At 71.0% G+C, this 115343-nt stretch carries 108 protein-coding genes and 3 riboswitches (2 of these 111 only partly in view); of the genes, 29 read left to right on the top strand and 79 right to left on the bottom strand.

Annotation, left to right across the window (positions count from 1 at the left end):
- A riboswitch (cobalamin riboswitch) is annotated at positions 1–49 on the top strand; it begins 138 nt to the left of the window's first position.
- A gap of 94 nt (positions 50–143) precedes the next feature.
- The gene (gene cobN, locus BLW84_RS07860; RefSeq protein WP_093262940.1) at positions 144–3758 is read left to right on the top strand and encodes a cobaltochelatase subunit CobN; all 3615 of its coding nucleotides are present in this window, start codon (positions 144–146) and stop codon (positions 3756–3758) included.
- Between the two features lie 197 nt (positions 3759–3955).
- Here cobN and cobA read toward each other — a convergent pair whose 3' ends face one another.
- Both cobA and BLW84_RS07850 read right to left on the bottom strand, forming a co-directional pair.
- Complete coding sequence (cobA, locus tag BLW84_RS07855; RefSeq protein WP_093262937.1) at positions 3956–5179, bottom strand: uroporphyrinogen-III C-methyltransferase; 1224 nt, start codon at positions 5177–5179, stop codon at positions 3956–3958.
- A gap of 145 nt (positions 5180–5324) precedes the next feature.
- A complete protein-coding gene (locus BLW84_RS07850; RefSeq protein WP_093262935.1) occupies positions 5325–6380 on the bottom strand; it encodes a HoxN/HupN/NixA family nickel/cobalt transporter in 1056 nt (351 codons plus the stop codon).
- Positions 6381–6457: 77 nt separating this feature from the next.
- A riboswitch (cobalamin riboswitch) is annotated at positions 6458–6582 on the bottom strand.
- Between the two features lie 254 nt (positions 6583–6836).
- Between BLW84_RS07850 and BLW84_RS07845 the strand changes: the two genes are divergently transcribed.
- A complete protein-coding gene (locus BLW84_RS07845; RefSeq protein WP_093262932.1) occupies positions 6837–7106 on the top strand; it encodes a DUF1876 domain-containing protein in 270 nt (89 codons plus the stop codon).
- Between the two features lie 60 nt (positions 7107–7166).
- Here the strand turns inward: BLW84_RS07845 and BLW84_RS07840 are convergent, their stop codons facing one another.
- Positions 7167–8021, bottom strand: coding sequence for a LysR substrate-binding domain-containing protein (locus BLW84_RS07840; protein ID WP_093262929.1), 855 nt, complete (start codon positions 8019–8021; stop codon positions 7167–7169).
- Between the two features lie 90 nt (positions 8022–8111).
- On the opposite strand from BLW84_RS07840, the gene BLW84_RS07835 reads away from it, so the two are divergent.
- Positions 8112–9029: a DMT family transporter gene (locus BLW84_RS07835; RefSeq protein WP_093262927.1), complete on the top strand. Its 918-nt coding sequence runs from the start codon at positions 8112–8114 to the stop codon at positions 9027–9029.
- Positions 9030–9206: 177 nt separating this feature from the next.
- Here BLW84_RS07835 and BLW84_RS07830 read toward each other — a convergent pair whose 3' ends face one another.
- From BLW84_RS07830 to BLW84_RS47290, 10 genes are all read right to left on the bottom strand, one after another.
- Positions 9207–9845, bottom strand: a complete 639-nt coding sequence (locus BLW84_RS07830; protein WP_093262925.1) for a response regulator transcription factor — start codon at positions 9843–9845, stop codon at positions 9207–9209.
- Positions 9797–11647, bottom strand: coding sequence for a sensor histidine kinase (locus BLW84_RS48920; RefSeq protein WP_177226343.1), 1851 nt, complete (start codon positions 11645–11647; stop codon positions 9797–9799). Before BLW84_RS48920 ends, BLW84_RS07830 begins: the two co-directional genes overlap by 49 nt.
- Positions 11648–12087: 440 nt before the next feature.
- Positions 12088–12336, bottom strand: coding sequence for a hypothetical protein (locus BLW84_RS46055; protein WP_143060887.1), 249 nt, complete (start codon positions 12334–12336; stop codon positions 12088–12090).
- Between the two features lie 18 nt (positions 12337–12354).
- Positions 12355–13785: a pyridoxal-dependent decarboxylase gene (locus BLW84_RS07820; protein WP_093262919.1), complete on the bottom strand. Its 1431-nt coding sequence runs from the start codon at positions 13783–13785 to the stop codon at positions 12355–12357.
- Positions 13786–14064: 279 nt separating this feature from the next.
- Positions 14065–15747 carry a bifunctional cobalt-precorrin 5A hydrolase/precorrin-3B C(17)-methyltransferase gene (locus BLW84_RS07815; RefSeq protein WP_093262916.1) on the bottom strand — a complete coding sequence of 561 codons (1683 nt, stop codon included), beginning with the start codon at positions 15745–15747 and terminating at the stop codon, positions 14065–14067.
- Between the two features lie 155 nt (positions 15748–15902).
- Positions 15903–17105, bottom strand: coding sequence for a precorrin-6y C5,15-methyltransferase (decarboxylating) subunit CbiE (cbiE, locus tag BLW84_RS07810; protein WP_093263122.1), 1203 nt, complete (start codon positions 17103–17105; stop codon positions 15903–15905).
- 289 nt (positions 17106–17394) lie between these two features.
- On the bottom strand, positions 17395–18699 hold the full coding sequence (gene cobM / locus BLW84_RS07805) for a precorrin-4 C(11)-methyltransferase (protein ID WP_093262913.1): 1305 nt from the start codon (positions 18697–18699) through the stop codon (positions 17395–17397).
- A 486-nt stretch (positions 18700–19185) separates the two neighbouring features.
- Positions 19186–20547 (bottom strand): cobyrinic acid a,c-diamide synthase CobB, encoded by a 1362-nt coding sequence (locus tag BLW84_RS07795; protein ID WP_425441687.1) that lies wholly within the window; start codon positions 20545–20547, stop codon positions 19186–19188.
- Entirely contained in the window at positions 20544–21158 is a 615-nt protein-coding gene (gene cobO / locus BLW84_RS07790) for a cob(I)yrinic acid a,c-diamide adenosyltransferase (RefSeq protein ID WP_093262904.1), read from the bottom strand. Before cobO ends, BLW84_RS07795 begins: the two co-directional genes overlap by 4 nt.
- Positions 21159–21210: 52 nt before the next feature.
- Positions 21211–21357, bottom strand: coding sequence for a hypothetical protein (locus tag BLW84_RS47290; protein ID WP_177226342.1), 147 nt, complete (start codon positions 21355–21357; stop codon positions 21211–21213).
- Between the two features lie 187 nt (positions 21358–21544).
- Here BLW84_RS47290 and BLW84_RS07785 point away from each other — a divergent pair, with 187 nt between their 5' ends.
- The gene (locus BLW84_RS07785; RefSeq protein ID WP_093262901.1) at positions 21545–22732 is read left to right on the top strand and encodes an MFS transporter; all 1188 of its coding nucleotides are present in this window, start codon (positions 21545–21547) and stop codon (positions 22730–22732) included.
- Positions 22733–22894: 162 nt separating this feature from the next.
- Here BLW84_RS07785 and BLW84_RS07780 read toward each other — a convergent pair whose 3' ends face one another.
- The 3 genes from BLW84_RS07780 to BLW84_RS07775 all read right to left on the bottom strand — a co-directional run bounded on the left by BLW84_RS07780 (position 22895) and on the right by BLW84_RS07775 (position 26077).
- Positions 22895–24913, bottom strand: a complete 2019-nt coding sequence (locus BLW84_RS07780; RefSeq protein WP_093262899.1) for a putative cobaltochelatase — start codon at positions 24911–24913, stop codon at positions 22895–22897.
- A 32-nt stretch (positions 24914–24945) separates the two neighbouring features.
- Positions 24946–25117, bottom strand: a riboswitch (cobalamin riboswitch).
- 298 nt (positions 25118–25415) lie between these two features.
- A complete protein-coding gene (locus BLW84_RS49835; RefSeq protein WP_281247370.1) occupies positions 25416–25538 on the bottom strand; it encodes a hypothetical protein in 123 nt (40 codons plus the stop codon).
- A 71-nt stretch (positions 25539–25609) separates the two neighbouring features.
- On the bottom strand, positions 25610–26077 hold the full coding sequence (locus BLW84_RS07775) for a GNAT family N-acetyltransferase (RefSeq protein WP_093262896.1): 468 nt from the start codon (positions 26075–26077) through the stop codon (positions 25610–25612).
- Between the two features lie 189 nt (positions 26078–26266).
- Here BLW84_RS07775 and BLW84_RS07770 point away from each other — a divergent pair, with 189 nt between their 5' ends.
- From BLW84_RS07770 to BLW84_RS46050, 4 genes are read left to right on the top strand one after another with little or no spacing between them, the layout of a single operon-like run.
- On the top strand, positions 26267–26725 hold the full coding sequence (locus BLW84_RS07770) for a YbaB/EbfC family nucleoid-associated protein (RefSeq protein WP_093262893.1): 459 nt from the start codon (positions 26267–26269) through the stop codon (positions 26723–26725).
- A 20-nt stretch (positions 26726–26745) separates the two neighbouring features.
- Positions 26746–27054 (top strand): type VII secretion target, encoded by a 309-nt coding sequence (locus BLW84_RS07765; RefSeq protein WP_093263118.1) that lies wholly within the window; start codon positions 26746–26748, stop codon positions 27052–27054.
- Positions 27054–31523: an RHS repeat-associated core domain-containing protein gene (locus tag BLW84_RS07760; protein ID WP_093262890.1), complete on the top strand. Its 4470-nt coding sequence runs from the start codon at positions 27054–27056 to the stop codon at positions 31521–31523. The genes BLW84_RS07765 and BLW84_RS07760 overlap by 1 nt, the downstream gene beginning before the upstream one ends.
- Positions 31520–32059 (top strand): hypothetical protein, encoded by a 540-nt coding sequence (locus BLW84_RS46050; protein WP_143060886.1) that lies wholly within the window; start codon positions 31520–31522, stop codon positions 32057–32059. Before BLW84_RS07760 ends, BLW84_RS46050 begins: the two co-directional genes overlap by 4 nt.
- Positions 32060–32171: 112 nt before the next feature.
- On the opposite strand, the gene BLW84_RS07755 is transcribed toward BLW84_RS46050, so the two are convergent.
- Both BLW84_RS07755 and BLW84_RS07750 read right to left on the bottom strand, forming a co-directional pair.
- Positions 32172–32321: a DUF4291 domain-containing protein gene (locus BLW84_RS07755; protein ID WP_143060885.1), complete on the bottom strand. Its 150-nt coding sequence runs from the start codon at positions 32319–32321 to the stop codon at positions 32172–32174.
- Between the two features lie 109 nt (positions 32322–32430).
- Positions 32431–33234, bottom strand: coding sequence for a S1 family peptidase (locus BLW84_RS07750; RefSeq protein WP_093262884.1), 804 nt, complete (start codon positions 33232–33234; stop codon positions 32431–32433).
- A gap of 288 nt (positions 33235–33522) precedes the next feature.
- Between BLW84_RS07750 and BLW84_RS07745 the strand changes: the two genes are divergently transcribed.
- A complete protein-coding gene (locus BLW84_RS07745) occupies positions 33523–34155 on the top strand; it encodes a LysE family translocator (RefSeq protein ID WP_093262882.1) in 633 nt (210 codons plus the stop codon).
- On the opposite strand, the gene BLW84_RS07740 is transcribed toward BLW84_RS07745, so the two are convergent.
- On the bottom strand, positions 34069–35295 hold the full coding sequence (locus BLW84_RS07740; protein WP_245761002.1) for an MFS transporter: 1227 nt from the start codon (positions 35293–35295) through the stop codon (positions 34069–34071). The two genes, BLW84_RS07745 and BLW84_RS07740, sit on opposite strands and share 87 nt — an antisense overlap.
- A 219-nt stretch (positions 35296–35514) precedes the next feature.
- Between BLW84_RS07740 and BLW84_RS07735 the strand changes: the two genes are divergently transcribed.
- Positions 35515–36420 (top strand): LysR family transcriptional regulator, encoded by a 906-nt coding sequence (locus BLW84_RS07735; RefSeq protein ID WP_093262876.1) that lies wholly within the window; start codon positions 35515–35517, stop codon positions 36418–36420.
- Between the two features lie 57 nt (positions 36421–36477).
- Here the strand turns inward: BLW84_RS07735 and BLW84_RS07730 are convergent, their stop codons facing one another.
- From BLW84_RS07730 to BLW84_RS07715, 4 genes are all read right to left on the bottom strand, one after another.
- Complete coding sequence (locus BLW84_RS07730; protein WP_093262873.1) at positions 36478–37284, bottom strand: S1 family peptidase; 807 nt, start codon at positions 37282–37284, stop codon at positions 36478–36480.
- Between the two features lie 500 nt (positions 37285–37784).
- Positions 37785–38696 carry a D-isomer specific 2-hydroxyacid dehydrogenase family protein gene (locus BLW84_RS07725; RefSeq protein WP_093262870.1) on the bottom strand — a complete coding sequence of 304 codons (912 nt, stop codon included), beginning with the start codon at positions 38694–38696 and terminating at the stop codon, positions 37785–37787.
- A 61-nt stretch (positions 38697–38757) separates the two neighbouring features.
- On the bottom strand, positions 38758–39354 hold the full coding sequence (locus BLW84_RS07720) for a bifunctional 4-hydroxy-2-oxoglutarate aldolase/2-dehydro-3-deoxy-phosphogluconate aldolase (protein WP_245761001.1): 597 nt from the start codon (positions 39352–39354) through the stop codon (positions 38758–38760).
- 2 nt (positions 39355–39356) lie between these two features.
- Complete coding sequence (locus tag BLW84_RS07715; protein WP_093262868.1) at positions 39357–40346, bottom strand: sugar kinase; 990 nt, start codon at positions 40344–40346, stop codon at positions 39357–39359.
- Positions 40347–40522: 176 nt separating this feature from the next.
- On the opposite strand from BLW84_RS07715, the gene BLW84_RS07710 reads away from it, so the two are divergent.
- From BLW84_RS07710 to gdhA, 4 genes are all read left to right on the top strand, one after another.
- Positions 40523–41068, top strand: a complete 546-nt coding sequence (locus BLW84_RS07710; RefSeq protein WP_093262865.1) for a YbhB/YbcL family Raf kinase inhibitor-like protein — start codon at positions 40523–40525, stop codon at positions 41066–41068.
- Between the two features lie 169 nt (positions 41069–41237).
- Positions 41238–42263, top strand: coding sequence for a VanZ family protein (locus BLW84_RS07705; protein WP_177226340.1), 1026 nt, complete (start codon positions 41238–41240; stop codon positions 42261–42263).
- A 14-nt stretch (positions 42264–42277) separates the two neighbouring features.
- On the top strand, positions 42278–43678 hold the full coding sequence (locus tag BLW84_RS07700) for a mycothione reductase (protein ID WP_093262860.1): 1401 nt from the start codon (positions 42278–42280) through the stop codon (positions 43676–43678).
- A gap of 145 nt (positions 43679–43823) precedes the next feature.
- Positions 43824–45164, top strand: coding sequence for an NADP-specific glutamate dehydrogenase (gene gdhA, locus BLW84_RS07695; RefSeq protein ID WP_093262858.1), 1341 nt, complete (start codon positions 43824–43826; stop codon positions 45162–45164).
- Between the two features lie 271 nt (positions 45165–45435).
- On the opposite strand, the gene BLW84_RS07690 is transcribed toward gdhA, so the two are convergent.
- A complete protein-coding gene (locus BLW84_RS07690) occupies positions 45436–46704 on the bottom strand; it encodes a CynX/NimT family MFS transporter (protein ID WP_245761000.1) in 1269 nt (422 codons plus the stop codon).
- An 88-nt stretch (positions 46705–46792) separates the two neighbouring features.
- Here BLW84_RS07690 and BLW84_RS07685 point away from each other — a divergent pair, with 88 nt between their 5' ends.
- Complete coding sequence (locus BLW84_RS07685; RefSeq protein WP_218157225.1) at positions 46793–47497, top strand: FadR/GntR family transcriptional regulator; 705 nt, start codon at positions 46793–46795, stop codon at positions 47495–47497.
- Here the strand turns inward: BLW84_RS07685 and BLW84_RS07680 are convergent.
- From BLW84_RS07680 to dxr, 10 genes are all read right to left on the bottom strand, one after another.
- On the bottom strand, positions 47473–47715 hold the full coding sequence (locus BLW84_RS07680) for a type II toxin-antitoxin system Phd/YefM family antitoxin (RefSeq protein WP_093262852.1): 243 nt from the start codon (positions 47713–47715) through the stop codon (positions 47473–47475). The genes BLW84_RS07685 and BLW84_RS07680 overlap by 25 nt on opposite strands.
- A 39-nt stretch (positions 47716–47754) precedes the next feature.
- Positions 47755–49275, bottom strand: coding sequence for a cobyric acid synthase (locus BLW84_RS07675; RefSeq protein WP_093262850.1), 1521 nt, complete (start codon positions 49273–49275; stop codon positions 47755–47757).
- Between the two features lie 525 nt (positions 49276–49800).
- Positions 49801–50658 carry a type I methionyl aminopeptidase gene (gene map / locus BLW84_RS07670; RefSeq protein ID WP_093262848.1) on the bottom strand — a complete coding sequence of 286 codons (858 nt, stop codon included), beginning with the start codon at positions 50656–50658 and terminating at the stop codon, positions 49801–49803.
- Positions 50659–50787: 129 nt separating this feature from the next.
- Positions 50788–51183: a type II toxin-antitoxin system VapC family toxin gene (locus tag BLW84_RS07665; RefSeq protein WP_093262846.1), complete on the bottom strand. Its 396-nt coding sequence runs from the start codon at positions 51181–51183 to the stop codon at positions 50788–50790.
- Positions 51180–51452 (bottom strand): type II toxin-antitoxin system Phd/YefM family antitoxin, encoded by a 273-nt coding sequence (locus BLW84_RS07660; RefSeq protein ID WP_093262844.1) that lies wholly within the window; start codon positions 51450–51452, stop codon positions 51180–51182. The genes BLW84_RS07665 and BLW84_RS07660 overlap by 4 nt, the downstream gene beginning before the upstream one ends.
- A gap of 56 nt (positions 51453–51508) precedes the next feature.
- A complete protein-coding gene (locus BLW84_RS07655) occupies positions 51509–53296 on the bottom strand; it encodes a penicillin-binding transpeptidase domain-containing protein (RefSeq protein WP_245760999.1) in 1788 nt (595 codons plus the stop codon).
- Positions 53297–53471: 175 nt separating this feature from the next.
- Complete coding sequence (locus BLW84_RS07650; RefSeq protein ID WP_093263112.1) at positions 53472–54308, bottom strand: GNAT family N-acetyltransferase; 837 nt, start codon at positions 54306–54308, stop codon at positions 53472–53474.
- A gap of 196 nt (positions 54309–54504) precedes the next feature.
- A complete protein-coding gene (ispG, locus tag BLW84_RS07645) occupies positions 54505–55659 on the bottom strand; it encodes a flavodoxin-dependent (E)-4-hydroxy-3-methylbut-2-enyl-diphosphate synthase (protein ID WP_093262840.1) in 1155 nt (384 codons plus the stop codon).
- Positions 55660–55964: 305 nt separating this feature from the next.
- Positions 55965–57248 carry a M50 family metallopeptidase gene (locus BLW84_RS07640; protein ID WP_093262838.1) on the bottom strand — a complete coding sequence of 428 codons (1284 nt, stop codon included), beginning with the start codon at positions 57246–57248 and terminating at the stop codon, positions 55965–55967.
- Positions 57249–58490, bottom strand: a complete 1242-nt coding sequence (gene dxr, locus BLW84_RS07635; protein ID WP_093262836.1) for a 1-deoxy-D-xylulose-5-phosphate reductoisomerase — start codon at positions 58488–58490, stop codon at positions 57249–57251.
- A 122-nt stretch (positions 58491–58612) separates the two neighbouring features.
- Here dxr and BLW84_RS07630 point away from each other — a divergent pair, with 122 nt between their 5' ends.
- Both BLW84_RS07630 and BLW84_RS07625 read left to right on the top strand, forming a co-directional pair.
- A complete protein-coding gene (locus BLW84_RS07630; RefSeq protein WP_093262834.1) occupies positions 58613–58882 on the top strand; it encodes a GlsB/YeaQ/YmgE family stress response membrane protein in 270 nt (89 codons plus the stop codon).
- Positions 58883–59077: 195 nt separating this feature from the next.
- On the top strand, positions 59078–59362 hold the full coding sequence (locus BLW84_RS07625) for a DUF2631 domain-containing protein (RefSeq protein ID WP_093262832.1): 285 nt from the start codon (positions 59078–59080) through the stop codon (positions 59360–59362).
- Positions 59363–59766: 404 nt separating this feature from the next.
- On the opposite strand, the gene BLW84_RS07620 is transcribed toward BLW84_RS07625, so the two are convergent.
- From BLW84_RS07620 to BLW84_RS07590, 7 genes are all read right to left on the bottom strand, one after another.
- Entirely contained in the window at positions 59767–61200 is a 1434-nt protein-coding gene (locus BLW84_RS07620) for an aldehyde dehydrogenase family protein (protein WP_093262831.1), read from the bottom strand.
- Between the two features lie 135 nt (positions 61201–61335).
- On the bottom strand, positions 61336–62760 hold the full coding sequence (locus BLW84_RS07615) for an aminobutyraldehyde dehydrogenase (RefSeq protein WP_093262830.1): 1425 nt from the start codon (positions 62758–62760) through the stop codon (positions 61336–61338).
- Entirely contained in the window at positions 62760–63701 is a 942-nt protein-coding gene (gene speB / locus BLW84_RS07610; protein ID WP_093262829.1) for an agmatinase, read from the bottom strand. Before speB ends, BLW84_RS07615 begins: the two co-directional genes overlap by 1 nt.
- Before the next feature lie 54 nt (positions 63702–63755).
- Positions 63756–65048 carry a flavin monoamine oxidase family protein gene (locus BLW84_RS07605; RefSeq protein ID WP_093262828.1) on the bottom strand — a complete coding sequence of 431 codons (1293 nt, stop codon included), beginning with the start codon at positions 65046–65048 and terminating at the stop codon, positions 63756–63758.
- A 30-nt stretch (positions 65049–65078) separates the two neighbouring features.
- Positions 65079–66497, bottom strand: coding sequence for a purine-cytosine permease family protein (locus BLW84_RS07600; protein ID WP_093262827.1), 1419 nt, complete (start codon positions 66495–66497; stop codon positions 65079–65081).
- A gap of 277 nt (positions 66498–66774) precedes the next feature.
- Positions 66775–68184 (bottom strand): helix-turn-helix domain-containing protein, encoded by a 1410-nt coding sequence (locus BLW84_RS07595; protein WP_093262826.1) that lies wholly within the window; start codon positions 68182–68184, stop codon positions 66775–66777.
- A 13-nt stretch (positions 68185–68197) separates the two neighbouring features.
- Positions 68198–69658 (bottom strand): PucR family transcriptional regulator, encoded by a 1461-nt coding sequence (locus BLW84_RS07590; RefSeq protein ID WP_093262825.1) that lies wholly within the window; start codon positions 69656–69658, stop codon positions 68198–68200.
- Positions 69659–69809: 151 nt separating this feature from the next.
- On the opposite strand from BLW84_RS07590, the gene gabT reads away from it, so the two are divergent.
- The 3 genes from gabT to BLW84_RS07575 all read left to right on the top strand — a co-directional run bounded on the left by gabT (position 69810) and on the right by BLW84_RS07575 (position 71988).
- Complete coding sequence (gene gabT / locus BLW84_RS07585) at positions 69810–71153, top strand: 4-aminobutyrate--2-oxoglutarate transaminase (RefSeq protein WP_093262824.1); 1344 nt, start codon at positions 69810–69812, stop codon at positions 71151–71153.
- A gap of 101 nt (positions 71154–71254) precedes the next feature.
- Complete coding sequence (locus tag BLW84_RS07580; protein ID WP_245760998.1) at positions 71255–71611, top strand: AbrB/MazE/SpoVT family DNA-binding domain-containing protein; 357 nt, start codon at positions 71255–71257, stop codon at positions 71609–71611.
- Entirely contained in the window at positions 71608–71988 is a 381-nt protein-coding gene (locus BLW84_RS07575; protein WP_177226339.1) for a type II toxin-antitoxin system VapC family toxin, read from the top strand. The genes BLW84_RS07580 and BLW84_RS07575 overlap by 4 nt, the downstream gene beginning before the upstream one ends.
- Before the next feature lie 101 nt (positions 71989–72089).
- Here the strand turns inward: BLW84_RS07575 and BLW84_RS07570 are convergent, their stop codons facing one another.
- From BLW84_RS07570 to rlmN, 3 genes are all read right to left on the bottom strand, one after another.
- Positions 72090–72989, bottom strand: a complete 900-nt coding sequence (locus tag BLW84_RS07570) for a CE1 family esterase (RefSeq protein ID WP_342743129.1) — start codon at positions 72987–72989, stop codon at positions 72090–72092.
- 187 nt (positions 72990–73176) lie between these two features.
- The gene (locus tag BLW84_RS49830) at positions 73177–73299 is read right to left on the bottom strand and encodes a hypothetical protein (protein ID WP_281247369.1); all 123 of its coding nucleotides are present in this window, start codon (positions 73297–73299) and stop codon (positions 73177–73179) included.
- A gap of 120 nt (positions 73300–73419) precedes the next feature.
- Positions 73420–74532 carry a dual-specificity RNA methyltransferase RlmN gene (gene rlmN / locus BLW84_RS07565; RefSeq protein WP_093263104.1) on the bottom strand — a complete coding sequence of 371 codons (1113 nt, stop codon included), beginning with the start codon at positions 74530–74532 and terminating at the stop codon, positions 73420–73422.
- A 145-nt stretch (positions 74533–74677) separates the two neighbouring features.
- On the opposite strand from rlmN, the gene BLW84_RS07560 reads away from it, so the two are divergent.
- Complete coding sequence (locus BLW84_RS07560; protein WP_425441688.1) at positions 74678–75355, top strand: metal-dependent transcriptional regulator; 678 nt, start codon at positions 74678–74680, stop codon at positions 75353–75355.
- Here the strand turns inward: BLW84_RS07560 and BLW84_RS07555 are convergent.
- Positions 75332–75817, bottom strand: coding sequence for a hypothetical protein (locus BLW84_RS07555; RefSeq protein WP_093262816.1), 486 nt, complete (start codon positions 75815–75817; stop codon positions 75332–75334). The two genes, BLW84_RS07560 and BLW84_RS07555, sit on opposite strands and share 24 nt — an antisense overlap.
- 276 nt (positions 75818–76093) lie before the next feature.
- Between BLW84_RS07555 and BLW84_RS07550 the strand changes: the two genes are divergently transcribed.
- The 4 genes from BLW84_RS07550 to BLW84_RS48915 all read left to right on the top strand — a co-directional run bounded on the left by BLW84_RS07550 (position 76094) and on the right by BLW84_RS48915 (position 79006).
- Positions 76094–76858 carry a VOC family protein gene (locus tag BLW84_RS07550; protein WP_093262814.1) on the top strand — a complete coding sequence of 255 codons (765 nt, stop codon included), beginning with the start codon at positions 76094–76096 and terminating at the stop codon, positions 76856–76858.
- A gap of 93 nt (positions 76859–76951) precedes the next feature.
- Positions 76952–77422 carry an RrF2 family transcriptional regulator gene (locus BLW84_RS07545; protein WP_093262809.1) on the top strand — a complete coding sequence of 157 codons (471 nt, stop codon included), beginning with the start codon at positions 76952–76954 and terminating at the stop codon, positions 77420–77422.
- Between the two features lie 50 nt (positions 77423–77472).
- Positions 77473–78642, top strand: a complete 1170-nt coding sequence (locus BLW84_RS07540; protein ID WP_093262794.1) for an MFS transporter — start codon at positions 77473–77475, stop codon at positions 78640–78642.
- A 40-nt stretch (positions 78643–78682) separates the two neighbouring features.
- Positions 78683–79006 carry a hypothetical protein gene (locus BLW84_RS48915; RefSeq protein ID WP_245760997.1) on the top strand — a complete coding sequence of 108 codons (324 nt, stop codon included), beginning with the start codon at positions 78683–78685 and terminating at the stop codon, positions 79004–79006.
- A gap of 307 nt (positions 79007–79313) precedes the next feature.
- On the opposite strand, the gene BLW84_RS07530 is transcribed toward BLW84_RS48915, so the two are convergent.
- The 8 genes from BLW84_RS07530 to rpsB form a co-directional block, all read right to left on the bottom strand.
- Positions 79314–79844: a CGNR zinc finger domain-containing protein gene (locus BLW84_RS07530; RefSeq protein WP_093262792.1), complete on the bottom strand. Its 531-nt coding sequence runs from the start codon at positions 79842–79844 to the stop codon at positions 79314–79316.
- Positions 79845–79847: 3 nt separating this feature from the next.
- Entirely contained in the window at positions 79848–80024 is a 177-nt protein-coding gene (locus tag BLW84_RS47285; protein ID WP_177226338.1) for a hypothetical protein, read from the bottom strand.
- Positions 80025–80073: 49 nt separating this feature from the next.
- Positions 80074–80805, bottom strand: a complete 732-nt coding sequence (locus tag BLW84_RS07525) for a class I SAM-dependent methyltransferase (RefSeq protein WP_177226337.1) — start codon at positions 80803–80805, stop codon at positions 80074–80076.
- A 174-nt stretch (positions 80806–80979) separates the two neighbouring features.
- Positions 80980–81825 (bottom strand): phosphatidate cytidylyltransferase, encoded by an 846-nt coding sequence (locus BLW84_RS07520; RefSeq protein WP_093263098.1) that lies wholly within the window; start codon positions 81823–81825, stop codon positions 80980–80982.
- Positions 81826–81861: 36 nt separating this feature from the next.
- On the bottom strand, positions 81862–82419 hold the full coding sequence (gene frr, locus BLW84_RS07515; RefSeq protein ID WP_093262790.1) for a ribosome recycling factor: 558 nt from the start codon (positions 82417–82419) through the stop codon (positions 81862–81864).
- A 163-nt stretch (positions 82420–82582) separates the two neighbouring features.
- A complete protein-coding gene (gene pyrH / locus BLW84_RS07510) occupies positions 82583–83329 on the bottom strand; it encodes a UMP kinase (RefSeq protein WP_093262788.1) in 747 nt (248 codons plus the stop codon).
- A 241-nt stretch (positions 83330–83570) separates the two neighbouring features.
- Positions 83571–84386: a translation elongation factor Ts gene (gene tsf, locus BLW84_RS07505; RefSeq protein ID WP_093262787.1), complete on the bottom strand. Its 816-nt coding sequence runs from the start codon at positions 84384–84386 to the stop codon at positions 83571–83573.
- Positions 84387–84575: 189 nt separating this feature from the next.
- On the bottom strand, positions 84576–85406 hold the full coding sequence (gene rpsB, locus BLW84_RS07500; RefSeq protein ID WP_093262784.1) for a 30S ribosomal protein S2: 831 nt from the start codon (positions 85404–85406) through the stop codon (positions 84576–84578).
- Between the two features lie 405 nt (positions 85407–85811).
- Here rpsB and BLW84_RS07495 point away from each other — a divergent pair, with 405 nt between their 5' ends.
- Entirely contained in the window at positions 85812–86381 is a 570-nt protein-coding gene (locus BLW84_RS07495) for a M23 family metallopeptidase (RefSeq protein ID WP_093263095.1), read from the top strand.
- Positions 86382–86441: 60 nt separating this feature from the next.
- Here the strand turns inward: BLW84_RS07495 and whiG are convergent, their stop codons facing one another.
- The 24 genes from whiG to ftsY form a co-directional block, all read right to left on the bottom strand.
- Positions 86442–87401: an RNA polymerase sigma factor WhiG gene (gene whiG, locus BLW84_RS07490; RefSeq protein ID WP_093262783.1), complete on the bottom strand. Its 960-nt coding sequence runs from the start codon at positions 87399–87401 to the stop codon at positions 86442–86444.
- Entirely contained in the window at positions 87376–88350 is a 975-nt protein-coding gene (locus BLW84_RS07485) for a tyrosine recombinase XerC (RefSeq protein ID WP_093262782.1), read from the bottom strand. The genes whiG and BLW84_RS07485 overlap by 26 nt, the downstream gene beginning before the upstream one ends.
- A 112-nt stretch (positions 88351–88462) precedes the next feature.
- Positions 88463–89623 (bottom strand): DNA-processing protein DprA, encoded by a 1161-nt coding sequence (gene dprA / locus BLW84_RS07480; protein WP_093262781.1) that lies wholly within the window; start codon positions 89621–89623, stop codon positions 88463–88465.
- Positions 89623–91143, bottom strand: a complete 1521-nt coding sequence (locus BLW84_RS07475; RefSeq protein ID WP_093262780.1) for a YifB family Mg chelatase-like AAA ATPase — start codon at positions 91141–91143, stop codon at positions 89623–89625. The genes dprA and BLW84_RS07475 overlap by 1 nt, the downstream gene beginning before the upstream one ends.
- Positions 91144–91545, bottom strand: a complete 402-nt coding sequence (locus tag BLW84_RS07470) for a YraN family protein (protein WP_093263093.1) — start codon at positions 91543–91545, stop codon at positions 91144–91146.
- A 341-nt stretch (positions 91546–91886) separates the two neighbouring features.
- Positions 91887–92210, bottom strand: a complete 324-nt coding sequence (locus BLW84_RS07465; RefSeq protein ID WP_009943624.1) for a DUF2469 domain-containing protein — start codon at positions 92208–92210, stop codon at positions 91887–91889.
- Between the two features lie 33 nt (positions 92211–92243).
- Positions 92244–92996 carry a ribonuclease HII gene (locus BLW84_RS07460; RefSeq protein WP_218157224.1) on the bottom strand — a complete coding sequence of 251 codons (753 nt, stop codon included), beginning with the start codon at positions 92994–92996 and terminating at the stop codon, positions 92244–92246.
- Positions 92997–93003: 7 nt separating this feature from the next.
- Entirely contained in the window at positions 93004–93918 is a 915-nt protein-coding gene (gene lepB / locus BLW84_RS07455; protein ID WP_093262777.1) for a signal peptidase I, read from the bottom strand.
- 271 nt (positions 93919–94189) lie between these two features.
- Positions 94190–94549 (bottom strand): 50S ribosomal protein L19, encoded by a 360-nt coding sequence (rplS, locus tag BLW84_RS07450; RefSeq protein WP_093262775.1) that lies wholly within the window; start codon positions 94547–94549, stop codon positions 94190–94192.
- A gap of 192 nt (positions 94550–94741) precedes the next feature.
- Entirely contained in the window at positions 94742–95542 is an 801-nt protein-coding gene (trmD, locus tag BLW84_RS07445; RefSeq protein WP_093262773.1) for a tRNA (guanosine(37)-N1)-methyltransferase TrmD, read from the bottom strand.
- 73 nt (positions 95543–95615) lie between these two features.
- Entirely contained in the window at positions 95616–96155 is a 540-nt protein-coding gene (gene rimM, locus BLW84_RS07440; RefSeq protein WP_093262771.1) for a ribosome maturation factor RimM, read from the bottom strand.
- An 8-nt stretch (positions 96156–96163) separates the two neighbouring features.
- Positions 96164–96403: an RNA-binding protein gene (locus BLW84_RS07435; RefSeq protein ID WP_010305954.1), complete on the bottom strand. Its 240-nt coding sequence runs from the start codon at positions 96401–96403 to the stop codon at positions 96164–96166.
- Positions 96400–96840: a 30S ribosomal protein S16 gene (rpsP, locus tag BLW84_RS07430; protein ID WP_093262768.1), complete on the bottom strand. Its 441-nt coding sequence runs from the start codon at positions 96838–96840 to the stop codon at positions 96400–96402. Before rpsP ends, BLW84_RS07435 begins: the two co-directional genes overlap by 4 nt.
- Positions 96841–97030: 190 nt before the next feature.
- On the bottom strand, positions 97031–97783 hold the full coding sequence (locus BLW84_RS07425) for a CPBP family intramembrane glutamic endopeptidase (protein WP_093262766.1): 753 nt from the start codon (positions 97781–97783) through the stop codon (positions 97031–97033).
- Between the two features lie 109 nt (positions 97784–97892).
- Positions 97893–98714, bottom strand: coding sequence for a CPBP family intramembrane glutamic endopeptidase (locus BLW84_RS07420; RefSeq protein WP_093262764.1), 822 nt, complete (start codon positions 98712–98714; stop codon positions 97893–97895).
- A 109-nt stretch (positions 98715–98823) separates the two neighbouring features.
- Positions 98824–99897: a metal-dependent hydrolase family protein gene (locus BLW84_RS07415; protein WP_093262763.1), complete on the bottom strand. Its 1074-nt coding sequence runs from the start codon at positions 99895–99897 to the stop codon at positions 98824–98826.
- Positions 99894–101438: a signal recognition particle protein gene (gene ffh, locus BLW84_RS07410; RefSeq protein WP_093262762.1), complete on the bottom strand. Its 1545-nt coding sequence runs from the start codon at positions 101436–101438 to the stop codon at positions 99894–99896. The genes BLW84_RS07415 and ffh overlap by 4 nt, the downstream gene beginning before the upstream one ends.
- A gap of 231 nt (positions 101439–101669) precedes the next feature.
- Complete coding sequence (locus BLW84_RS07405; RefSeq protein WP_093262761.1) at positions 101670–103415, bottom strand: DEAD/DEAH box helicase; 1746 nt, start codon at positions 103413–103415, stop codon at positions 101670–101672.
- A gap of 304 nt (positions 103416–103719) precedes the next feature.
- A complete protein-coding gene (locus BLW84_RS07400) occupies positions 103720–104304 on the bottom strand; it encodes an AAA family ATPase (protein WP_093262760.1) in 585 nt (194 codons plus the stop codon).
- Positions 104305–104767: 463 nt separating this feature from the next.
- Positions 104768–105106, bottom strand: coding sequence for a P-II family nitrogen regulator (locus tag BLW84_RS07395; RefSeq protein WP_093262759.1), 339 nt, complete (start codon positions 105104–105106; stop codon positions 104768–104770).
- Positions 105103–106443 carry an ammonium transporter gene (locus tag BLW84_RS07390; protein ID WP_093262758.1) on the bottom strand — a complete coding sequence of 447 codons (1341 nt, stop codon included), beginning with the start codon at positions 106441–106443 and terminating at the stop codon, positions 105103–105105. Before BLW84_RS07390 ends, BLW84_RS07395 begins: the two co-directional genes overlap by 4 nt.
- 122 nt (positions 106444–106565) lie before the next feature.
- Positions 106566–107786, bottom strand: a complete 1221-nt coding sequence (locus tag BLW84_RS07385) for a CynX/NimT family MFS transporter (RefSeq protein ID WP_093262753.1) — start codon at positions 107784–107786, stop codon at positions 106566–106568.
- On the bottom strand, positions 107783–108472 hold the full coding sequence (locus BLW84_RS07380; RefSeq protein ID WP_093262751.1) for a FadR/GntR family transcriptional regulator: 690 nt from the start codon (positions 108470–108472) through the stop codon (positions 107783–107785). Before BLW84_RS07380 ends, BLW84_RS07385 begins: the two co-directional genes overlap by 4 nt.
- A 124-nt stretch (positions 108473–108596) precedes the next feature.
- On the bottom strand, positions 108597–110030 hold the full coding sequence (gene ftsY, locus BLW84_RS07375) for a signal recognition particle-docking protein FtsY (RefSeq protein ID WP_093262746.1): 1434 nt from the start codon (positions 110028–110030) through the stop codon (positions 108597–108599).
- 99 nt (positions 110031–110129) lie between these two features.
- Here ftsY and BLW84_RS07370 point away from each other — a divergent pair, with 99 nt between their 5' ends.
- Positions 110130–111338 (top strand): anhydro-N-acetylmuramic acid kinase, encoded by a 1209-nt coding sequence (locus BLW84_RS07370; protein ID WP_093262744.1) that lies wholly within the window; start codon positions 110130–110132, stop codon positions 111336–111338.
- The gene (locus BLW84_RS07365) at positions 111320–112828 is read left to right on the top strand and encodes a sodium:solute symporter (protein ID WP_093262743.1); all 1509 of its coding nucleotides are present in this window, start codon (positions 111320–111322) and stop codon (positions 112826–112828) included. Before BLW84_RS07370 ends, BLW84_RS07365 begins: the two co-directional genes overlap by 19 nt.
- Before the next feature lie 77 nt (positions 112829–112905).
- On the opposite strand, the gene BLW84_RS07360 is transcribed toward BLW84_RS07365, so the two are convergent.
- On the bottom strand, positions 112906–113556 hold the full coding sequence (locus tag BLW84_RS07360; protein WP_093262741.1) for a hypothetical protein: 651 nt from the start codon (positions 113554–113556) through the stop codon (positions 112906–112908).
- Positions 113557–113802: 246 nt separating this feature from the next.
- Between BLW84_RS07360 and BLW84_RS49825 the strand changes: the two genes are divergently transcribed.
- Complete coding sequence (locus BLW84_RS49825; protein ID WP_143060883.1) at positions 113803–114096, top strand: anti-sigma factor; 294 nt, start codon at positions 113803–113805, stop codon at positions 114094–114096.
- On the opposite strand, the gene smc is transcribed toward BLW84_RS49825, so the two are convergent.
- Positions 114072–115343, bottom strand: partial view of a chromosome segregation protein SMC gene (smc, locus tag BLW84_RS07350; protein WP_245760996.1) — the end only. 2451 nt of this gene lie beyond the right edge of the window; the window shows 1272 of its 3723 coding nt (coding positions 2452–3723); the start codon falls outside the window, past its right edge; its stop codon occupies positions 114072–114074. The genes BLW84_RS49825 and smc overlap by 25 nt on opposite strands.

Below are 115343 nucleotides of genomic sequence, written 5' to 3'. Positions count from 1 at the left end.
GCGAGCGCTGATCCGGGAGCCAGGAGACTCCGGTCGCCGCGACCTACGAACCGGGGCGAGGACCCCGAGGGAGGTGCCGCCATGCGCTGCGCACGCGTGCCCAGGCCCAGCGACGCCGGTCGCCACGCCGAGGAGCGATCCGCATGATCCTACTTCTGTCCACTTCGGACACCGATCTGCTCAGCGCGCGGGCCGCCGACGCCGACTACCGGCTCGGCAACCCGGCGCGGCTGGGCGTGGACGACCTGCCCCCGCTGCTGGCGGACGTCGACCTCGTCGTCGTGCGGCTGCTCGGCGGCCGCCGGGCCTGGGAAGAGGGCCTGGACGCGCTGCTCGCGGGCCCGCGCCCGGTGATCGTGCTCGGCGGCGAGCAGGCCCCGGACGCGGAACTGATGGAATGCTCGACCGTGCCGAGCGGGGTGTGCGCCGAAGCGCACCGCTACCTCGCCCACGGCGGCCCGGACAACCTGGCTCAGCTGCACCGATTCCTGTCCGACACGATCCTGCTCACCGGGCACGGCTTCGAGCCGCCGGCGGAGACGCCGACCTGGGGCGTGCTGGAGCGGACCCCGCGGCGCACCGAGGGCCCGACCGTCGCCGTGCTCTACTACCGCGCGCACCACATGGCGGGCAACACCGCGTTCGCGAACGCGCTGTGCGAGGCCATCGAAGACGTCGGCGGCCAGGCCCTGCCGCTGTTCTGCGCCTCCCTGCGCGCGCCCGACCCGCAGCTGCTGGAGCAGCTCGGCCGGGCGGACGCGCTGGTCGTCACCGTGCTCGCCGCGGGCGGCACGAAGCCGGCCACCGCCTCCGCCGGCGGTGACGACGAGGCCTGGGACGTCGGCGCGCTCGCCGAACTCGACATCCCGATCCTGCAGGGGCTGTGCCTGACCAGCTCCCGCGAAGCCTGGGAGGACAACGACGAAGGCCTGTCGCCGCTGGACATGGCCACGCAGGTCGCCGTGCCCGAGTTCGACGGCCGCCTGATCACCGTGCCGTTCTCCTTCAAGGAGAACGACGCCGAGGGACTGCCGGTCTACGTGGCCGACCGCGAACGGGCGGCCCGGGTCGCCGGCATCGCGGTCCGGCACGCGACGCTGCGGCACGTGCCGCCGCAGGACAAGCGCCTGGCGCTGATGCTGTCGGCCTACCCGACCAAGCACTCCCGGATCGGCAACGCGGTCGGCCTGGACACGCCGGTCAGCGCTGTCCGCCTGCTGCGGGCGCTGCGCGAGCAGGGCTACGACATCGGCCCCGAGGACGGCCCCGACGCACTGCCCGGCGTCGCGGACCAGGACGGCGATGCGCTGATCCACGCGCTGATCGCCGCCGGTGGCCAAGACCGCGACTGGCTGTCCGAGGAGCAGCTCAGCGGCAACCCGGTCCGCATCCCCGCGCGCCGGTACGCCAGCTGGTTCGCGACGCTGCCCGAGGACCTGCGCACCGCGATCGAGCAGCACTGGGGACCGCCGCCGGGCGAGCTGTTCGTCGACCGCTCCCAGGACCCGGAGGGCGAGATCGTGCTCGCCGCCGTCCGCGCGGGCAACGTTGTGCTCATGGTGCAGCCGCCCCGCGGTTTCGGCGAGAACCCGATCGCGATCTACCACGACCCGGACCTGCCGCCGAGCCACCACTACCTGGCGGCCTACCGCTGGCTGATCGACGAGTTCGGCGCCCACGCCATGGTGCACCTCGGCAAGCACGGCAACCTCGAGTGGCTGCCGGGGAAGACGGCGGGCATGTCCGCCTCGTGCGCCCCGGACGCCGCGATCGCCGACCTCCCGCTGATCTACCCGTTCCTGGTCAACGACCCCGGCGAGGGCACCCAGGCCAAGCGCCGGGTGCACGCCACCCTGGTCGACCACCTCGTGCCGCCGATGGCCCGCGCGGAGAGCTACGGCGACATCGCCCGGCTGGAACAGCTCCTCGACGAGCACGCCAACATCTCCGCGATGGACCCGGCGAAGCTGCCCGCGATCCGCAGCCAGATCTGGACGCTGATGCAGGCCGCCAAGCTCGACCACGACCTCGGGCTCGACGAACGGCCGCACGACGCGGAGTTCGACGACATGCTGCTGCACGTCGACGGCTGGCTCTGCGAGGTCAAGGACGCCCAGATCCGCGACGGCCTGCACGTGCTCGGCGACGCCCCGGCCGGCGAGGCCCGGGTGAACCTCGTGCTCGCGATGCTGCGCGCGCGCCAGATGTGGAGCGGGCAGAGCGCCGCGCTGCCCGGACTGCGGGAAGCGCTCGGGCTCGCCGAGGACGGCAGCGCGGCCCGCGAGCAGGTCGACGACGTCGAGACCCGCGCGCACGCCCTGGTCCAGGCGATGGAAGACCGCGGCTGGCGCCCGGATTCCGCGCCTGAGGTCTGCCGGGAGGTCCTCGGCGACGCCGAAGACGCGGTCGTGCGGGTGCTGGAGTTCGCCGCGACCGAGGTGGTGCCGCGGCTCGCCGCGACGACCGACGAGATGACCGCGACGCTGCACGCCCTCGAAGGCGGGTACGTTCCCGCGGGTCCCAGCGGGTCGCCGCTGCGCGGGCTGGTCAACGTCCTGCCCACCGGCCGCAACTTCTACTCGGTCGACCCCAAGGCCGTGCCCAGCCGCCTGGCCTGGGAGACGGGGTGGGCGATCGCCGAATCGCTGCTCGACCGCTACCGCGCCGACACCGGCGACTGGCCCCGCTCGGTCGGCCTGTCGGTGTGGGGCACCAGCGCGATGCGCACGTCCGGCGACGACATCGCGGAGGTGCTGGCGCTGCTCGGCGTCCGGCCGACCTGGGACGAGGCGTCGCGCCGGGTCAACGGGCTGGAGGTGATCCCGCTCGACGAGCTGGGCCGCCCCCGCATCGACGTCACGGTCCGCATCAGCGGTTTCTTCCGGGACGCCTTCCCGCACGTGGTCGCGCTCCTCGACGACGCGGTGCGCCTGGTCGCCGCCCTCGACGAACCGGACGAGCAGAACTTCGTGCGGGCGCACGCGCGCGCCGACCTCGCCGAGCACGGCGACGAGCGGCGCGCCACGATGCGGATCTTCGGCTCCAAGCCGGGCGCGTACGGCGCGGGGATCCTGCCGCTGATCGACAGCCGGAACTGGCGCGACGACGCCGATCTGGCCGAGGTGTACGCGGTGTGGGGCGGCTTCGCCTACGGGCGCGAGCTGGACGGCGAACCGGCCCGCGCCGACATGGAGAGCGCCTACAAGCGGATCTCCGTGGCGGCGAAGAACACCGACACGCGCGAGCACGACATCGCCGACTCCGACGACTACTTCCAGTACCACGGCGGCATGATCGCCACGGTCCGGGCGCTGACCGGCAAGGCGCCGGCGGCCTACATCGGCGACAGCACGCGCCCCGACTCGATCCGCACCAGGTCCCTGACCGAGGAGACGTCGCGGGTGTTCCGGGCCCGCGTCGTCAACCCGCGGTGGCTGGCGGCGATGCGCCGCCACGGCTACAAGGGCGCTTTCGAGCTGGCGGCGACGGTGGACTACCTGTTCGGCTACGACGCCACGACCGGCGTCGTGGCCGACTGGATGTACGAGAAGCTCGCCGAGACCTACGTCTTGGACGAGGAGAACCAGCGGTTCCTCACCGAGTCCAACCCGTGGGCGCTGCACGGCATCTCCGAGCGGCTGCTGGAGGCCGCCAACCGGCAGATGTGGCAGGAGCCGAACCCGGACACCTTGCAGGCGCTGCAGGACGTCTACCTGCAGACCGAGGGTGATCTGGAGGACGGGCCCGGCCAGCGCTGACGAGCTCGGCACGTTCCCGCGCTGCACGACGCCCTCGGCATGTCGTGCAGCGCGGTCAGTTTTGCCTGGTGAGGGCCCGTGAGTACTTTGTGTCGCTGTAGCACCACAAAACACTCACGGGTCCTGATCAGCGGAAACATTCCCCAAACCAAAGCAGCAGCGACCTCCCGAAGCTCGCGGAGGACCTGGAGACGCTGCTACCGGCGCGACTCCGGAGCGAGGTCCGCCACCGGTCCGACGACGATCACCGCGGGCGGCTTGATCTCCGCGTCCCGCACGGCGTCGGCGACCTCGCCGAGCGTGGTGCGGAGCGTCTGCTGGTTGCGGGTGGTGCCTTCCTGCACCACCGCGACCGGCGACTTCGGGTCGCGGCCGTGCTCGATCAGGATGGCCGCGAACTCCCGGATCCGCTTGACCCCCATCATCAGCACGAGGGTGCCGCGCAGCCGGCCCAGCGCCGGCCAGTCCACCAGCGACTGCTCGTCGTGCGGCCCGACGTGCCCGGACACGACCACGACCTCGTGCGCGACGCCGCGATGGGTGACCGGCACGTCGGCCGCGGCGGGAGCCGCGAAAGCGCTGGTGATCCCGGGCACCGCGGTCACCGCGACCCCAGCCTCGACGCACGCCAGCAGCTCCTCGAACCCGCGCCCGAACAGGTACGGGTCGCCGCCCTTGAGCCGGACCACGAACTTGCCGGCCTTGGCATGCTCGATCAGCAGCGAGTTGATGACGTCCTGGTTGGCCGCCCGCCCGTAGGGGATCTTCGAGGCGTCCACCACCTCCACGTGCGGGCCGAGCTCTTCGAGCAGCTCGCGCGGCGCCAGACGGTCGGTGATCACGACGTCCGCGCGGCCCAGCAGCTGGCGCCCGCGGACCGTGATCAGGTCCGGGTCGCCCGGGCCGCCGCCGACGAGCGCGACGCCCGGCGCGGGCGGCTCGGACCGCTCGTCGACCACACCGGTGCGCAACGCCTCCACGAGCCCGTCCCGCACGGCGGCGGAGCGCCGGTGATCGCCACCCGCCAGCACCCCGAGCAGCAGCCCGCCGTGCTGGGCCACCGCGGGCGTGACGGCGGTTCCCTGCGAGGCGTCGTCGGCGCGGACGCAGAAGATGCGGCGCTGCTCGGCTTCGGCCGCGACCGCGGCGTTCACCTCGGCTCCGGTCGCGCACGCCACGACGTACCAAGCACCTTCCAGGTCGCCGTCGGCGTAGGGGCGCCGGTGCCACGTCAGGTCGCCCGCCTCGGCCATCGCCTCGACGGCCGGGGTCGCCTCCGGCGCGATCACGTCGACCAGCGCACCGGAGTTGATCAGGCGCGGGACCCGGCGCTGCGCGACGGTGCCCGCGCCGACGACGACCACCCGCTTCCCGGTTAGGTCGAGCCCGGCGAAGTAGTGCTGTTCAGTGTGCTTGGTCATGTCCGTAGTCCATGTCGGCTCCGCCCCGGCGAACTCGCCGGGGCCTTGTGCTCAGGGGCGCAGCCACGCGGTAGGCCACCTCGTCGTGGCTCACGATCACCGGCCTGACCTCGGGGCGCCACCTGGCACAGCCGGTGGACGCCGGTCACGCGCGCTCCGCGTCGTCGCCGCGGGCGGCGACTTTCCACCAGAGCGCGGCGCCGCCCCATACTGCCATGAAAGCGGCCAGCGTCAGATAGCCGAGCAGCTCGAAGTGGTCGCCGATGGTCGCGATCGGCGCCGCGGAGGACACGCCGAGCTCCTGGAGCAGTCCGGCGAGGACGACCAGCGCGACGACTGCGGCGAGCACCACCGTCAGCGCCGTGGTCGTCACGTTCACCCACAGCCGCCGCAACGGCCGCGCCAGCGACCACGTGTAGGCGCGGGACATCAGCATGCCGTCCACACTGTCCACTGTGCACATTCCGGCGGCGAACAGCAGCGGCAGGCTGAGCACGGCGACGGCGGACAGGTGCTCGGTCGGGGAGACCATGGCGAGCACGGTGATCTCGGTGGCGGTCTGCATGCCGAGCCCGAACAGCAGCCCGATGCCGAACAGGTGCCAGGAGCGGGCCACGGTGCGCATCCGTCCCCGCAGCACCCGGGCGAGCAGGCCGCGCCGCCCGAGCACCAGCTCGACCTCGGCCTCGTCGACCGCGCCGTGGCGGGCGCGGCGCAGCAGCCGCAGGGCATCGCGCAGCACCAGCGCGTTGAGCACCGCCAACGCGGTCAGGACCGCGATCACGACCAGGTCGACCGCCGTGGCGACCCGCACGCCGGCTTCCTCGGCCCACTGCTGCGCGGCGGGCCCGGCGATGAAAGCGACCGCGACGGCGAGGAAGAGCACGACGCTGGCGTGCCCGAGGGCGAACCACATGCCGGTCGACACCGGTCGCCTGCCGCGCTGCATCAGCAGCCGCGTGGCGTCGTCGATCACCGCGACGTGGTCGGCGTCGAACCCGTGGCGCAATCCGAGCAGGTACGCGGTCATCCCCGCGGCGGCCAGCCCGCCCACGGCGCCGAATTCCTGCTGTTGCAGCAGGTACGCGCCCCAACCCGCCAGGTGGAGCACTCCGACGGCGGCCAGCACGACCGCTGCTTTCCGGCGCTCGGTGGCGCCCCAACCGGCCTGCGGCCGACTCGCTTCGGCATCCCAAGACATGGGATCTCCGACCTCCTGGGTTTCCCGCCCGAGGGGCTCGGTGTCCGCACGCCGCGGCGCGGCGCGGGGCCGGCGCGCAGTCTCCTGACTCCCGGATCGACGTGGCACCCCGGCCTTCCAGCTGCACGCAGCCGTGGCAACGGATGGGGCCCACTCCCCGGTCACAGTGGCGGGACCGTCCCGGATTCGCACCGGGTTCCTGCACTGTCGGCGGCCGTATCCTGGCCTGCCCCGCGCCCCTAGGTCAAACCCCGGGTGAAGTCGATCACGACGGGAGCGCTGTTTGGCGGCGAGGCCCGATTGGGTAAGTCGCGCCTACCGGTCTGCGTGGCCGAACGGGGCGACCCGGACGGGTGAACACCGGTCTTTCGCGGCTCCGGTCGGCCGGCGCATGCTTGGGCTACGGCGACCTCAAGGGCCTGCGGGAACGCGGGCCGACGGGGACAGGAGGCGACCATGAACGAGACCCACACCATCACGCTGAACCTGCAGGTCGTGGAGGCGGGCGCGAAGACCACCGCCGACGTCGGGTTCACCACTCCGGGCGGTCAGGCGCTACACGGGCACGGCACCGCGCGCCGCCACCCGGACGACCCGGAGGTACCGCAGATCGGCGACGAGATCGCGATCGCCCGCGCCCTGTTCGAACTGGCGCACAAGCTGCTGGACAACGCGGCCAACGACATCGGCGAGCGCCTGCACCGCCGCGTGCACCTGCCCGCCTGACACGCAGCTACGGGGCGTCTCCGATCCGTCGGGGGCGCCCCGTCCACGTGGAAAGCGCGCTCACGTATGCGCTTCGACCACCTCGCGCGCCGTCTTCGCGACGAGGTCCGCGAGGTCGTCGTCGAGTCCGGGGCGGGCCCGGACCCGCAGCGGCGCCGAATCCAGCCGCGGGAGGTCGTCGCGCACCACCAGCCCTTCCAGGCGCGGCTTCGCCGAGGGCAGCAGCGTGACACCGAGGCCGGACCGCGCGGCCGCGAGCACCCCGGCCAGATCGGCGGCTTCGCACACCAGGTCCGGATGCCGGCCGATCCCGGTCACCGCATCGACCGCGAGCCGCCGCATGATGCACGGCTCGTCGAAGACGACCATCGGCAGCGGCTCGCCGGGGCCCGGCGGCGCCCAGTCCGGCGCCGCGTACCAGTCCATCCGGAGCCGGCCCGCGTCCCGGCTCCGCCCGCCGACCGACATGTCGATCAGCAGGGCGATATCGATGCTGCCGCGGTCCACCGCTTCCGCGAGCCGCGCCGTGCGGTCCAGCCGGAACCGCACTTCGAGCGCCGGGAAGGCGGCTCGCATCCGGGTCGCCAGCTCGGGGAGCAGCCGGTCGGCGGCGTGTTCGGTGGAGCCGAAGACGAGTGTGCGGCGCTCCTCCGCGCCGAGCCGGCGCAGCGCCTCGTCGTGCGCATCGAGGATGCGCCGCGCCTCGGCCAGCAGGAGCTCGCCGGACGCCGTGAACTTGGCCTGCCGCCCCTCCCGGACCACCAGCTTCCGGTCCAGCACCCGCTCCAGCTTGCGCAGGTGCTGGCTGACCGCGGACTGGGTCAGGGACAGCGCGGCGGCGGCCCGGTGGAACCCGCCGCAGTCGGCGACCGCGACCATGCTGCGCAACGCCACGATGTCCAACACCGCACTCATGCGACCACCATAACCGATCAGTGATTGAAATCGATCGCGATCACTTATCGTCGTTGGACGCGGCCGGACCCGGCAGGCGAGGCTGGGATCATGCAGAGCACCCGCTCGATCCCGCTGCCGCTGGCGGCGCCGATCGTCGTCATCTGGGCCAGCGGATTCCCCACCGGGAAGCTGGGTGTCGGCGCCGCTCCCCCGTTCCTCCTGACGTCCGTGCGACTCGCGCTGGCCGCGCTGGTGTTCGCGGCGATCGCGGTCTGCTCCCGCGCGACCTGGCCCGGCGGCAAGCGGTTCGGGCACACCGCCGTCGCCGGAATCCTCACCAGCGGAGCGCAGTTCGCCGGGTGCTACGGCGGGATGGCCGTCGGGGTCCCGGCATCGGTGACCGCGCTGGTGCTCGCCATGAACCCGGTGCTCACCGCGGCACTCGCGGCCGGATTCCTGGGCGAGCGGCTGAGCCGGATCCGCGCGATCGGGCTCGTCCTCGGCGTGCTCGCCGTCGTCGTCACGCTCGGCGGCCAGGTGCTCGCCGACGGCGCGGTGAACCCTGGAATCCTGCTCACCCTGCTGGGGTTGCTCGGATTCTCCGCGGGCGGGCTCTACCAGCAGCGGTACTGCACCGGGGTCGACGTCCGGGCCGGTGGCGCCGTGCAGTCGGGCGCGGCGGCTCTGGCGGTCGGCGTGATCGCGGTGTTCGAACAGGGCCACGTCACGCACTGGGGGCAGGCGACCGCGGTGCTGCTGTGGCTGGTCCTGGCGGGATCGGTGGCCGGAACCGCGTTCTACCTGCGGGCGATCGCGGTCGGCGGCGCGAGCCGGGCCAGCGCCCTGTTCTGCATCGTCCCGCCCGTTTCCGCCCTGCTGTCCTGGCCGATCCTGGGCGAAACGCCGTCGGTCACCGCAGTGCTGGGAATGGCCATCGGAGCCGTGGCGTGCGTGCTCGGCACCAGGCCCGATCCGGCCCGCGCCCCCAAGCCCCGAGGACTCGCAGAGGCGCGGGCCGCGGCGTGAAAGCTCTGGGTCGACATAGAGGCTGTGTTGTTCGAGTCGGCATTTGCTTTGAAGCGGCGCAGCCGCTTAGCCCACCCTCGCATTCATGATGTCGGGGATCCCACAGCGAGAAGGCCGCAGTAACTCCCGCAGGGGGCCGCTACTTGCACCGCCACGCAAATTGAGGATGAAAAAACCTCACTGTTTGAGGTATTCCAGCACTGCCAGGACCCTGCGGTTGGTGTCGTCGGACGTTTCCAGGCCCAGCTTCCCGAAGATGCTCGCGATGTTCTTGCTCACCGCGCCTTCGCTGATGAACAGCTGCTGGGAGATCGCCGCGTTCGAGCGCCCCTCGGCCATCAGCGACAGCACCTCGCGCTCCCGCTCCGTCAACCGCTCCAGCGGGGTGGTCCGCCGGGCGACCAGCGCGGAGATCACCTCCGGGTCCATCGCGGTGCCGCCGGCGGCGACCCGGCGCACCGCGTCGATGAACTGCTCGGCGTTGAACACCCGGTCCTTGAGCAGGTAGCCGATCCCGCCGGTGCCGTCGGCCAGGAGTTCGCGCGCGTACAGCTGCTCGACGTGCTGGGACAGCACCAGCACCGGCAGTCCCGGGATCTCGCGCCGGGCGACCAGCGCGGCCCGCAGCCCCTCGTCGGTCTGGGTGGGCGGCAGCCGCACGTCGACCACCGCCACGTCCGGCCGGTGCTCCAACAGCGCCCGCTCCAGCTCGGGACCGGTCTCCACGGCTGCGACGATCTCGCAGCCGTGCGCGGCGAGCAGGGTGGTCAGGCCGTCTCGGAGGAGGAAGAGGTCTTCTGCGAGGACAACGCGCACGGGATCTCCATCGTCGCCCGGGTCGGACCGCCGAGCGGGCTGCTGAGGTGCAATGTTCCGTCGAATGTACCGAGCCTGCGCCGGATTCCCCGCAGCCCGCTGCCGCGGTCCGGGTCGGCCCCGCCCGAACCGTCGTCGGTCACGACGACCCGCAGCGACCCCCGCTGGTAATCCAGCTCGACGCGGATCGCCTCCGCCCCGGCGTGCTTGAGCGCGTTCGTGACCAGCTCCCGGGTCGCGAAATAGGCCGCGGACTCCACTGCGGACGGGCATCGCCCGGGCAGGTCCGCCGACACCTCGATCCGCACGCTCAGGTCGAGGGCCAGCGCGCGCACGGCATCGACGAGGCCGCGCTCGGTGAGCACCGGCGGGCGGATTCCCCGCACCAGGGCGCGGAGTTCGGCGAGGGTCTGCCCGGACTCGGCCTTGCTCTCGCCCAGCAGCTCCCTGGCCCGCTGCGGGTCGCTGTCCAGGAGCTGCTCCGCGGCCGCGAGCTTCAGCCCCAGCGCGATCAGCCGGGCCTGGGCGCCGTCGTGCAGGTCCCGCTCGATGCGGCGCAGCTGGGTGTCCTCGGCTTCGGTCGCGTCGGCGCGGGTCTCGGCGAGCCGCCGAACCCGTTGCGCCAGCAGGGTTTTCCCGGTCGGCGCCAGCAGCACACGAGTCCATCGGCCGTGCAGGCGCACCAGCGGCGGCGCCAGCGCCACCACCGCCGCCCCGGCGGCCAGCCCGAGCGGGAACCCGGCCAGCGGGGTTTCCGCGAGCCACTTCGCCGGGGCGGGCAGCTCCGCCCACGGCTGCCCGACGTCGGAGAACAGGCCGCCGATCCAGATCCAGAACGGGATCCAGAAGCCCCAGCCGAAGACCCAGCACAACGCCGCGAGCGGGGCCAGCAGCGCCGCGGTGACCGGGCCGTCGCCGAGCAGCCACAACAGGTCTCGCGCGCTCGCCGGATCGGTCATCGCCTGGCGGTAGCGGGCCCACCTGATCGCGGGTCGCGGCGACTTCCGCAGCATCCGGCCGGCCCGGTAGAGCCCGTCGGAAGTGGGCAGTGGCGCGACGAAGGGCAGGTAGACCTCGTCCACCGCCACCCCGGACCACTTCCCGGCGAGGCTGCGGCCCAGACCCGCGAGCAGCCGGGCGACCCGGTTGCACCAGGGCCACCACACGAACGCGCCCAGCACGTGGGTGACGACGAAGAGGACGACCAGGAGTACGCCCGCGAGCAGGTTCACCACGGCCAGCAGGCCGAGAACCGCCAGGTGCCAGAGGTCGTGCAACCCGTGCACGACGCGTTCCCACCAGCGGCACGGCCGAACCGGGCTCAGCAGCAGCCGCGTCCAAAGCCCGTGCGCCCGCAGGAAAGTCCGGCCGCCCAGCACCGCCAGCAGGCCCAGCACCGCGCCGGCGACCGTGTTGAGCAGCATCCAGTTCAGGTCCCGGTTCGTCGCCGGGTCCTCCGCCAACCACACGACGCGCGCGAGGTAGCGCGGGATGCGCGGCTTCCGGTACAGCGCCTTGTCGTGCCGGTACCAGCCCTCGGCGTCCGGCTGCGGTTCCGGCGGGGCGGGCCGGTACGGCACCGGCACCTCGACGCCGCCCCAGTCCCGCGCCAGCCGCCGGCCGAGGTTCGCGGCCGCCCGGCAGCGTCCGACGAGCCACTCCCCCGGCCACAGCAAGCCGAGCGACGCCGCCCCCAGACCGAACAGGTACAGCACGAACAGCAGCGGCCCCGGCAGCGCCAGCAGCAGGAGCACCAGCCCGCGCCCGGCGGTTGTCGCACGTTGTCGTGCCCGATTTCGCATAAGTCCATCTTCTCCGGCACCGGCGGAAATGCACTGCCCGTGCCTTCCGCGTGGAGGTAGAGCTAGCTCTACTCCCGAACGGGCCGAAAGCCCACCTCGAACGGCAGCAAGACGCATACCCGCAGGCACGCGGCGTTCCTAGCGTCAACGCCATGGCAATCAGCGAAGACTCGTCCACTGTGGATGATCTGGGCGACCGCGTCGGCGCGGAGCTGGCGAGGCTGCCCCGCCGACCGCCGGCGATCGCCTCGATCCTCTCCTGCCTCCTCGCACCCGCGATCGGGCTCCCCGCGGCCATCGTCGTCGCGCTGACGATCGCGGCCGCCAACCTGCGGCGGTGCACCGACCCGGTTGCGGCGTTCCTCGCGCACCTGGCGGCATTCGCCGGGCTGTCGCTGGCCGCCACGGCCATCATGCAGCCGCAGAAGGCCATGGCCCTCCTAGTCGCATGCACGCTCACCGCGCTCGCGCTGCTCAGCTGCGGGTTGCTGACCGCGGCGCTGCCCCGCCGCACCGGTTCGGCGCTCGCTGCGGCACTGCTGCTGCCCGGCCTGCCGCTGGCTGCGATTCCGGGCCCGCTGCAACCGATCGGCGGCCTCACCGCGCCGGGCGCCGCGCTCCACGCCCTCCAAACCGCCTCGGCCGGCGACTGGCCGGCTCCGGTGCACGTGCTCGTGCTGATCGGGCACGCGCTGATCGCGGCCAGGTCAGCCCATCGCCTCCTGGATCCGCTTCCAGGCCGCGAGCACGTGACGTCGCTCGGTCTGCGGCGAACCGACCGCGAGCCGCAGCAGCGTCCGGCCGTCCACCTTGGTGTGGGTCAGGTACAGCTCGCCGGAGTCGTTCAGCGACTCCATCAGCCGGTAGACCCGGTCGTTGGCGTCCTCTGTGGACAGCGCCGGGAACAGCGGCCGGAAGCAGACCAGGCCCAGCGGGTGCGGCTCCAGCAGCTCGAACCGCGGGTCGTCGCGGACCCGGTCGGCGAACTCCTGGGCCAGGCCGACGCTGGTGCGGATGTGCTCGCGCAGCCCCTCCGCGCCGTACCAGCGCAGCACCGACCACAGCTTCAAAGCCCGGAACCGGCGGCCCAGCGGCACCTGCCAGTCCCGGTAGTCGATCACCTCACCGGACGCCGTCGCCGGGTTGCGCAGGTACTCCGGCAGGATCGACAGCGCGTCGACCATCGGCCGCCGGTCGGCCATCCACAGCAGGCTGCAGTCGAAGTTCGTCAGTAGCCACTTGTGCGCGTTGGTGCAGTACGAATCGGCGAATTCGGCGACGCCGTCGTTGATCCAGCGCAGTTCCGGGCACACCGCGGCAACGCCCGCGTACGCCGCGTCCACGTGCAGCCAGACCCCGCGCGCGCGGCACACCTCGCCGACCGCGCGGACCGGGTCGATCGCCGTCGTCGAGGTGGTGCCGATCGTCGCGCACACCAGCGTGGGCACCGCGCCGGCGGCGAGGTCCTCGGCGATCAGCGCGTCGAGGTGCTCGGGATCCATGCCGAGCGTGTCCGGGTCGACGTCGACGATCCGGACGTTGTCCCCGCCGACGCCCACCATCCGCGCCGCGCGCTCCAGGGACGAATGGGTGTGCGCGGAGACGTAGAGCGTGTGGCGCCGGGTGATGCCCCGGCTCGCCACCTGCCCGTCGCTGATCCGCTGCAGCGCGGCGAGGCAGGCGACGAGCGCGGCGCTGGACGCCGAGTCCTGGATGACCCCGCCGCCGACGGCGTCGGTCCGGAAGTGCTCAGGCAGGCCCAGCAGCTCGGCCATCCAGTCCACGACGACGGTCTCCAGCTCGGTGCACGCCGGGCTGGTCGCCCACACCATGCCCTGCACGCCCAGCCCGCTGGAGAGCAGGTCACCGAGGATCGACGGGCCGGTTGCGTTGGCCGGGAAGTAGGCGAAGAAGTTCGGGTGCTGCCAGTGCGTGACGCCCGGCACCAGCACGGCGTCGAGGTCGCTGAGCACCCGCTCGAACGGCTCGCCCCGCTCGGGCGGGTGCGCCGGGAGCTGCGCCCGGACCTCCCCGGGCCGGACCGGGGACCGAACCGGATGCCGCTCGACGCCGGAGTAGTAGTCGGCGATCCAGTCGACGACCTGCCTGCCGAACTCCCGGAACTCCTCGGGAGACATGTGCCCGCTCATCCCAGCCAGCTTCGCACGCCCACCCCACCAAAACCAGCGGCCTTGGAGACGACTTCCCGCAGCGATGGCCACCTACGGGGAATCACCGCCCGGACTCGTGCATGCCTGAGCTGTCCTCGCCAGACGGACCGTGGTGCCCGCCGAGTCCGCCGCAAGCGGAAACGACCTCTCCAGGGTCGTTGGGCGGGCACGCGTGGGACCTGTCCGCCTGGGGCAGGTGCCGGGCGCCTTCGGACGAGCCAGGCGAAGCCAGGCTGAAACGGTCGCTCAGGCGCCGGTGGGCGTCCGCCGGGTCACCATCCGGCCATCGACCACTGTGGACCGCGAGGTGCCCACGACCACCGTGGTGGACGCGTCCACCGCCGCCGGGTCGAAGTCGCCGATCGGCACGCACCACACCCGCTCCCCGGTGCGACCGGCCCCGCGGACCGCGCCTACCGGCGTGGTCACCGGGCGGTGCTCCGCCAGGATCTCCAGGACGCGGCCGAGCGGCCCCGAACTCGGGTTGTGGAAGCACGCCACGAGGTCGGCCTCCGCAGCCGCGCGGACGCGGCGCTCGATGACCTCCCACGGCGTGTGCGCGTCGGACAGGCCGATCAGCGCGTGGTCGTGCCCGAGCGGCCCGCCCAGCAGCGCGGACGCGGCCAGCGCCGCTGTCACGCCGGGCACGCCGACCAACTCGATGTCGGCACCGGCCTCCTCCAGCACCAGGTCCGCCATCGCGGCCCCGCCGACCAACGCCACCGCGCGCCCCTCCCGCGCCAGCGCGACCGCCTCGGCGCCGGTGGCGCGCACCTCGGTGCCGGGGCGCAGCAGGTGCCGGACCCGGTCGAGGTGCTCGTCCGGCCCGACGACCACGGAGGCGCGGCGCAGCTCGACGTCGGCGCGCGGGGTGCGCAGGTCAGGGGCGCCCGGGCCGATGCCGATGATCGCCAGCCGGCCGCGGGGCCGGATGCGCGCGGCGGCTGCGGTCACGTCGTCGCCCTTGATCTTCGGCACGACCAGCTCGACGGGCGCCCCACCGCCGAGCTCGGCGGCCGCGTGCAGCGCCGACGCCTCGGCGACGGAGGGCGTGCCCGCCGCCGCGCTCGCCACCTCGCTGGGGTTGGGCACCTCGATGCCCGCCAGCGCCTCCGCCGGGTAGGTCAGCAGCGACAGCTCCTCGCCGCCGTCGGAGTGCCAGAAGCCCAGGTCCTGCACCGCCTCCAGGATGCCGTCCTCGTCGGCCTTCAGGTCGACGCTGGCGACGGCGCGGATCGCCCGCGGGTCCAGGCCGTGCTCGCGGTCCAGCCGGGCGATCGTCTCGGTCACCGCCGTCCGCGAGACGCCGCGGGCGGCCCCGACGCCGACGACCAGCGTGCGCGGGATGAGCCGCAGCGTCCGCTCCTCGTCCTCCGTCGGCCGCCGATCGTCGATCACGACCGTCCACAGCGGCGCCTCGGGATGGGCGGAAACGTTGGGCGGCAGCGCCGGCAACGGGAAGCCGTGCGGGTTGACGAGGCGGACCGACCAGCCGTCGAGGATCGCGCCGCCGCAGGCCGCCAGGTCACCGTCCACAGTGGCGTCCAGCTGGTCGACGAGCTCGTCCAGCGGGGTGGTGCCGGTGCTGTCGGAGGCGGCGGTGACCACCGGGGTGCAGCCGAGCACGTCGGCGACCTGCTCGGCGAGCGCGCCCCCGGCGTGGCCGCCGGTCAGGGCGATGGCGAAGCGGCGGTCGTCGTCGACGCAGACCACGCCGGGATCGCTGTGCTTGTCCCGCAGCAGCGGCGCGACCAGTCGCACCGCCGCACCGCTGGCCAGGAAGAACACCGCCGCGTCCAGGTGGTCCCACAAGCGGCGCACGGCGGGCGCGATCGGCCCGTCGGCGACGACCGCGTCCGGCCCCAGCCGTCCGGCCAGTTCGGCGGCAGACCGCCGTCCCGCCGCGGTCACCGCGAACAGACCGATCACTGCCACTCCTCAACCTGGACGACTGCTTTCACCGACTCCGCATGGTCCCACCCACGTGACCCTCTCCCACCCACCAGGGCACCACGCCCGGCCGCGATTTCCGTCGAGGTTTTTCATCCTCGTGCTGCGTGGCGGTCCGGCTGGGCGGCATGGGGTCAGCGTTGTTTCCGGTAGCCCGAGATCAGGACGACCGGGTCGGCCGCTTCCAGGCGGGACGCGCCGTCGGGCAGTTCCGCCAGCCGGGCCGCCGACAGCTGCACGCCCTCGACCTCGTAGCCGGCCGAGCGCAGCGCGTCGCGGGTCGGCGCGACCCGGTCCAGCGCCGACAGCGCCACCACGACGCGGGACGCCCCGGCGTGCGCGCACGCCGTGACGACCTCGGTGCCGCCGCCTCCGACGAAGATCGCGTCCGGTCGCGGCAGGTTGCGCAGCACCTGCGGCGCGGAGCCCTCCTCGACCCGGACGTCCACGCCGTGGCTCGCGGCGTTGGTGATCAGCCGCACCGCCTGCGTCTCGTCGGACTCCACCGCGATCGTCGCCGCGCCCATCCGGGCGCACTCCACCGCCACCGAGCCCGAACCCGCGCCGACGTCCCAGACGAGCGTGCCCGGCCGCGGCGCGAGCTTCGCCAGCGCGACGGCCCGCACCTCGGCACTGGTGATCATGCCGTCACGGTGCGAGAACTCGTCCTCGGACAGTGCCCAACCGGTCGCCGGCGGCACCGGCTCGCCGCCGACGATCCAGCCCCGGTGCGGCACGTCGTCGAGATCCGCCAGGGAGAGCACGATGTTCGGCTCGTGCCAGCTGCGCTTCGCGGCCTCCGCCGGTTCGAGGGTCACCACCGACTCGTTCGGCCCGCCGAGGTCCTCGGCGACGATCATGGTGCGCCGCCAGCCGGCCAGGCCGGAGCCGATCTGGGCCGGGCCCGCCTTCGGCGCGGTCAGCACCACCACGGCCGGTCGAGCGCGGCAGACGTTGATCGCCTGGCTGAGGTCGCTGCCGAGCGCGCTGACCACGACGACGTCGTCCCAGGACCGGCCGACGCGCGCCATCAGCTGCTGGACGCTGGAGGTCGACGGCAGCACCGCGCACCGGATGCCGCGGTCGCGCAGCGCGCGGACGGCGCCGAAGAAACCGGGATCGCCCGAGGCCAGCACCACGCCGCTCTCGTCGCCGGACAGCGACGACAGCGCGTTCAGTGCCGGTTCCAGCGGCCCGAGTTCGAGCTTGCGCGCGTGTTCCGGCGCATGCTCCTCCAGGTGCCGCCTGCCGCCCACCACGAGCCGCGCCGACTCCAGCACCTCGGCGCTGCCCCTCGGCAGGTCGCCACCATCGACCCCGATCACCGTGACTGCCACGTCACCCACCTCGTTCCGGCGGCCGCCACCGCGCGTTCGTCCCGGAGTCCGCCACCGCGACCCGAACGCGCGGCCGACGACCGCATTCCTGGCTGATCCGCTTCAATACTGCTGCCACCTGCGCGCGGAGCCGGACCGCACACGCCGGGAACGGCCCGCCCCGCTGCCACATCTCGCATGACCGGTGGGCGACCGGGGCCCGTCCGGGCGACCCGATGTCTACTTCGGACCTCGTGGCTACGCCACGACCGCGCCGGCGACGGCACGCCGCAGCGTCGGCTCCGCCTCGCTATTCGCCCTGCTCATCCGGCTTCGCCGGGGGCTTGCGCTTGGCGGCGGGCTTCGCCTTCGCCGCCGTCGTGGTGGTCGCGGACTTCGTCCGCTTCGCCGCGGTCTTCGTCCCCCGCTTCGCGGTGGCGGCCTTCGCGGTGGCCCGGGTGGTCGTGGTGCGCGCCGCGGAGGTCCGCTTCGGCTGCGCCTCCGCTGCTTCGGCGCGTACGGGCTGTTCATCCACGTCTACGGGCTGTTCGCGCCCAGCTGCTTCCGCCCGGACCGGCGCCACCGCGTCGACCGGCCGTTCGACGGCCGCAACGGGTTCCTCGGCGAACAGCTGCGACTGCGCCTCGTCGACCCGCCGGGCCGTGCGGGCGGACGCGACCCGCGCCGCGCCACGCGCGCTCTCCTGCCAGTCGCGCACCGCCCACCACGCGACGTCGGACTCGCGCATCCGGCCGTTCTCACCGGGTTCCTCGGCGCGCGGCGCGGTGTTCTCCGCGCGCTGGCGCACCGGGATGGGCCGGTCCGCCCGCAGCGCCCGGCGCGTGACCGGGTCGGCGCGGCGGTACGTGTGGAAGTGCCCAGTGGTGTACGGCGAGCGGGTTCCGCTGCCGTTGAGGCTCTTCCCGACAATGAACAGCGTGTTCCGCCACAGCTTGTGCTGCTTGACGGTCTTCTCCAGGTCGGCGAGGTTCGTGCGCAGCAGGAGCTCGTCGGGCCAGGAGACCTTGTAGGCCACCAGCACCGGGGTGTCTTCCGGGTAGCCGCCGGCACGCAGTTCCTCGACGAGCTGCGCGGCGCGCGACGCCGACAGGAACAGCGCCATCGTGGTGCCGTGCTTGGCGAACTCGCGCACCTTCTCGCCTTCCGGCATCGGCGTCTTGCCGCCCTCCAGCCGGGTCAGCACCAGCGACTGGGCGACCTCCGGCACGGTGAGCTCCCGCCCGACCGCGGCCGCGGCGGCGGAAAACGCCGGAACGCCCGGCACGATCTCGACTTCCACGTTCATCCGCGCGCACGCGTCGTGCTGGTCCTGGACCGCTCCCCACAGCGACGGGTCGCCGGAGTGCACCCGGGCGACGCTGAGCTTGTCCCGCTCGGCGCGGCGGTAGATCTCCAGCGCCTGCTCGTGGGTCAGCCGGGAGGAGTCGATCAGCTCAGCGTCGCTGCGCGCGTGCTCCTGGATGCATTCCGGCGCGACGAGGCTCGCGGTCCACACCACGATGTCGGCCTCGGCGATCCGCCGGGCGCCGCGGACCGTGATCAGGTCGGCCGCGCCGGGCCCGGCACCGATGAACGAGATCCGGCCAGTCAGCATTGTTCTCCTCTTCCGCCTCGGGGTGGAAGTACTACCACGGTGGACAGATACGGCGCGTCATCCACTTCGGACACACCGGACGGCGGGAGCACTCGCGCGTCCGGCGTGCCAAGGTGCTCGGCGCGGACCGAGCGCTCCGGGGCTCCGCATTCGGCGATCGCGGCGCGCAGCTCGCCGAGCCACCGGCCGCCTTCGCAGGAAACGACCGTACCGCGTGACCGCGAAGCGACCCGCAGCGCGGTCACGTCCCGCATCACCCGAATCACGGTGCGTCACACGACTCTCCCCGCCCCTGCGCCGCCCACCGCCGAACGGCTGGAAACCGAATGCGCGGCGGGATCCTTTGGAGTGAGCAAAGCCACGGTGCCGTCCTGATCGCGCAGCCGCTGCACCCGGGCGGCTCCCGGGACGAAAACTGTTCCCGCTCCACGGAATTCGCGCAGCGCGGCCGGAATCAGCATCCCCGGATCGCCGGACGGGCGAGCCTCATCGCGCGCACCGCGCCACGAACCGCTGCACCGCTTCGGGCTGCCCGGCCGGATGGGTGTGCAAGTACGAAGCGTGCACCCCGCCGTCGACGAACCCTTCCCGCTGCGCGCCCGTGGCACGCCACAACCAGGCAGGCTTCGAGCCGCTGCCGGGCTCCAGGACGGTGCGGTGGAACTCGTGCCCGCTCACCCGTGCGCCTTCGCCGAACAGGACGGAATCAGCGGCGGCCACGGCGTCGCGGTAACCGAGCGTCAGCCGCGGCGACATCCGCGCCCGCGCGTCGAGCACGCCGCACAGCGGGTGGCCGTCCAGTTCCTCCGCCAGGTACAGCAGCCCGCCGCATTCCGCGTGGATCGGTGCCCCTGTGGCGGCGAAAGCCGCGATTTCCTTGCGCAGCAAGGTATTCGCCGACAGTTCGGCGACGTGCTGTTCGGGGAAGCCGCCCGGCAGCACCAGGCCCGCGGCGCGTTCGGGCAGCCGCTCGTCGTGGAGCGGGTCGAGGACGGCGACCTCGGCACCGGCGGCTTCGAGCAGCTCGACGTGCTCGGCGTAGCCGAAGGTGAACGCCCGCCCGCCGGCCACCGCGACCACGGCCCCGGCCTGCGGCTGCACCTCGTCGCGCGGATTCCAGGCGGCGCCGGGCAATCCGGGAGCCGAGCCGGCGAGCGCGCACACCGCGTCGAGATCCACCGACCGGGCAACGACTTCGGTCATCGCCTCAACCGCGCGGACGGCCGCACCGCCGTGTTCGGCGGCCGTGACGAGGCCGAGGTGACACGACGGGACGGCGAGATCATCGGCGCGCGGGATCGCGCCGAGCACCGGGAGGCCGGCGTTGTCGGCGGCGTCGCGGAGCACCTGCTCGTGCCGCTGCGAGCCGACCCGGTTGAGGATCACGCCGCCGATCCGCACCTCCGGGCGATAGCTGCGGAAACCGTGCAGCAGCGCGGCGAGGCTGTGGCTCTGGCCCCTCGCGTCGACGACCAGCACCACGGGCGCGTCCAGCAGCTGCGCGACGTGCGCGGTGGATCCGGCGGCGATCCCCTCGCCCGGCCCGATGCGGCCGTCGAACAGGCCCATCACGCCTTCCACGACGGACAGTTCGGCGCCGGCGGCGCCGTGCCGGAACAGCGGCGCGATCCGCTCCTCGCCGACCAGCACGGGATCGAGGTTGCGGGCCGGGCGGTCGGCGGCGAGCCGGTGGTAGCCGGGGTCGATGTAGTCCGGGCCGACCTTGAACGGCGCGACCCCGGTCCCGCGCCGCCGCAGCGCGCCGAGCAGCCCGGTCACCACGGTGGTCTTCCCCTGCCCGGACGCCGGTGCCGCCACCACCACCCGGGCGAGCGAGGAATCGGTCACCACTCGATGCCCCTCTGGCCCTTCTGGCCGGCGTCCATCGGGTGCTTGACCTTGGTGGCCTCCATGACGAGGTCGGCGGCGTCGATCAGGGCCTGCGGGGCGTGGCGGCCGGTGATCACGACGTGCTGGTGCCCGGGCCGGTCGCGCAGGGTCTCGACCACCTCGGCGACGTCGACCCAGCCCCAGTGCAGCGGATAGGTGAACTCGTCCAGCACGTAGAGCCCGTGGCGCTGCTCGCCGATCCGGCGGGCGATCTCCCGCCACCCCTCCAGGGCCGCGGCCGCGTGGTCCTCCTCGCTGCCCTGTTTGCGGGCCCACGACCAGCCCTCGCCCATCTTGTGCCACTCGACGGGCCCACCCTCGCCGGTCTCGTCGTGCAACCGCCCCAGTGCGCGGAACGCCGACTCCTCGCCGACGCGCCACTTCGCCGACTTGACGAACTGGAAGACCCCGATCGACCAGCCCTGGTTCCACCCGCGGAGGGCGAGCCCGAAGGCGGCGGTGGACTTGCCCTTCATGTCGCCGGTGTGCACCACGAGCAGCGGCCTGTTGCGGCGCTGGCGAGTGGTCAACCCGTCGTTCGGCACTGTCGAAGGCTGTCCCTGAGGCATGCCCCGACCCTAACGGGCCGCCCCGGCACCGTCCGACACGTCCCGAACGGTCTCAGCGAGCGGGCCGGAAGGCCCCGACCTGCTCGTCGAGGTACCGCGCCAGCCGCTGCTTGTCCGCCGGTCTGAAGGTGTTCCAGCGCTCGCCGGCGCTGCCGGAGTGCGACATGTGGTCGGCCGGCTGCGTGACGCGCTTCCGCATGGCGTCACCGGCCTCGCCCAGGTGTGCTCCGTCTTCGTCGCGGCCTGCCGGATCTGCTCGGCGAACTCCAGGAACTTCGTCCAATGGCCTAATGCCGCCCTTGTCGACGGTGGCCGAGGTCACGGGGTTCTGGAACGGTGCAGGCGACGAACATGGACGGTCGTCCCAGTCAGCGAGGAGCCGCCCGATGCCGACCAGGCCGCCGCTGGTGCTGTCCTTCGCCACGCTGACCTCCAACTTCGACCGCTTCGCGGTCACCCCGATGCTGCTGCTGATCGCGCTGGCGCTGGACGAGCCGCTGGCCGGGGCGGTCGCCGTCGCCAGCGGCTACTTCCTCGCCTACGGCCTTTCCCAGCCGCTGTGGGGTTTGCTGTCGGACCGCTTCGGCCGGCTGCCGGTCATGCGCGGCACGATGCTCGCCGCAGCGGTGGGCGGGGTGGTTTCCGCGCTGGCGCCGAGCCTGACCGCGCTGGTCGTGGCGCGCGTGGTCACCGGTGCGTGCATGGGGGCCGTCGTGCCCGCGTCGCTGACCTACGTCGGCGACACCGTGCCGCAGGAGCACCGGCAGGGCGCGCTTTCGGATCTGATGGCGGCCTCGGCGATGGGCACCGCGCTGGCGACCGCCGCCGGCGGACTGCTGGCCGGTTTTCTGGACTGGCGCGCGGTTTTCGCGCTTCCCGCCGTCTGCGCCGTGGTGTGCGTCGTCCTGCTCCGCAAGCTGCCGGAGCCGGAGCGGGCTCAGGCCCAGGGCGTGCGCAGCCACCTGATGGCGGTGTTGACGAATCGCTGGGCGCTGCTGGTCTTCGGGTTGGTGTTCGTCGAGGGCGCGGTGTTGCTGGGCACCATGACGTTCTTGGCGTCGGCGCTGGTGCACGAGGGCGTGGACGTCGCGGTGGCCGGGCTCGCCACCGCCGCGTACGGCGTCGGCGTGTGGGTGTTCTCCCGGCTGGTGAAGGCGTTGGGGCGGCGCTTGGCGGTCTGGCAGCTGATCGCGATCGGCGGCGCATCGATGTTCGTCGGCTACCTCGTCGTGACCGCCACCGCCAGCATCGCGACCGTGGTGGTCACGGCGTTGCTGCTCGGCGGCGGCTGGTCGTTCATGCACTCGTCGTTGCAGACCTGGGTGACCTCGGTGGTCCCGGAGGCCAGGGGTACCGCCGTGGCGCTGTTCGCGTCGGCGTTGTTCCTGGGCAGCGCGGCCGCATCGGCGGCGGCCGCGTACTTCGCGGAGCGCGGCTCGTACGGCTTGATCTTCGGGGTCGCCGCCGCCACGGCGGTTCCGCTGCTGATCGTCGCGGCCGCCTGTCGCCACCGCTACCAAACCCGCGTCGTCGCGCGGGGCGGGCCGCCATCGGTCAGCGGCCGGGCGGCGTGACGGGCGATTGAAAGAGCCCCCGCACTCGACCGGCCTGGGGGTTACCGGGAGCGCGGGGGCATCTTGCGGGTCCACCCCTGGGGGTCAGGTGGACGGCGTCACCGTACCAATCGGTCGGGTGAGTCAGAAGACGGAACGCAGGATCTCGTAACCAAAACGAGATCAAGCGGCACGGGCGCGCTCGCCTCGGACCGCGCGCACGACTCCGGCGACGTTGTCCGCGGACAGCTCCTCCAGCCGCAGGCAGGGACCACCCAGCGCGGCCCCGATCCGGCCGGCCAGGCCGAGCCGGACCGGTCCGCTCTCGCAGTCCACCACGACGGACGCGACGCCCGCTTCGGCGAGCAGGCCCGCCGAGCGCAGCGCGTCATCGACCGCCCGCTGAGTGCGAATCCGCCCGGTGAGCCCGGAATCCACCGGCACAGTGGCCTTCCCGTCGGTCAGCAGCACGACCAGGGCCCGCCGCTGCGGGTCCCGCATCCGCTCGGTCTGCACCACCCGGTGCACGCGCAGCAGCCCGTCGGCCAGCGGCGTGCGGCCACCGGTGCGCAGCCGGCGCATCCGCGCGGCCGCGATGTCCACAGAGGACGTCGGCGGCAGCGCGAGCTCCGCCGAGTCGCCGCGGAAGGTCACCACGCCGACCTTGTCGCGCCGCTGGTAGGCGTCCCGCAGCAGCGACAGGACGGCGCCGCTGACCGCCGACATCCGCTCCCGGGCGGCCATCGACCCCGACGCGTCCACCGCGAACAGCACGAGGTTCCCCTCGCGCCCCTCCCGGATGGCGCGCCGCAGGTCGTCGCCGCGCAACACCAGCCCGGGGCCGCTGCGCCCGCGCGCGACCTGGTGGGGCGCCGCGGCGGCCAGCGTGGCCGCCAGGTGGATGCCGTGACCCTCCACAGTGGACGAGCGCGTCGTCCGGCCGCTCCGCGCCCGGGACCGCGACCGCCGCCCCGGCGCGCCGTCGCCGAGCCCCGGCACCTCCAGCAGCCGCGCCTGGAACGCCGGCGCCGGCGCCGCCGGCGGCCGCTCCGCGGGCACCCGGTCGTCGCTGCGCTCCTCCGAGCCGTCGGCTCCGCCGTCCGGCCCGGTGGGTCCTTCGGGCCCTTCCGGCGGCTGACCGCCGCCGTCCGGGCCTTCCGGCGGTTCGTCGTCGCCGTCGTCGGCGTGCTCCGCCGCCTCGGACAGGGCCTGTTGGAGCTGCTCCTCGGCGATGCCGGGCTCGTCGAACGGGTCGCGGCGGCGCCGGTGCGGCAGCGCGAGCCGGGCCGCCGCCTCGACGTCCTCCTCGGCGACCGCCTCGGCGCCGCGCCAGGCCGCGTGCGCGACGGCGGTGCGCGCCAGCACGAGGTCGGCTCGCATGCCGTCGACGTCGAAGGACGCGCACAGCGCGGAGATCCGGCGCAGCTCGGCGTCGGGGAGGGCGACCGAGTCCACCCGCGCGCGGGCGGCGGCGATCCGCTCGGCCAGTTCGGCGTCGGCGTCGGCCCACCGCGCGGCGAACCCGGCCGGGTCGGCCTCGAACGCCAGGCGGCGGCGCACCACCTCGGTCCGGATCGCCACGTCCCGCGACGCGGCGACGTGCACGGTGAGACCGAACCGGTCGAGCAGCTGCGGGCGCAGCTCGCCCTCCTCCGGGTTCATGGTGCCCACCAGCAGGAACGATGCCGCGTGCGAGATCGAAACGCCTTCCCGCTCGACGTGCGCGCGGCCCATCGCCGCGGCGTCCAGCAGGAGGTCCACGAGGTGGTCGTGCAGCAGGTTCACCTCGTCGACGTAGAGCACGCCCCGGTGCGCGGCGGCGAGCAGGCCGGGCTGGAAGGCGCGGACGCCTTCGGTCAGGGCGCGTTCCAGGTCGAGCGAGCCGATCAACCGGTCTTCGGTGGCGCCGACGGGGAGTTCGACGAGCTGGGCGGGGCGTTGCGCGGACTCGGAGCCGTGCGGACCGTCCGGGCACTGCGGGTCGGCGGCCTGCGGGGCGCAGCCGAAGCGACAGCCGGTGATCACGTCGAGCGGCGGCAGCAGCGACGCCAACGCACGCACCACGGTCGACTTCGCCGTGCCCTTCTCCCCTCGGACGAGCACGCCGCCGATGGCCGGGTGCACGGCGTTGAGCAGCAGCGCCAGCCGGAGGTCGTCGTGGCCGACGACGGCGGAGAAGGGGAAGCGCGGGGCAGCGGTCATGCCGGTGTTCCTTCCTCGGGGTTCGGACGCCCCGGTGGCGGGAACAAGGGGCGGCAGTGTCCTGACTCCCGGATCACCGCGCCCCTCCGGCCTTCCCAGGTCGCCCCGGTGGCTCGCGAGGGAGGGCCGCTCCCCGGTCACAGTGGCGCCGACCGTGCCGGATTCCCACCGGCTTCCTGGCGCACCCCTTGCATACGGATCAAGGTGCATCGTCGCAGAACCGGCCCGGCGGACCAACCGGCCGCGGCGGCGACGAGACCAGCACCACTGCGGCCGGGACCCGAGCAGCGGCGTTTTCGCGCGAAAGCGCCACCCCGCCCCACGAAGAACGCCGGTTTCGCGCGAAAGCGCCACCGCCGGTCACCGGTTTTCCTCCTCGCGCACGGCGGTGTGCGCGGGTGCACGCCGGGATCAGGCCGTCTCGGTGCGGTGGAAATGCGCGAGTGCGATGGCGTGCTCGCGGAGATGGGAGCGCCGCTGGGCCGGGACCGGCTCAGCCGGCTCAGGTGCGGGGCCGGCAGAACGGATGCGCGCGATTCGCCCGGCCGCGGAGCACCGGGTCGGGTAGCAGGGCGACAGAAGCGGGGCAGCGCATCGCGGCGATCACGCCGTCCCGGGCACCCATTGCCGCTCCGCCACGTTCCAGCTGAACGCAGGGAGCGCGGCCGGCCGAGGCCAAGTCCCGAGCCGCGGCGGTCACGGCCGCCGGCGGGGCTCCCGGCGCATGTCGACGTGCGGGATGCCGTCCTCGAGGTATTCCTCGCCGTCCTCGACGAATCCGAAGGAGCGGTAGAACTCCTTGGCGGAGGTCTGGGCGGCGAGCACGGCAGACGAGTGCTGCACCTCGGCGACCGCGGCGCGCATCAGCTTGCGCCCCAGCCCCAGCCCGCGCGCGCTCTTGGCGGTGCAGACGCGGCCGATGCGGAAGGTGCCGTCGGGGTCTTCCAGCAGCCGCAGGTAGCCGAGCACGTAGCCGTCGGCGGAGTCGATCCAGAAGTGGCGGGTGGTCTCCTCCAGGTCGCGACCGTCCAGCTCCGGGTAGGGGCATTCCTGTTCGACGACGAACACGTCGACGCGCAGGCGCAGCATCCGGTAGAAGTCCTCGGCGTCCAGATCCGCGGTGTAGGCGCGGTGGACGGCGGTCGCGAGCGGCTGGAGGGTCACCCTTACCTGGATATCACAGCGAGCTCTCAAAACCCGCATCCACCAGCACCGGGAGTAGTCAACGCCACTCCGGCCGGCGGCGGGCGGGCGCTGCTCTGATCGGGCCAGTTTCGGCCCGAATCACTGCCTCGCGGCCGAGGCCGCGGTTAGCCTGCGCGAGATCGGGAACCGAGCGGCCATGGGGGATTCGTGAGCGAGCCGGTGTTCGGCGTCGACGGCGCGCGAACCGAAGAGGAGATCAGGCGCTGGGCCGCAGGCGTCCAGGAGAAGGCCGACCGCTACCAGCAGATGCAACAGCAGGTGACGGCGGTGAAGGCCACCGCGGAGTCCCGCGACGGGGTGGTGCGGGTGACGGTCGACAGCGCCGGCGCGGTCACCGACCTGCAGATCACCGACGAGTCGCGCCGGATGTCCGGCGCGGGCCTGGCGGAGTCGGTGCTCGCGACCATGCGGCAGGCCCAGGCGGGCATCCGGGACCAGGTGGCCGAGGTCATGTCGGCCACGGTCGGCGACGACACCGAGACCGTCAACGCGGTCGTGTCGGCCTACCGCGAGCGATTCCCCGATCCCGAGACCGAAGCCGAGGACGGCGCGGAGCGCCGGCCGCCCGACGACGAAGACTTCGAGGACGGCACCTACCTGCGCTGACCGTCGCCTGGGGGATGACGATGACGAACGCATTCGACGTGTCGCCGGAGGAACTCCGGGCGCACGCCAGCAAGCTCGACGCGCTTTCCGACCAGCTGAAGACCGCGTTGGACGCGGCGAACCAGGTCACGATGGGCTCCGAGGCCTACGGGGTGATCTGCTCGTTCTTCGTGCCGATCGTGCAGGCGGTCTCGCAGCCGGGGGTCGACGCCCTGTCCACCGCGTCGGAGTCCATGAGCGATCAGGCCGGCAACGTCAAGGACACCGCGCAGACGTACGAATCCGGTGACCAGGCGAACGCCGACAGCTTCTCCGGCTGGGAGGTGTGATGGCGGACAACCCGCTGGTCGCGCAGCGCCAGGACTCCACCACCGCGGTGAGCGGCATCGGCATGCTCGAGTCCGTCGGCGACCTCCAGTCCGGCATCGACATGGGCTCCTGGTCGGAGATCGCGCTCGGCGCGGCCGGCGCGGGCCTGGAAGCGCTGTCGATGGTGATGGACCCGGTCGGCACGCTGGTCTCGTACGCGGTGTCCTGGCTGATGGAGCACGTCAAGCCGCTGTCGGACGCGCTGGACTGGCTGGCCGGCGACCCGGACCAGATCTCCGCCTACGCGCAGACGTGGGGCAACGTCGCGAAGTCGGTGGAGCAGGTCGCGGCCGATTTCACCAACGAGGTCAACAACATCACCGGCACCTGGACCGGTGAGGCGGCCGACGCCTACAAGAACGCCACGACGAAGCAGGCCGAGCAGATCAAGGCGGCGGGCGGCGCGGCGAACACGATCAGCACGGTCGTCGAGATCGTCGGCGTGCTGGTCGGCATCGTCCGCGAACTGGTGCGCGACCTGGTCGCCGAGTGCGTGGCGGCCCTGATCACCAAGATTCCGCGCTGGATCGCGGAGATCGGCGGCACCCTCGGCGTCGGCACCCCGGCGGTGGTCGCGGAGGCGGCGGGGATGATCGCCAAGTGGGTCAGCAAGATCTCGGACGTCATCACGAAGCTGACCCGCTCCCTGAACAAGCTCCAACCCCTGCTGAAGAAGCTCGACGAGATCTGGGAAGGCATCAAGGACGCCCTGAAGGGCCTCCGGAAGGTGGACGGCCCGGCGAGCACCAAACCGTCCGGTGTGGACGCCCCGAGCCCCAAACCCGACGCCCCGGACGCCACCCCCAACTCCCCCGACACGTCCCCGTCGAGCACCTCCCCCGACAGCACGTCCTCAAGCCCGGACGGCACGTCTCCGGACAACCCGAAGTCCAAGAGCGAAGACGGAAACCTCCAGGGCAAGACCGACGACCCGGAGACTCCCAACCGCGACGCGACCGACCGGAAGTGCGAGAACGACCCGATCGACGTCGCCAGCGGCGAGATGATCCTGCCGCAGACCGACGTGGAGATCGCGGCCGTGCTCCCGCTGGTGCTGAAGCGGACGCACCTGTCGTCGTACCGGGTGGGCCTGCACTTCGGCCCGTCCTGGACGTCCACCCTGGACCAGCGGCTGGAGGTGGGCAGCGCGGGTGTGTCGTTCGTGGCCGAGGACGGAAAGCTGCTGTTCGGCCCGGAACCCGCGGTGGGCTCGACCGTCCGGTTCGAGGGCTCCCGCAACACGCTCACCAGGCACGAAGACGACGGCTACACGCTGACCGAGACGGCATCCGGCCGGCGCCTGCACTTCGCGCCGGGAAACCGCGTCCTGCCGCTGACCAGCATCACCGACCGCAACGGCAACCGGATCGAGTTCGACCACGACGCGAGCGGTACCCCGGTGGAGATCCGCCACACGGGCGGCTACCGAATCCGGGTCGAGTCGGAGAACGACCTGATCACGGCGCTCTACCTGCGCGAAGCGGACAACGGCGAAGACCTCCTGCTGATGCGCTACGAGTACGCGGACCAGCGCCTGACGGGCGTGGTCAACGCCTCCGGGCTGCCGCTGAAGTTCGAATACGACCAAGCGGGCCGAATAACCAGCTGGACGGACCGAAACGCCCACTGGTACCGCTACACCTACGACCGCCAGGGCCGCTGCGTCGGCACGGAAGGCTCCGGCGGCTTCCTGACGGGCACGTTCGAGTACGAAGAGGACGTCACCCGCCTCACCAACTCCCTCGGCCACGTCACGACGTTCCACCTGAACGAAAAGCGCCAAGTGGTCCGCGAAATCGACCCGCTCGGCGGAGAAACGCTGTCCGAGTGGGACGCCTACGACAGGCTCCTGTCCCGAACAGACCCGCTCGGTCGCACTGTTCGTCGCGAATACGACGAACAGGGGAACCTGATTGCGGTCACACGCCCAGATGGAAGCCAATTTCGTTTCGAGTACAACAACTCCAATTTGCCGATCATCACAATTTCCGCCGATGGCGCAGCAACACGTCGCGAGTACGACGAACACGGTAACCTCATCAAGATTGTCGACCCATTGGGTGCAGTTACCAGCTACACGCACGACGAACGCGGCAACGTCAGCACGATACGCGATCCACTGGGAAACGTACGGCGCATCGAGACGGATCAAGCAGGAATGCCTGTCAAAATCACGGATCCGATCGGCAATTCTCGACTGCTAGAACGAGACGGTTTTGGCCGAGTGCGCACAGCTACCGACGCCACTGGTTCGACCACCCAGTTCGGCTGGACAGTCGACGGTCGCCCGGCTTGGCGAACGCTGCCCAACGGCTCGACTGCACGTTGGATCCATGATGGCGAAGGCAACGTCCGAACATATGTCGACGCCTTGGGACAAACGACAGAGACCGAGTACACCACTTTTGATCTTCCAATCAAGGAGACCCGACCGGATGGAACCCAACTGACCTTCGGGTACGACACAGAGTTACGCCTGATCAGCGTTACTAACGAACAGGGACTTGTTTGGCGATACGAATACGATCCAGCAGGAAACCTGGCACGGGAACTCGACTTCAACGGCCGCACCATCATGTATCGCCACGATAACGCAGGACAGTTGACCGAAATCACCAATGGCGTCGGACAACGAACTCTATTCACACGCGACCCACTCGGCAACGTAATTGAACGACGCACCGAATCAACTATTGCGACCTTCAGATTTGATCCATTAGGACGACTTGCCGAAGCACTCGACGAGGATACGCAGGTTACCTTCCAACGTGATCGTTGCGGTCGGGTTCTGTCAGAGACAATCAACGGCAGGACTGTAACGTCAACGTATGACGCGGCGGGCCGCCGCGTACAACTCCGCACCCCCTCCGGCTTAGAAAGTTCATGGCGATACGACGCAAAAGGTCAGCCAGTCACACTCCAAACCGGCGGCCGCTCGTTGGAGTTCGAGTATGACGTGGCGGGTTACGAAACCAGCCGCAAGCTGGGCAACGAGGCAGTCCTGAACCAGGCATGGGGGCCAAATCACGAACTTTTCGCCCAAACGATCACTGGAGCCGGAAATCGTCAAATCCAGCACCGATCTTATCATTATCGAGAAGACGGCTTCCTGATCCGGCTGGATGATCAGCTTACGGGCAATAGGATTTTCGAGCTCGACCAGTCCGGCCGAGTAGCAGTTGTTCATGGAGCCGGCTGGACAGAACGTTATGCGTATGACGTAGCGGGAAATGTCACTTCGGCTTCATGGCCCGCCGCCGACAACTCGCCAGATTTCGAGACTCTCGGCGACCGCGAATACAGCGGAACATTGGTTCGCCGCGCCGGAAAGGTGCGCTACGAACACGATGCACAAGGCCGTGTCGTACTGCGGCAGCAGAGAAGACTGTCGCGAAAGCCTGAGACTTGGCGATATTTCTGGGATCCCGACGACCGTCTCATAGAGTTGCTCACACCCGATGGCTCACGATGGCGCTATCGGTACGACGCACTAGGACGACGCGTAGCAAAGCAGCGCCTTACCGCGGATGGTTCAGGAGTCATAGAACAGATTGACTTTTCCTGGGATGGCACCATCCTGGTAGAGCAATCTCATGCCGCTGGCACCCAGAACAACGCAGGCTTCGGCGGCACAAAAGTAACAACTTGGAATTACGCCCCTGGAACTTTTCGCCCTGTCACGCAAACCGAACGCTCCCCTTTGCGCAACGCGCCACGTCAATGGATCGAGGAACACTTCTACTCAATTATCACGGATATCGTCGGATCGCCTTCGGAACTTGTAAATGACCAAGGGGGCATTGCCTGGTTCCACAGGACATCCATCTGGGGCAAGACAACCGATCAAAGCCGGACCGGCGCATACACTCCGTTGCGTTTCCCCGGCCAGTACCACGATCCTGAAACCGGATTCAACTACAACTACCAACGCTACTACGACCCAAACACGGGTCGATATGGCAGCACCGATCCACTCGGGCTCAAAGCAGGACCAAACCCTCATCGGTACGCCTGGAATCCTACGCGCCAGATCGACCCGCTCGGACTCCAGAACTGCTTGTTCCCTAATCAAATGCCCGACACCCTGGACCAAGAACTCGCACTGGCCGAGCAACTGGGAGTAAGCCCCACCTCGCCAGGAACACCGGAGTTCGACAGTATGATCAATGACGGCCAGATCAAGTGGGCTGTGACCGAGGACGGGGAGCTGCGAGCCATACCTAAGCATGTGAACGGACAAGAAATATCTCACTCAGTTCTCACCAACGGAAACCCCGTACAAGCCGCAGGGGAAGCCAACATCGCAGGGGGAAACGGAGGTTACTTCGGGCTCGAGGTGAACAACCACAGCGGGCACTTCCGACCAAGCGACAGTAGCCTTGACGTCGGCAGAGATGCCTTCAGGCAACACGGGATAGAGTTCCTATGAACAGACATCATTTCGATCTCAACCTCGACAAAGAACAGCAGAAGCAAGATATTCTCGACTCCAAACCAGCCGGAGGAAAAACGACGAACTGGTGGCTTGGCCTCGTGCAAGACGCAACCGGAAGGGCGACGTTCAGCGAAACACCTGACAACGAAAGAATACTCTGGGCACGCGCTGCAACAGCGTCAGTTGAGTGCGCCGAAGCCGACGGAGCAATCACACGAGAAGAGTCAGCCACACGACTTGCAAACCTGAGCACAGTTCTGCTGAGCAACGGCATCGACCCAGCGAGCGTTGATGAGAACCTTGAACCGAACGGTCTCATACACCGTTGTCTCGACCTGATTGATCTCACTTACGAGCAGGCGGCAGAACTAGCTCACAATTGGCAGCAGAGGTCAATTGATACAATTCGATCACTCCGTCGGGTAAAGAATCTGATTCGGCCGCTTACCACACTTGTCGCTCACGTCAGAGATGACAACCTGACAAACCAAGCCACACGTTGGATCGAACTTCTTCCACAACTTCCATAGCAAGGTCGATATAACCGATGAATTCGTGGTCGACCTGCTCATTTCAAGCGGCACGGCCGCGCCCGAAAAAGTCATGCCGAGGAACATCCGGCCAGAACGCCGCTGACCTCGACTACCGGATGGCACCAAGGGGGATGTCGATGTGTTCCGGAAGCGGGTACGGCGCCTCCGCCGGGAGCATCGCTTCCGCTGCTGCGAGGTTTCCTGCAGCGACGAGCTCGTGCGCCTTCCGCATTGCCGACGTGATGTCTGTGATCGACACGATGGACTCCGAATACCGTGCTCGGACGGCGCGGTACGGGTTTTCCTGATCTTTCACATCCCGGATCCTGCGGCAACACCGCAGGAGCGCTCAACCGAGATTCGCGCGATCACAGCTCGCCGCGGTAGCTCGACAGCCTCGTGTACACGCCCGGCGTGTTCGGCCGGCCGCAGCCCGTTCCGTAGGAGACCACGCCGATCAGGCGGTTGTCCGCCACGATCGGGCCTCCCGAGTCGCCCGCGCAGGCGTCCATGCCGCCCTCCGGGTATCCCGCGCAGAACATGCTTCGGCCGTCGTAGTTCGGATAGGTGTTCCGGCACGCTTCCTCGGTGGTGACCGGCACGTCCACCGAGCGCAGGGTGTCCGATGGCGACCCCGACTCGCTGGTCCGGCCCCAGCCGTAGACCCGGGCCATCGCGCCCGGCCGGTACGGCTCCGTTTCGCCCGCGCCCACCATCTCCAGCGGGCGCTGCGGCATCGGCGTCCGCAGGGTCAGCACCGCCACGTCGTCGCCGCTGGTGTAGTCCCGGAAGCCGGGGTGGATCCAGATCCCCTCGACCTCGCCGACCGTGCCGCGCTCCGTCCGCAGGTCGGTGCGTCCCGCGATCGCCCGCAGGTTCTCCGGGGTCCACTTGGCACCCGTCATCGGCGAGACCATGCAGTGCGCGGCCGTGATCACCTTGATCGGGCTCACCAGGGCGCCGCCGCAGAACTGGCGGCCGTGCTCGTCGGTGAGGGCCACGGCCCAGGGCGCGTCGTCCGCCGCGACATCGGCGCCGCCGAGCACCCGCGCTTCGGGGCGTTCTTCGGCGCTCGCCGCGACCGGGTGCAGTCCGGCCAGTGCCGTCACCGCGCCGGTGACCACGAGGCGCCGCAGCGCCGCTCCGGTCTTGCGCTCACTGCCACGCCCCACGTCGTGCCTCCAGCCGTCGCCGATCTTGCCGAGCGCACACCGTAGTCACCCCGATACCGGAACATCGCGAGGCGCAACTCACACGTCAGCAGGAAAATATTTCGTTAAGATGGATGACATCGGGAAATTTTATGGACCAAGCCGTCACGAACGGCTACTCATCCTTCCCGATCCGTCACGGGCCCGGAACGCACACAGCGCCGGGCCCGCGAATTGCGCCTGAACAGGCGACGGAACTACGCCCGATCAAGTGATCACTGCCGCATGCCGCCGCGAAGGAGGAACGCTGTGCTCCTGGACCTGACCCCGATGCCCACATTCCTGCTCGCCAGCATGGTCGTCGTCCTCACCCCCGGCGTGGACGTCTTCCTGCTGCTGCGCACCTCGCTGAACTCCGGCCGCCGGGCGGGACTGTTCGCGCTCGCCGGCATCCACACCGCGAGCATCATCCAGGTCGCAGTGGTGATCTCCGGGCTCGGCGCGCTGATCACCAGCAACCCGGCGGTCCTCTCCGTCCTGAAGTGGATCGGCGCCGCCTACCTGGTCTACCTGGCCGCGACGATCATCCGCGGGCTGTGGCTGACCAGGAAGGAATCCGCCGCCGGCACGCTCACCACGGCACCGGCGGATTCCGCGAACCCCTACCTGCGCGGCCTGTTCAGCAACCTCACCAACCCGAAGATGCTGCTGTTCAGCCTGGCGTTCCTGCCGCAGTTCGTCGGCACCGCCGCGCAGCCCGCGCTGCAGCTGGTGCTGCTCGGCGTGATCTTTCTGGTGCTGGCGGCGATCTGGGAACTCACGATCGTGCTCGGGGCCGCCAAGATCGCCACCCGGCTACAGCACCCCCGCGTCGCGAAGTCGCTCGATGTGGTCAGCGCGGCGGCGTTCCTGACCATCTCGGTCGGGCTGGTCGCCGGCTGACACCACGGCGCAGGTCACCAGCGCCAAGCTGCCCAGCACCGCCAACACCACCGGCGCCGCGACGACGGGTTCCAGCAGGCTGACCACGAGCGGCGTGCAGAAGCCGAGGTAGGCGATCACCCAGAACGCCGCGGTCAGCCTGGCCAGGGCGGCCGGTGGCGCGATGCGGCCGACCACGGTCAGGCAGAAGGTCGCGCAGAATCCGTAGCCGGCTCCCAGCAGGAGGTCGGCGAACAGCCCGAGCCACGGCAGCACCAGCCACGCCGCGGTGGCCGCGAACGCGAGCCCGGCGGTCAGCGCGAGCAGCCCGACGATCGCCGGTGCGCACTCACCTCGCCGCGCGACGCGCCGGGCCAGGGGCTGCACCACCGCCCCGAACCCCGGCGCGAGCAGCGCCGCCACCCCGGCGTAGACCAGCTCGAACCCGCGAACCTCGGCGGCGACCTGCGCGGGAAGCACGCCGAATGCCACCGTCGGACCGACGAACACCCACAGCGAGACCGGCAGCACCAACCGCCTGAACCGCGGGTCCCGGATGCCGCTGGCCTGCGAGCTGCGCTGGACGTCGCGCGTTCGCGTCTCCGGGCACGACAGCGCCAGCGCCAGTCCCGCGACACTCAGCACCAGATGCGGAACATAGGCGATGACCAGTGGATTCGGCCCCCACTGCGCGATCAGCGCGGACACCAGCCCGCTCACGCTGAACCCCAGCGACAGCAGCACCCCGGCGCGACGGGCCCCCACGCCGTCCTCGACCGCGGTGCCGAACGGCGGGTGCGACAGGTCCCGCACCCAAGCGCTGCCCGCGGCCAGGACCGCCCCGGTGCTGACCCCGGCCAGCAGCCGCCCCACCACCAGCCACGGCGTGGCGATCACCCCGGCCATCAGCGCGGCCGTCCCGGCCACGCTGATGGCGATCGCGCCGAACACGACGGGTCGTCGGCCGTACTGGTCGCCCATCGGGCCGCCCAGCAGGAGCCCGGGCAGCAGTCCCGCCACGTAGAGCACGAGCAGACCGGTCACGGCCTGCCCGGATAGCCCGAACTCTGCCTGGTAGCCGCCGAGCAGGGAGGAGAACTGATTCGCGCCCCAGCCCGCCGCGGTCAGCAGGAACGCGGCAGGCAACCACTTGTTCCGCACGACATCGGTTCTATGCCGGTCGAACGCGCGACCGCACCGGCCGTTCAGGATTCGTGAACGGGGCCGTGATCTGCGCCTCGCCATTTCTTCCGCGCTGCGGAAACCCGCCGTTCTTTGGCCCGTTTTGCCGGAAACCGCGGGCTCCGCACGGCGCTTCGACCACGCCCTGGGGCGAAACTGGCCGGTGCCGCCCCTTCCCGCGCTTCGTACGCTGCAGGCATGGATTTGCGGCGGTTGGCGTCGTTCCTGGCGGTCGCCGAAGAAGGCCACTTCGGCAAGGCCGCGACGCGGTTGTTCCGGTCGCCCGCGTCCGTGACGGCGCACGTCCAGCAACTGGAGCGCGAACTCGGGGTGCGGCTGTTCGACCGCTCCCCGGTGCGGCTCACCCCGGCCGGCGAGCGGTTCGTCGGGCACGCCCGATCGCTGCTGGCGGCGATGGACGCCGCGGTCGCGGACGTGGCCGAGGCCGCCGCCGAGTCGACGCTGCGGATCGGCGTGATGAGCAACGGCTCGGCCGAGCTCACCCCCGCGGTGGTGCAGGCCTTCCACCGCGCCCGCCCGGAGATCCGGGTCGAGTTCGTGGCGCTGGACTTCACCGAGCACGTCTCCGCGCTGGTGCGGCACAAGGTCGACGTGGCGTTCGTGCGGCCCGCGCCGGACGACGAGCGGGTCGCGGTGGACGTGCTGACCACCGAGCGGCGGATCGTGGTCGTGCCCGCGTCGTGGGAGCTGGCCGACGCGCCTTCGGTACGGCTGGCCGACGTGCTCGACCTGCCGTTCATCGCGCTGCCCGACCACACCCCGCGCCAGTTCTCCGACTACCTCTACTTCGCCGAGGCGCGCGGCGGCCTGTCGCCGCACCGCAGCACCTCGCACGCCGTGACCCCGCACGAGGTCCTGACCACGGCGGCGGCCGGGCGCGGCGCCGGATCGGCGCTGGAATCCTTCCAGCGCTACTACCCCTGGCCTGGCACGGTCTGCGTGCCGGTGCTGGACGCGCCGCCGGAGCACAGCGTCCTGGCCGCCCGAGCCGACGACCGCAACCCGGCCGTTCGCACGTTCCGCTCGCTGGCCGCCAGCCTGGCCAGGGAGCTCGGCCCCCGGCTCCGCCTGACCGCCACCTGACGCTCGACATGACGCGGCCGGGGCGCTGCAGCTACGCCCCGGCCGCGTCGATTCGGGTCAGGAACCCAGTTGTGCCTGGACGTCGTCGTGGTAGGTCGCCACGCGGGTGTAGATGCCCGGGGCGTTGGGCCGGGCGCAGCCGTTGCCCGTGGAGACGATTCCGATCAGCTTGTTCTCGACCACCAGTGGTCCGCCGGAGTCGCCTTGGCAGCTGTCCACGCCGCCCTGCGGGAGTCCGGCGCACACCATCGCGTCGGACTTGTACTGCGGGTACGCCTTCTGGCATTCCTGGTCGCTGACCAGTGGCACCTCCGCCTTCTGCAGGGTCTGCGATGCCTGGCCGCCTTCGGCGGTGGCGCCCCAGCCGAGCACTGTGGACGTCTTGCCCGTTTCGTAGAGCGAGGTGTCCCCCTTTTCGGCCACGGCGAGCGGCTGCTGCTGGAGCTCCTGGTCCAGGGTCAGCACGGCGACGTCGGCGCCGCTGTTGGCGTTCTGGAAGTTCGGGTGCACCCAGATGCCGGTGACCTTGGCGACCTTGCCCTCGCTGGTCTGCTTGTCCTCCCGCCCGGCCACGACCTGGACCAACTCCGGTTTCTCACCGGAGACGCAATGCGCCGCGGTCACGATCTTGTTCGCCTTCGCGAGCGTGCCGCCGCAGAACTGGTTGCCCTGGGTGTCCGTCAGGTACACCACCCACGGGTGATCGGCGATCTTGGCGGGCTGGCCGCCGACGATCGGCGGAACCTTCGCCGTCAATGCATCGCGGTCCGACGCGTTCGCCGCCGTCGTCAGCAAGCCCGACGACAACGTCGCCGCCGCCAGCAGCCCGGCCACCGACCACATCCGGCGCCTGATGTCTGCCATCACGTTGCCTCCTCCCCCGGAGCCATCGGCACGCCGTCGTTCGACCTGCCACCTCCGGCTCGACCAAGAGTGTCCATGAGAAAGAGGATCAGAACCCGTTTTTGGATACACCTGAGTTAAGCAAGGCAATCCGTTCGGGTGGAAAATCAGCCCATTTACCACCCGAACGGTTTAACCGGACTGTCCTAAAAGGACATCTGGTACGCAAGCGATGACCGTACCGGGAAGCGAGTAGTTCCACACTTCCGCGAAATGCAGTTCCCGACCCGCATTTCCAGATCCGGGCAAATCGCGCGAAGAGCATCGACGCATCCGAATACCCGATCAACCGCAGGATCAATCCACTGTGGCCGCCGAATCGAAAGCCGCCGGGTAGCCGGGCGTTCCGGAGCGACCATCCGCGCGCGAGGAGAAGTTCCCGATTGCCGGCCGAGCCGGAAACGCGGGAGCACCGGCCGCCGGAATGCGAAACTCCCGATTCCAGGCGAAATCGGAGAAGTTCAGTAGCCCGCGGTGAGGTCGATGACGCCGAGCAGCGGCTCGCCGGCGAGGCGCCGGCGGACGTTGTCCTCCACCCGCCGGGCCAGGGCCGGGATAAGCAAGGACTTCGGGTTGGCCGAGTGCGGCGAGATGAGCGCGCGCGGGTGCTGGAACAGCGGATGCCCGGCGGGCAGCGGTTCCGGGTCGGTCACGTCCAGCGCCGCGCCGCCGATGCTCTCCGCGTCCAGCGCCGCGACCAGCGCGTCGGTGTCGACCAGCGATCCGCGCGCGACGTTGACCAGCCACGCGTCGGACTTCATCCGGGACAGCGCGTCGGCGTCGATCAGCTTCGCCGTCTCGGCCGTCGCGGGCGCGGCCACCACGACGAAGTCCGACTCGGCCAGCAGCCGCCGCACCCCGGACGCGTCGTCGGCCGGGCAAGTCCAGGCCGCCCCGTCCACCGGCTTCCCGGAGCGGTTCACCGCCAGCACCCGGACGCCGAAGGGCCGCAGCAGCTCCATCAGCGCCCGGCCGATGCCGCCCGCACCGATGATGCCGACCGTGGCCCCGATGAGGCTGCGGATGCCGGCCGGTCGCGCCCACTGGTCCGCGCGCGCCACCGCGTGCAGCTGCCGCGCCCCGGCCAGCATCAGCCCGAGCGTGTGCTCGGCGACGGTCTCGGCGTAGGTGCCCACCGCGGAGGTGAAGGTGATCCCGTCGCGCAGCGCGCCGGAGGTCATCCAGGTCTCGATGCCGGCCGACGGGAGCTGCACCCATTCCAGGCCGGGGTGGTCCAACTCGGCGAACCGCTCGGGGCCGCTGCCGTACCAGACCAGCGCGGACGCCTCCGCCGCCGGGCCGATCTCGGCGCCCGCCGCTACGACGGCCGCCGTCAAATCCGGCGGGGCGATCGGACCAATGTGGACCTTCACGACGTCTCCATCCCGGCTCGGGTGCGGATCGGGTCGTTCCGGCGAGAACCGGAACGATCGCTCACGAGCTCTCGAGCAACTTCGCCAACGCGGGCAGCTGCTCGGCATCCTCCAGCGCCGAGCCGACCGCCACCACGGCGGCCCCGGCGGCGAGGAATTCCGGCGCGTTGCGCGCGTTCATCCCGCCGGTGGCCACCAGCCGCAACCCGGGGAACGGGCCGTGCATCGCCTTGAACCACCCGGTGCCCAGCTCGGCCGCCGGGAACGCCTTGACCCACGACAACCCGAGCCGCTGGGCGTGCTGGATCTCGCTGGGCGTGGCCACGCCGGGCAGGTGCGGCACGCCGAGCTCCGCGCTCAGCCGCACCACACCGGGGTCCAGTCCCGGCGCCACGGTGAACGCCGCGCCCAGCTCCTTGGCGGTGTGCGCCTGCTCCGTGCTCACCACGGTCCCGGCGCCCACCAGCCGGCCTCGCCGCGTCCCGGCCTCCACCGCCGCGCGCAGCGACGGCTCGGCGCGGGAGGTCTCGATCGGCACCTCGACCGCCTCGATGCCCAGGCCCCAGGCCCGTTCGGCCAGCTCGACGGTCCGCTGCGGGTCCATCCCGCGCAGGATCGCCATCACCGGGCCGGTGAAGAGCTCGTCGAAGAAACCCACGATCACTCCCCCTCTTTGGATGCAACACCGCCGCCGAAACTGAGGTTGCGCCACTGCTCCTCGTCGCAGCCCAGCCATTCCGCCACCGCGCCGCGATCCGGCAGCGGCATGTGGTCCTCGGTGCTGAGCAGGCTGTGCGCGGCCAGGATGTGCCCGAGCCGCAGGCAGCGGATGCCGTCCTCGCCGCGCAGCACGCCGGAGAGGTAGCCGGCGGCGAACGCGTCACCGGCGCCCACCGGCTCGACGACCTCGACCGTCGGGGCGGGCACGACCACCGTCTCGGTGCTCAGCGCGTAGGCGGCGTCGGCGCCGTCCTTGACCACGACGACGTCCGGCTCGTCCAGGAGTTTCCGCACGTCCTCGGCTGTTTCCACGCCCCAGAGGGTGGCCGCCTCGTCCAGGCCGACAAACACCACGTCGGCCAGCTGGGCGAGCTCGCGCAGCCGCGGACCGGCCTGCTCGACCGGCCACAGCGCCGGGCGGTAGTTGACGTCGAAGGTGATCCGGGCGCGGCGCTCGCGGGTCAGCAGCCGCCGGACGAGCCGGTCGCAGCCGTCGGACAGCGCCGGGGTGATGCCGCTGATGTGCAGCAGCCGGGGCGCGTCGAGCCGCTCGTCGGCCAGGAAGTTCTCGTCCATTGTGGACGCTGCCGAGCCCGCCCGGTAGTAGTAGACCTTGGTGCCACCGGGGCCCGGATCCTTGAAGTAGACGCCGGTCGGCGCGTCCGGGCGCACCTCCACCAGGCCGGTGTCCACCCCGGCGGCGGCGATGACCGCAAGCATCCGGCGGCCGAGGGGATCGTCGCCGACCCGGCTCGCCCAGCCGACGCGGTGGCCCAGCGCTGCCAGGTGGATGGCCACGTTGGACTCGGCGCCGCCGGCCGAGAGCGTGAACGTCCGCGCCTGCTCCAGGGAAACCGGGACGGCCGGGGCGACCAGCGACATCGTCTCCCCCAGGCACAGCACCTCGGGGTCGCTGCCGGACTCCGCCACCTTCGCCTCCTCGGGTCCGCGGCACTCGTCGCCGGACAGCTTAGCCGCTCGGCGCTGCGAAATACACATCCCCGTTGCATATCTTGCAACGCACTGGTTCCGGCTCGCGCGACGGCGGCCAACTAGGCTGGGAATCCGGTGATCACGCACACCCCCAGGAAAGGGAGGATGCTCGAATGAGCTTGGAGCGCCCGATCGATCCGGACCCGTACTCGCTGCTGCCCGCGGTTCCGGCGTTCACCGTCACCTCCGACGACGTGACCGACGGCCAGCCGATGGCGCAGGCCCACGCCTACGACGGCATGGGCGCCGACGGCGAGAACCGCTCGCCCCAGCTGCGCTGGACCGGTTTCCCGGAGACCACCAAGAGCTTCGTGGTGACCTGCTTCGACCCCGACGCGCCCATTCCCGGCGGCTTCTGGCACTGGACCCTGGTGGACGTGCCCGCCGACGTGACCGAGCTGGCCGCCGACGCGGGCAACCGCAACGGCCACGGCGTCCCGGCCGGGGCCTTCCACATCGCCAACGACCTCGGCGAGCACGCGTTCGCCGGCGCCGCCCCGCCGCCCGGCGACCGCCCGCACCGCTACTACTTCGTGGTGCACGCGGTCGACACCGAGAAGCTCGGCGTTGACGAGAAGGCGAGCCCGGCGGTGGTCAGCTTCAACCTGGCCTTCCACACCGTCGCGCGGGCCGTCCTCACCCCGACCTACCAGCACTGACGCGCGTTCGAGGCGGCCGCACAGCCGCCGGACCGACTTCGTGAAGGGCCGTGCCTCTCCCGGGAGGCGCGGCCCTTTCGCGTGCCCGGATCGCCCGATCGAGATGTATCTGAATCGGCACCTCGCTCCTCTTTATATGCGGGAGGTTTTCGGGAGTCAGGAGGCCGAGATGAGCGTGCTGCCGGGTTCGTTCGCCGCGCTGGCCGCCACCGGGGTGGCCGCGCTGCTGTTCGCGCCGTTCGTCGCCGGTGAGCACCGGCGGCACGGCGAGCTACGCATGGGCATCGCGCTGCAGCGCTTCGCCGTCCTGCTCTACGCCTTCGGGTTGCTCTCCTACGTGTTCCTGCCGTTCCCGTCCGGCGCGGCCTGCTTCGCGCCTCAGTGGCGACCGCTCGCCGGACTGGCCAGCCCCGCGATGCTGGCCCAGTTCGCGTGCAACGTCGCGCTCTTCGTCCCGCTGGGCGCTCTCGTGCGGGGCGGCCGGTCGGCCGCGGTGCTGACCGGGGCGGCGACATCGGTGCTGGTCGAGCTGACCCAGCTGACCGGGTTCTGGTTCGTCTTCCCCTGCCCGTACCGGGTTTTCGACGTGGACGACGTCATCGCCAACACCGCGGGCGCGCTGCTCGGCGGCCTGCTCGCGCCGCTGCGGCAGCGGCTGCCGACCGGCGCCAGCGGGCGCCCGGCGAAGCAGCCGCGCCCGGTCACCGCCGCCCGGCGGCTGCTGGGCATGTGCTGCGACGTCCTGGTGCTGTGGCTGCTCGGCGTGGCCTGCGCCCGGGCAGCGGACATCGCGCTGCGGCTCACCGGCACCGCCCCGACGCAGTGGTGGGAGGCGGTCGCGCTGTGGTTCGCCCCGGCGGCGTTGCTGCTGGGCACGATGTTGGTCGGGCACGGCACCTCGCTCGGCCAGCACGCGGTGATGCTGCGCGCCAGGGCGCCCAACGGCCGCCCTCCGCCGGCTGCCGCGCTGCTGCGGTGGGCCGCCGGCATCGGCGGGCTGGCCGTGCTGCAGGGCGTGACCGAGGGAACGTTCGGGGAACCTGGTGCCGTGGTCGGCGTGTTGTGGTGCGCCGCGCACGCCTGGGGTGTGACCAGAACCCGAGATCACCGCGGAATCACCGGGCTGGTCGCCGGGTTGGAGATGATCGACGCCCGAAGAAGCCACGGCGCGCCGGACCTGGCGCGCTCGATTTGAGGCAGGATGGACCAGTGCGGCATTTCGATCTAGTCATCATCGGTTCCGGCTCCGGAAACTCGATCCTCGACGACCGGTTCGCCGACTGGGACGTCGCCGTGGTCGAGAAGGGCATCGGCCCCAACGACGCCTACGGCGGCACCTGCCTGAACGTCGGCTGCATCCCGACGAAGATGTTCGTGCACACCGCCGACGTGGCCGAGGCCCCGGCGAACGGCGCGAAGCTCGGCGTCGACCTCGAACTGCGCGACGTGCGCTGGCGCGACATCCGGGACCGGATCTTCGGGCGGATCGACGAGATCTCCACCGGCGGCCGCCGGTACCGCGCCGAGGGCAGCCCGAACGTCACCCTCTACGAGGGCGTCGCCCGGTTCACCGGGGTCAAGCAGCTGACCGTGGAGACCGCCACCGGCCCGGAGACGATCACCGCGGACCGCTTCGTGGTGGCCGCCGGCGGCCGCCCGGCGATCCCGGACATCCCCGGCCTGGACCAGGTCGGCTACTACACCAGCGACACGGTGATGCGGCTCGACGAGCTGCCCGCCCGGATGATCGTCATGGGCACCGGCTTCGTGGGCGCGGAGTTCGCGCACGTGTTCAGCGCGCTGGGCGTCGACGTGACCATGATCGGCCGCTCCGGCCGGGTGCTGCGCGGCGAGGACACCGACATCTCCGAGCGGTTCACCGAACTCGCGGCCGCGCGCTGGGACCTGCGGCTGAACCGCAAGGAGATCTCGGTCGAGCGCGACGGCGATCTCGTCCGGCTGCACCTGGAGGGCCCGGAGGGCGCCGAGGTGGTGGAGGCCGAGGCGCTGCTCATCGCGATCGGGCGGGTGCCCAACTCCGACCTGCTGGACGCCGCCGCGGGCGGTCTGGAACTCACCGCCGACGGCAAGATCAAGGCCGACGCGACCCAGCTGACCTCGGTGGACGGCGTGTGGGCGATGGGCGACATCAGCTCGGAGTACGAGCTCAAGCACGTCGCCAACCACGAGATGCGCGTCGTCCAGCACAACCTGCTGCACCCGGACGAGCCGATCGAGTCCGACCACCGGTTCGTGCCGCACGCGGTGTTCTCCGCGCCGCAGATCGCCTCGGTCGGCCTCACCGAGCAGGAGGCGCAGCAGCGCGGCGTCGGCTACGTGACCTCGATCCAGGACTACGCGGGCATCGCCTACGGCTGGGCGATGGAGGACAAGACCGGTTTCGCCAAGCTCCTGGCGGATCCGGACACCGGACAGCTGCTCGGCGCGCACATCATCGGCCCGCAGGCGCCGACGCTGCTGCAGCCGCTGATCCAGGCGATGCAGTTCGGCCTGGACGCCCGGACGATGGCCCGCGGCCAGTACTGGATCCACCCCGGCATGCCGGAGCTCGTCGAGAACGCCCTGCTCAACCTGCCGCTGAAGGGATGATTGCGCCCGAATGTGTCGGGCGTCATCTTGAGTAGTTCCAGTTTAACGGGTCACCTTAGGAGGCTTGGGCTGCTCGCTGAAGCGCTCCCGCCATGGCGGAGCGGGCCGGGCGGCCCGGAACGTCATCGGACAAAGGAGTTTGACTGTGCTTCACGAACGCCTCGAACCGGTCTACGAGAACGTGGTCCAGCGCAACCGCGGCGAAGACGAGTTCCACCAGGCGGTCCGAGAAGTGCTGGAGAGCATCGGTCCGGTGATCGACAAGCATCCCGAGTACGCCGAGCAGAAGATCATCGAGCGGATCTGCGAGCCCGAGCGGCAGATCGTCTTCCGCGTGCCGTGGGAGGACGACCGCGGCGAGGTGCAGATCAACCGCGGTTTCCGGGTCGAGTTCAACAGCGCGCTCGGCCCGTACAAGGGCGGCCTGCGCTTCCACCCGTCGGTCTACCAGGGCATCGTGAAGTTCCTCGGCTTCGAGCAGATCTTCAAGAACGCCCTGACCGGGCAGCCCATCGGCGGCGGCAAGGGCGGCTCGGACTTCGACCCGAAGGGCCGCTCCGACCGGGAGGTCATGAGGTTCTGCCAGAGCTTCATGACCGAGCTGCACCGGCACATCGGCGAGTACACCGACGTGCCGGCCGGTGACATCGGCGTCGGCGGCCGCGAGATCGGTTACCTGTTCGGCCAGTACAAGCGGATCACCAACCGCTACGAATCCGGCGTGCTGACCGGCAAGCACCTGTCCTTCGGCGGCGCCCGCGTCCGCACCGAGGCCACCGGCTACGGCTGCGCGTTCTTCGTGCAGGAGATGCTGGCGGCCCGCGGCCAGTCGTTCGACGGCAAGCAGGTCGTGGTGTCGGGATCGGGCAACGTGGCCATCTACACGATGGCGAAGGTGCACCAGCTCGGCGGCACCGTGGTGGCCTGCTCGGACTCCTCCGGCTACGTCGTCGACGAGAAGGGCATCGACGTCGAGCTGATCAAGCAGATCAAGGAGGTCGAGCGCGGCCGCATCGCGACCTACGCCGAGCGCCGCCCGGGCGCGAAGTTCGTCGCGCAGCGCAGCGTCTGGGAAGTGCCGTGCGACGTGGCGATGCCGTCGGCGACCCAGAACGAGCTCACCGACGCCGACGCGGCCGCCCTGATCGCCAACGGCTGCATCGCGGTCGGCGAGGGCGCGAACATGCCCACCACGCCGGAGGCGGTGCGCAGCTTCCAGGAAGCCGGCGTCGCGTTCGGCCCGGGCAAGGCCGCCAACGCGGGCGGTGTGGCCACCTCGGCGCTGGAGATGCAGCAGAACGCGTCCCGCGACAGCTGGAGCTTCGAGTTCACCGAGAAGCGCCTCGAAGAGATCATGAAGGACGTGCACGCCCGCTGCTACGCCACGGCGGCGGAGTACGGCATGCCGGGCAACTACGTCGCGGGCGCGAACATCGCGGGTTTCACCAACGTGGCCGACGCGATGCTCCGGCTCGGCCTCGTCTGACCGAACGGGTGCGGCTGACCGGCGCGCCGAGGGGCGATGTACCGGCCAGCCGCGCGACCCGTTGCCGAAGGCCGGGGAACAACGGCAGCGAGCCGGGTCTCCCGGCGGCGCCGCGTTCCCGCGACACCACCCACTGACGATCGATGGTGTCAGGGCCGCCCTGCCCGCAGATCCGATTCGGCGCCGTTCACGCCATCGGCGCAGTCCACCAGACGCGAAGGGCGCCTTCGACCTGATCGGCCGAAGGCGCCCTTCGCGGAATCCCGGGGTGTCAGATGGTGCGGGGACGACCCGCGATGACGCCGAACACCGCCTGGATCGCGACGATCACCACGATCGCCAGCAGCGACGCCGACCAGGTGCCGGTCACGTCGTGCAGCACGCCGAACAGGAACGGCCCGAAGGACGCGATCAGGTAGCCGACGCTCTGCGACATCGCGGACAGCGACCCGGTGTCGGCGGCGTTGGCGGTCCGCAGCGAGATCAGCACCAGCGCCAGCGGGAACGCGCTCATCCCGATGCCGATCGCGAGCGCCCACACCACCGGCAGCGCCTGCGGCGACAGCAGCAGCCCGAGCAGTCCGGTGAGGGTCAGCACCGCGAGCCCGACGGCCCACCAGGACTGGCTGCGGGTCCGGGTCACCAGCGGCGGCAGGATCATGTTGATCGGCACGCCGACCAGCAGCAGCAACCCGAGCAGCATGCCCGCGGTCGTGCCGTCGATCCCGGCGCCCTTGAACACCTCGGGCATCCAGCCCATCACGACGTAGGCGACCAGCGACTGCAGGGCGAAGTAGACCGTGATCACCCACGCCAGCGGGCTGCGCATCAGCGAACGCCGCGGGCTCGTCGACGACGTGCCCGACACCTGCCGCGTCGAGGAACGGCGAGCCGTCGCCGGCACCCACACGCACACCGCGGCCAGCGCCACGACCGCCCAGGTCGCCAGCGACAGGCGCCAGCTGCCGGTGGTGGAGTTCAGGTACGGCGTGAGCGCCGAGCCGGTCGAGCCGCCCGCCGCCATCGCGGTGGTGTACAGCGCGGTGGCCATCCCGACGCGGGTCGGGAAGGACTCCTTGACCACGACCGGGATCAGCACGTTGCACATCGCGATCGCGGCGCAGACCAGCACGGTCCCGCCCAGCACCGTCCACGGGCCGTCGACGACGCGCAGCAGCATCGCGAGCGTCAGCACCGCCAGCGACGCGCCGATGACCTTGTTGATGCCCATCCGCCTCGCCAGCAGCGGAGCGCCGATGCCGGCGATCCCAAAGCACAGCGTCGGCACCGAAGTCACCACGCTCGCCCAGGTCGTGGAGGCGCCGAGCGAGTCGCGGACCTCACCGAGCACCGACGCCAGGCTCGTGACCGCCGGGCGCATGTTCGCCGCCGCGAGCGCCACGCCGGCGAGCAGCAGTCCCCCACCGGCGACGGCGACGTGCCGATTCGGGAAGACCGTCTCCGCGGCGCCCTGGTTCTCGGCGGAGAAGGCATCCGGATGACGTTCGGCGGCGAGTCGCGTGGCATTCTGGTCAGCCACTTGGTCGGGGACATGCTGGGGTCGTGACTTCGTAGACATCACGGCCTAGTATGTCAAACGTAGGATGTTTGGACGAAAGGACCTGTCAGTGCCTTTGGTCACTGCCAAGCGGACCGGACTGGTCGATCAGGTCATCGCCCAGATGCGCGAGCTCGTGGCGTCCGGGGAATGGCCGCTGGGCGAGAAGATCCCGCCCGAGACCGAGCTCGTGAACGCCCTCGGCGTCGGCCGCAACACCGTCCGCGAGGCGGTGCGCGCGCTCTCGCACGCCGGGCTGCTGGAAGTGCGGCAGGGCGACGGCACGTTCGTGCGCGCTACCAACGAGATCTCCGGGGCGGTGCGCAAGCTGTGCGGGCCCGAGCTGCGCCAGGTACTGGAGGTCCGGCGCGCACTGGAGGTGGAGGGCGCCCGGCTGGCCGCCGGGTCGCGCACCGACGAGGACCTGCGCGAGCTCACGGCCTGCCTGGACAGCCGGGACGCGGCGGTGCAGCGCCTGGACAGCGCGGACGTCATCGTCACCGACGCCGAGTTCCACCGGCTATTAGTGGCAGCCTCGCACAACCCGGTGCTGATCTCGCTCTACGAAGGGATCCGCGAGACGGTGGCCTCCAGCGTGGCGACCACCTTCAATCCCGAGATCCCACCGGAGCAGCACGTCTCGCACACCGAGCTGTTGGCAGCGGTGCGCGACGGCGATCCGCGCCGGGCGGCCGAAGAGGCAGGCGGCTTCCTCGACGAACTGCTCAGCCAGGTGGGTTCCGATCCGGGTCAGGCAGAGGAGTCCGGCCAGTAGTCGGTTCCGACGTCGAACGCGTCACCGGCGGCCGGGGCCACCCACGACGCCGCGATCACCCCGGCGGCGAAACCACCGCCGGTCGATCCGCCGCTCGCGGGCCGCAGCCACACCGACGGCGCGCCGAACCGGGTGATCACGATCGCCTCCCCCGATTCGGCGCGGTCGAGCAGCTCCACCAGCCGCTCGCGGGCTTCATCAACGGAAAACTCGGCCATGGCTACGACGTTACCCGGATCACAACCGATGACCCAGTTTCAATTGAAACTGTGGTGCACCACCGGGAGCCCGGCGGGTGCGCCGTCGTCGAGCAGTCGGCGCAGGGCGTCGGTGTCCAGGTGCTTCTCCACCAGGTCGCCGAGCAGGTCGAGCTGCCCGGCCCGGACCTCGGCGAAGACCGTGCCATCGGCCGGTTCGAAGCCGTCCCGTCCGGCGTGCCGGGCGGCCCAGCTCAGGAAGGCCCGGCGAAAGGCGTCGTTCTCGAACAGTCCGTGCCAGTGGGTGCCGAGCACGGACTCGACCACACCGCCCTCGACCTGCCCGTCGGGCAAGCTCACCAGCGGCGCGAGCTCGCCGCGGCGCACCGCGACGCCGTGGTGGATCTCGTAACCGTGGACGGGCTCGCCGAAGGCCTGGCCGTGCGGCCGCGCCAGCGTCTTGCGCGGCGCGAACTCGATCTCCAGGTCGAGCAGCCCCAGCCCGTCGACCGCGCCACTGCCGGATTCGACCTCGTCGACGATGCGCCGCGTCAGCATCTGGAAACCGCCGCAGATGCCGGCAACCGGCAGCCCGGCTCGGGCGTGCGCGCGGATCGCCTCGGCCAGGCCGCTGCGCCGCAGCCAGTCCAGGTCCGCGACCGTCGACTTCGAGCCGGGCAGCACGACCAGATCCGCGTCGGCCAGCCGCGACGGCTCGGTGACGAACCGGACCGCGACACCGGGTTCCGCCGCCAGCGCCTCCACGTCGGTGGCGTTGGAGATCCGCGGCAACCTCGGCACCGCGACCCGCAACCACTGCGCGCCCTTCGGCGGCGCCGGCCGACCGATCACACCATCGGCCACATAGGACAGTGAGTCCTCGGCGTCGAGCCACAGCTCCTCGGCCCACGGCAGCACGCCGTGCACCGGGCGGCCGGTCAGCGCGCGCAACTGGTCCAGGCCCGGTTCCAGCAACGCCGGGTCGCCGCGGAACTTGTTGATCAGGAATCCGGCGACCAGCGCCTGATCCGCCGCGTCCAGCAGCGCGAGGGTGCCGAAGAGCTGCGCGAACACGCCGCCGCGGTCGATGTCGCCGACCACCAGCACCGGCAGCCCGGCGGCCTGTGCGAGCCCCATGTTGGCGATGTCGTTGGCCCGCAGGTTGATCTCGGCCGGTGATCCGGCGCCCTCGCACACGACGTAGTCGTACTCGGCGCGCAGCCCCTCCAGCGTGGACACGACGGTGTCCAGCAGGGCGGCCTTGCGGGCGCGGTAGGACATCGCGGTCACCTCGCCGGCGACCCGCCCCAGCACCACGACCTGCGAACTGCGGTCACTGCCAGGCTTGAGCAGCACGGGGTTGAACCGCACCGAGGGCTCGACGCCGCAGGCGGCGGCCTGCACGGCCTGAGCCCGCCCGATCTCGCCGCCATCGGGCGTGACCACGGAGTTGTTGGACATGTTCTGCGCTTTGAAGGGCGCGACCCGAGCACCGCCGCGAGCCAGCCAGCGACAGATCCCGGCGGTGACCACGCTCTTCCCGGCATCGGAAGTGGTCCCGGCGATCAGCACCGCATTCACACGAAGTTCCTACCCCATCACCCGAGCTCGCCCAAAGGCACCACCGAACACCGGCGAAAACCAGCGGACCGAACGTCTCCCCAGATGAGTGCCCGTGAGTGCTTTTAGTCGCTATGACAACCAAAACTGCTCACGACCACCCACCTTCACAAACACAGGCACCGCCCAAGACACATCGGCGTCGATGCCTGGCACCTGACGCAGACAGGGCAGCCTGGGATTTCGCGCGAAATCGCCGACCAAACCAGACCAAACCAAAAGCCGATGCGGACAGCCGAAGGTGCGCATCGCGAACGCACAACCGCCGCCGCGACGCTCGAATCTCACGACTCATAGCCGCCGCAAGCGGCGCAGCCGCTTAGCCCACCCTCGCAACCCGCACCGCCGCGGGTTCTCAGAAGCCTTCTCGCGAGGACAGCCCCGACGCCGCGTATTGGTCATACGTAAGTCGGGGATCCCACAGCGAGAAGGCGTCTGAGGTTCCGCTACTCGCACCGCTACGCAGAACGAGCCTGGAACCCCAAATCAGGGCAGGGTCAGGATTTCGTTGCCGTCTTGGGTGATCAGGATGGTGTGCTCGAACTGGGCCGTCCAGCTCTTGTCCTTCGTCGTCACCGTCCAGCCATCGCTCCACATGTCGTACTCGTGGGTGCCGAGGGTGATCATCGGCTCGATGGTGAAGGTCATGCCCGGCTCCAGGACGGTCTGCACCGACGGCTCGTCGTAGTGCAGGATCACCAGTCCACTGTGGAACGCGCGGCCGATGCCGTGCCCGGTGAAGTCGCGGACCACGCCGTAGCCGAACCGCTTGGCGTAGGACTCGATGACCCGGCCGATCACGTTGAGCTGCCGCCCCGGCTTGGCCGCCTTGATGCCGCGCATCAGCGCCTCGTGGGTGCGCTCCACCAGCAAGCGCACCTCCTCCGAGACCTCGCCGGCCAGGAACGTCGCGTTGGTGTCGCCGTGGACGCCGCCGATGAAGCCGGTGACGTCGACGTTGACGATGTCGCCGTCCTCGATCACCGTCGAGTCCGGGATCCCGTGGCAGATCACCTCGTTCAGCGACGTGCAGGAGGACTTCGGGAAGCCCCGGTAGCCCAGCGTCGACGGGTACACGCCGTGGTCGCAGAAGAACTCGTGCACCACCGCGTCGACCTCGTCGGTGGTCGCGCCCGGCTGCACCGCCTTGCCCGCCTCGACCAGCGCCTGCGCGGCGAGCTTGCCCGCCACCCGCATCGCCTCGATGACCTCGGGCGGCTGCACGTACGGGTCGGTGCTGCGCTTGGGAGCCGGCTTGTCAACGTACTCGGGGCGCTCGATGTGCGCTGGGACTGGGCGACGCGGCGTCTGCACGCCTGGCTTCAACGGAGCTCGAACCGGCATGCCCCCCACTGTAACCGCGATGCCCGCCCGAACTCCGGGTGGCGGCCACGAGTGCACCATGCCCCGCCGGGCCGCGATTTCCGGTGAAATCGGCGTTCCGATTTCACCGGAGATCGCGGCGGACCGGCGTCAGCTCGCGCCCGGGGAGGCGGTGGTCATACCTGCCTCGGCGGCCGCCGCCAGCAGCCCCGGGTCGTAGGAGACGTAGGCGTGCAGGGCGTCCTTGATCTTGTAGGCGGAGGCCAGATGGATGGCGTCCACCGGGCCGACGTTGCAGCGCAGCTCGGTGGCCACGTCCAGCACGTCCTGCTTCACCGGCAGCTGGTCGATCTTGGACACGATGATCGACGCCAGGTCTTCGGCGGCCGGACCGACCTCGCGGAACGTGCGCAGCACGTCCACCTTCGACAACGCGCTGGTGACGCGGGGGTGCTCCCAGCGCTCGCGGACCCACTGGCTCAGCGCCTTGCTCTCCGGCTCGGGGGCGATCAGCTTGACCAGCGCGGAGGAATCGAAGTAGATCAAAACCGCTCCTGTTCACGCCTGCGCAGCAGCCGGTCGGAGACGTTCGGGGTCGGTGCTGCCGGCAACGGTTCGGGGAGCTCACCGCCTTCGCCGGGCACGAGCTCCCCGGCGGCGACGAGTTCGTCGTACAGGGCCTGGACACGCGTGGGCGGACTGAGCACCGCGACGGTGCGACCCCGATCGGTCACCAGGATCGATTCCCCGGCGGTGACCCGCTTCAGGTATCGACTGGCGTACTGCCGCAGCTCACGGACGCCGATCCGCTCCATGCGCTACAACGTAGCACCGCACTGACCCTAGGTGATCACCCGATCACGTGAAGCGATCAGACGCCCGACAGGAAGCGCTTCGCCGCCTCGACGGCCGGCCCCGACGAGCCCGCGTCCGTCACCAGCACCGCGAAGGCCAGGTCGCCGCGGTAGCCGACGAACCAGCCGTGCGAGTGGGTGCCGTCGCCGAACTGCGCGGTCCCGGTCTTGCCCCGGACGTCGCCGGAGCCGTTCAGCGCGGTCGCCGTCCCGCCGGTGACCACCTCGCGCATCATCTCGCGGAGCTGGTCGAGGGACTGCGGCGCGGGCGGCTGCGGGGTGGCGTCCGCCTTGGTCTGCGCGCCCCGGACCAGCGTCGGCACCGGCATCCGCCCCTCGGCGATCGACGAGGTCACCAGCGCCATGCCGAACGGGCTGGCCAGCACCGTGCCCTGCCCGATGCCGTTCTCCGCGCGCTGCACCGTGCTGCCGGCCGGCGGCACCTTGCCGGTGATGGTGGTCGCGCCGGCCATGTCGAAGTCCACGCCGAGGCCGAGCTGGTGCGCCGCGTCGGTCAGGGCCTCCCCGGGCATGTCGACCGCGAGCTGCGCGAACGACGTGTTGCAGGAGCGCGCGAAGGCCGTGCGCAGCGGCACCACGCCGAGGTCGAACTTCTTGTCGTTCGGCAGCGGCCGACCGTCGAACACCTTCTCCCCCGGGCATTCCACCGGGGTGTCGATGCCGACCTTCCCGGATCCCAGCGCGGCGGTCGCGGTCACCGTCTTGAACGTCGAACCCGGCGGGTACTGGCCGGACAGCGCCACCGGGCCCTGCGCGTCGGCGGGCGCGTTCTGCGCCACGGCGAGCACCTCGCCGGTGGACGGCTGCATGGCCACCAGCATCGCGGCCTGCGGAATCGGGTCCACCGCCTGCTCGGCGGCCCGCTGCGCGCGGTCGCCGAGGGTCACGTTGGTCGGCGCGACCGGCCGCTCGGCGACGCCGTGCAGCTCCGCGGCCTCCTGACCGGCCGCGTCGAGCGTCACGACGCGCCACCCGGCGTTCGCCTGGACCTGCTGATCGACGACGCGCGCCACGCCCGCGAGCACCTGCGTGCCGTACCCGCGCTCGGTGGTGACCAGCCGCGTCTGGGCCGGGAAGCGCACGCCCGGGAGGTCGTAGATCCGGGACTTGACCTGCTCGTAGTCGGCCTGCCGGAGCGTGACCACCGCGTAGGGCTGGCCCTGCGGCGTCTTCGCCACGCCGTCCAGGATGGACTGCTGGGTGATCTCGGGTTCGATGGTCTTCAGCGCGTTCGCCAGCGAGGCCGCGACGCCGGGCACGTCCCCGGCCTCCTGCGCGCTCAGGCTCACCGTGACCAGTTGCTCCGGCCCCATGAGCTGCTTGCCGTCGCGGTCCAGCACCGGCGCCGGGTCCGGCCGCTGCTCGCGGTAGGCGAGGGTCTGCCCGGGCGCCAGTTGCGGGTGGAGCACCGTCGGTGCCCAGCGGACCTTCCAGCCCTGTTCCTGCTCGACGAGCTTGAGCTCGTTCGAGTAGTTCCAGACCTTGCCCGCGCCGAAGTCCCAGGACATGTCGAACCGGGCGGTCGGCGTTCCCTGCGCGTCCTCGGTGACCTCGCGAACCGTCGCGTGCGCGGCCGTGGGCGCCAGGTTCCGCCGGGTCGCTTCGAGCGCCTGCCGGGCCTGGTCGGGGGCGTCGGTCTGATTCGCCGCACCGGCCGCGTCACCTGCCGCCACCGCGTTCACGAAGGATGCGGCGACGTCCTCTTCAGACGGTCCGGTGCTGCAAGCGGCCAGCGGCAGCAGCAGGAGTGCCGCCGCGCCGGCCAAGATCCGCGAGGAAACCATGTCCGCGAGTATGCCGAAATGACCCGAAACGTCCACACCCCTTTTCGGCCCGTTGCCCGTTCGGTCAACGCTCGCCGCACGGGGAGACCACGGTTTCGGTTGAAACCGGGGTCCGGCACCCGCGAGTGGCCTGCAGTTTCAATTGAAACCGCCGATCATCATCCACTGTGGACGCTCAGAGGAGGACCGTGCCGAAGGAGCCGACCTGCCGGAAACCGACCTTCTGGTACGCCACCCGGGCCGCCGTGTTGTAGCCGTTGACGTACAGGCTCGCCGTCCGGCCCAGGCCGCGCACCAGCCGGTCTGCGACCGCCGCCGTGCCCGCCGTGCCCAGCCCGGTGCTGCGCCGGTCCGGGTGCACCCAAACGCCCTGGATCTGCCCGACCGTGCGGGACAGCGCGCCGATCTCGGCCTTGAACACCACTTCGCCGCCCTCGAAGCGGGCGAACGCCCGGCCGCCGGCGATCAGGTCGGCGACCCGCGCCCGGTAGCTCGCCGCGCCGCCGTCGCTGGACGGGTCGACCCCGACTTCCTCGGTGAACATCGCGATCGCCGCGGGTAGGTAGCGGTCCAGCTCGTCCGGCCGGACCGGGCGCACCAGCGGGTCCGGGGCCACCCGCGGCGGCTCGGACAGCGCCATGAGCGGCTGATCGGCGCGCACCTCGCGCGCCGGGCCCCACTGCGCCGTGACCTCGCTCCAGAGTGCGAGCACCTGCTCGGCCGGGCCGACCAGCGACGAGCAGACGCGGCGCCGGCGCAGCGCGCGGTCGGCGAAGGCGCGCATCGCGGCCGGTCCGCCGCGCAGCGGGATCAGGTTCGCGCCCGAGAAGCACATCCCGGTGAGCTTGCCGCCGTACCCCCAGAGCTCACCGCCGAGGCGCAACGGGTGGATGCCGGCCTCCTCGACGCGCGCGGCCACCATGCAGGCCGCGACGGGGGCGGAATCCAGCACGGAACGGACCAGCACCGCGTCGCGTTCCTCCAACAGCCGGGCACCGGCGAGCTTCAGCACCTGCCAAGACTGCCAGAAACCCAGGGCGGTGAGCCCCACCGGCCGGTATACACCACACTGCCCCGAACCGGCACTCACCCGTTCGGAGTAGCCCGGTCGGTGGATCGCGGCGGATTCACCGCGGGCGCGGCACGTGAACGGCCGGAAAAGCGAAACCGGCCGCCCCCGAACCGGGGACGGCCGGCCGTGTGCAAGATCAGCTGACGGTGACGACCGGCGTGCCGGCCGCGTCGTCGGCGGGCTCCATGTCCTCGGCGATGCGCATGGCCTCCTCGATCAGGGTCTCGACGATCTGGTGCTCCGGCACCGTCTTGATCACCTCACCCTTGACGAAGATCTGGCCCTTGCCGTTGCCCGAGGCCACCCCGAGGTCGGCCTCCCGGGCCTCGCCCGGCCCGTTGACCACGCAGCCCATCACGGCGACCCGCAGCGGCACCTCCATGCCCTCGAGCCCGGCGGTGACCTCCTCGGCCAGCTTGTACACGTCGACCTGCGCCCGGCCGCACGACGGGCAGGACACGATCTCCAGCTTCCGCGGCCGCAGGTTCAGCGACTGCAGGATCTGGGTGCCGACCTTGATCTCCTCGACCGGCGGCGCCGACAGCGACACCCGGATGGTGTCGCCGATGCCCTGCCGCAGCAGCGCGCCGAAGGCGACCGCGGACTTGATCGTGCCCTGGAACGCCGGGCCCGCCTCGGTGACGCCGAGGTGCAGCGGGTAATCGCACTGCTCGGCGAGGATCTCGTAGGCGCGCACCATCACGACCGGGTCGTTGTGCTTCACCGAGATCTTCAGGTCGTGGAAGTCGTGCTCGGCGAACAGGCTCGCCTCCCACAGCGCCGACTCGGCCAGCGCCTCCGGGGTCGCCTTGCCGTACTTCTGCATCAGCCGCGGGTCCAGCGAACCGGCGTTGACGCCGATCCGGATCGGCGTGCCGTGGTCCCTGGCGGCCTGCGCGATCTCCTTGACCTTGTCGTCGAACTTCTTGATGTTGCCCGGGTTGACGCGCACCGCGGCGCAACCGGCCTCGATCGCCGCGAACACGTACTTCGGCTGGAAGTGGATGTCGGCGATGACCGGGATCTGCGACTTCTTCGCGATGGCGGGCAGCGCCTCCGCATCGTCCGCGCTGGGGCAGGCCACCCGGACGATGTCGCAGCCCGCGGCGGTCAGCTCGGCGATCTGCTGCAGCGTGGCGTTGACGTCCGCGGTGACGGTCGTGGTCATGCTCTGCACGGAGATGGGCGATTCACTGCCCACTCCGACCGGCCCGACCTGCAACTGCCGGGTCTTGCGCCGTTCCGCGAGCACCGGAGCCGGGGCCGCGGGCATGCCCAGATCGACGGTCATCGATTCCTCTCCACCTCTTCTGGAGTTCTTCGGACGACTTGCGCCGCCCGCGTTCCACGATACCGGCGGCACTTCATCCGGCTGGATGTCGCCATGGTCGACCGAATCACGTTCGGTGATCATCAGCGCCGGTTCACGTCTCGTTCGAGCGAGCGTCGCATACCCGTCACCACTCGATCCGGATATCGGGCGCGACGCACGCCGAAGTCCGTTCGACCACGCCGACGCGGGTTCCGCTTCCCCGCAGCCGCTCGGCCGCGCGGGTGAAACCCCACCTCGCCGCTGCCGATTTCGCGCGAAATCGCTCAGAACAGCTTCACCGGGTTCACCACGTCGGCGACCAGGACCAGCAGCGAGTACGCGATGAAGATCAGGCTCACCCCGTACGCCAGCGGCATCAGCCGCGCCGTGTCGAACGGACCCGGGTCGGGCCGGCGCACCAGCTTGGCGAACTTGCGGCGGATGCCCTCCCAGATCGCACCCACGGCGTGGCCACCGTCCAGCGGCAGGATCGGCAGCATGTTGAACACGAACAGCGACAGGTTCACGCCCGCGAGCAGGTTGAACATCATGATGATCCGGGCGTCCACGCCGAAGTCGTCCGAGGCCAGCACCTCGCCGCCGAGCCGGCTCGCGCCGACGATGCCCACCGGCGAGTCCTGGTGCCGTTCGCCGCCGAAGATCGCGGCGACCAGGTCGGGGACCCGCTGCGGCAGCTCGACGACCTTCTGCGCGGTGAGGCTCACGAAACCGCCGATGGTGCTCGCCACGCCGCCGATGTCCTGCTTCACCAGCACCGATGTCGGGGTCAGGCCCAGGAAGCCGACCTTCTCGTACTCGCTGGTCGAGTTCAGCTTCGGCCGGTCGGTCTGCATCAGGTCAGCCTGGAGCGGAACCCGCTGGCCGCCGCGGTCGACGACCACCGGCACCGAACCGCTGGACGCGCGGATCGCCAGCTGCAGCTCGTCCCACGAGGCGTAGGGCTTGCCGTTGAACTCCACGATCCGGTCGCCGACCTGGAACCCCGCCGCCGCGGCCGGCGACTTCGGGGCGTCGGCCGGGCAGACCTCGGTGTTCGGCGCGGTGGCGGGCAGCACGCACGCGCTGATGTTGGCGACCGTGGTCGTCGGGGTCGCGATGCCGTGGCCCATCAGGATCGCTGTGAAGATGCCGACCGCCAGGATGAGGTTCATGAACGGCCCGGCCATCATCACCACGACCCGCTTCCACGGGCTGCGCTGGTAGAACTGCTTGTGCGCGTCCTCCGGGGTGATCTCCTCGGCGGACATCTGGCGGGCGTCCTCGATCATCGCCCGCCACGGCGCGGTCGACGTGGTGCGGCCGTACTTCTCGTCCTTCTTCGGCGGGAACATGCCGATCATCCGGATGTAGCCGCCGAACGGGATGAGCTTCAGGCCGTACTCGGTGTCGCCCTTCTTGCGGGACCAGATGGTGCGGCCGAAGCCGACCATGTACTGGGTGACCTTGATCCCGAACATCTTCGCGGCCGCCAGGTGCCCCAGCTCGTGCCACGCGATGGAGAACAACAGCCCCAGGAAGAAGATCAGGATGCCAACGACGACCAGCATCTACTCCGCCTTCCCGACGAGCTCGCGAGCCCGAGTCCGTGCCCAGTCCTCGGCCGCGAAGACCTCGTCCAAGCCCGCCGGATCGCTGCGCCACTGGTCGGCGCCGGCGAGCACGTCACCCACAGTTTGCACGATCGCGGTGAACCCGAGGCGGCCCTCGACGAACGCCGCCAGCGCCTCCTCGTTCGCCGCGTTGTAGATCGCGGGCAGGCAGCCGCCGCCGGAGCCCGCCGCGCGGGCCAGCTCGACGGCCGGGAACGCCTCGTCGTCGACCGGCTCGAAGGTCCACTCCTGGGCCTTCTCGAAGGTCAGCGCCGGGGCGGCCTTGGGCACCCGGCGCGGCCAGTCCAGGCTCAGCGCGATCGGGATCCGCATGTTCGGCGGGCTGGCCTGCGCGATCGTGGAACCGTCGACGAAGGTGACCATCGAGTGCACGATCGACTGCGGGTGCACGACGACGTCGATGCGGTCGAAGCCGATGCCGAACAGCAGGTGCGCCTCGATCAGCTCCAGGCCCTTGTTCACCAGCGTGGCGGAGTTGATCGTGACGACGCTGCCCATCGACCAGGTCGGGTGGGCCAGCGCCTGCTCCACGGTGACGTCGACGAGCTCGTCGCGCTTGCGGCCGCGGAACGGCCCGCCGGAGGCCGTCAGCACCAGCCGCTCCACCTCGTCGGCGCGCCCGCCGAACAGGCACTGCGCCAGCGCCGAATGCTCGGAGTCCACCGGCACGATCTGGCCGGGCGCGGCCCGGTCGAGCACCAGCGGGCCGCCGGCGATCAGCGACTCCTTGTTGGCCAGGGCCAGCGTCGCGCCGGTGGCCAGCGCGGCCAGCGTCGGCTTGAGGCCGCGCGAGCCGTCGACGCCGTTGAGCACCACGTCGGCCGGGGCGGATTCGATGAGGTCGGTGACGGCGTCCGGGCCGGCTAGCAGCCTTGGCAGCCGGAACTCGCCGGCCGCGTAGCCGCGCTGCTGAGCCTCGGCGTAGAGGGCGAGCTGGACGTCCTCGACTGCGGTGCCCTTGGCGACCGCGACGACCGGGACGTCGAACTCCAGCGCCTGCGCCGCCAGGGCCTGCGGGTCGCTGCCGCCCGCGGCCAGCCCGGCGACCCGGAACCGGTCGGGGTTGTGCCGGATCACGTCCAGGGCCTGGGTTCCGATGGAACCGGTCGAGCCGAGCACCAGGACGGTGCGGGGACCCGGTTCGCTGGGTGCGCTCTGATTCGGGGTGTCGGCGTGCATCGTCGCCCATTGTCCCCGAAGAAGGTGGGCCCCCGTCGCTCGCGGTGCGCAAATCACTTTCGGGGCCCACGATCAGGTGGTCGGCCCAGGCGGGTGCGGCGCAGGACGTGAGGAGAACAGCCATGGGCATCATCGGATGGATCGTTCTCGGCCTGATCGTGGGCGCCATCGCGAAGGCGATCATGCCGGGCAAGGACCCGGGCGGAATCCTGGTCACGATGCTGTTGGGCGTGGTCGGCGCGTTCATCGGCGGGCTGATCGGCAACTGGGTGTTCGGCGTCGGCATCGACCGGTTCTGGTCGCTGAGCACCTGGCTGCTGGCGATCGCCGGCTCGGTCATCGTGCTGGGCGTCTACCGGGTGATCGTCGGCCGCAAGGCGGTGCAGCGGTAGCACCTGGACGCATTTTCGGGGTGTTGCGGAAATCTCTTTCCGCGGCACCCCTTTTCGCTGCTCGTGCCGGGTGGGCGCGCGTTCGGTCGCGGAGGGCGTGTGCGAGGATGAGGGCAATGTGGATCGCCGGTCGGCGATCCGCGCACCGAGCACTGTCTTCCGGCCCGCGCGGCCGGCGTGGCACAGGAGGGGAACGTGGCGAGCACCGAGCTGGAGAAGAAGCCCAGCCAGGCCATCGACCCGGCCGAGGAACCGTCGGTCGAGTGGGGCTGGCACGGCGGTTTCCCGAAGGGCACCCAGTTCATGGGCTGGTTCTCGGTCATCGCGTGCCTGGCCATGCTGATCGGCAACCACGGCGGCATCCTCAGCGGTGGCGGGCACTTCAAGATCGAAGACGGCTTCCTGGTCGTGATCGCGGCGGTCCTGGTCATCGGCCTGCTGATCGACCTGCGCCGGAAGCGGACCGCCTGGCGCCGCTGAGCACCGAAGCAACGAAGAACGCCGCCCCGGTCACCGGGGCGGCGTTTTTCGTGCGTTCGACCGTGGGCCTTCCGGACGGCCGTGGGTGGTCGACCGCAGTTTCAATTGAACCTTTTTCATCCTGGTGAGCCCGCAGCCGCGGGTCGCAAAGGTGCACGTCGATGGGGTGCCGTATGCGCCGCAGGCGCATAGCCCACCTACGACACTTGCACCGCCGCGGGTTCACGGTGCCCACCCCTTCGGGGTTCCCTCGGCGAGGACGGCCCCTCCGCCGTGTATCGGACATACATCAGGAGGGGCACCCACAGACCAGGAAGCCTCTGAGGTTCCGCCACCCGCACCGCCACGCAAATCGAGGTTGGAAAACCTCATTGAAACTGCGGCCACCGCTCACGGCCGCCGGTTCACGGGTTGATGCCAGTGAGGACCGTGACGTGCTCTTCGGTGAGGTCCGTCATCGCCGCTCGGACGCCTTCGCGGCCGACGCCGGACTCCTTCACCCCGCCGTAGGGCATCTGGTCGGCGCGGAAGCTCGGCACGTCGCCGATGACCACGCCGCCCACCTCCAGCTCGGACGAGGCGCGGAAGGCCAGCTGCAGGTCGCGGGTGAACACGCCGGCCTGCAGGCCGTAGCGGGAGGCGTTGACCTTCTCGAACGCCTCGTCCACCGAGTCGACCGGCGAGATGACCAGCACCGGGCCGAAGATCTCCTCGCACGAGACCTTCGCGTCCTCCGGCGCGTCGGCCAGCACCGTCGGCGCGTACGTCGCGCCCTCGCGGGTGCCGCCGGTGAGCACCCGGGCGCCCGCCGCGACGGCTTCGCCGACCCACTGCTCCACCCGCTCCGCGGCCGCCACGTCGATCAGCGGCCCGACCTTGGTCGCCGGGTCCTTCGGGTCCCCGGTGCCCTGCGCTTCGACCGCCTTGACCACGCGGGCCGTCAGGTCGTCGTAGCTGTCGCGGTGCACGTAGACGCGCTGCACCGAGATGCACGACTGGCCGCCCTGGTACATCGCGAAGGTGGCGATCCGGTCGGCGGCGTAGTCGAGGTCCGACCATTCCGAGTCGACGATCACCGCGGCGTTGCCGCCGAGTTCGAGGGTGACGTGCTTGCGCGGCGCCGAGTCGCGGATGCCCCAGCCGACCGGCCCGGAGCCGGTGAACGACACCACCGGCAGCCGCGGGTCCGCGACGAGCTCGGCCGCCTTCTCGTTGGTGGTCGTCACCACCGACCAGGCCCCGGCGGGCAGCTCCGTCTCGGCCAGGATCTCGCCGAGCAGCAGCGCGGACAGCGGGGTCTTCGGCGCGGGCTTGAGCACGATCGGGGTCCCGGCGGCGATCGCCGGGGCGACCTTGTGCGCCACCAGGTTGAGCGGGAAGTTGAACGGCGAGATGCCCAGCACCGGCCCGCGCGGGACCCGGCGGATCAGGGCCATCCGGCCCGTCGCGCCCGCGTCGGTGTCCAGCCGCTGCAGCTCGCCGGAGAAGCGGCGGGCCTCCTCCGCGCCCCAGCGGAAGGTGGAGGCGGCGCGGGCGACCTCGGCGCGCGCCCAGGTGATCGGCTTGCCGTTCTCGGCGGTGATCAGCTGCGCGATCTCCTCGGCCCGCTCGGTGAGGCGGCGGCTCACGTGGTCCAGCGCCGCCGCGCGGGCGTGCGCGGGCAGCGTCGCGAACTCGCGGCGGACCGCGTGCGCGGCCGCGACGGCGCGCTCCACATCGGCGTCGGTGGCGTAGCTCGCGGTGGCGACCACCGAGCCGTCGTAGGGGTGCCGCACCTCGAAGGTCTCATCGCTGGTGACCAGCTCGCCTGCGATCCAGTTCCCGGTGACCGATGCCATCGGCTGCCTCCTGTCGTTTTCGTCCTCGCCGTGACGCTACGAGCCCGCCGTCGGGGCCAGGAGTGCCAATCTGGCCACCCGCCGCCCCTCGGCCTGGCCGAACCGGCACGTCGGGGGTGGTGCCGGTTCGGGTGGTCAGGCGTGGTTGTGCATGACGTGCTTGATGCGGGTGTAGTCCTCGAAGCCGTAGCGGGAGAGGTCTTTGCCGTAGCCCGAGTGCTTGAAGCCGCCGTGCGGCATCTCCGCGACCAGCACCATGTGGGTGTTCACCCACACGCAGCCGAAGTCCAGGCTCGCCACGAGCCGCTGCGCCCGCCCGTGGTCGCGCGTCCACACGCTCGACGCGAGCGCGTAGTTGACGCCGTTGGCCATGCTCAGCGCTTCCGCATCGTCGCGGAAGGTCTGCACCGTGAGCACCGGCCCGAAGATCTCCTCCTGCACGACCTCGTCGTCCTGCCGGACGCCGCCGAGCACGGTCGGCGCGAAGAAGCACCCCTCGTCACCGACCCGCTGCCCGCCGGTGAGCACCTGCGCGTGGGCGGGCAGCCGGCCGATGATGTCCTGCACCCGCGCCAGCTGCGCGGCGTTGTTCAGCGGGCCGACGGCCGCGTCCACATCGGACGGTGGACCGCAGCGCAGCGCCGCGACCTCCGCCACCAGCAGCCTCGTGAACTCCTCGGCGACCGCCTCGGCCACCAGGACCCGGGTCGCCGCGGTGCAGTCCTGCCCGGCGTTGAACGTGCCGGCGGCGGCGATGCCCGCGGCGGCCGCGGCGAGGTCGGCGTCGGCGAACACCAGGGCCGGGGCCTTGCCGCCCAGCTCCAGGTGGACGCGCTTGACGTCCTCGGCCGCCGCTGCCGCCACCTCCCGGCCCGCCCGGGTGGACCCGGTGATCGACACCATCGCCGACGCCGGGTTCGCCACCACGGCGCGGCCGGTTTCCCGGTCGCCGCACACGACGTTGAGCACGCCCGGCGGCAGGATCCCGGCGGCCACCCCGCCGAGCAGCGCGACGGTCACCGGCGTCGTGTCGGAAGGCTTGAGCACGACGGTGTTTCCCGCGGCGATCGCCGGCGCGATCTTCCACACCGCCATCAGCAGCGGGTAGTTCCACGGCGCGACCTGGCCGATCACGCCGACCGGTTCGCGCCGCACGTAGGAGGTGTGGCCCGGGGTGTACTCCGCCGCCGCGGTGCCCTCCAGGACCCGGGCCGCCCCGGCGAAGAACCGGATCTGGTCGATGGCGGCGCCCACTTCTTCGGTGCGCGTGGCGGCAACCGGTTTGCCGGTGTTCTCCACCTCCGCCGCGACGAAGTCCTCGGTGCGCCGCTCCATTTCGTCGGCCAGCCGCAGGAGCAGCCGCTGCCGGTCGGCGGGCGTGGTGGTCCGCCAGTGCTCGAAGGCCCGCTGCGCCGCGGCGTACGCCGCTTCGACGTCCGCGGCGGACGAGAGCGGCGCGGTGCCGAACACCTTGCCGTTGCAGGGATCGACCAGGTCGGTGGTGCGGCCGTCGGCCGCGTCGACCGGCCGGCCGTCGATGATGTTGCGGATCTGGCGCATCAGCGTCCTCCCGGCAGGATGCACAGCAGGTCGTACAGCACGTGAGCGGCGGCGATGCCGGTGATCTCGGCGTGGTCGTAGGCCGGGGCGACCTCCACCACGTCCGCGCCGACGACGTTCAGGTCGGCCAGGCCGCGCACCACTTCGAGCAGCTCGCGGCTGGACAGCCCGCCGGCTTCGGGGGTTCCGGTGCCCGGCGCGAAGGCCGGGTCCAGCACATCGATGTCGATGGACAGGTACACCGGCCGCGAGCCGAGCCGGGTGCGGATCCGGTCGATGATGGTGTCCAGCGGCGTCCGGGCGAACTCGCGGCTGTGCACCGCCGCGAAGCCCATCCGCTCGCTCTCGTCGAGGTCGAGCTTCGAGTACAGCGGGCCGCGCAGGCCCACGTGCATCGAGTGCTCGAAGTCGATCAGGCCCTCGTCGGCGGCGCGCCGGAACGGGGTGCCGTGCGTGTAAGGCGCGCCGAAGTAGGTGTCCCAGGTGTCGAGGTGCGCGTCGAAGTGCAGCACCGCGATCGGCCCGTGCCGCTCGTGCTGCACGCGCAGCAGCGGCAGCGCGATGGTGTGGTCGCCGCCGATGGTGAGCAGGGTGCGCCGCGTCCCGGACAGCTCCCGCGCACCGGCCTCGATGGTGCCGATGGCTTCCCCGATGTCGAACGGGTTCACGCCGATGTCCCCGGCGTCGGCCACCTGCCGCGCCGCGAACGGTTCGACACCGTTGGCCGGGTTGTACGGCCGCAGCAGCCGCGAGCTCTGCCGGACGTGGTTGGGGCCGAAGCGCGCGCCGGGCCGGTAGCTGACGCCGGTGTCGAACGGCACGCCCCAGATCAGCACGTCGGCGTCGGGCACGTCGGTCAGCCGGGGCAGCCGGGCGAAGGTGGTGTCGCCGCCGTAGCGCGGCACCTTGGTGGCGTCCACCGGACCGATCGGGTTGTTCATGCATTCCTCCACTTTTTCGTGGGCGCGCAAGCGGGCCGGAGCCCGTTCACGCACTCACTTCTCGGCCGCCAGGATCTCCGCCGCGGAGCGCTTGCCGGACTCGATCGCGCCGTCGATGAACGCGCGCCAGCGGCGGGCGGTGTGCGAGCCGCCGAAGTTCACCCGGCCCTCCGGACGCCCCACGCACAGCTCGTACTTCGCGAACTGCCCGGCGGCGAACGTCGCCCAGGTTCCCTTGGAGAACTCGTCGTGCACCCAGTCGTGCGAGCGGGCGTCGACGACCTCGGCGTCCGGCGCGAACTCGCGGACCGCGCGCTGCACGTCGGCGAGGTCGCTCGCGTCGACGCGGTCGTGCTCCGGGGCGAAGCACACCAGCACCACGCCGCGCTCGGTGCTCTCCATCGCGCCGACGTAGTCGAAGCTGGTGCCCCAGCCGAAACCGCTGATGTCCTCGGGGACGTTGCGGGCCAGCGCCCAGACCTTCTGGCCCTGCCCGGCGTGGTTCTCCCGCGAGATGGCGAGCTTGTCGGCGGGCAGCGCCGGGCTGAACTCGATGTCCTGCCAGATCCCGACCGGCGTGGTCATCAGCACCCGGTCGGCGCGCGCCACGCCGCCGTCGTAGGTGACCGTCACGCCGCCGTCGTCGGCCTCGACCTCGCGCACCGGGCTGGACAGCCGCAGCTCGGCGCCGCCGTCGGACTGGATCGCGCGCGCCAGCGAGGCGGTGCCGTTGACGAAGGTGAAGCCCAGCACGCTGGCCTGCACCATGCCCCACAGCGAGTTGTCCATCGAGGAGCACCAGCGGAGGATGTCCAGCGCCGAACCGGTGTCCTCGCTGGCGTTCGCGCAGCCGCAGAACCAGGACATCATCAGTTCCTTGGCGTTGCCGGTCAGCCCGACGTTCTCGGCCCACTCGCGGATCGGCACGTCGAGGTCGGCGACGTCCTGTTCGGACAGCGGGCGCAGCGGGTCGAACCGGGAGGCGGCCTCGATCAGCGCCCGCACCGCGTGTTCCAGCTGCTCGTACTCCTGCGGCGGCACGGGCAGCAGGGTGTCCGGCACCTTGCCGTGGTCGGACCAGGTCATCCGGCCGGGCAGCTCGCTGTCCTTGATCGGGACGTCGTAGCGCTGCACCTCGGCCCACACGTGCGTCTGCTGCGGGACGATCCAGGTGCCGCCCATCTCCAGCCCGAAGCCGTCGAAACCCTCCGGCTGGTACCAGGTGGAGCCGCCGATGCGGTCGCGGGCCTCCAGGACCAGCACGTCCTTGCCCGCTTCCCGCAGCTCGCGGGCCGCGGTCAGGCCGGCGAAACCCGCGCCGATGACGACGACGTCGTAACGATCCATTGCTCGCACTTCCTTGACTCGTAACGGGATTCAGACGCTCGCTGCGACTCGAACGTCGAGTTGCCGCGGCATCGGCTGCGGACTGCCGATGCTCAGCAGCAGGTAGGTGGCGGCCGTGGTCGCGGCGGCCAGCAGGAAGCTCAGGTCGATGCCGCCGGTGAGCTCCAGCAGCGGCCCCTTGTACAGCGCGGTGTCCACGGACAGCAGGCCGACCGCCGAGCCGGTCAGCCACGCGGCCGCCGCCCGCAGGTTCCAGCCGCCGCTGTACCAGTAGATGCCGCCGCGCGCCCGGCGGTTGTAGACCTGCAGCGCGTCGGGGTCGTAGACGCCGCGGCAGCGCGCGAAGCCGATCAGCGTGATCACCGCCCACGGCGTGCCGATCGCGGTCAGCAGCAGCACGAACGCGGTGACCGCGTCCTGGGCGTCCCAGACGAAGTAGCCGAGGAACACCAGCACCGTCGACAGCACCGAGGTGAGGACGGTGGCCTTGACGCGGGACAGCGGCGGCACGATCGCGTCCAGGTCGAGCCCCATGCTGTAGATCAGCACCCCGGCGTTGCCGATCGTGCCGAACACGCCGTTGAGCAGCAGCGGCAGCAGGAACCACAGCGGCGCGGCGGCCACCAGCGGCCCGACGTAGTCGTCCGCGGCGCGGGCCGCGAACGCGGTGAAGGTGCCGAACAGCTGCGGGATCAGCAGCCCGAGGAGCATGCCGGCGCAGGTCGCGGCGAACACCTTCCGGGACGAGTAGCGCTTCGGCGAGACGTAGCGGCTGTAGTCGCCGAGCAGCGTGATGAACGCCATCGGCCCGCTCAGCCCGGCGGCCACTGTGGACAGCGCCCACGTCGTCCAGAAATCCCCGAGCAGATAACCGGCGTCGGTGACCGGCTCGGTCCGGAACTGGCCGCCGTAGGCGAACAGGCCGACGGCCATCAGCACCACGGTGCCGACCGCGACCCACTTGCTCATCCGGGTCATCAGCTGGTAGCCGAAGATCGCCACGAGCACCGAGAGCACCGCCAGCGCCGCGTACGTGACGCTGTGGCTGATCCCGTCGTTGGGCAGCCCGAACAGCCGGTGCAGCGGGCCCACCACCGCGGCCCCGCCGGTCCACACCGTCAGCGCGGCGTAGCCGAGCGAGAGCAGCAGGCCGATCACCGAGCCGATCAGCCGGCCCCGCACGCCGAACGTGCCGCCGCTGCTGGTGGACAGGTTCGTACCGGTCTTCAGCGACACCAGGGCCAGCGGCGCGACCAGCAGCGTGCCGAGCAGCGTCCCGGCGATCATCGAGGTGACGGCGGGCCAGAACGACAGCCCGAACGAGGCGGGCAACCAGCCGAAGATGACCACGCCGAGGCACATGTTGGAGCCGAGCAGGATGCCGGCGACATCGCGCGGCCGCCCGGTGCGATCCCCCTCGGGGATGGTGTCGACGCCGTGCGTCTCGATGCCGACGCGCGGCCGGTGACGGTTCTGGGGTCATCCGTTGACCTCCTTGGCGGATGGCGGGAGCGTTGAGCCGCGCGGCACCGACCAAGAGTGGGCCAGGTCACCGGCCGGAGGTAGTCACCGATCGTCCGAAGTCCACAACGACCGTTGGACGTTCGCACAACGCCACCCCGAAGATCGTCAGCTGCGGGCCTTTCCACACGAACCCGATGCCGCGGCTCCCCCGGCGGCATGCGTGGCGGTTTCGCGCGAAACCGGCGCCCCTCGAAAACCGGGATCAGGCCTGGAGAGCGCGGAGCGCGAGGAAGAGGTCGACGCGGTCCGCCGTGCTGGAGAGGCTCCGGCCGGTGAGCTCCTCGACCCGGTTCATCCGGTGCCGCAGGGTGTTGATGTGCACGTGGAGGCGCTGCGCCGCCTCCTGCCAGCGGCCGCCCGCATCGAGGAACACCGCCAGCGACGGCACCAGGTCGCTGCCCCGCCGCTCGTCGTGGTCGAGCACCGGCCCGAGCAGCGCCCGGGAAGTGGCGGCCAGCAGCTCCGGGTCCTGCGCGGAGAGCAGCAGCGCCGGGCTGCACAGCTGCTCGTGCGTCATCCAGCCGCGCTCCGCCCGCGACGACACCGCCTCGGCGGCGTGCGAGGCCTGCAGCAGGCTCACGCGCAGCTCCGACGCGGTGCCCGGCTTGCCGACGCCGACGTGGACGACACCGCTGGCCAGCCCATCGGTGATGCGCCGCGCGAGCTCCGCCACGGTGTCGCGGACCTGGGCGAACGCGACGACCTCGCCGCCGCGCTGCGCCGCGACCCCGTCCGTGCCCAGCAAATCGCCCAGCCGCGCGGAATCCGCGCCGGGGCTCGACGTGCGCACCACGACGGCGGCGAGCGGCCCGTCCGGCTGCAGGCCGAGCGCGTGCAGCCGGGTGCGCACGGTGTCGATCCCGACCGTTCCACTGTGGACCCATTCGAAGAGTTCCCACGCGTAGCGCAGTTCCGTCGCCCGCACCGCACGAGTGCGTTCGATCTCCAGCGCGATGAACGGCATCGCCTGCACCACCGCCGCGTGCTGCTCCACGTCGAGGTCCGCCAGCGGCCCCGGCAGCAGCAGCTCGGCCTCGGCGAGGCCCTCGCCCACCAGCGGCAATGGGTGGTTCGGCTGCGGCGCGGTGCCCGCCACCACGCCTCCGGCGACCCGCACCGCCACGGCTTCGCCGAGCTGCTTGGCCAGCGTGTCCAGCACCGTCTCGACGCCGCGCCGCAGGCGCAGCGCCGCGACGATCGCGTCGTGCTGCGCCAGGTGGCGGCGCAGCGGGCGCTCCCACTCGGCCCGCTTGGTGTTCACGAAGGCCTCGACGATCTGCAGGAACGCGACCTCGACGGGCACCACGAAGCAGGTCAGGCCGTGCTCGCGCGCCGCGTCGACGAACGCCTCCGGGACCTGGGTTTCCGGTGGCACCAGGCCGTATCCGACCGCCGCGACGTCGGCGGCGACCAGGTCGGCGATGAATGCCTCCGGCGTGGTTCCGGCGGTGCGCCACACCCCGGCGGTGAGCACCACCTCGCCGCCGCGCAGGAATCGGCCGGGGGCCTTGATCTCAATGGTGTGCACCCAGCGGATCGGCCGGTCCACCCGGCCGCGCACCCGCACCTGCAGGGCCAGTTCCGGCCGGTTCAGCAGATCTTCGACGAGCACCGCGCCACCTCCGTCACTCGCCGGGCCGGTCCAGGACCTGCAGCGCCAGCCACAGCTCCGCGCGCACGCCGGGCTGGTCGAGGCTGCGCCCGAGCAACTCCTCCACCTTGCGCACCCGGTTGCGCAGGGTGTGCCGGTGCACGCCCAGCCGGTTCGCCGCCGGATCCCACTGCCCATGGTGCGCCAACCACGTCTGCAGCGACTCCAAGAGCACGCTCTGCCCACGCAGCGGCGCGAGAACGGCCTCGGCGAACGCCTGCGCGTCGACGCCGGGAACCAGGTTCAGCAGGCCGTATCCGGCGAGGTCGGCGAAGTGCACAACCGTGTCGCTGCGCTTCGCCGCCCGCGCCGCCTGCTGAGCTTGCCGCAGCCCCTCGGCGAGCCCGGCCAGCTCGCACGGCTCGGACACCCCGATGGCGACGCCGGGCTGCCCGGTCAGCCAGTCGAGCGCGCCGTCGCCGACGAGGCCGACCACCACGTCGCCGTGTTCGGCCAGGTAGGCCGGGGCGCTCGGCTGGTCCGCCGACAGCCGGGACAGCAGCTCATCGCGGTCTCGGGCACCGGCCAGCACCACCACCCGGAACGGCTCGGGCGGCAACTCGGCGTGCAGGTCGGCGAGGACGTCCTGCACCTGTTCGCCGCGCAGCATCAACGCCAGGAAGTCCGCGCGCAGCCGGCGCCGGGCGGACGCGAGCGCCTCGACCTGCTCCAGCGCCAGGGTCAGCAGCGAGGCGGCCGAGTTGATCACGTGGTGGTCGGTGGTGGCGAACGGCTCGCCGCGACCCACCACCAGGAACCCGCGCGCCCGGCCGCCGAGCGCCTGCATGCTCACCTCCTGGTCGCCGAGCGAGAACCCGGCCGCGGCCAGGCCCCGCTTCGCCCGCACCTTCGCCACCTCCGGCTCCAGGTCCGGCAGCCGCGAACCGGCCGTCGCCGGCGCGCTGTGCAGGAGCCGGCCGCCCGCGTCGAGCAGCAGCACCCACGAATCCAGCAGCAGCGCGAGCTTTCGGACCAGCGCGGCCACGCCGTTGGTGGTGCCGGCCGCCTGCGCGAGTTCGTGCTGGGCGCGGCTGGTGCGCCGCAGGCTCGCGTACTCGTCCGCCGCGACTGCGCGCGAGACCGCCTTGCTGATCGCGATGAACGGCGTCGGCCGGGGCACTTCGAGCAGCGGCAGCCCGGCTCGTTCCGCCGCCGCCACGAGCTCGGCCGGGATCTGCCGGTGGCTCAGCCCGACGCCGAACCCCAGGCCCGCGACGCCGACGGCGGTCAGCCGCTCGACCAGCCCCGCGCAGTCCTCGGCGCGCAGCGCGAGGCCGGTGGTCAGCAGCAGCTCGCCGCCCTCCAGGAACGGCGCCGGATCGGCCAGTTCGCTGGTGTGCACCCACGCGATCGGGCGGTCGAGGGAGCGTTGACCGGCCCGCGCGACGAGCCCCAGCGCGGCGTCGGCGACCAGGTCGCGCACCGTCAACGGCACCGGAGAACCTCCTGACAGTGTGTCGAATCCTGAAACCCGAGTTAACCAGATCGTCCACTGTTCGGTTGCGGGCGGCGGGGCGAACCTGGTCGCAGGACAACACGACCAGAGCCCCGTTTCGAGACGAAGCAGTACCTAGGAGGTCACCACCGTGACGGTTTCCCCGGCCCAGGCGGCACTGCCTCAGGCGCGCGTGCTGCGCACCGAGATCCCCGGCCCGAACTCCCGCGAACTCCAGCGGCGGCGCGCGGCGACGGTGTCGACCGGCGTGTCCAGCGTGCTGCCGGTCTTCATCGCCGAGGCGGCCGGCGGCGTGCTGCACGACGTCGACGGCAACTCGCTGATCGACCTGGGCTCGGGCATCGCGGTCACGAACGTCGGCAACGCGGCGCCGGAGGTCGTCGAGCCCGTGCGCCGCCAGGTCGGCGAGTTCACGCACACCTGCTTCATGGTGACGCCGTACGAGAACTACCTGCAGGTCTGCGAGGAACTCGCCGCGCTCACCCCGGGCGATCACGACAAGCGCAGCGCGCTGTTCAACTCGGGCGCGGAAGCGGTGGAGAACGCCGTCAAGATCGCGCGCCGGGCCACCGGGCGGCAGGCGATCGTGGTGTTCGACCACGCCTACCACGGCCGCACCAACCTGACCATGGCGCTGACCGCGAAGTCGGTGCCGTACAAGCACGGGTTCGGCCCGTTCGCGCCGGAGATCTACCGGGTGCCGATGTCCTACCCGGCGCGCGATCCGCGCACCGGCGAGCAGGTGGCGCGGGAGGCGATCGACCGCATCGAGAAGCAGCTCGGCGCCGACTCGGTGGCGGCGGTGCTGATCGAGCCGATCCAGGGCGAGGGCGGATTCATCGAGCCCGCGGCGGGATTCCTGCCCGCGATCTCGCGGTGGTGCACCGACAACGGCGTGCTGTTCATCGCCGACGAGATCCAGACCGGCTTCTGCCGGACCGGCGCCTGGTTCGCCTGCGACCACGAGAAGGTGGTGCCCGACCTGATCACCACGGCGAAGGGCATGGCGGGCGGACTGCCGCTGGCCGCGGTCACGGGACGCGCGGAGCTGATGGACGCGATGCCGCCGAGCAGCCTGGGCGGCACCTACGGCGGCAACCCGGTGGCGTGCGCGGCCGCGCTCGGCGCGATCCGCGCGATGCGCGAACGCGACCTGGCCACCGCGGCACGCGACATCGGTGACCTGGTGTTCCCCCGCCTGCGCACGCTCGCCGAGACCACCGACGCGATCCTCGACGTGCGGGGCCGGGGCGCCATGATCGGCATCGAGTTCGTCAAGCCGGGCACCGCGGAACCGGACCCCGAGGTGACCTCGCGGATCGCCAAGGCCTGCCACGCCCAGGGCGTCGTGATCCTCACCTGCGGCACCTACGGCAACGTGATCCGCCTCCTCCCGCCGCTGGTCATCGACGAGGCGCTCCTCGAAGAAGGCCTGACGGTCCTGGAAGACGTCATCCGCGAACACACCAGCTGACGCCGCGGGCCGCGGTCGTCCGCCGACGCTCGCGACCGCGGCCCGAACATCCACTCACGCGTGTGACGCCCGCTGATCGAAGTGACCGATAACCTGGATTCGTGTCACAGGGCGAGTACTTCAGTCTTGCCGCGCACCTACCAGTCATTCATGCTGGAGGCGTGGCACTGGCTGATGAGCGTGGGGCGAGAACCGAGATCACGGCCAACGGACAAGGCCGGGTGACCATTCCCGCACCGATCAGGAGGGCTGCCGGCATCGAGCCCGGCACACCGCTCGCGATCTACGAGGAAGACGGCCGAGTCGTCATAGAAACGCGTGCGCAGCTCGCCGCCCGCATCCGCCGCGACGTCGCAACGGTCTGGCGCGGTGACGGATCGGTGGTCGACGAGCTGATCGGCGACCGCCGGGCATCGGCGGCCGCGGAGGAGGACGAGTCCAGCGGAGGCCGCCCGTGACCACGGTGCTGGACACCTCCGCGATCCTCGCGTGGCTCCGTGATGAAACCGGCGCCGAAACCGTGGATCCCGTGCTCGGCGACGCGACGATGTCAGCGGTGAACTGGTCGGAACTCGCGCAGAAGCTCACCCAGCACGGCGCGGACGCCCGGCGCACCTGCGATCGCCTCCGCACGATCGGGGTGCTGGTGGAGCCCTTCACCGCCGAGGATGCCCTGTGCTCGGGTGAATTGTGGCCGCACACCCGGTCCTTCGGGCTGTCGCTGGGAGATCGGGCCTGCCTGGCGGTGGCGCTCCGCTTGGACGCGCCCGTCATGACAGCGGACAAGGCTTGGCGGGACATCGATGTTCGCGTTCCGATCCGGCTCCTGCGCTGACACCGCGGAATCTTGGACCGGCCGGTGCGCGCCGTTCGGGGGGCTGGACGGCGCGCACCGGCCGGGCACGGGTCGAAGCTTCCGCTCCGGCCCGGGTCTTCTCAGCGGAGCCGGTGCTCGGCGAAGAACCGCATGATGATCGGCGTCGCGTCGACGACCGACGGCTGGTCGGAGTCAGGGTTGGGCCGCGTGCTCGGCCAGTCGTGCCCGAGGCCCTCGATCCGGTAGTGCACGACGCTGCTGTTCCGGTCGCAGCCGACCCACTTGGCGACCTGCACCCCGTTGCCCTCGTCGCGGACGATCGGGGTGTCGTCGCAGTCGTTGCGGTCGGCCCAGCCCGCCAGCCATTCCGGGATCGGCGGCAGGCCCTTCTCCGGGTTCCCCTGGTACGGGATCGTCTGGTCGGCGGTGCCGTGGAAGTCCAGGATCGGCGCCGCGCGCTCCGGCTCGCACTCGCCGCCCTGCGGGTAGAACGCGCCGGACACCGGCGCGAAGGCGGCGATGCGATCGCTCATCCGGCAGGCCAGCACGCCGGTGAAGCCGCCGCCGTTGGACTTCCCGGCGGCGTAGATTCGCGCGCGATCGACGCAGAAGTCCCGCTCCAGCCGGTCGAGCAGGTCACCGGTGAACAACACGTCGTCGGCCGCCGCGGAGTACGGCGCGCCCTGCCAGGCGGTTTCGCCGTCCGTGCCGACGAGGCCCTGCGGGTACACCGCGATGGCGTCGGTGGCGGAGAAGCCGGACAGCTCTTCCTGGTACTCCGAGGTCCGCGAGTGGCCGTGGAAGGACAGCACCACCGGGGTCGGCTTTTCCTGCCGGTAGTTCGCCGGCACGTGCAGCAGGTAGCTGCGGGTGATACCGCCCGAAACGATCGTGCGGGTCTCGGACGTCCCGGGAACCGCGGACTCGCCGCAGCCGGCGGACGGCGAGCGATCGAAACGGGCTTCGGCCTGCGCCGGCGCGCCGCCGAGCACCGCGGCCAGACCCACCGCGGCGAACACCGCCGAAAACCGTCCACTCAGGACCGATCGGGCAGATCCGCGGACGAGACCTCGCTTCGCACTGCCAGGCACCATTGCCTCCCACCTCGATCGAGTCCGGGTGCGAGGATCATGGGACCACGAGGGCCCGGGCGTCACCATTCTGTTCATTGCGTTCACGAAAACCACACCGGCAGACCAACACCGGTCAGGACACGAACGCATCCAGGATCTGTTCGAGGCCGGCGCTGTAGTCATGCCGCAGGTCGACGTACTTCTTGACGCGGAGGAGCGTGGGAATTTCGCAGTCCTCGAGCAGCACCGCAGTCACGCCGACGCTGCCGCCGACGGCCTCCGCCTAGTACTTCGCCGACCACTCCCGTTCGACCCATCCGGATCCGACGGATTTCGACCCGCAATACGGAGCGGTCGGCAGCCCCGGATCAGCCGCTCATTCCTCGGCCGCGAGTTGGCCGCAGGCCGCCGCGATCTCCTGGCCCCGGGTGTCCCGGACCGTGCAGGACACGCCCGCTTCGCGGACCCGGCGGACGAACTCCCGCTCCACCGGCTTCGGGCTCGCGTCCCACTTGCTGCCCGGCGTCGGGTTCAGCGGGATCAGGTTGACGTGCGCGAACTGCCCGAGGTGCCGGTGCAGCAGCTTGCCGAGCAGGTCCGCGCGCCACGGCTGGTCGTTGATGTCGCGGATCAGCGCGTACTCGATCGACACCCGGCGCCCGGTGTGGTCGGCGTAGCCGCGAGCCGCCTCCAGCACCTCGGCGACCTTCCAGCGGTTGTTCACCGGCACCAGCGTGTCGCGCAGCTCGTCGTCCGGGGTGTGCAGCGACACCGCCAGCGTGACGTGCAGGTTCTCCGCGGTCATCTTCTTGATCGCGGGCACCAGGCCGACCGTCGACACGGTGACCGACCGCTGCGAGAGGCCCAGCCCGTCCGGGGCCGGGTCGCAGATCCGGTGCACCGCGTTGATCACGCGCCGGTAGTTGGCCAGCGGCTCGCCCATGCCCATGAACACGACGTTCGACAGCCGGCCGGGCCCGCCCATGACCTCGCCGTCGCGCATCGCGGCCGCGGCCGAGCGCACCTGGTCGACGATCTCCGCGGTCGACAGGTTGCGCTGCAGCCCGCCCTGGCCGGTGGCGCAGAACGGGCAGGCCATCCCGCAGCCCGCCTGGCTGGAGATGCACACCGTGGCGCGGTCCGGGTAGCGCATCAGCACGCTTTCCAGCAGCGTGCCGTCGTGCGCGCGCCAGAGCGTCTTGCGGGTGGTGCCGTCGTCGGTGTTCAGGTGGCGGACCGGGCTGAGCAGCGGCGGCAGCAGGTGTTCGGCGAGCTTCGCGCGGCTGGCCGCCGGGATGTCGGTCATCGACTCCACGTCGGCGTTGAGCCGGCCGAAGTAGTGGTGCGCGAGCTGCTTGGCGCGGAACGGTTTCTCCCCCAGCTCGGTCACCGCGGCGCGCCGTTCGTCGGCGGAGAGATCGGCGAGGTGCCGCGGCGGCATGCCACGGCGCGGGGCGTCGAAGACGAGCGGAAGGGAAGTCGCAGACATAGCGCCGACCAGTGTCCCATGCCCCGGAACGACCTTGACGGCGACCACCGGACGAGGCGCGGCTCCGGCCGCCGCACAGCGTCCACGCGGGTGGTGGGTGCGTCCACCGACCGGGTTGCGCCCGTATCGTGCAAGTATGACGAGTATGGCCGAGCGCCCCTCGTCGTCCGTCGAGGACTACCTCCGGGCGATCTACGGGCTATGCGAACGGGGTGTGCCCGTCACGAACGCCACCTTGACCCAGCGGCTGGGCCTGAGCCCGTCATCGGTCTCCGGAATGATCAACAAGCTGGCGCAGCTCGGCCTGGTCACGCACGTCCGGTACCGCAGCGTCGAGCTGACCCCGGAGGGCCGCCGGCTGGCCTTCGACGTGCTGCGCAGGCACCGGCTGATCGAGCTGTTCCTGGTCGAGGAGCTCGACTACAGCTGGGACGAGGTGCACCGGGAGGCCGACGCGCTGGAGCACGCGGTGTCCGACGAGCTGGTCGCGCACATCGCCGCCAAGCTCGGCAACCCCACCCACGACCCGCACGGCGACCCGATCCCGACCGCGGAGGGCACCGTCGAGAAGCCCGCGACGCTGCTGCTGGACCAGGTCGAGCCGGGCACGATCGGCACCATCGCGCGGGTCTGGGACACGGATTCGGAACTGCTGCGCTACCTGACCGATCACGGCATGACGCTGGGCTCGCGGATCGAGGTCGTGGAGCGCAAGCCCTTCGGCGGGCCGCTGGTGGTGCGCGTCGGCGAGCCGCCGGCGGACGAAACCCACTTCGTGGGCGACGAGATCGCGGCCGCGCTATCGATCAGCGTGCACCGGTGAACCCGCCGCGTCGGTGAGCCGGGAGGCGACCGTGCGGGACGCGACCACGCGCGACGCCGGCCACTCCAGCGGATCCGACGGCGGGTCGTCGCCGTAGACCTGCTCGGTCACCAGCCGCCCGTGCAACTCGTCGGTGCGGTGCGCGCCCAGCACCGCGAGCAGCAGGTCGAACCGGCTGTCGGTGAGCGTCACGGCGACGTAGCAGAACCCGGCGAGGCCGGTGAACACGAGACCGGATACCCACCACACCGATGCTCCCTGGGCCAGGAACATCACCGCGAGGGCGAGCAGCAGCCCGGAGACGAAGGCGATCCCGCGGGCGATCGTGACCTGCCTCAGCATCGACCGGAACGCCGGGTACTGGTGGCACAGCTGCCGGATGATGCGGGCCCGCTCGTGGCGGTCCAGCTGAGCAAGCCGACTCAAGCCCGCGGTCACCGGCTTCGCCGCGCGGTTGGCCATGGCTGCTCCTGTAACCCCTGGTGCGTGCTTCGATCGGGTTGCTCGGCATGCAGATACGCACACTGAGTGACCGCTAACAGTCGATCACGCGGGCCGTCCAGTATCAAGGCGTCATTCGGGGGCGTTCCCATTGCGGAAAAGGCACCGAACAGTAACGCCCCCACGCGGCCGTACGCCCTTGATCCGCCACGCGTGTTTTCCGGATCGAAACCTCGGTCACCCTGGGGATACCCCCTTGATTCACCTCGTGTCGGAGTGCGTTTCGGAGGAGGAGCGATGGCCATCGCAGTGGGCGCCCCAGCTTGGGTGGACTTGGCCACCCACGACGTCGCCAACGCGCGGGACTTCTACGCCGGCCTGTTCGGCTGGCACTGGATCCAGCGCCCGGACTACAACATCGCGACGAAGGAGCACAAACCGGTCGCCGGGCTGCTGCTGCCGGAGACGGACGCGCCGACGGCCTGGACGCTGTACCTGGAGTGCGGCTCGGCCCGCCGCGCGGTGGAACGGATCCGTGCGCTCGGCGGCAAAGTGCTGGTCCCACCGACGGAAACGCCCGCCGACGAGACGTTCCTGGTCGCCGAGGATCCCTCCGGCGCGGCGATCGGCCTGTGGGAGGCGCCGCCCAACGGCACCTTCGGCCGCGACCACGCGGGCATGCTCTGCTGGGCGGAACTGCACACCCGCGACGGCTCGTCCGCCGATCCGTTCTACGCCGAACTGCTGGGCTACCGGCAGGAGCAGATCGGCGAGCCGGGCGACGGCTTCGACTACACCGTCTGGTACGTCGACGACCTGCCCACGGTGGGCCGGTTCGAGACCAGCTCGGCGCTGCCCGAGGACGTGCCCGCGCACTGGCAGCTGTACTTCCAGGTCAACCCGGACAGCAACGCCGACGACGCGACGGCGAAGGCGGTCCAGCTGGGCGGCGAGGTGCTGCGCGAACCGTCGGATTCCCCGTACGGCCGGCTCTCCCTGATCCGGGACGTCGTCGGAGCCACGTTCTTCATCATCGACACCGCCCAGCGCACCGGGGAATGATCCGCGGCGCCTGAATGCCCTGGCAGGAACCGCGCCTCCCACCCAGGCGAGCCCAGCCGCGCATCGGCATACCTGGATGTCTAGCATCCAGGTATGCGGATGGGCGAAGGGGTCGAGTGGGGCCTGCACTGCTGCCTCACGCTGGCGTGGCTGGGCGACGAACCCGTGCCGGCGGCCCGGCTCGCCGCCCAGTTCGACCTGCCCCCGGCATACCTGAACAAGCGCCTGCAAGCGCTGGTCCGGGCCGAGATCCTCACCTCCACACCGGGGGCGCGCGGCGGTTTCCGGCTGGCCAGGCCGCCGGCGAAGATCACGCTGATGGACGTCGTCGCCGCCATCGAAGGCCCCGAGGACGCGTTCCGCTGCGCCGAGATCCGGCAGCGCGGAGCCGGGACGGGCACCCCGGCCGGCGAGTTCCGCAAGCGCTGCGGCATCGACGCCGCCATGCGCCGGGCCGAGCTGGCCTGGCGCCGCGAACTGGCCTCGCAGACCATCGCCGACCTGATGGACACCGCCCCGCCCCGCGCCGCCGACCGAGTACGGCGCTGGCACGCCACGGACTGACTTCTTCCGAACCGCCTGCTCAGCAGGGCCTCTTCAGCTGGAGAACCTGGATGTCAAATATCCCGAATCCGACGCGGAGCCGAGGCCTGACGGCCACCCTGGTGCTGGCGCTGGGAACCTTCGCGGTCGGCACCGACGCCTTCATCGTCGCCGGATTCCTCCCGGCCATGGCGGACTCGCTGGAGGTGACCACGGCCGCAGCCGGGCAATCGGTGACCACGTTCGCGGTGGCCTACGCCGTCCTCGCCCCGGTCCTGGCGACCGCGACCGCCCGGATCCCGCGCCGGGCCCTGCTGGTGGCCGCCCTCGTCCTGCTCGGGATCGCCAACATCGGCTCCGCGCTCGCCCCGAACCTGGCGGTGCTGATCGTCAGCCGGGTGCTCGCGGCGGCCGGTGCCGCCGCGTACACGCCCAGCGCGGGCGCGGTCAGCGCGGCGCTGGTGCCTGTTGAGTTCCGCGGCCGGGCGCTGGCCGTGGTCGTCGGCGGCCTCACCGTGGCCACGGCGCTGGGCGTTCCGCTCGGCGATCTGGCCGGCGAGTGGTTCGGCTGGCGCGCCGCGCTGGGTCTGGTCGCCGCGCTGTGCCTGCTCGTCGGCGTCGGCGTCTACCTGATCATGCCCGCCCTGGCGGGGAGCGCCCGCATCCCGCTGCGCGACCGGCTCGCGCTGCTGCGCCGCCGCAGCGTCATGGCGGTCCTGCCGCTGACGGTGCTCGGCATGGGAGCCAGCTACACCGTCTACGCCTACAGCGTTCCCGCGCTGAACGCCGTCGGGGTCCCGGAGAACTCGACCATGCTGATGCTGTTCCTGTACGGGCTCGGGGCGGTGCTGGGCAATCTCCTGTCCGGCTACGCGACCGACAACTGGGGCCCGATCCGGGTCCTGACCTGCGGTTACCTGAGCATGACGCTCGCGCTGGCACTGCTGGCGTGGTTCGCCTGGACCGGCACCACGCCGCAGGTCGCGGTCGCCATCCTGGTGTTCGCCTGGGGCGCGAGCACCTGGACCCAAACGCCGCCGCAGCAAACCCGGCTCATCGACGCGGCGCCGCAAGAGGCGGCGATCGTGGTGTCGCTGAACGCGTCGGCGATCTACCTCGGCATCGGCGCGGGCACCCTCCTCGGCGGCGCGCTGCTGGCCTTCGGCCCGGCCCCGATCTTCACGGCGGCGGCCGCGGTCGCCGCGCTCGCGACGCTGTACCTGCGCATCACGGCACCCTGAGCCACCGGAAATGTCCGCCCGCGCTGACACGATCAGCGGCGTGAGATCGAAGCACGGGCTTGTTCAGGACTGGGAGCGCGGTTGGGCGCTTTGCCGCGCGACACCGAGCCCGGTCGCCGAGCACGACGGATACCGGATCGACGTCGGCGCGCCGGGACACCGCGTTCGGTTCGTGCTCAACGGCCCTGCCTCGACCGGTCGCCGAGCCGCGACGCTGACCGCGCCCGGCACCTGGCTGAAGGTCTGCGGCGATCGGGCCGAGGTGGTGTCGGCGCTGAGCGCGGCCTGGCGGGTCGAGGCACCGGAGTACCTGATGAGCGCGGCGCTGAGCAGCGACGATGCCGGAGCGATCGAGCCGGGGTAGTCGGCCGCGATCACCTCTGACGGCGACGTCCACGACGTGGCGGTGCTCGCCGAGGACGGAACGGTGGCGGCTAGCGGGCGCGTCGCCATCGCCGGGGAGGCGGCAGTCATCGAGCTACGCACGCCGAGCACCGTCGGCGCGGACTCGGGGTGATGCGATCGCTGGGCGTCGTGGCTGCGTAAAGCGGGGCCACCCGGTCGGTGCTCGTGGCCACCGTGGAGGGCCTGGCCCTCTACCGCACCCTCGGCTGGGCCGTCGAATCCGAGATCACCGCTGCTCACCTGCCCGAGCGGAGCTGAGCTCCGGCTCAGATGCCGTCCCGGCCCGCGACTCTGGCCCGGTGGCGGGCCACCGCGTCGTTGTTCGCGCAGCGCAGGGAGCAGTAGGCCCGCCGGCCGTTCCGGGAAGTGTCGACGAAGGCCTGGTCGCAGACCTCGCGCGCACACCGGCCGAGGCGATCCGCCCCTGCGAAGCAGACCACGTAGGCGAGCCCGGCGGCCGTGACCGCACGGATGTGGGCCGCGCGGTCCGCCCCCGGCGCGCTGTAGTGCAGGTGCGGGTGCCCGTCGTGCAGCGAGATGTACGGCTGGCTCGCGGTCTCGGCAAGCAACTGGTTGATCTCGCCGCACCGCTGCTCCAGGTCCTGCGGATCGAAGCAGCGGCCGAGCCGACCGCGCCAGAGCGCCAAGTCGCGGACCTGCTCGGAGTCCAGCGCACCGCCCGCGACACCGCGCGCGGACAGGACCGGTTCCAGCGCTTCGGCGGTAAGCGGACCGACCGCGTTGACGAGATCGGCCGCCAGGCAGGCCGCTTCGCCACCGTAGTCGTTGAAGCGCATCGGTCACCTCGCCGGAGATCTCGTCGGCGGGCGCACCTCTCGGCCGTCGAGGAAAACGCCGATCCGGCCGCAGAAGCACATCCGGTAGGTGACCTCGCCCTGTGACGTCCGGTGCCGGGACAGCACCGCCCACCGCTCGCGGTCTCCGGGACAGACCCCGTTCGTGCTGGTAGCAGGCATGGGTCTCACCCTGACGTCAGGGACTAGTCCACTTCAACCATTACATCGCTCAGGCGCGCAGCAGGCCGGCCGGCTTGCGGCGGGTCCGGACGCGATAGCCGACCGGAACCGTGCGGTCGGCCACCTCACGGGCCGCACGGGCGGCGACCTTCGCGGAGAACTCGATGCCCAGCACCTTCTCGAGGGTTTCCCGGTCGTCGAAGCGCCACAGCGTGTCCACGGAGGCGCTGTCGAAGCCGTGGCGCTGGAAGAACGACTCGATCGCAGCCGGATCGACCTGCGGCGCGTCCGCCCGCATCCAGTCCCCGTACGGCGAGCTCGACGCGTCCAGGTCGACGATCGCGATCATCCCGCCCGGGCGGAGCACCCGCTCCGCCTCGGCCAGGCCCGGTTCGCAGCCGGGACCGAAGAAGTACGCCGTGCGGGCGTGCACCAGGTCGACGCTGGCGTCGGCGAGCGGCAACTGCTGGGCGGGCGCGATGCGGACGTCCACGCCCGGGGTGCCCGCCATCCGGGCACGGGCCCGCTCGGCCAGCGGCGGGTGCGGCTCGATGCCGATGACCGTCCTGGCCGCGGCAGCGAACAGCGGCAGGTGGAAGCCGTCGCCGCAGCCGATGTCGACGACGTCCAGCCCGGCCCAGTCGCAGCGCTCTCGCAGCTCCTGCCACAACGCGCCGGTGGAATCCTGCGCGTGGTTCTCCAGTTCGAAGAGCTCGGGCCAGTGCCAGATGTTCGGGCTCGGCGTCACCTGCGGCCGCGCCGGCTTCCGCCAGGTTCGCATCGCTGTCCTCTCTCCGACGCAGGACGGCCCCTCCGCCGTGTATCGGACATACATCAGGAGGGGCACCCACAGACCAGGAAGCCTCTGAAGTTCCGCCACCCGCACCGCCACGCAAAACGAGGTTGGAAAAACCTCGATGGAAATCGCGCACCCCCGAGCCGGGCAGCGGGTTCCTCAGCCCGGGATGAGCCAGAAGAGCATCATCCAGGCGGCCGCGGCCGACGGCAGCAGGGAATCCATCCGGTCCATCAGGCCGCCGTGTCCGGGCAGCAGATTGCCCATGTCCTTGATGCCGAGGTCGCGCTTGATCAGCGACTCCATCAGGTCGCCCAGCGTCGCGGTGCACACCAGCGCCGCGCCGAACAGCGCGCCCTGCCACCACTGGCCGTCGAGCATCAGGGTCACCGAGAGGACCCCGGCCACCACGCCGACCAGCATCGACCCGCCGAAGCCCTCCCAGGACTTCTTCGGGCTGATGCTCGGCGCCATCGGGTGCTTGCCGAACAGCACGCCGAACGCGTAGCCGCCGGTGTCCGAGGCGACGACGCCGATCATGAAGCACAGCGCCCGGAAGGCACCGTCCTCCGGCCGCACCAGCATCGCCGCGAACGCGGCGAACAACGGCACGTAGGCCGCGGTGAACACCGATGCGGTCACGTCCCGCACGTAGCCGTCGACGCCGTGCCGGAACCGCCACGCCAGGCATGCCAGCACGGTGATGACGAACGCCACCAGCGTCCCGCGCAGGCCGAACGGCCAGGACAGCCACAACATCGCCTGACCGCCCACCAGGACGGGGATCAGCGAGATGCGGATGTCGGCACCGCGCTTGAGCGCGTTCGCCAGCTCGACGGTGGACACCGCCACCGCGGCGGCGACGATGCCGATGAATACGAACCGCACCATCAGCAGCGAAAGGATGATCGCGGCACCGAGCACTACCCCGACGCCGATGGCGGCACGGAGATCGCGTCCGGCCCGGGAAGGACGCGAAGGCGGGTCCGGGCTGTCTGCGGACATTCCGGACTCACCTTCGCATTGGCCGGCCGTCACCACTCAGACCTCGAGAAGTTCTGCTTCCTTGTGCTTGACCAGCTCGTCGATCTGGCCGGTGAAGCGGTGCGTGAGGTTGTCCAGCTCCTTCTCGGCGCGGTTGCCCTCGTCCTCGCCGGCCTCGCCGTCCTTGACGATCCGGTCGATCTCTTCCTTGACCTTGCGGCGGATGCCACGGATGGTGATCTTGCCTTCCTCGCCCTTGTGCTTGGCGAGCTTCACCATCTCCTTGCGGCGCTCCTCCGTCATCTGCGGAACTGCGATCCGGATGAGCTGGCCGTCGTTGGACGGGTTCACGCCGAGGTCGGAGTCGCGGATGGCCTTCTCCATCGCCGCCAGCTGGCTGGCGTCGTAAGGCTTGATGACCACCAGCCGCGCCTCCGGCACGGAGACGCTGGCGAGCTGGTTCAACGGCGTCGGCGAACCGTAGTAGTCGACGACGATGCCGGAGAACATCGCGGGGTTCGCACGGCCGGTGCGGACGGTGGCCAGATCGTCCTTGGCCACCTCCACCGCCTTTTGCATCTTCTCCTCGCCTTCGAGAAGAGCTTCGTCGATCACGGCTGCTCCTTAAGTCTGCCGACCGGTGGACATTCTTAGTGTCGCCTGCTGCGCAGCGCCGCCCCAGAGCGGGCCACCCCAGATCAGGATTCCAGCACCCCTGGTGGGGCAACGGGCCGGGTCGCTCGGGTGGTCACCCGGCACGACCTCGGATGCGCGTCGCTCAGGCCTGCTGCTCGGCCGGGGTGCTGACCAGCGTGCCGATCTTCTCACCGCCGACAGCGCGGGCGATGTTGCCTTCTTCCAGCAGGTTGAACACCAGGATCGGCATGTGGTTGTCCATGCACAGGCTGAAGGCGGTCGCGTCGGCGACCTTCAGCCCGCGCTCCAGCACCTCGCGGTGCGTGATGCGGTCGAACAGCTGCGCGTCCGGGGTGGTCTTCGGGTCGGCGGTGTAGACGCCGTCGACCGCCTTGGCCATCAGCACGACCTCGCAGCCGATCTCCAGCGCCCGCTGCGCCGCGGTGGTGTCGGTGGAGAAGTACGGCATGCCGGTGCCGGCGCCGAAGATGACCACGCGGCCCTTCTCCATGTGCCGCATCGCGCGCCGCGGGATGTAGGGCTCGGCGACCTGCCCCATGGTGATCGCGGTCATCACCCGGGTGTCGATGCCGTGCTCGCGCTCCAGGAAGTCCTGCAGTGCCAGGCAGTTCATCACGGTGCCCAGCATCGCCATGTAGTCACCGCGCGCGCGTTCCATGCCGCGCTGCTGCAGTTCGGCACCGCGGAAGAAGTTGCCGCCGCCGATCACGATGGCCACCTCGACGCCGTCGGCGACGATCTCGGCGATCTGCCGGGCCACCGCGCCGACCACGTTCGGGTCGATCCCGACGCTGCCTCCGCCGAACATCTCGCCGCCCAATTTGAGCAGCACCCGGCTGTAGCCGCGGTGCGCTGGGCCGTCGGTCACTGGATTCCTCCCGCGAAGTTCGGTTTCGCTCTAAATTTGCGCGGATCGCTCCGCTCGCCGACAACGGCACCGGGTTCCGGCGCCGTGATCTTGCGAAAGCGCCCCGCCTTGCGAACGAAGGCGGGGCGCTGATGCCGTGAGTCGCGGCCGCCGGGCCGCCACCGATTTCACCGCACCCGGTGAACCGGCGGCGCACCACCTGATCGGGGTGCCGCCCGACGTGCCGCCGAACAGCGACCGGTCAGGCCTGGCCGACCTCGAACCGGACGAAACCGGTGACGGTGACGCCGGCCTCGTCGAGCAGGGCCTTGACGGTCTTCTTGCTCTCCTGCACGGACGACTGGTCCAGCAGCGCGTTCTCCTTGAAGAACCCGTTCAGGCGACCCTCGACGATCTTCGGCAGCGCCTGCTCCGGCTTGCCCTCGGCCTTCGCGGTCTCCTCGGCGATGCGCCGCTCGTTGGCGACGATGTCCGCCGGGACGTCGTCGCGGCTCAGGTACTTCGGCTTGAGCGCGGCGACCTGCATCGCGGCGCCGCGCGCGGCGTCCGCGTTGCCACCGGTGAACTCGACCAGCACGCCGACCGCCGGGGGCAGGTCTGCGGAGCGGCGGTGCAGGTAGGTGGCCACCTCGCCGTCGAACTTGGCGACGCGGCGCAGCTCGATCTTCTCGCCGATCTTGGCCGACAGCTCCTGGATGACCTCGGAGACGGTCTTGCCGTCCAGCGGGGCCGCCAGGGCGGCTTCCAGGTCACCGGCACCGGCGGCCTTGACCGCGGCGACGATCTTGTTGGCCAGCTCGATGAACTCGTCGTTCTTGGCGACGAAGTCGGTCTCGCTGTTCAGCTCGATCAGCACACCGCCGTCGGCGGCGACCAGGCCCTCGGCGGTGGCGCGCTCGGCGCGCTTGCCGACGTCCTTGGCGCCCTTGATGCGCAGGCTCTCGACGGCCTTGTCGAAGTCGCCGTCGGCCTGCTCAAGAGCCTTCTTGCAGTCCATCATGCCGGCGCCGGTCAGCTCGCGAAGACGCTTGACGTCGGCCGCACTGAAGTTCGCCATCGTGCGTTATCCGTCCCTCTTAGTACGCAGCTTCGAAGGTCTTGCAGACATCGGCCGGGCCGCGTCCCGTGGCGTTCAACCAGCTCAGCAGGGATGCGAACCCGGCCCGGGTGGCACCCGCCAGGTCGTCTGACGGGTAGCCGGACCGCGCCGCGCGCCGATCTCATGACCGGCGCGCGGCAAGCGGACTCAGGACTGCGCGGCCTGCTCGCCGCCCTCAGGGGTGGCTTCGGCGGCCTGGCCGGAGCCGGCCAGCAGCTCCTTCTCCCACTCGGCCAGCGGCTCGCCACCGGCCGGCTTCTCCTCGCCCTCCGGGGCACCGTTGGTGCGGCCGCTGCGGGCCATCAGGCCCTGGGCGACACCGTCGGCGACCACGCGGGTCAGCAGAGCGGCCGAGCGGATCGCGTCGTCGTTACCCGGGATCGGGTAGTCGACCTCGTCCGGGTCGCAGTTGGTGTCCAGGATCGCGACGACCGGGATGCCCAGCTTCCGGGCCTCGCCGACGGCGATGTGCTCCTTCTTGGTGTCCACGATCCACACGGCGCTGGGCACCTTGCTCATGTCGCGGATACCGCCGAGGGTCTTCTCGAGCTTGTCCTTCTCGCGGGTCAGCATCAAGATTTCCTTCTTGGTGCGGCCCTCGAAGCCCCCGGTCTGCTCCATGGTCTCGAGTTCCTTGAGACGCTGCAGACGCTTGTGGACGGTCTGGAAGTTGGTGAGCATGCCACCCAGCCAGCGCTGGTTCACGAACGGCATGCCGACCCGCAGAGCCTGCTCGGCGATCGCTTCCTGCGCCTGCTTCTTGGTGCCGACGAACAGGATCGTCCCGCCGTGCGCGACCGTCTGCTTGACGAAGTCGAACGCCCCGTCGATGTAGGTCAGCGTCTGCTGCAGGTCGATGATGTAGATGCCGTTGCGCTCGGTGAAGATGTAGCGCTTCATCTTCGGGTTCCAGCGCCGGGTCTGATGCCCGAAGTGCACGCCGCTATCGAGCAGCTGCTTCATGGTGACGACGGCCATGGCCTGGTTCGCACCTCTTGAGTCGGGCGCGCCGGTTGGCGCGCTATTCGGTTGCCGCGGCGGACCGGGTGGTCCGTCGCCCTGGTACCCGCCCGGTCGCCCCCACCCTCGCTCGACGAGCTCGGGACCGCGGGAGCACCGGCACCCTGCGAGGAGCAACAGCGACCGAGATCTCGAACTCGGTACTGTTCCGCTCGGCGGCCGACCGTGAGGTCGGGCCACTTGCGCAGGCATGGCGTGCGGGCACGCGAAGTCGGTCCGTGCGGACACGAAACCGCGTTGACAGTGTACTGGACGCCCCGGCTGACCCGATCGTGGACTGCGAGTTGTCCACAGCGGCCTGGTTTGTCCACAGATCTGGGTTTCCCCCTGTTCACCTGGACCGCCGGCGGCCACCGTTGGACCATGCGCTTGTTGATCTCCACCCTCGTCTGCTGCGGCGCCGCCGCATCCCTCGGCCTGACCGCAGAACTCGAACCGCCCCGCGGGCTGCCTGCCGCGGAGCCGGCACTGCCGATGACCAGCACACCACTGCGCGCCTCGCCTTCGGCGGACGCGTTGTTCGGCTGGCCGCTGGCCCCGCCTCCAGCCGTCGTTCGCCCCTTCGAGGCTCCGGCGCACGCCTTCGGCCCGGGTCACCGGGGCGTCGATCTCGCGGGAGAGGCCGGCCAACCGGTGCTGGCGGCCGGGGACGGCGTGGTCGTCTACGCGGGCTGGATGGTGGACCGGAACCTGATCTCCATCGAGCACACCGGCGGCCTGCGCACCACCTACGAGCCGGTCGCCCCGGGTGTCTCGGTCGGCGACCAGGTCACCCGTGGGCAACCGATCGGTCACCTGGAGCCGGGCCATCCGGAGTGCGCCGCCGAGCCGCCGCGGGCCTGCCTGCACTGGGGTGCCCGGCAACGCCTGAACTACCTCGACCCGCTGCGCCTGCTCGGGTTCGGCCACGTCCGGCTCAAGCCGTGGCAGTGACACCGGCGCCGTGGCGTTCTTCGGCGGGGACCGATGCGTCGGTTCCCGCCGAGTCGCCGGTCAGGCCTGTTCGGTGAGCTTGGTGCGCAGGCGCAGGACCGCGCGGGTGTGCAGCTGGCAGACCCGCGATTCGGTGACGCCGAGCACCTTCCCGATCTCGGCCAGCGTCAGGTTCTCGAAGTAGTAGAGGGTCACCACCACGCGGTCCCGATCGCTGAGCCGTTCCACCGCCTCGGCCAGCTGGCGCCGGCTGTCCTGGTCCACCAGGGCCGCGACCGGGTCTTCGGCCCGGTCGTCGGGCAGCGTTTCGGCCAGCGACGCCTGCGCCGTCCCCGCGCCGATCAGGTCGTCGAGCGCGATCACGCTGGTCATCTGCAGCTGCGCGAACAGCTCGCGCAGCTCGTCGAGCGACAGTTCGAGCTCGCTGGCCAGTTCCGCATCGGTCGCAGTGCGCTGCAGCTTCGCCTCCAGGCGCTCCAGCGCCCGCTCCACGTCGCGGGCGCGGCTGCGCACCGACCTCGGCACCCAGTCCTGGGCCCGCAGGTCGTCGAGGATGGCACCGCGGATGCGCTGCATGGCGTACGTCTCGAACTTCAGGCCGCGTTCCGGTTCGAACTTCTCGATCGCGTCGACCAGCCCGAAGATCCCGGACTGGATCAGGTCGGAGACCTCGACGTGCGACGGCAGCCCGGTGCCGACACGACCCGCCACGTACTTGACCAGCGGCGCGTAGTGCAGCACCAGCCGGTCGCGCAGTTCCTGGTCACGCCGCTGCCCGAACGCCTGCCACAGCGCGACTATCCCGGCCTCGACCTCGTCTCCGCTGCGCTGATCCCTGCCCGCGGCCGGCCTGGCAGGCTCGGCGGTCGCCACGGACAGCCGGCGCGCGAGGCGGTCGCCGACGTGGCCGTTGGTTCCACCGCCTTGGTCACGGGCAGTTACCGGTACCGAGGTCGATCTCGCGGCCACCGTGTCGGCGCCGCCCCCGGTGTGGTCAGGAACGGGGGTGGGTTCGGTCATGGATCGCCTTCAGCCGTTCAACGGTCACGTGGGTGTAAAGCTGGGTCGTTGCGAGCGTAGCGTGACCAAGCAACTCCTGAACGCTACGGAGGTCCGCACCGCCCTCCAACAAATGGGTCGCAGCCGAGTGGCGCAGCCCATGCGGTCCGACGTCCGGGGCACCGGAAACCACGCCGACCGCGTCGTGAACGGTGCGGCGCACCGCACGCGGGTCGAGCCGTCCACCTCGGACACCCAGGAACAACGCGGCGCCCGACGATTCCCGAGCCAATATCGGCCGACCAGCGGAAAGCCAGCGTCCTAGCGCCTGATCCGCCGGTACACCGAACGGCACAGCGCGTTCTTTGTCTCCTTTACCGATCACGCGGACCAGCCGGCGCTCGCGATCGACGTCGTCGACATCCAGCCCGCAGAGCTCGGCGACGCGGATTCCGGTGGCATACAGCAGTTCGAGCACAGCGTGGTCCCGCAAGGCCACCGGATCCCCCTGCTCCGCGCCCACCGCCGAAGCCTGCATCGCCGAACCTGCCTGGTCAACGCGCAGCACGGCGGGCAGTTTCCGCTGCTTCGACGGAACCGAGAGCCGCGGGCCCGGATCGACGGGCAGCAGCTCGGCGCGGAACGCCCACCCGGTGAACGTGCGGGCCGACGCGGTCCGCCGGGCGAGCGTCGCCCGGCTCACGCCGTGCGCGTGTTGCGCCGAAAGCCATTCCCGCAGGACGGAAATGTCCAGCGCAGCAAGGGTTGCATCGTCGGCCGAACCGGCGAGGTGCCCCAGCAACGAGACGATGTCGCCGATGTATCCGCGAACGGTGTGCGCGGATAACCCGCGTTCTGCGGCGAGGTGTCGTTCGAACGCGTCGACCGCGGTTCCGAGTCGCTCGGGCAGTTTTGCCCGAGCCGCGCGAAGATCCGGTCTTCGCGGTTCGGCGGAACGTGTGCGGGCCATGTATCGAAGCTGGCCGTTCCACCCGCGTCGGTCAAGCATCGCCACGCCGAATCATGATCACTTGACCGATACGCGAATCGTCTTGCGCGACGGGGGCTCATCTGCGTCCACGTCATGACCCCGTCATCGACCACCCCCGCTCGGACCGCGCCACGAACCCGGCCAGCTCCAGTTCCGGCAGCAGCGCCCGTACTTTGCCCAGCGGCAGCCCAGAATCTCGCGCCAGCTCGTCCGCGCTGGCGCAATCGATGCCGGTCAGCGCATCGTGCAGGCGCCGCGCGTCCGGATGCAGCGCGTCGGTTCGGCGCGGCTGGGCAGGGATTTCCACCTCCAGTTGCGCGCCGAGCGGGCTCAGCGCTTCTAGGACCTCCTGCGTTCGGGTGACCAGCACGGCCTGACCGGACCGCACCATTCCGTGGCAGCCAACGGAATTCTTGGAGGTCACCGGCCCGGGCACGGCCAACACCGGCCTTCCCAGGGCATCCGCGGTGTGCGCGGTGTTGGCGGCGCCGCTGCGCGCGCCCGCCTCGACCACCACCGTCGCGCTGCCGAACGACGCGATCAGCCTGTTGCGCACCAGGAAGCGGTGCTTCCGCGGCGGCGTACCGAGCGGATACTCGCTCACGACGGCGCCCTGGTCGGCGATGGCGCGCAGCAGCCTGCCGTGCCCCGCCGGGTAGTCGACGTCGACGCCGCAGGCGAGGAACGCCACCGTCAGGCCGCCCGCGGCGAGCGCGCCCCGGTGCGCTGCGCCGTCGATGCCGTACGCCGCCCCCGATGCGACCGTGAACCCCGCCGTCGCCAGCCCGTGGCCGAACTCCGCCGCTACGTGCTCGCCATAGCCGGTAGCGGCTCTGGCACCGACGATGGCCACCGCTTGCTCCGCCGCCTCGGCCAGCACCGCCTTGCCGCGGACCCACAGCGCGATCGGCTCGGCGATCCCCGGCAGGTCGACCGATCTCGCCCCGAACAGGCCGTCGAACGCCTCGCGCGGCCACTCCGGATCCTCCGGTACGACCAGCCGGACACCGGCGGCCTCGGCCGCCACCAGCAGCTGTTCGCCCGAAACGTGCCATCGCCGTGCCTCGACCTCCGCCGTGACATCCGCCGGCGCCGTCTCCCGCTGGATCAGGCCGACGGCGCGGCAAGGGCCGTGTTCCGTGACGAACCTGGCCAGCGCCGGAGCGGGTGGTTCGGCGACGGCGACCAGGAAGGCCCTGGCTACCAGCAGTTCCCGCTTCGCCCGCTCCCCCATCGAAGCCCATCGAGCCATCACGCCGCCCTCCTGTCCCGGAACTCCAGGGCCGCAGCCACGTGCTCCGCATCCGGTTGATCCCGCCCGTCCAGATCGGCCAGCGTCCAGGCGACGCGCAAGCACCGATCTGCACCGCGCGCGGTGATCGCGCCGACTTCCAGCCCGCGGTCCAGCAACGCCGTTGCCGCCGCGGGCAGCGCGAATTCGCGCCGCAGCACCGGCCCCGGCACCTCCGTGTTGGTCTGCCACCCGTGCGCGGACCACCGCTGCCGGGCCGCCGCTCGCGCGTTCTCCACCCGCTTGCGCACCACCGCGCTGCCCTCCGGCTCGGCACCGGCCTGGACGGTCATCGCGGTGATCGGGCGCATCCGGACCCGCAGGTCGACCCGGTCCAGCAACGGCCCGGACAGCTTGCCGAGGTAGCGCCGCCGCACCTGCGGCGGGCACTGGCAGTCGAGATCCCGAGCCGGCGCGCACGGGCACGGGTTCGTCGCCAGGACCAGCTGGAACCGCGCCGGGTAGCGCAGCGTGCCGTCTCGCCGGGCCAGCCGGATCTCGCCTTCCTCCAGCGCCGTGCGCAACGCCTCCAACCGCTTCGCACCCAATTCGCATGCCTCGTCCAGCAGCAGCACCCCGCGATGTGCTCTGCTGACCGCGCCCGGCCTCGCCAACCCGGTACCGCCGCCGATGAGGGCCGGGATCGACAGCGAGGGGTGCGGCGCGACGAACGGCGGCGTCCGGATCAGCGTCGCCGACTCGGGCAGGTCACCGGCGATCGAGCGGATCGCGGTGACCTCAAGCGCCTCCGGCACGGTCAGGCTCGGCAGCAGTCCGCTCAGGCGCTTGGCCAGCATCGTCTTGCCGGTGCCCGGCGGCCCGACCATCAGCAGGTGGTGACCGCCCGCCGCGGCGACCTCCAGTGCCCACCTCGCCTCGGGCTGGCCGAGCACGTCGGACAGGTCCGGCGCTTCGTGCTCGACCGGTGGCTCGGCGTCCGGTGGCGGTCGGCGGTCGAGCTCGCCGAGGTCGCGCAGCCAGGCCACGACGTCCCGCAGGTGTTCGGCGCCGAGCACGTCGATGCCTTCCACGAGGTGCGCCTCGGCCATCCCGTCGGCCGGCACCACCGCCCGGCGCATGCCCTCCCGCCTAGCGGTCAGCAACGCCGGCAGCAGCCCTCGGACCGGCCGAATCCGCCCGTCCAGGGCGAGCTCGCCGAACAGCACCGTGCCCGCCAGCCGGTGCGGTGGGACCAGTTCCGCCCCGGCCAGCACCGCGCAGGCCAGCGCCAAGTCGTACGACGTGCCGGTCTTGGGCATCGCGGCCGGGGACAACGCCAGCGTCACGCAGCTCGCCGGCCAGTCCTCCTTGCAGTTCTGGATCGCCGCGCGCACCCGGTTCTTCGATTCCTGCAGGGCGGTGTCGGGCAGCCCGAGGAGCTGCAGCGATGGCAGTCCTCCCTTCCGCACGTCGGCTTCGATCTCGACGAGCGCGCCGTCCACTCCGAAGAGCGCGACCGCCCACGTCTTCCGCAGCACCATCTAGAACACCCCCTCGAGATGCTTGATGCGGGGGCGCTTGCCCGGCGGCCACAGCACCGACACGACGTCGAACCGCACCCGGCAACCCACCAATCGGCGCTCGGCCAGCCAAGACCGGGCCACGCTCCGGATCCGGTTGATCTTCTCCGGGACGAGCGCGTACTCCGGTCCGCCGTAGTCGACGCCGGAGCGGGCCTTGACCTCGCAGCACACCACCGTGTCGCCGTCGGTGGCGACGATGTCGAGTTCTCCTTGCGGGCACTGCCAATTCCGGTCCAGCACGGTCAGACCACGACGTTCCAGGAGCACGGCCGCCAGCCGCTCCCCCTCGATTCCCAACGCGTGTCTGCGGCCTCTGGTGTCGTCATCCGACAGCTGGCCTACAACCTTCTTCCGGCGCACGGCTTCCTCCTCGGTTCGGGATTCGGTTCCGTGCCGGCATCCCGGACGCATGCGAGCGATTTTCGCCAATTGCGCCAACGGTTCCGGGCACGTCGATGAATCCAACTTGCCCGGAAGCAAAGCCGATATCCAGTGATATTCCGGAATCTGTGGACTAATCAATCCCCTGTGGACAACTCGGCTCACCCCGACGAGTGGGGACGACCCACTTCCGAATCAAAAATGCTTTGCGCACTGCGCATTCTGCAAAACCGCGGCGTCGCCACGACCGGTCGGCATGCGCGCATGAAAAAGCTCGGGCGGCCGGATTTCGGGCCACCCGAGCTTCCTCTGGACCGGGATCAGGAACCGAACGGGCCGCTCTCCGGCAGCCGCAAGTCCGGTTTGTCCAGCTCCTCCACATTGACGTCCTTGAACGTGATCACCCGCACGTTCTTGACGAACCGCGCCGGGCGGTACATGTCCCACACCCACGCGTCCGACATCGCCACCTCGAAGTAGACCTCCGAGTCGGAGTTGCGCACCTGCACGTCCACCGCGTTGGCCAGGTAGAAGCGCCGTTCCGTCTCCACGACATAGGTGAACTGCCCGACGATGTCGCGGTACTCCTTGTAGAGCTGCAGCTCCATCTCGGTCTCGTACTTCTCGAGATCCTCGGCGCTCATCGCTGTGCGAGCCCTTCTGCATTGCCGTTCGGACTACAACGCCTCATTGTCCACCACATCCCTGTCGGAAGCATCGAACAACCCGGGCTTGCTCGTCACGGTTCGCGGCGAGCGCATCCCGTGCCGCTGCGCCGCAGCGACCACGTTCGCGTACGACCACCGGTGCTCGACGCAGGGGCCGAACTGCTTCAGCCGGGCCGAGTGCACCGGCGTGCTGTACCCCTTGTGCACGTCGAACCCGTAGTCCGGGAACTCGGCGTGCAGCTGCGCGGTCATCATCCGGTCCCGGGTCACCTTCGCCAGCACCGACGCCGCGGCCACGCAGGCCGCGACCAGGTCGCCCTTCACCACCGCCACGCTGGGCGTCGCGAGCCCCGACACCCGGAAGCCGTCGGTCAGCACGTAGCCGGGGTGCGGGTTCAGCTGCGCGACCGCCCGCCGCATGCCCTCCAGGTTCGCCACGTGGATGCCGAGCGCGTCTACGTCCTCGGCCGAGATCACGATGGTCGACCAGCTCAAGGCCCGCTCGGTGATGCGGCCGTACAGGCGCTCCCGGTCGGCCTCCGAAAGCACCTTCGAGTCCGTCAGCCCGTCGAACCGCCGCGCGTCGCCCGGGCGGAGCGCGCACGCCGCCACCACGAGCGGGCCCGCGCACGCACCGCGCCCGGCCTCGTCCACACCTGCCACCGGGCCGAGGCCCCGGCGGTCCAGCGCGCTCTGAAGAGCCCAATTACCGCTGCTGCGCCGGATCACCGACCTCGGCGGCCGGAACGCCGCCACCGTCACGTCGACGTCACTCCGGCGACCGTCGCTGCTTCACCACACCGACGAGCCTACGACCCAGCCAGAGCGTCGGGAACGCCGCGGCGAAACCGACGCCCAACGGCACCCCGGTCTGCCAGCCAGGCGCGCCCAGCGCGGTGGTCTGCGGGTTCGGCTCCGGGATGCTCTGCCAGCGGGTCGGCGGCAGGACGATCAGCTGAGCCTTGCCGATCACGTTGTCGACCGGCACCGCACCGTTGGTGCCGCCACCGCCCTGCACCCGCGAGTCCGCCGAGTCGTTGCGGTTGTCGCCCATCACCCACAGGTGCCCCGGCGGGACCGTCACGGCCTTGAACTCGTCCTGGCCGACCCCACGGCCGGGCTCCCAGTACAGGTACGGCTCGTTGAGCGGCTTGCCGTCGACCAGCACCCGGTTCTGCGCGTCGCAGCACTCCACGGTCTGACCGCCGACGGCGATCACCCGCTTGACGAAGTCCTTCTCGTCCGGGGCGCCGAAGCCCAGCAGCGAAGCCGCGCCCTGGAAGAAGCCGGCGACGGGGTTGGACGGCTCGTCCGCCTCGAACTCGTTCTGCACCCAGGGCTGCGGGCCGCGGAACACCACCACGTCGCCCGGCTCCGGATCACTGAAGCGGTAGGTGATCTTGTCCACCAGCACCCGGTCGTTGTTGCAGCCGGTGCACCCGTGCAGGGTCTGCTCCATCGACTGCGACGGGATCACGTACACCCTGGCCAGGAAGGCCTGGATGAGCACCGTCAGCACGAGTGCGGTGACGATCAGGATCGGCAGCTCGCGCCAGAACGAGCCCTTCTTCTTGTCCTTGGGCTTGCGGCGACGGGGAGTACCGCCCGGCTCGTCCGGGGCACCGCTGGAGTGCTCCGCACCCTGGGGGTCTTCCGCTGATCCGCTGCGCATGACGTCGGCCACCTGGCCAGGCTACTGGAACCGCAGTGGGCGCCGTCGCGCTCCCCCGGCTCCGGTGACCCGTTCCACCGCCGCGCGGTGCCGCTGTGACGTGCTCTTTTCCGGTACATCCCATTCGGGTCGGCACCACGGCGGGGCGCAGCACCCCCGGCGATCACTCGAAGGTGGAACACCCGGTTCCCGCCACCACCGGGCGAAACGCGCACGTCCGGACACGCGAAACGGCCCAGGTGCGAGCACCTGGGCCGTTGTCGTGATTCCGAGTGGCTGTCGATCAGGAAGCCGGCGCGGTCTCGCGCTTCTCCTTGATCTTCGCCTTCTTGCCGCGCAGCTCGCGCAGGTAGTACAGCTTCGCCCGCCGAACGTCACCGCGCGCCGCGACCTCGATCTGCGCGATGTTCGGGGTGTGCACCGGGAACGTCCGCTCCACACCGACACCGAAGGAAATCTTGCGCACGGTGAAGGTCTCCCGGACGCCATCGCCGTGGCGGCGGATGACCACGCCCTGGAAGACCTGGATCCGCTCGCGCGAACCCTCGATGACGCGGACGTGGACCTTCAGCGTGTCGCCAGGCCGGAAGGCCGGAATGTCGGAACGCAACGACTGGGCGTCCAGCGCGTCCAGGGTGTTCATCGGTGGTCCGTCCTCATCCGTGTCGAAGGCACCCGTGTTCTCCAACGTCGATGACCCGACCTACTGGTGGGCACCGCCTGCCACGGGGTGAACTTGCTTGTGAGCCCGCCGAACTCGTCATTCGGCTGCATCAACCGTTCCAGTGTGCCAGATCCGCACTTCGGCGTCTGAACCGCCCCCGCCGACGCGGGGTCAGCGCTGCGCGTCTCCGGCATCCCGGGACTCGTCGGAATGCTCCGACTCCCGCAGTTTATCGAGTTGCGCTCGGTCGGCTTTGTTCAGGGTCCCCTCCGGCAGCTCGGCCAGCAGGTCCGGGCGCCGCTGGTAGGTCCTGGCCAGCGCCTGATCGCGGCGCCAGCGGTCGATCGCGGCGTGGTTCCCGGAGCGCAGCACGTCCGGCACCGCGCGCCCGCGCCACACCTCGGGGCGGGTGTAGCAGGGGCCTTCCAGCAGCCCGTCGGAGAACGAGTCCTGCTCGGCCGACAGCGGGTTGCCCAGCACTCCGGGCAGCAGGCGGGCCACGGCCTCGATCATGACCAGCGCGGCGACCTCGCCGCCGACCAGCACGTAGTCGCCGATGGACACCTCCTCCACCGGCATCCGGGTGGCGGCGTCGTCGATCACCCGCTGGTCGATTCCCTCGTAGCGGCCGCAGGCGAACACCAGCCACGGCTCGGCGGACCAGCGGATCGCGGTGCGCTGGTCGAACGGCCGCCCGGCCGGGGTCGGCACGATCAGCCGGGGAACCGGGGCGGCGGAGTCGGCGGCGCCGCAAACGCCGTCGAGCGCCTCGCCCCAGACGTCCGGCTTCATCACCATGCCGGGGCCGCCGCCGTACGGGCTGTCATCGACCGCCCGGTGCACGTCGTGCGTCCAGTCCCGCAGGTCGTGCACGCCGACCGCGATCCGCTCGCGCTCGATGGCCTTGCCGAGCAGCGCTTCCCGCAGCGGCGCCAGGTAGTCGGGGAAGATCGTGATGACGTCGATGCGCATGTGGCCCTCGGAAAAGGAAAAACCCCCGCTCCGGCGGCGAGGGCGGTTTGATCTTGCTGTTGCCGGTCCGGCGTCACTCGGCTTCGAGCAGGCCCTCCGGCGGATCGACGACCAGGCGACCGGCGGCGAGGTCGACCTCGGGGACGATCTCGGCGACGAACGGCACCAGGACTTCGCGACCGTCCGCGGTGCGCACGGCCAGCAGCTCACCGGCAGGAGTGTGCAGGACGTCCCGCACCTCGCCCACCTCTTCGCCGGAGACCCGCTCGACCCGCAGGCCGGTCAGCTCGTGGTCGTGGAACTCGTCCGGGTCGTCGGTCGGTTCGAGGGCGTCGGAGCTGATGGTCAGCAGCACGCCGCGCAGGTCCTCGGCGGCCTCCCGGCCCTCGACGCCCTCCGCACGCACGAGCAGCCGCCCGGCGTGCTGCCGGGCGGCTGTCACCGTCAGGTTCTGCGCGCGGACCACCCCGCGACGCTGCATCCCGAGCACCGAGCCAGGAGCGAAACGCAGCTCCGGACTGTCGGTGAGCACCTCGACGACAAGCTCCCCCCGCACGCCGTGCGGCCGGACGATGCGGCCAACGGCCAGGGTTTGCAGCTCGGGCTCGCTCATGTTCGTGCTCAGCGATCGGTGTCGACCACGTCGACCCGGATGCCGCGGCCGCCGATGCCGGACATCACGGTCCGCAGCGCGGTCGCGGTGCGACCACCGCGACCGATGACCTTGCCCAGGTCGTCCGGGTTCACGTGCACCTCGAGGGTGCGACCGCGTCGGGTCGTGAGCAGCTGGACGCGGACATCGTCGGGGTTGTCGACGATGCCGCGCACCAGGTGTTCAAGCGCGTCCGCGAGGACCGTCACGCCTGACCTTCCTCGGACTTCTTCTCTTCAGCCTTGTCCTCGGCCTTCTTCGCACCCTTCTTCTTCGGGGTGGTGGCCTCGGTGGTGGGCTCCTCGCCGGCGGCGGCCAGCGCGGCCTCGAACAGCTCCTGCTTGCTCGGCTTCGGCTCGGCGACCTTCAGCCGGCCCTCGGCGCCCGGCAGGCCCTTGAACTTCTGCCAGTCGCCGGTAATCTCCAGGATGTTCTGCACCGGCTCGGTCGGCTGCGCGCCGACACCCAGCCAGTACTGCACCCGCTCCGAGTTGACGATGATGCCGCTCGGGTTCTGCTTCGGGTGGTACTGCCCGATCGTCTCGATGGCCCGGCCGTTGCGGCGGGTGCGGGCGTCGGCAACGACGATGCGGTAGTGCGGCTCGCGGATCTTGCCGATCCGCGCGAGCTTGATCTTCACAGCCACGGGTGCTGGTGCTCCTCAGACTCTCGTTGGTGCTCCGGTGAGCATGCCAAGCCGCGTGGGGCAGCGGAGTGGAATGCTCTTAGTCAAAAGCGGCCACAAGCGGTGAGAGGGACCCCTCGCGGCGAACAGCATCCCATTGTGCCAGATACCGCCGCCGCCACGACCGCGGACCCGTCCGGCGGCCGTCGCGCTAGGCCGGGAGCAGACCCAGCGAGAGCAGCAGGAGGCCGAGTGCGGGCAGGAAGTTGTTCACCTGGTGCGCGACCACGCTCGCCGTCAGCCTCCCGGTGACCATCCGGGCCACGCCGATCGGGATCGCTATGACCAGCAGCAACGCGGTGCGCTCCGGCTCCAGGTGCCCGATGGCGAAGACGGCCGTGCTGAGCACGAACACGTTCAGCTGGCTCCACCGCAGCCGTTCCATCGCGCCCCAGAGCAGCCCGCGGTAGAGCAGCTCCTCGCACAGCGGCGCGACCAGCCAGATGTGCAGGAAGATCACCACCGCCAGCGCTGGGGGCAGCTGCACGCCGTCGACCAGGCTGCTCACCGTGGACTGCGCGTCCGGCCCCATCCACTTCGCCCACAGCATCGTGGCGATGGTCGTCGTGACCAGGCCGATGCCGCCGATGGCCAGCCCGGTGGTGACGTCCGACCAGCGCCATTCGAGGCCGAAGTCCAGCCTCGGGCCGTTGCCGCGCACGACGGTGATCAGGACGGCCACCGCCCCGGCGAGCACAGTCGGCAGCACCAGCATCAGGACCAGGGCCATGCCGTCCGGGCTGCCCAGCGCGGCCGCGAGCGTCACCGAAACCAGCACGAAGATCGCCTGCGCGAAGAAGAACGCGCCGAGCCCCCAGCGGTGGGTCCGGGTCGGTGCAGCCTCGGGCTGGGCGGGCTCGATCGGTGCGTTCGCGGCGGGATCCGACTGGTTCGGGGTGTTCATGGGCGCCTCCGTGGTGCCGGTCGGCGGCCATCTTCCTGGCCGTATCGGCGTGCGGACGCCGGCGGAGCCGCCAGGTTACCCCCGGCGGTGCGGCCAACGGCAGCGATATTCATCGGGCGATGGCGAACAGCAGCAGTGCGGGCAGGAAGTTGTTCGTCGCGTGCGCGATCATGCTCGCAGCCACCCGGCCGGTGATCATCCGCGCCGCGCCGATCGCGAGGCCGCCGAAGAACAACACCGGCGTGCGCCACACCTCCTGATGAATCAGGGCGAAGATCAAGGCGGTCAGCACCAGGATCGCGTACCGCGGGATGCGGTAGTGCTCCAGAGCGCCCCAGAGCGCGCCGCGCATCAGCAGTTCCTCGGTCAGCGGCGCGCCGAGGAAGGCGAACAGCGCGAACAGGAACAGCCAGACGGTCCGCTCGCCCTGCATCAGCCGCGCCAGGTCGGTTTCCGGGGGCGGGCCGGCGATGGCGATGATCACGAGCGTCAACGCCCAGGAGCCGAGCAGCGCGATGCCCCCGCAGGCCAGGCCCACCTTGAAGTCGCGGCGCTTCGGCAGGATGCCGAAATCCGAGCGCAGCCCCCTGCCGCGCCACCACGAGAACACCGCGGGCACCAGGCCGAGCAGGATGTTCGGGGCGAAGGCCAGCAACAGCAGCGGGCCGGTGTTGGGCGGCGTCGTCGGATCGAACCCGCCGGCCCGGGACGGCCTGACGGCGTTGAGGATCAGCACGGTCAGGTAGTAGCCGCCGTAGCCGATGAAGAACGCTGCGAACCCCCACGCCAGCGAGCCGCGGCGCGCCGCGGCTCGCTGCGCCTCCCAGAAGCGGGGGTGCAGCTCGGCGTCGGTGGTGTCCTCCACCGGGCGCATCGGTTCCCCGAGGTTCTTCGGGAACTCCCGCGGCTCCTGCTCGGGCTGTTCGCCCACGCTGCGCTCCCCTCTGCCGGGCTCACCCTAAGCATCCACCAGGAGCGGCACCGCCTCCACGACCTGCGGTTGGCGCGAGGAAGATCACATCGGGTAGCTGCGGCGGGAGTCAGCCGACGACGTTGCCGCGCAGGACGATCCGCGTCGGGTGGTCCAGGACCGACAGGTCCTTGCGCGGGTCCGCGTCGTAGCAGACCAAGTCGGCCGCGGCACCGTGCTGCAGCCCGGACCAGCCCAGCCACTCGCGCGCGGCCCACGACGCCGCGCCGAGCGCCTGCTCGGTGGACATCCCGACCCGGTGCAGCGCGCGCACCTCGTCGGCCAGCAGGCCGTGCTCGATGCCGCCGCCGGCGTCGGTTCCCGCGTACACCGGGATGCCCGCCTCGATCGCCTTCGCGACCGTCCGGTCGGCCCGCTCGTAGAGGTCGGTCATGTGCGCCGCGTAGGCCGGGTACTTGGTCGCGGCCGACGCGAACGACGGGAAGTTCTCGATGTTGATCAGCGTCGGAACGAGCGCCGTGCCGTTGCGGGCCATCAGCTCGATCGTGTCGTCGGTGAGCCCGGTGCCGTGCTCGATGCAGTCGATCCCGGCGTTGATCAGGCCGGGCAGCGCGTCCTCGCCGAACACGTGCGCGGTGACCCGCGCGCCCAGCCGGTGCGCCGTCGCGATCGCCTCGGCCAGCACCTCGTCGCTCCACAGCGGCGCGAGGTCGCCCACCGACCGGTCGATCCAGTCGCCGACGAGCTTGATCCACCCGTCGCCGTACGCGACCTGCTCGGCGACCGCGGCGGGCAGCTGCTCCTCGTGATCCAGCTGATCGGCCAGATACGGGATGTAGCGCTTGGGCCGCGCCAGGTGCTTCCCGGCCCGGATGATCCTGGGCAGGTCCTCGCGTTCCTGCAGCGACCGGGTGTCGACCGGCGCGCCACAGTCGCGGATGAGCAGCGTGCCGGCGTCGCGGTCGGCCTCCGCCTGCGCCACCGCCTCGTCGAGCTCCACCGGCCCCTCGGGGCCGATGCCGACGTGGCAGTGCGCGTCGACCAGGCCCGGCAGCACGAAGCCGCCGTCGAACACCGTCTCGGCGCCGGGCACCGGGTCCAGGCTGATCCGGCCGTCCTGCACCCACAGCTGCCGCTGCGCGCCGTCTGGAAGTACGACGGCGCGCAGGTGCAGGGCGGTCACTTCTTCTTGCCGAAGTTCAGCTTCGACGGGTCGAAACCGGCGGGCAGGTCGTTCATGCCGCCCTCCAGCTTGGACAGGTCCGGGCCCGCGCCCGGCATGCCCATGCCGCCCGGCGGCAGGCCGGGGAAACCACCGGGCAGGCCGCGCATGCCCTTGGGCTGCGTCGGGCCGCGCCCCTTCTTGCCCTTCTTCCCCTTCTTGCCCTTGCGGTTCTTGCTGCCCCCGCCACCGCCGAAGCCGAAGCCGCCCGCCATCTGCTGCATCATCTTGCGGGCTTCGAAGAACCGGTTGACCAGGTCGTTGATCTCGCTGATGGCGACGCCGGAACCGCGCGCGATGCGCTGGCGGCGGGACGCGTTGATGATCTTCGGGTCGGCCCGCTCGGCGGGCGTCATACCGCGGATGATCGCCTGAATGCGGTCCAGGCTCTTCTCGTCGAAGTTGGCCAGCTGCTCCTTCATCTGGCCCGCGCCCGGCAGCATGCCCAGCAGGTTCTGCAGCGGGCCCATCCGGCGGACCGCCTGCATCTGCTCCAGGAAGTCCTCCAGCGTCAGCTGGCCGGTGCCGAGCTTCTGCGCGGCCTGCTCGGCCTGCTCCTGGTCGAATGCCTGCTCGGCCTGCTCGATGAGGGTGAGCAGGTCGCCCATGCCCAGGATCCGGTTGGCCATCCGGTCCGGGTGGAAGACGTCGAAGTCCTCCAGCTTCTCGCCGCTGGAGGCGAACATGATCGGCTGGCCGGTGACCTCGCGGACCGACAGCGCGGCACCACCGCGGGCGTCGCCGTCGAGCTTGGTCAGCACCACGCCGGAGAACCCGACGCCGTCGCGGAAGGCCTGCGCGGTGTTCACCGCGTCCTGGCCGATCATCGCGTCCAGCACGAACAGGGTCTCGTCCGGGGTGATCGCGTCCCGGATGTCGGCGGCCTGCTTCATCATCTCTTCGTCGATGCCCAGCCGGCCGGCGGTGTCGACGATGACGATGTCGTGCTGCGCCCGGCGGGCCTCGTCGATGCTGCGGCGGGACACCTCGACCGGGTCGCCGACGCCGTTGCCGGGCTCCGGCGCGTACACCGGCACCCCGGCGCGCTCCCCGACCACCTGCAGCTGGTTCACCGCGTTCGGGCGCTGCAGGTCGCAGGCCACCAGCAGCGGCGTGTGGCCCTGCCCGGCGAGCCACTTGGCGAGCTTGCCTGCCAGCGTCGTCTTACCGGAACCCTGCAGACCCGCCAGCATGATCACGGTCGGCGGCGTCTTCGCGAACTCCAGCCGCCGGGTCTCGCCGCCGAGGATGGTGACGAGCTCCTCGTTGACGATCTTGATGACCTGCTGCGCCGGGTTCAGCGCCTGCGAGACCTCGGCACCCTTGGCGCGCTCCTTGACACCCGTGATGAAGTTGCGCACCACGGGAAGCGCCACGTCGGCTTCGAGCAGGGCGATGCGGATCTCCCGCGCGGTGGCGTCGATGTCCGCGTCGGACAGCCGCCCCTTGCCGCGCAGGTTCGTCAGGACCGAGGTGAGCCGGTCGGAGAGAGTGTCGAACACGGGTTCACGGGCTCCAGAGTCGAGGGATGTACCTGGGTACCTATGCGAGGGTAACCGGCCGGGTCACCGGCCCGGCGTGGGCTAGGAAGCGCAATTTCACGAGAAATGACGTGGCCACCGGGTCACCTGCCGCCAGGAGCGTGACCCCAGCGTGATCGAGGGCCGCGAACCCGGCGGCGCCGTCACCCGGTGGGGCCGGCCGATTTACCTGGAAATCGGCCGGCCGTCCGCTCAGCTGTGCGAGTAGTCCTCGCGGCGCTTGCCGCCCGTCGCGCGGGACTGCGGCGAGCGCTGGCCCTTGCGGTGCGGGCGCGGCTTGTCGCGGTCGCGGTCCCGGGCACCGTCCCGGCCGGGGCGGCGCGGGCGGCGGTTGATGAACTCGCCGTCGGCGCGGCTGATCCGCAGGCCCCGCCCGGCCACCTGGGTGTTGCGCAGCTTGCTGAGCAGCTCCTCCGGCAGGTCGGCAGGCAGTTCGATCAGGGTGTGCTCGTTGCGGATGTCGATGTGCCCGATGTGCTTGCTGGGCAGGCCGCCCTCGTTGGCCAGCGCCCCGACCAGGGCCCGCGGGGTGACCCGGTTGCGGCGGCCGACCTCGACCCGGTAGGTCTCGGTGTCCGAGTTGCCCGGGTGGAACGACGGGCCGTCGCGGCGGGCCGGCGGCTCGACGGGCTCCGGGTCCAGCAGCAGCGGCCGGTCGCCCTGCGCCATGGCTGCCAGCGCCGCGGCGATCTCCGCGGCCGGCACGTCGTGGGTCCGCTCGTACTCCGCCACCAGGTCCTGGAAGACCTCCAGGCCGCCCTTGGCGAGGGTGTCGGTGATGCTCTGCGCGAACTTGGCCAGCCGACGGTCGTTGACCGCGTCGATGGTGGGCAGCTCCATCTGCGGGATCTGCTGCCGGGTGGCCCGCTCGATGGACCGCAGCATGTGCCGCTCGCGCGGCGAGACGAACAGGATCGCCTCCCCGCTGCGCCCGGCCCGGCCGGTGCGGCCGACGCGGTGCACGTAGGACTCGGTGTCGTGCGGGATGTCGTAGTTGAGCACGTGCGAGATGCGCTCGACGTCGAGGCCGCGCGCGGCGACGTCGGTGGCCACCAGGATGTCGATCTTGCCGTCCCGGAGGTGACCGATGGTGCGCTCGCGCTGCGCCTGCGCGATGTCGCCGTTGATCGCCGCCGCGCTGAAGCCGCGGGCCTGCAGCTTCTCGGCGAGTTCCTCGGTGAGCTGCTTGGTGCGGACGAACACGATCATCGCGTCGAACGACTCGACCTCGAGGATCCGGGTCAGCGCGTCCAGCTTGCTCGCCGCGCGCACCGGGACGTGCCGCTGGTTGATGTTGGTCGCGGTGCTGGTCTTGGTCTTGACCGAGATCTCGACCGGCTCGTTGAGGTAGTTCTGGCTGATCTTGCGGATCGCGCCGGGCATGGTCGCGGAGAACAGCGCCACCTGCCGGCTGGCCGGCACGGACTGCAGGATCTTCTCCACGTCCTCGATGAAGCCCATCCGCAGCATCTCGTCGGCCTCGTCGAGCACCAGGTTCTTGAGCCCGGTCAGGTCGAGCGAGCCCTTCTCCAGGTGGTCGATCAACCGGCCGGGGGTGCCGACGATGACGTGCGCGCCGCGGCGCAGGCCGGCGAGCTGCGGGCCGTAGCTGGTGCCGCCGTAGATCGGCAGCACGTGGAAGCCGGGGATGTGCGCGGCGTAGCGCTGGAACGCCTCGGAGACCTGGATCGCCAGCTCGCGGGTGGGCGCGAGCACCAGGGCCTGCGGGCCGGTGGCGTCGAGGTCGAGGCGGGACAGGATCGGCAGCGCGAACGCGGCGGTCTTGCCGGTGCCGGTCTGGGCCAGGCCCAGCACGTCGCGACCCTCCAGCAGCAGCGGGATGGTCTTCTCCTGGATCGGCGACGGGGTCTCGTAGCCGATCTCGGTGAGGGTCTGGCGGACGCGCGGGTCAAGGTCAAGTTCGTCGAATGTCGACATGCTGGAAGCGGATCTCCTCGGTGGACTCGGCAGGGGGCTGATGGTCTGCGGAAACGGCCCTGCAACTACCCGCCCGGGGTCCGGGGTGATCGGCGAGGCGTCGGCTCGGAAGCCCTAGATCGCCGCGGGGCGCCGCTTGCGCATTTCGAACCGCGCGCTCAGCTGGACGCACACCCTGTTGCCAGTCACCCGCAGCTCGATCATTCTCAGCCTGGCGCCGCGGCATCCTGCCGTTGCGCCGAACATCCACCCTAGCGATCGCCATCGGGGCGTGGGGCGGTGGCCCGGCACAACGGGACGCAAGTCACGCCCCGACGTCCAGCCGGAGGCCGTCGGCGACCTGGTTCCGGGTGAACAGGTGCACCCGGTGCCAGCCCCGCGGCGTCGCGCCGTCGCGCAGCTGCTGGTGCATCCGGTCGGCGCGGTGCACGTGCCGGAGGAACGATCCAGGCCTGATCAGCCGCCCGCGCGCCCGCTGCCCGGCCAGCGCCTCGCGCGGGTCCACGTGCAGCCACACCAGCACCCGCTGCCGCCCGGTGAGCCAGGCGAAGGTCAGCAGCAACGCGCGGGTGGTGGCGCGGGTCGCGGGCTCGTGCGCGACGACCGGCCCAGGCGTGCGCGCGCACCGCCAGGCGATGCGGCTGCGGTGCACCAGGTGCACCAGCGGGCGGTAGTAGCGGTAGGGCAGGCTGCTCGGCAGGACCTTGCGCAGGACGGTGCGGACCTGGTCGGAGTCCAGCGTCGAGATGTCCGCGCCACCGCGGAGCTTTCCGAGCACCGTGCTCTTGCCCGCGCCCGGCAGGCCGGCCAGGACGACGAGCGAACGCCGCCCGATGCGCACCGTCGGCGGCGGGCTGGTGGCCGAGGGGAGTACGTCCGATATGTCCACGACGGCGTCCAGGTTACGCGTGATCGATCTTGGCGGATGGCCCGAGTGCGCAACGCCACCGAACACAAGAGCGGAAGGCGGCTCGCTCCCCCCCGAACGAACCGCCTTCCTCACCATCCCCCTGGGGCGCCACGAGATATCGCACCCGATCCGCGTGGGCGACCGTGTCCCTTCGGCCACCCACGCGGCTCCCCCGTCGCGAACGCGAAGCCCGGTGTTTCCCGCCCGACCCCCAGTACAGGCGGGGCCCCCTCCGGTTCCCCCTTGTTGCCGCGTCGCACTTAGGAGTCTGCCGTCCGAGCGGGCCCGGCGAGACCGTGAAGCTCCCTGAGTACGGCTGCGTAGTGTTACGCACTCGCCACCGAGAGATCCGGCGAAATCCACTCAGGTGGAGGCGGCAGAACGCGGAGGGCGCCGCCGATCGAACGATCGGCGGCGCCCTCCTGCTCGGTCGGGAAGCGGGTCAGATCGCCTCGACCCCGGTCTCCCCGGTGCGCACCCGGACCACGGTGTCCACCGAGGTGACCCAGACCTTGCCGTCGCCGACCCGGCCGGTGCGCACAGCGGTCACGATCCCGTCCACGGCCTTGTCCACATCGGAGTCGTCGACGAGGACCTCGACGCGCAGCTTCTCGATGAAGTCCACGGCGTACTCGGCGCCCCGGTAGACCTCCGTGTGGCCCTTCTGGCGCCCGTAGCCCTGCGCCTCGCTGACGGTCATGCCCAGCACCCCGAGCCGACCCAGCGCCTCCTTCAGATCGTCCAACTTGGACGGTTGGACGATCGCGGTCACCAACTTCATGCGCGGCTGCCCTCCAGCTTGCGTTCGACCTCGTCGGCGGGCGCCGCGGACCGGCGTCGCGCGGAACGGTCGTCGCCGAAGTGGTAAGCGGTCTCGGCGTGCTCGGTCTCGTCGATGCCCACGGCCTCGTCCTCGGCGCTCAGCCGGAACCCCACGACCGCCTTGACCAGCAGCGCCAGCACCAGGCTGAGCACGAAGGAGTAGGCGAGCACCGCGATCGCGCCGACCGCCTGCCGCCACAACTGGTCGAGCCCGCCGCCGTAGAACAGGCCGTCCACCCCGGCCGGGGCGGCCGACGAGGCGAACAGGCCGATGAGCAGCGTGCCCAGCAGGCCGCCGACCAGGTGCACGCCGACGACGTCCAGCGAGTCGTCGTAGCCGAACCGGTACTTCAGGCTCACCGCGAGCGCGCACACCGCGCCGGTGATCGCGCCGATCGCGATCGCGCCCAGCGGCGTCACCGAGGAGCAGGCCGGGGTGATCGCCACGAGGCCCGCGACGATGCCGGACGCGGCGCCGAGCGTGGTCGCGTGGCCGTCGCGGATGCGCTCGACGAGCAGCCAGCCGAGCATCGCGGCGCTGGTCGCCACCAGGGTGTTCACCAGCGTGACCGCGGCGGTGGTGTTGGCCGCCAGCGCCGAACCGGCGTTGAACCCGAACCAGCCGAACCACAGCAGGCCCGCGCCGAGCACAACGAACGGCAGGTTGTGCGGCTTGCCCGGATCCTTCGGCCAGCCCTTGCGCTTGCCGAGCACCAGCACCAGGGCCAGCGCGGCGGCGCCCGCGTTGATGTGCACCGCGGTGCCGCCGGCGAAGTCGATCGCGGCCAGCCGGTTGGCGATCCAGCCGCCGACGGCGGTCACGTTGCCCGCGTCGTCCTCGGTGTCGAAGGCGAACACCCAGTGCGCGACCGGGAAGTACACCACCACGGCCCACAGCCCGGCGAACAGCAGCCACGGGCCGAAGCGGGCCCGGTCGGCGATCGCGCCGGAGATCAGCGCCACGGTGATGATCGCGAACATTGCTTGGAAGCCGACGAACGCCAGTGTCGGGATGCTGCCAGAGACGTGGTCCCCGCCGAGCAGCGAGCTCAGCCCGAAGAACTCGGCCGGGTTGCCGAGCAGGCCGACCCCGCCGATGTCGGAGCCGAACGCGGTCGAGTAGCCGATGAGCACCCACAGCACGCCCACCACGCCGATGCTGCCGAGGCTCATCATCAACATGTTGAGCACGCCGCGGGAGCGCACCATGCCGCCGTAGAAGAACGCCAGACCCGGGGTCATGAGCAGGACCAGCGCCGCGCTCATGAGCACCCATGCGGTGTCGCCTGAATTCACATTGCCTCCCCGATACGACCGAGTTGGCCCGCATCCTGGGGAATGCCTGTTTCCGACGGCCCGCTCCGCTGTTACGCGGCGGTGAAATCCAGCTCACCGCCGGTAACAGCGGCGTTGTGAGGTCACCGCCGCGTTGCGCCGTCGAGCACCGAAGGCACCTGGACCGGCCGCCCGGCGAGCAGGCCCGCGATGAGCCAGATCGTCGAGCAGCCCAGCAGCAGCACGAGCGGCGCGATCCAGCCGCCGGTCATGTCGTGCAGCAATCCGATCAGCAGCGGACCGGCCGCGGCGATGAGGTACCCGCCGCCCTGCGCCATCCCGGACAGCGCCGTCGTGGTGTCGCTGTCCGGCGAGCGCAGCCCGAACAGCGTCAGCGCCAAGCCGAACGACGCGCCCTGCGCCAGGCCGAGCACGACCACCGCCGGCCACAGCCAGGCGGTCGGGCCGACGAGGATCCCGGTGAAGCCGAGCATGAGCAGCACCGCCAGCACCACGGCGATCAACCGCTGGTCGCGGAGCCGATGGCACAGCACGGGCACGCTCATCGAGCCGACGGCCTGCACCGCGGCCTGGATGCCCAGCGCCAGGCCGGCGAGCCCGGCACCCATGCCCCGGCTCTGCAGCATCGTCGGCAGCCAGCCGAACGTGACGTAGGCCATCGCCGACTGCACGCCCATGAAGACGGTGACCTGCCAGGCCAGCGGGTTCCGCCACAACCGGCCGCCGCTGGACGGCTGCGGCCGCGCGCCGGAGCTGCGCCGCAGCGCGAAGATGCTGATCACCAGGGCCAGCAGGACGGGCAGCGCGAGGAGCCCGAGCGGAGCGCGCCAGGCCGACGCCAGCACGCCGCCGATCGGCACGACCACGCTCGCCGCGATCGCGCCGCCCAGCGTCAGGCACATCGTGTAGACCGCCGTGATCACCGGCACCTTGTGCGGGAAGTCCCGCTTGATCAGGCCCGGCAGCGCCACGTTCGCCACCGCGATCCCGGCGCCGACCACGACGGTCCCGGCCAGCAGCGTCCAGATCGACCCCAGCGCGCGCAGCGAGTTGCCGACCAGCAGCACGATCAGGCAGCCGACGAGCACCTTCTCGTCGCCGAAGCGCTGCCGGAGCTTCGGCGCGACGAACGCGAACACCCCCAGGCACACCACGGGCAGCGTGGTCAGCACGCCGCCGAAGGTGTTCGACACGCCCAGGTCTTGCTGGATCTGCTCCAGCAGCGGCGCGACCGCGGTGAACGGCGGCCGAAGCGCCAGCGCCACCAGCACGACCAGCACCAGGGTGGCGGCCGCGGCGGTGCCCACCGGGGACGCCGGTGCCTGCTGGACTCGGGTGCTCACTGCGCGTTTCCTCTCTCCTCGAGAACGCCCCCGAGGGACGTCAGGCTCGGCTCGATCACGGCATGCGCAGCCGCCGCGGCGGCCTCCGGGTCGCCGTCGACGATGGCGTCCAGCAGCGCCCGGTGCGTGACCGGTCCGCCTTCGGACAACGCGGCGTCGGCGCGGACCGTTTCCAGGCTCTCCTGGAGGCGTTCGCTGAGGTAGCGGTACATCTCCGAGAGCACCGGGTTGCGCGCCGCCGCCACAACCGCGACGTGGAAGTCGACGTCGGCGGCGGCGAAGGTCTCGGGCGAGTCCGCGCGGTCGCGGAGGTCGAGCAGCTCGCACAGCCGCTGGATGTCGGCGTCGTCGCGACGCATCGCGGCCAACCGGGCGGCCTGCACGTCGTAGGCGAGCTGCACCTCGAAGACGTCCCGGACCTCGGCGAGCCGCAGCTGCCGCAGCATCGGCGCCGGATCGGCGGTGGACACGACGAACGTCCCGGCGCCCTGCCGGGATTCCAGCCGCTCGAGGTGCACGAGCGCGCGCACGGCCTCCCGGACGACGGTCCGGCTGACGCCCAGCTCGGCGACCAGCTCCAGCTCGGTCGGAATCCGCTCGCCGGGAGCCCAGGCCCCGGCGGAGAGCTGCTCGTTGAGCGCGGCGATGACCTCGTCCACCGAGGACCGGTGCCCCACAACCCGCATGCCAACACCTCCGGGTGAACCATAGGCCAGACATCAGTCGTCAGACAAATTTTCCCGGGACGGACCGGTTTCGGAAAAACGAACAGCCCCCGCGCTTTGGCGCGAGGGCTGCTCTCGGGACTTCTCAGCCGAGGAGGGCGTCCACGAAGGCTCCCGGCTCGAAGGGGGCCAGGTCGTCCGGGCCTTCGCCGAGGCCCACCAGCTTCACCGGGACACCCAGTTCCCGCTGGACCTGGAAGACGATGCCGCCCTTGGCCGTGCCGTCGAGCTTGGTGAGCACGATGCCCGTCACGTCCACCACGTCGGAGAACACCCGCGCCTGGGTCATGCCGTTCTGGCCCGTCGTCGCGTCCAGCACCAGCAGGACCTCGTCGACCTGGGCCTTCTTCTCCACGACGCGCTTGACCTTGCCCAGCTCGTCCATCAGGCCGGTCTTGGTGTGCAGGCGGCCGGCCGTGTCGACCAGCACCGCGTCCACGGCCGTGTCGCTGCCGCGGCTGACCGCCTCGAACGCCACGCTCGCCGGGTCGGCGCCCTCCTTGCCGCGCACCACCTCGGCGCCCACCCGGTGGCCCCAGGTGGCGAGCTGCTCGACGGCCGCGGCGCGGAAGGTGTCGGCCGCGCCGAGCAGGACCGTCCGGCCGTCCGCGACGAGCACCCGCGCCAGCTTGCCGGTGGTCGTGGTCTTGCCGGTGCCGTTGACGCCGACGACCAGCACCACGGCCGGCTTGCCGCCGTCGGCCGGGTTGCCGTGCGGCAGCGCGCGCACCGCGCGCTCCATGTCCGGGCCGAGGGCGTCCACCAGCACCTCGCGCAGCAGCGCGCGCGCCTCGTCCGGGGTGCGGACGCCGCGCGTGGCGATCTCGGTGCGCAGCCGCTCGGTGATCTCCGTGGTGGTCGCCGCGCCCAGGTCGGCCAGCAGGAGGGTGTCCTCGATCTCCTCCCAGGAGTCCTCGTCCAGGTCGCCCGCGCCGAGCAGGCCCAGCAGGCCCTGGCCGAACGTCGACCGGGAGCGGGAGAGCCGGCCGCGCAGCCGCTCCAGCCGGCCCGAGGTCGGCTCGATCTCCTCGATCTCCTCCGGCACCGCGGGCGCCGGCTCCGGCACCGGTTCGGCGCGCTCCTGCTCCGGAACCTCGACCGGCGCTTCGACCGGCGCTTCGGTCGGCGGCTCCTTGACCGGCGGCTCCTCGGTCACCGTGCCGCCGTCCGGCAGGGGCACGTCCACGATGCCGCGTCGCTCGGTGTCGCGGGGTACCGCCGCGTCGTCGCCGACGCCGGGCTGGCCCTCCACCTCGGTGCGCTCGCCCGCCGGATGCTCCGGCGGGGCCGCCGTGGTGGTGCCGCCGCTGGACAGGCTGATCCCGCCGTCGGCGCGGTACCCGCCGCCCTTGACGGACTCGGCCTGGCCCTCGGTCTCGTCCCGTTCGCTCAGGCTGATCCGCCGTCGGCGGTTCAGCACGACGCCGGCGACCACGGCGATCGCCAGCACCACCACGACGGCGACGATGATCAGAATCAGGTTCTCGGTGGTCACTCGCCCATCCTCCCACCTGGTCATACCGGCCTCGGAACGCGCCCGGCACACCAAGTGAGCAAATCACCAACAATGCGCGCGAGACGCTTGCATTTACCATGCGCTGTGCAATAGACCACACATGTGGGTTGGTTGCGCGTGATCGGTCTGCTCTCCGGCACGTCGATGGACGGCGTCGACGTGGCCGTGGCCGAGCTGCGGCTGGACGGCGACACCGTGCAACTCCGCCCGCTCGGCGCCACCGTGCTCCCCTACCCCGACGCGCTGCACGAGAAGCTCCGCGCCGTGCTCCCGCCGGCCGGTTGCAGCGCCGAAGACCTGTGCCGGCTCGACACCTACATCGGGCAGCAGTTCGCGGCCGCGGCCCGGCTCGGCATCGAGCTCGCGGGCGGCCATGCCGACTTCGTGGCGTCGCTCGGGCAGACGATCTACCACTGGGTCCAGGGCAGCGGGCGGGCGCGCGGCACCCTGCAGATCGGGCAGCCCGCGTGGATCGCCGAGGCCACCGGCCTGCCGGTGGTGGCCGACCTGCGGGCCCGCGACGTCGCCGCCGGCGGCCAGGGCGCCCCGCTGGCGGGCGTGTTCGACGCGCTGTGGCTGGCCGACGAGCCCGGCACGACCGTCGCGCTGAACATCGGCGGCATCGCCAACATCACCGTGGTCGGCGGGCGGCGGCCGCTGGCCTACGACACCGGCCCCGGGAACGCGCTGATCGACCTCGCGGCGGGCCGGATCACCGGCACGCCGCAGGACACCGACGGGCGCATCGCCGCGAGCGGCACCATCCACGCCGAACTGCTCGAACTGCTGCTCGCCGACGGCTACTACCGGCGGCCGGCGCCGAAATCCACCGGCAAGGAGCACTTCAACGCCGACTACCTGGCCCGGGCGCTGGACAAGCTGCCCGCCGAGATCGGCGACGGCGACCTGCTGGCGACGCTGACCGAGCTCACCGCGCGCACCATCGCCGACGCCTGCCGCAACGAGCAGGCGGCGAAGGTTGTTGCGTCCGGTGGCGGGGTGCGCAATCCTGTCCTGCTCACCGCCCTGCGTCGCCTGTTGGACGCGCCGCTGGTCGTCAGCGACGACCTCGGCATGCCCGCGGACGGCAAGGAGGCGTACCTGACAGCGCTGCTCGGATTCCTCACCTGGCACGGCGTCAGCGGCAACGCGCCGGGCACCACCGGGGCCGCCGGGCCCCGCCTGTTGGGCAGCATCACCCCGGGAGCCGGTCCGCTCCGGTTGCCCGAGCCCGCCAACCAGCAGCCGAGGCGGCTGCGAATGCAGCCCGGCAACACCGCACAGGAGGCGCTATGCGATCTCTCGACCTAGTCGTGATCGGGTTGTACCTGATCGCGATGCCGGTGCTCGGGATGCTGCTCAGCGGCCGGCAACGCAGCTCGCAGGACTACTTCGTCGGCAGCCGTCAGCTGCCCTGGTGGGCGGTGTGCTTCTCGGTGGTCGCCACCGAGACGTCCACGCTGACGGTGATCAGCGTGCCGACGGTGGCCTACCTCGGCAGCTTCACCTACCTCCAGCTCGCGATCGGCTACCTGATCGGCCGGGTCGTGGTGGCGTTCGTGCTGCTGCCCAAGTACTACGCCGGGAACCTGGTCAGCGCCTACGCGTTCCTGGGCCAGCGGTTCGGTTCCGGCCTGCAGGGCACCGCGTCGGTGACGTTCCTGGTGACCCGGCTGCTGGCCGACGGCCTGCGGCTGTTCGCCACCGCGATCCCGGTGAAGGTGGTGCTGGCGGCCTTCGGCGTGACCATGTCGTACTGGCAGATCGTGCTGATCCTGTCGATCATGACGGTGATCTACACCTACTTCGGCGGCATCAAGGCCGTGGTGTGGGTCGACGCGATCCAGATGGCGGTCTACGTCGGCGGCGCGATCTGCGCCGCGGTGGTGCTGCTCGGCAGGCTGCCCGGGGACTGGATGTCGACCGCGCTCGCCGAGGGCAAGTTCCAGCTCTTCGACTTCGGGTCGTCGATCATCACCGACCAGTACGCGTTCTTCACCGCCGTGATCGGCGGCGCGGTGTTCGCGATGGCCTCGCACGGCGCGGACCAGCTGATGGTGCAGCGCCTGCTCGCCTGCCGGAATCTCCGGGACAGCCAGCGGGCGCTGATCGCCAGCGGCGTCGTGGTGTTCCTGCAGTTCGCGCTGTTCCTGTTCATCGGCTCTATGCTGTGGTCGTTCTTCAAGGGCGCCCAGCCGGCGGACCTGGGCATGGCCAGCAAGGACGAGTTGTTCCCGCAGTTCATCGTCAACGACCTGCCGCCCGGGCTGTCCGGCCTGCTGATCGCGGGCATCCTGGCCGCGGCGATGAGCACCCTGGCGTCGTCGCTGAACTCGCTGTCCACGTCCACGGTGAGCGATCTCTACCAGCGGATCTCGAAGCGCAAGCTCGACGACGCGACCGTCCTGCGGATGGGCAAGGGCTGGACCCTGGTCTGGGCCGTGGTGTTCGTGGTGTTCGCGTCGATGTTCAGCAGCACCGACAACCCGGTGGTCGAGGTCGGCCTGAGCATCGCCAGCTACACCTACGGCGCGCTGCTGGGCGCTTTCCTGCTGGGGCTGCTGGTGAAGCGGGCCCGCCAGGCGGACGCGGTGATCGCGTTCGTGGCGACGCTCGTGGTGGTGCTGTTCTTCGTGTTCTGGGTGACCTTCCCGAACGGCGAAGGCGGCGAGAAGTCGCTCGCGTTCCCCTGGTACACGCCGCTCGGCGTCATCGTGACGCTGTTGGTGGGCGGGCTGCTGTCGTTGCGCCACCCGCGCCCGGCGCCCGAAGCCGCCGTCGAGCAGGCCGACAACGCCTGAGAGGGCGTGGTTCTTGCTGACGTGACCGCAGTTTCAATTGAAACTGCGGTCACGACGGGCTGGCGCGGGCGGGCGGCTCAGCCCATGGCGGCCGAGATGATCGACAGCAGGATGAGCAGGACGCACAGCGCGACGCTGCCGGCCATGATCCCGATGGCCAGGCCCATGCCGGGCGCCTTCTGCGGGGTCGGGCCGATGGCACCGTTCAAGAAGACGATCACCGGCGCCGCGTAGTGGACGTCGATCTGCTGACCGGCGTTGACCGGGATCACCGCGGTCGCGAGGCCGACCTGCCACAGGTAGTTGACGTGGATGCCGATCTGGTACTGGCCGGGCGGCAGGTCGACCGGGGTCTTGCCCCAGTTCAGGATCGGGCCGGGCTGCCCGTTGATGGTGACCTGCGGCTTGAAGAACATCAGCATGAACGCCAGCCAGAAGTACGAGCAGTCGATCATGATGCGTCCCATGCCGGGCGCGGGCGGCGCCATCGGCTGGCCCTGCGGCGCGGCCGGGGCCGGCGGCTGCGGGTAGCCCTGCTGCGGCATTCCCGGCTGCATCTGCGGCTGCATCGGCTGCTGCGGCATTCCCGGCTGCTGCATCGGCTGCTGCGGCATCGGTTGCTGGGGCATCGGGCCGGACGGCGGGCCGTAGCCGCCGGGCGGCGCCATCGGCGGTCCCTGCTGCGGGTACGGCTGCTGCCCCGGCGGGGGGCCGTACGGGTTGGTCATGGAAAGCCTCCTGTACCTGGTGGGACCCCGCACTCGGGGTGATGCGGGAACTCCGCGCCCGGTGTCCGGCCGGCATCTGCCCCCGAGGATCGACGCCGTACCGCGGAAACATCGTCCCGCATGCCGCTGCTGAGGTTGAACCGAGGTGGCCGACGACACCATTGCCCGACCCCCGGGGCTTCAGCGGAAGTCCCACCGGGTCGATGATCTACCCAAACGATCACCGAGGCTCGGATGGGGACTGCGGTGCAGGATCATGCGGATCTGCGGGCGAAGCTCAACGCTTATTCGGCGGGCGTGCTCAGCGACGTCGAATGGCTGACGGTGCGCACCCACCTGTCGGAGTGCGCTGAATGCCGGGCCGAGCTGGGGCGGCCTGAGTTGTGGCATCGTGCTGCACCGCAGCGGATTTCGCCGCCGGATTCGAAGCCGGCCCGCTGGGCGCCGACCCGGCCGGGCTGGTCGGTGGTGTTCGGCTTCGCGCTGGTGGCGGCGCTCGTCGCCTTCGGCGTCGGCTACGCCCTCGGCACGTCGGCCTGATCTTCGGGCGCCGGATCCGGTTCTCCCGCAACGCTTTCCGGCGCCGCCGCTCCGTCCAGCACCGCGGCGACGTCGCCCTCGGGCGGCGCGTCGGGCGCGTCGTCCTTGCGCCGTTTGCCGGAATCGCCGCGCAGGCGCTGGGAAATCACCTGCGTGATGCCGTCGCCGCGCATCGTCACGCCGTACAGGGCGTCGGCGATCTCCATGGTCGGCTTCTGGTGCGTGATGATGATCAGCTGCGAGGTCTCGCGGAGCTGGTCCAGCAGCGTGATCAGGCGCCGCAGGTTGGTGTCGTCCAGCGCCGCCTCGACCTCGTCCATCACGTAGAACGGCGACGGCCGGGCGCGGAAGATGGACACCAGCATGGCCACCGCGGTCAGCGACTTCTCGCCGCCGGAGAGCAGCGACAGCCGCTTGACCTTCTTGCCCGGGGGCCGAGCCTCGACCTCGACGCCGGTGGTCAGCATGTCCTCGGAGTCGGTGAGCGTCAGCCGCCCGTCGCCGCCGGGGAACAGGACCTTGAAGACGGTCTCGAACTCCTCGGCCACGTCGTGGAAGGCGGAGGCGAACACCTCCAGGATCTTGTCGTCGACCTCCTTGACCACGCTGAGCAGGTCGCGACGGCTGTCCTTGAGGTCTTCCAGCTGCGTGGAGAGGAACTTGTAGCGCTCCTCCAGCGCGGCGAACTCCTCCAGCGCCAGCGGATTCACCTTGCCCAGCAAGGAGAGGTCCTTCTCGGCGCGCTTGGCGCGGCGCTCCTGGGTGGCCCGGTCGAACGGCATCGGCGGCGGCGGGCTGACGTCCTCGCCGCGCTCCTTGGCCGCCTCGTACTCGGCGATTTCGGCGGGGCCGGGCGGGATCGGCACGGTCGGCCCGTACTCGTCGACCAGGTCGTCCAGGCCGATCCCGAAATCCTCGATGATCTTGGTTTCCAGCTGCTCGATGCGCAACCGCTGCTCCGCACGCACGACTTCGTCGCGGTGCACCGCATCGGTCAGCTTCTCCAGCTCCCCGCTGAGCTCGCGCACGCGCGCTCGCACGGCGCCGAGCGCCTGCTCGTGCTCGCTCTGCTTCGCCTGCGCGACGTCCCGCTCCTCCGTCGCGGCGCTCAGCGACCGCGCGATGCGCTGCAGCGCCGTCTCGGCCCCGGTGACCACGGCCTGGGTCACGCGCGCTGCGCGTTCCCGAGCCTTGCGCGCCGCTTCCGCGCGGGCGCGCGCTTCGCGCTCGTGGCGCGCTGCGCGACG

The organism is Saccharopolyspora shandongensis (assembly GCF_900106995.1).
Taxonomy (GTDB): Bacteria; Actinomycetota; Actinomycetes; order Mycobacteriales; family Pseudonocardiaceae; genus Saccharopolyspora; species Saccharopolyspora shandongensis.
The sequence above is the reverse complement of the archived record's forward strand: the minus strand, read 5'-3'. Positions and strand labels throughout refer to the sequence as shown.

Coding starts and splice junctions, on each gene's coding strand:
- BLW84_RS07560 (WP_425441688.1), top strand. CDS start 74,678: ATGGCCGAGCGCCCCTCGTCGTCCGTCGAGGACTACCTCCGGGCGATC.
- BLW84_RS07735 (WP_093262876.1), top strand. CDS start 35,515: ATGGATTTGCGGCGGTTGGCGTCGTTCCTGGCGGTCGCCGAAGAAGGC.
- BLW84_RS07765 (WP_093263118.1), top strand. CDS start 26,746: ATGACGAACGCATTCGACGTGTCGCCGGAGGAACTCCGGGCGCACGCC.
- dprA (WP_093262781.1), bottom strand. CDS start 89,623: ATGGCTCGATGGGCTTCGATGGGGGAGCGGGCGAAGCGGGAACTGCTG.
- BLW84_RS49835 (WP_281247370.1), bottom strand. CDS start 25,538: ATGGGTGCCCGGGACGGCGTGATCGCCGCGATGCGCTGCCCCGCTTCT.
- BLW84_RS07705 (WP_177226340.1), top strand. CDS start 41,238: ATGAGCGTGCTGCCGGGTTCGTTCGCCGCGCTGGCCGCCACCGGGGTG.
- BLW84_RS07530 (WP_093262792.1), bottom strand. CDS start 79,844: ATGCGCTTCAACGACTACGGTGGCGAAGCGGCCTGCCTGGCGGCCGAT.
- BLW84_RS07680 (WP_093262852.1), bottom strand. CDS start 47,715: ATGGCCGAGTTTTCCGTTGATGAAGCCCGCGAGCGGCTGGTGGAGCTG.
- rimM (WP_093262771.1), bottom strand. CDS start 96,155: ATGAGCGAGCCCGAGCTGCAAACCCTGGCCGTTGGCCGCATCGTCCGG.
- rpsB (WP_093262784.1), bottom strand. CDS start 85,406: ATGGCCGTCGTCACCATGAAGCAGCTGCTCGATAGCGGCGTGCACTTC.
- rplS (WP_093262775.1), bottom strand. CDS start 94,549: ATGAACACCCTGGACGCGCTGGACGCCCAGTCGTTGCGTTCCGACATT.
- BLW84_RS07495 (WP_093263095.1), top strand. CDS start 85,812: ATGCGCTTGTTGATCTCCACCCTCGTCTGCTGCGGCGCCGCCGCATCC.
- BLW84_RS07820 (WP_093262919.1), bottom strand. CDS start 13,785: ATGTCTCCCGAGGAGTTCCGGGAGTTCGGCAGGCAGGTCGTCGACTGG.
- BLW84_RS07465 (WP_009943624.1), bottom strand. CDS start 92,210: ATGAGCGCCGAGGATCTCGAGAAGTACGAGACCGAGATGGAGCTGCAG.
- rlmN (WP_093263104.1), bottom strand. CDS start 74,532: ATGTCTGCGACTTCCCTTCCGCTCGTCTTCGACGCCCCGCGCCGTGGC.
- whiG (WP_093262783.1), bottom strand. CDS start 87,401: ATGACCGAACCCACCCCCGTTCCTGACCACACCGGGGGCGGCGCCGAC.
- BLW84_RS07365 (WP_093262743.1), top strand. CDS start 111,320: ATGCGATCTCTCGACCTAGTCGTGATCGGGTTGTACCTGATCGCGATG.
- BLW84_RS07640 (WP_093262838.1), bottom strand. CDS start 57,248: ATGCTGGTCGTCGTTGGCATCCTGATCTTCTTCCTGGGGCTGTTGTTC.
- BLW84_RS47290 (WP_177226342.1), bottom strand. CDS start 21,357: ATGCGGAAGCGCGTCACGCAGCCGGCCGACCACATGTCGCACTCCGGC.
- cobO (WP_093262904.1), bottom strand. CDS start 21,158: ATGCCTCAGGGACAGCCTTCGACAGTGCCGAACGACGGGTTGACCACT.
- BLW84_RS07730 (WP_093262873.1), bottom strand. CDS start 37,284: ATGGCAGACATCAGGCGCCGGATGTGGTCGGTGGCCGGGCTGCTGGCG.
- tsf (WP_093262787.1), bottom strand. CDS start 84,386: ATGGCGAACTTCAGTGCGGCCGACGTCAAGCGTCTTCGCGAGCTGACC.
- BLW84_RS07550 (WP_093262814.1), top strand. CDS start 76,094: ATGGCCATCGCAGTGGGCGCCCCAGCTTGGGTGGACTTGGCCACCCAC.
- BLW84_RS07605 (WP_093262828.1), bottom strand. CDS start 65,048: ATGGATCGTTACGACGTCGTCGTCATCGGCGCGGGTTTCGCCGGCCTG.
- BLW84_RS07395 (WP_093262759.1), bottom strand. CDS start 105,106: ATGAAGTTGGTGACCGCGATCGTCCAACCGTCCAAGTTGGACGATCTG.
- BLW84_RS07620 (WP_093262831.1), bottom strand. CDS start 61,200: ATGGCATCGGTCACCGGGAACTGGATCGCAGGCGAGCTGGTCACCAGC.
- cobA (WP_093262937.1), bottom strand. CDS start 5,179: ATGACCAAGCACACTGAACAGCACTACTTCGCCGGGCTCGACCTAACC.
- BLW84_RS07615 (WP_093262830.1), bottom strand. CDS start 62,760: ATGCGCCAGATCCGCAACATCATCGACGGCCGGCCGGTCGACGCGGCC.
- BLW84_RS07835 (WP_093262927.1), top strand. CDS start 8,112: ATGCAGAGCACCCGCTCGATCCCGCTGCCGCTGGCGGCGCCGATCGTC.
- BLW84_RS07840 (WP_093262929.1), bottom strand. CDS start 8,021: ATGAGTGCGGTGTTGGACATCGTGGCGTTGCGCAGCATGGTCGCGGTC.
- BLW84_RS07425 (WP_093262766.1), bottom strand. CDS start 97,783: ATGAACACCCCGAACCAGTCGGATCCCGCCGCGAACGCACCGATCGAG.
- BLW84_RS07845 (WP_093262932.1), top strand. CDS start 6,837: ATGAACGAGACCCACACCATCACGCTGAACCTGCAGGTCGTGGAGGCG.
- BLW84_RS07405 (WP_093262761.1), bottom strand. CDS start 103,415: ATGTCGACATTCGACGAACTTGACCTTGACCCGCGCGTCCGCCAGACC.
- BLW84_RS46050 (WP_143060886.1), top strand. CDS start 31,520: ATGAACAGACATCATTTCGATCTCAACCTCGACAAAGAACAGCAGAAG.
- BLW84_RS07485 (WP_093262782.1), bottom strand. CDS start 88,350: ATGGCCCGCACACGTTCCGCCGAACCGCGAAGACCGGATCTTCGCGCG.
- BLW84_RS07760 (WP_093262890.1), top strand. CDS start 27,054: ATGGCGGACAACCCGCTGGTCGCGCAGCGCCAGGACTCCACCACCGCG.
- BLW84_RS07545 (WP_093262809.1), top strand. CDS start 76,952: ATGCGGATGGGCGAAGGGGTCGAGTGGGGCCTGCACTGCTGCCTCACG.
- trmD (WP_093262773.1), bottom strand. CDS start 95,542: ATGCGCATCGACGTCATCACGATCTTCCCCGACTACCTGGCGCCGCTG.
- BLW84_RS07540 (WP_093262794.1), top strand. CDS start 77,473: ATGTCAAATATCCCGAATCCGACGCGGAGCCGAGGCCTGACGGCCACC.
- BLW84_RS07525 (WP_177226337.1), bottom strand. CDS start 80,805: ATGCGAACCTGGCGGAAGCCGGCGCGGCCGCAGGTGACGCCGAGCCCG.
- BLW84_RS07630 (WP_093262834.1), top strand. CDS start 58,613: ATGGGCATCATCGGATGGATCGTTCTCGGCCTGATCGTGGGCGCCATC.
- BLW84_RS07850 (WP_093262935.1), bottom strand. CDS start 6,380: ATGTCTTGGGATGCCGAAGCGAGTCGGCCGCAGGCCGGTTGGGGCGCC.
- BLW84_RS07475 (WP_093262780.1), bottom strand. CDS start 91,143: ATGGTGCTGCGGAAGACGTGGGCGGTCGCGCTCTTCGGAGTGGACGGC.
- BLW84_RS07785 (WP_093262901.1), top strand. CDS start 21,545: ATGCCGACCAGGCCGCCGCTGGTGCTGTCCTTCGCCACGCTGACCTCC.
- BLW84_RS07780 (WP_093262899.1), bottom strand. CDS start 24,913: ATGACCGCTGCCCCGCGCTTCCCCTTCTCCGCCGTCGTCGGCCACGAC.
- ispG (WP_093262840.1), bottom strand. CDS start 55,659: ATGACCGTCGATCTGGGCATGCCCGCGGCCCCGGCTCCGGTGCTCGCG.
- map (WP_093262848.1), bottom strand. CDS start 50,658: ATGCCGGTTCGAGCTCCGTTGAAGCCAGGCGTGCAGACGCCGCGTCGC.
- BLW84_RS07660 (WP_093262844.1), bottom strand. CDS start 51,452: ATGGAGCGGATCGGCGTCCGTGAGCTGCGGCAGTACGCCAGTCGATAC.
- BLW84_RS07380 (WP_093262751.1), bottom strand. CDS start 108,472: ATGCGGGTTGTGGGGCACCGGTCCTCGGTGGACGAGGTCATCGCCGCG.
- BLW84_RS47285 (WP_177226338.1), bottom strand. CDS start 80,024: ATGCCTGCTACCAGCACGAACGGGGTCTGTCCCGGAGACCGCGAGCGG.
- cobN (WP_093262940.1), top strand. CDS start 144: ATGATCCTACTTCTGTCCACTTCGGACACCGATCTGCTCAGCGCGCGG.
- BLW84_RS48920 (WP_177226343.1), bottom strand. CDS start 11,647: ATGCGAAATCGGGCACGACAACGTGCGACAACCGCCGGGCGCGGGCTG.
- dxr (WP_093262836.1), bottom strand. CDS start 58,490: ATGCACGCCGACACCCCGAATCAGAGCGCACCCAGCGAACCGGGTCCC.
- BLW84_RS07555 (WP_093262816.1), bottom strand. CDS start 75,817: ATGGCCAACCGCGCGGCGAAGCCGGTGACCGCGGGCTTGAGTCGGCTT.
- BLW84_RS07360 (WP_093262741.1), bottom strand. CDS start 113,556: ATGACCAACCCGTACGGCCCCCCGCCGGGGCAGCAGCCGTACCCGCAG.
- BLW84_RS07655 (WP_245760999.1), bottom strand. CDS start 53,296: ATGGTTTCCTCGCGGATCTTGGCCGGCGCGGCGGCACTCCTGCTGCTG.
- BLW84_RS07710 (WP_093262865.1), top strand. CDS start 40,523: ATGAGCTTGGAGCGCCCGATCGATCCGGACCCGTACTCGCTGCTGCCC.
- BLW84_RS07520 (WP_093263098.1), bottom strand. CDS start 81,825: ATGTCCGCAGACAGCCCGGACCCGCCTTCGCGTCCTTCCCGGGCCGGA.
- cobM (WP_093262913.1), bottom strand. CDS start 18,699: ATGCTGACTGGCCGGATCTCGTTCATCGGTGCCGGGCCCGGCGCGGCC.
- speB (WP_093262829.1), bottom strand. CDS start 63,701: ATGAACAACCCGATCGGTCCGGTGGACGCCACCAAGGTGCCGCGCTAC.
- ftsY (WP_093262746.1), bottom strand. CDS start 110,030: ATGACCAGGTGGGAGGATGGGCGAGTGACCACCGAGAACCTGATTCTG.